Below are 115,343 nucleotides of genomic sequence, written 5' to 3'. Positions count from 1 at the left end.
GTGGATGTAGTTGTAGCCCACGGTGATACCCATCGCGTAGCCGCCGATGGCCATGCCTTCGATCAGCGCGTGCGGGTTGTAGCGGATGATGTCGCGGTCCTTGAACGTGCCCGGCTCGCCCTCGTCCGTGTTGCAGACCAAATATTTCTGGCCTGGGAACTGGCGCGGCATGAAGCTCCACTTCAGGCCGGTCGGGAAGCCCGCACCACCACGGCCGCGCAGGCCCGAGGCCTTCACGTCGGCGATGACTTGTTCAGGAGAAATCTTTTCCGTCAGGATGCGCTTGAGTTGCTGATAGCCACCGCGCTTGACGTAGTCTTCAAGGTGCCAGTTGTCGCCGTTCAGGCCGGCGAGAATCAACGGCTGGATGTGTCGATCGTGCAGGGAGGTCATTTACTTGCCTGCTCCGTTGGTCGCGGCCTTCGCCTGGAGGTCGGCGATCAGCGCGTCGAGCTTCTCGTTGCTCATGAAGCTGCACATATTGGTGTTATTGACGATCATGACCGGTGCGTCACCGCACGCGCCCATGCACTCGCCTTCCTTCAGCGTGAAGTTGCCGTCGGCAGTGGTCTCGTTGAACCCAATGCCCAGCTTCTTCTTCAGGTAGTCGGCAGCGCGCTCGCCACCCGACAGCGCGCATGGCAGGTTCGTGCACACCGACAGCTTGAAGCGGCCCACCGGCTTGGTGTCGTACATGTTGTAGAACGTCGCCACTTCCTCGACCCACACCGGCGGCATGTCGAGGTACTCGGCCACGAACTGCATGACTTCGGGCGAGACCCAGCCTTTCTCGCTCTGCGCGACCGCCAGCGCCGCCATGACGGCGGACTGTTTCTGGTCGGCGGGATATTTCGCGACCGCCCGGTCGATTTCCTTGAGAGCTTCTGCTGATAGCATGTTCGTTGCGATTGGTGCGGGACGCGGGGCGAACTACAAGTACCCCGGCGTGCGTCCTCGTTTCACAGCCGCGCTTGCCTGCGCGTCAAACCGTTATGTTTTGCGGGCTTAGCGATCAATCTCGCCAAACACGATGTCTTGCGTACCGATGATCGTCACAGCGTCGGCGATCATGTGGCCGCGGGCCATCTCGTCGAGCGCCGCCAAGTGCACAAAGCCCGGCGCGCGGATCTTCAGCCGGTACGGCTTGTTGGCACCGTCCGAGATCGCGTAGATACCGAACTCACCCTTCGGATGCTCGACGGCGGCATACGCCTCGCCCTCGGGCACGTGCATGCCTTCGGTAAAGAGCTTGAAGTGGTGAATCAGCTCTTCCATGTTCGTCTTCATCTCGACGCGCGACGGCGGAGCCACCTTGTGGTTATCGGTGATCACCGGACCCGGGTTCTTGCGCAGCCATTCGATGCACTGGCGGATGATGCGATTGCTCTGGCGCATCTCTTCAACGCGTACCAGATAACGGTCGTAGCAATCGCCATTCACACCCACCGGAATGTCGAAATCGATGCGGTCGTAGACTTCGTACGGCTGCTTCTTGCGCACGTCCCAGGCGATGCCTGAGCCGCGCAGCATGGCGCCGGAGAAACCCTTGTTGAGCGCACGCTCCGGGCTCACCACGCCGATGCCGACCAGACGCTGCTTCCAGATCCGGTTATCGGTCAGCAGCGTTTCGTACTCGTCGACGTACTTCGGGAAGCGGTTGGTGAAGTCTTCGATGAAGTCCAGCAGCGAACCCGAACGCGTTTCGTTCAGAGCGGCCAGGGCCTTCTCGTTTCGCACCTTGGATGCCTTGTATTGCGGCATCGTGTCAGGCAGATCGCGGTAGACGCCGCCCGGACGATAGTAAGCCGCGTGCATACGCGCACCCGACACCGCCTCATACATGTCAAACAGGTCTTCGCGCTCACGGAAGGCGTACAGGAACACCGCCATGGCGCCCACATCCAGCGCATGCGAGCCGATCCACATCAGGTGGTTCATGATCCGCGTGATCTCGTCGAACATGACGCGGATGTACTGCGCACGCAGCGGCACTTCGAGGCCCAGCAGGCGCTCAATGGCCATCACGTAGGCGTGCTCGTTGACCATCATCGACACGTAGTCGAGGCGGTCCATGTACGGCACGCTCTGGATCCAGGTCTTCTGCTCGGCAAGCTTCTCAGTCGCGCGATGCAGCAGGCCGATGTGCGGATCAGCACGTTGAATGACTTCGCCGTCCAGCTCAAGCACAAGGCGCAGCACGCCGTGCGCGGCCGGGTGTTGCGGGCCGAAGTTCAGGGTGTAATTCTTGATATCTGCCATGATCGGGCGCCCTTCAGTGCTTCAGACCACCGTACTGATCCTCGCGGATCACACGCGGCGTAATCTCACGCGGCTCGATGGTCACCGGCTGGTAGACCACGCGACGCTGCACCGGGTCATAACGCATTTCAACGTAACCCGACACCGGGAAGTCCTTGCGGAACGGGTGGCCGATGAAGCCATAGTCGGTCAGGATGCGGCGCAGGTCCGGATGGCCTTCGAACACCAGACCGTACAGGTCGAATGCTTCGCGCTCGAACCAGTCGGCGGAATTCCAGATGGTGGCGACCGAAGGCACGACCGGGAAATCATCTTCCGGCGCAAACACACGCACGCGTACGCGCCAGTTGTTCGTGATCGACAGCAGATGCGACACGGCAGCAAAGCGCGGACCATTCCAGGCACCATCGCCGTAGTCGGCATAGTCAACGCCGCACAGGTCCATCAACTGCTCGAACTTGAGCGATGCTTCATCGCGCAGCGTACGCATGACGTCGAGGTAATCGGCAGCCTTCACCACGAGGGTGAGTTCGCCAACCGACTCGGTCAAGCTTTGAACACGATTGCCCAGCGTCTTCTCGAGCGCGGCCTTCAGGGTGGCAAGCTTTTCGGTCATGTCAGCCCTTGCGCGCAATGGTATTGGTGCGACGGATCTTGGCCTGCAGCTGGATGATGCCGTAGATCAGCGCTTCAGCCGTCGGCGGGCAACCCGGCACGTACACGTCGACCGGCACGATGCGGTCGCAACCGCGCACGACAGAGTACGAATAGTGGTAGTAGCCGCCACCGTTGGCACACGAGCCCATCGAGATGACCCAGCGCGGCTCGGCCATCTGGTCGTACACCTTGCGCAGAGCGGGCGCCATCTTGTTGCACAGCGTGCCGGCAACGATCATCACGTCGGACTGACGCGGCGACGGGCGGAACACCACACCGAAGCGGTCCAAGTCATAACGCGATGCACCAGCGTGCATCATCTCCACGGCACAGCAGGCCAGGCCGAACGTCATCGGCCACAGCGACCCGGTGCGGGTCCAGTTGATCAGCTTGTCAGCGGTAGTCGTGACAAAGCCTTCGTTGAGTACGCCTTCGATCGCCATTTCACATCACTCCCAATCGAGCGCGCCTTTTTTCCAGATGTAGACGAAGCCCACGAGAAACTCGAGAAGAAACACACCCATCGCGAAGAACCCCGGCCAGCCGATGTCACGCAGCGCCACACCCCACGGAAAGAGGAACGCGGTCTCCAGATCGAACAGGATGAACAGGATGGCGATGAGGTAATAGCGCACGTCGAACTTCATCCGCGCGTCTTCGAAGGCTTCGAAGCCGCACTCGTACGGCGAGAGCTTTTGAGGATCGGGATTGTTCGGACCGAGAATTCGGCCGATGGTCATGAGCGCAAGGCCAAGGCCAACACCGACGACGATGAACAACAGTACGGGGAAATAGGCTTCGAGGTTCAAGGGACGCCCGCCTTTTTGAATGGTTGCAACAGCACTGCCCGCAGGCGGCGCCTTGTCGCCCCATCGAAGGCGCCGGGTCCGCAGCCTCACGACACTTCAACTGCGTGTCGTTTTGCGGATGGGGCCCAAACAGAACATTCCCGAGTGGAACGCCCCGTTAGCCAGACCCCGAATTTGATTGGTGCCGACGGCGAGACTCGAACTCGCACAGCTTTCGCCACTACCCCCTCAAGATAGCGTGTCTACCAATTTCACCACGTCGGCTGGGGGAAGAAACTCTATCAGGAACGCAGATCAGGCTTAACGCCGCTGCCGTTTCCCGTGTTGTTTCAAGCCTCACATTCTACCGCAAAGCGAAGCTTTTGTTCAATGCACAAACAAAAATCTTATAGCTCGCGGCGCACCGGAAAAAATCAACAGCGCGCCCGCGATCGTTACATCAAATTACTTCGGCACAGCCGGCGAGGAAGCCGCGGCCGGAACTACCGGAGCCGATGCGGCAGGCGCCGAAGCCGCCGGCACAACCGGAGCCACCGAACCCATCACGCCAGCCGACACGCTGCCCTTGCTGGTACCGATCAGCGTCAGCGCCAGCGTGGCCACGAAGAACACGGTGGCCAGCACGGCCGTCGTGCGCGACAGGAAGTTGGCCGAACCGGTCGCGCCAAACAGGCTGCCCGATGCGCCCGAGCCGAAGGCTGCACCCACATCAGCGCCCTTGCCGTGCTGCAGCAGCACTAGGCCGATCACACCAAGCGCGCTCAGGATTTGCGCCACCAGCAGCAGAGTCTTCAGAATTGCCATTTCGTTTCTCTCAATAATATGTTGCGGTTGCACATGCGCCGCATGCTGCAACCTCGATCACCCGCTCAAGCGCGACCGATCGCCAGGAAATCTTCGGCCTTCAGCGATGCGCCGCCGATCAGGCCGCCATCGATGTCCGCCATCGCAAACAACTCGCCCGCGTTGTCAGGCTTGACGCTGCCGCCGTACAGAATCTGCAGACGCTGTGCCACACCCGCATCACGGGCTGCAATGCGTGCGCGCAGGAAAGCGTGCACGGCCTGCGCCTGCTCGCTGGTTGCAGTCTTGCCAGTGCCGATCGCCCAGACCGGCTCGTAGGCCACGACGATGCGACCCAGTTGCTCGATCGACAGCACTTCCAGCACCGCATCCAGTTGGCGACCCACGACTTGCTCGGTTTCGCCCGCCTCACGTTGTGCCAGCGTTTCGCCCACACAGACGATCGGGGTGATGCCATGCTCCAGCGCGCGCAGTGCCTTGATCGCCACTTGCGCATCGGTTTCACCGTGATACGTGCGACGCTCCGAGTGACCGACGATTGCGTAGCCGCAGCCAAATTCCGACAGCATCGATGCCGCCACTTCACCGGTGAACGCGCCGCGCGTTTCAGCCGACACATCTTGCGCGCCCCAGCCCACCGCTGAACCCGCGAGCAGCGACTGGCATTGGGCCAGATACGGGAACGGCGCACACACTGCCAGCGTGGCGTTGGTCTTGCCTGCGGCCTTGATCTGCTCAAGCAGCGCGGCATTGGTGTTCAGGCTGCCATGCAGCTTCCAGTTGCCTACCACCAGCTTCGGTCTTGCGTTCACGTTCTTGTTCCGCCCGGTCGACTGTCAAATAAACCCGGCATTCTACCGTGGCGGCAAAAACGGGGTCAATTTTGGCGCCTTGAACTCAATCCCAAACCAACATGATCTTGCCGATGTGTGCGCTCGACTCCATCAAGGCGTGCGCCTGTGCTGCCTGCGCGGCCGGCATCTCCTCGTGGATGACGGGCTTGATGCGGCCTGATGCCAGCAGCGGCCACACATGCTCGTAAAGGTGGCTGGCGATTGCCGCCTTGAAGGCCACCGGGCGCGGGCGCAACGTCGACCCCGTGAGCGTAATGCGTCGGCGCAGAATGTCGCCCAGCGGCACTTCGGCCTTGGCGCCGCCCAGCAGCGCGATCAGCACGATGCGGCCATCGTCGGCCGCGCAGGCAATCTCGCGTGCGACATAGCTGCCACCAACCATGTCGAGCACCACGTCAACGCCCCGCCCGGTCTCGGCCTTGACGATCTCGGCGAAGTCTTCCGTTTTGTAGTTGATGGCGCGCGCGGCCCCCAACTCAACGCACGCAGCGCATTTGTCGTCGCTACCGGCCGTGGCAAACACGCGATAACCGAGTGCGGATGCCATCTGGATCGCCGTCGTGCCAATGCCGCTGGAGCCGCCCTGCACGAGCAGGGTCTCATCCTTGCCGTGCGGGCCCTGGCCCAGCAAGCCGCGATCGAACACGTTCGACCACACAGTGAAGTAGTTCTCCGGCAGCGCGGCGGCCTCGACGTCGGTCAACCCCGCAGGCACCGGCAGCACCTGACCAACCGGCGCCGTGCAGAACTCGGCATAGCCGCCGCCTTGCACGAGCGCGCATACGCGGTCGCCAGCCTTCAGGCCGTAGCGGTTATCCGCGTGTGACAGATCGCCGCCGACGATTTCTCCAGCCACTTCCAGCCCCGGAATATCAGAGGCGCCCGGTGGCACCGGATAGTTGCCCATACGCTGGAAAACATCCGGCCGATTCACGCCGGCCGCGCGCACGCGGATCAGCACTTCGCCGGCCTTGGGCTCAGGCATCGGACGCTCCCCGAGCTTCAGGACTTCAGGGCCGCCGTACTGGGTGATTTCAATCGCTTTCATGGGAATCGATTCGGTATGGGTTACGAAGCGCTGCGCTTTGGCTCAACGAAGTGCTGCGGGATGCCGCGCGATGTCTCGCGCAGAATCTCTTGCTTGCCGTGGACGATGGCGTCAGCGATCTTGCCAATATGCAACTTGAGCCACATCTCGGTGGGCGAGCCGGCGCGATAGTCGGCCGGGCCGAGCATGTCGACGCGATCATCGGCACGCAGGTTGTCGGCCTGCTCGAACGAGCGCGGGCTCTCGGGGTTGTAGACCGCATACGTGCGGCCGCCGCCCTTGCGCGCCACCGAGAACGCTGGAATATCGCTCGGGCCATCCGCCACGTAGATCATATTGGCGAACGGCACGCGGCGCTCGTCTTCGGCAATCGACGAGTTCACATTGACCGCTTCGGGATGCTTGTTGACGCCCTTGTTGATCTCAAACAGCGCACGCGTCTTAGTGGTGTTGTCGATGGCGTAGATGACTTCCGAGATGACCTGGCGACCGTTCGCGTCGGGCGCCTCCAAGAATTCGCAGCCCCACACGCCATCGATGTAGGGGGCGATGGGTGAACCCTTGATCATCTCCGTCAGGCCAGTGCTGACGATGTAGTGTTCGAGCTTGATGTCGAAGGCTTGATACGCGCCGTTGTCACGCACCCAGGCTTTGCTGCGCTCGAAGAAATCGGTCACGCCGGGGAAAAATTCGAGCTGAGTGCCCAACTCGCGCAGCGTGGCGTTATCGAGCCCGCCCATGCGGCCGTCGCGTACGTGGCGCAGTAGCACATTCAGGTAGAACGTTTCACGATTGACCTTCTGGCCGCGCGATTCGATGGCCTTCGAGCCTGCTTCGACTTCATCCCAGAAACCCTGCTCGCCGATACCGAAGCGCTCGAACAGGGGCTCTTGCATGTAGCGCGGGATCAGCGTTTTGTCGAAATCCCAGACGACGGCGATGCGGTTTTGCTCGAACAGGCGGCTCATGATTGGTCGCGAAAGGAGAAGTCGCGACGCAGTGTAAACAAAAAAACGGCTGGACACTGTCCAGCCGTTTTTGGGTAGCGAGAAACCCCGCCGCCTTTACTGCGATTACTGCTGTTGTTGCTGTTGCTGCTGCGAAGTGGCATCGCCAGCGCCCGGCGCTTGCGGTGCAGCAGCCGGCACGTCGCCTTCCTCAGCCTTCGCGGCCTTGATCGACAGACGCATGCGGCCCTTCTCGTCGGTGCTCAGCAGCTTCACGCGCACAGCCTGGCCTTCCTTCACATAGTCGGAGACCTGGTTCACGCGCTCGTTGGCGATTTCCGAGATGTGCAGCAGACCGTCCTTACCCGGCAGGATGTTCACGATCGCGCCGAAGTCCAGCAGCTTGAGCACGGTGCCGTTGTAGATCTTGCCCACTTCGGCTTCGGCCGTGATGCCTTCGATGCGACGCTTGGCTTCGGCCATGCCTTCCGACGAGGTCGACGCGATGGTGATCGTGCCGTCTTCCTGGATGTCGATCGTGCAGCCGGTTTCCTTGGTCAGCGCCTGGATGGTCGAACCACCCTTGCCGATCACGTCGCGGATCTTCTCCGGATTGATCTTGACCGTGATCATGCGCGGAGCGTGCTCCGACAGCTCGGCACGTGCGCCACCCATCGCAGCCTGCATCTTGCCCAGGATATGCAGACGGCCTTCCTTGGCTTGCGCCAGCGCGACCTGCATGATTTCCTTGGTGATGCCCTGCACCTTGATGTCCATCTGCAGTGCCGTGATACCCGCGTCGGTACCGGCCACCTTGAAGTCCATGTCACCCAGGTGATCTTCGTCACCCAGAATGTCGGTCAGCACGGCGAACTTGTTGTCTTCCAGGATCAGGCCCATGGCCACGCCAGCCACGTGCGCCTTGAGGGGCACGCCAGCGTCCATCAGTGCCAGCGAGCCGCCGCAAACGGAAGCCATCGACGACGAACCGTTCGACTCGGTGATTTCCGACACCAGACGGATCGTGTAACCGAATTCGTCAGCGGCCGGCAGCACCGGAATCAGTGCGCGCTTGGCCAGGCGGCCGTGGCCGATTTCGCGGCGCTTCGGGCTGCCCACGCGGCCGGTTTCGCCCGTGGCGAACGGCGGCATGTTGTAGTGGAGCATGAAGCGATCACGGTACTCGCCTTGCAGCGCGTCGATGATCTGCTCGTCGCTCTTGGTGCCCAGGGCGGCCACCACCAGCGCTTGCGTTTCACCACGCGTGAATAGGGCCGAGCCGTGCGCACGCGGCAGCACCGACGAGCGGATCTCGATCGGGCGCACCGTGCGGGTGTCGCGGCCGTCGATACGCGGTTCGCCATTCAGGATCTGGCCGCGCACGATCTTCGATTCGAGCTCGAACAGGATGTTGTCGACTTCCACGCCGTCGGCTTCCACACCGGCTGCAGCCAGCTTCTCGGCGACCGACTTGTAGACTTCCTTCAGCTTCTGGCTGCGGGCCGACTTCTGGCGCAGTTGGTAAGCGGCTTGCAGATCGGCCAAGCCCAGTTCGGACACCTTGGCGACCAGCGCTTCGTTCTTCGGCGCGGCTTGCCAATCCCACTCGGGCTTGCCGCCTTCGCGCACCAGGTCATGGATCGCGTTGATGGCGATCTGCATTTGCTCGTGGCCGTACACCACGGCGCCCAGCATGATTTCTTCCGACAGCTGGTTAGCTTCGGATTCAACCATCAGCACAGCACGCTCGGTACCGGCCACAATCAGGTCCATCTCCGAATGCGCCAGTTGCGCGCGGTTCGGGTTCAGCAGGTACTGGCCATCCTTGTAACCCACGCGGGCAGCGCCCACCGGGCCGTTGAACGGCAGACCCGACACAGCCAGCGCAGCCGAAGCGGCCACCAGCGCGGGGATGTCAGCCGGCACTTCCGGGTTGATCGACAGCACGTGCACGACGACCTGGACTTCGTTGTAGAAGCCTTCCGGGAACAGCGGACGCAGCGGACGATCGATCAGGCGCGAGGTCAGCGTTTCGTTTTCCGAGGGACGGCCTTCACGCTTGAAGAAGCCACCCGGGATCTTGCCGGCAGCGTAGGTCTTCTCGAGATAGTCGACGGTCAGCGGGAAGAAGTCTTGACCCGGCTTCGGGTTCTTGGCGCCCACCACGGTGGCGAGCACGACGGTGTCTTCCATGTCGAGCAGCACGGCGCCGCTCGCTTGACGGGCGATCTCACCCGTTTCCATGCGGACCTTGTGGCCGCCCCATTGGAATTCTTTGACGACCTTATTGAACATGGTCATAGCATCTCCTGTTCGGTATTCGCGGCGCGCTTCATTCGCTTCGCCGCGACAAACTCGTTCCGGAAGACGGTGCGGTTGCAGAGGTGTGTTTTATGCCATTCCAGCGCGGCACTGGTATGCAACGCCGCGCTGGAATGACACAAGACTCTGCTTCCTGCCGCCCCCGGTCCCTGGCAGCCGCTTCATCGACTGAACCCGCCGGCTGCCATCACTTGCCGGTTGCCCGGCGCAGCCGCAAACGCAGCCGCCAAAAACAAAATGCCTGCATCAGCACGCTGACGCAGGCACTTATTCATCACGCGCGATGCGTGAGACCCACCATTACTTACGCAGACCCAGCTTCGCAACCAGCGCGGTGTAACGGTCAGCGTCCTTACCCTTGAGGTAGTCCAGCAGACGACGGCGACGGCTCACCATCTTGAGCAGGCCGCGACGGCTGTGGTGGTCCTTCATGTGCGCCTTGAAGTGCGGCTGCAGTTCGTTGATGCGGGCCGTCAGCAGTGCAACTTGCACTTCCGGGCTACCCGTATCGTTGGCGCTGCGGCCGTTATCCTTGACGATTTCTTGCTTGTTGATGTTAGCAACGGACATTTCGATTCCTTTGACTTGCGGACACTGCAGCGCCTGATTGGCCGCCGCCGGTGCCGTGTTGAACAATAATCTTGCCGCCCCATTCCGAACCCGGTCTGGACAGCAAGAACGCGATTATAGCCTAAACCCTCCGCCGGACGACAGTGGTATGACAGGACGGGTCAGTAGCGCGTCATCTTGCACGTCGTCGGCAAGGCCGTTTGCGCCGCCGGAATCACTTTCAGCGTCCGAAAACCATAGCCAGAACCCTCGATATCGAACGGCGTGCCCGGCGTGCCTGCCTGCTCCATCTGCGTCGCGACCAGTGGTTGGATGGCTTGGTGATCCTCCGCGCGCAGCGTGATGCGGTGAAAACCATTGTCCAGCGATGCGCCTTCCAGCGCACGTGCCACGGCGCCTGCCTCGGTCGTACCGGCACGCTCGATGGCGGCGACCAGCATGTCGATCATCATCTGGTCGCGAAGCACCGGATAGTCATCTGCTGGCGCCGGATAGCGTGCGCGGAAAGCCTTGTAGACAGCATCAGACTTGGCGCCGCCAAGATTCGGGTGCCACTCCGCCACCGCCACCACACGACCAACGCCCGCCTCGCCCATCGCCGCCGGCGCACCCAGCGAATTGCCGTAGAAGGTGAAGAAGCGCGCCTTCAGCCCCGCATCGCGCGCGGCCTTGACCAGCAGCGTCAGATCATTGCCCCAGTTGCCGGTAACGACCGTATCCGCGCCCGAGGCCGCGATACGCGCGATGTACGGCGCAAAATCCTTCACCTTGCCGATCGGATGCAGCACCTCGCCAACAATGGCCACATCCGGCCGCTTCTCGCTCAATTGCTGACGCGCCGATTGCGCCACCTGGCGACCGAATGTGTAGTCCTGCCCAATCAGATAGACCTTCTTGACCGACTTGTCAGATCGGATCACCTCGGTCAGCGCATGCATGCGCATATCGGCCGAGGCATCAAAGCGGAAATGCCAGAAGCTGCAGGCTTCGTTGGTCAACGCAGGATCGACAGCGGCGTAGTTCAGGTACAGCACACGCGACTCTGGATGCCGCTCGTTGTAGCGCGAAATCGACGTCGACAACGCAGCCGCAGCTGCCGAACTGTTGCCCTGCAGAACGAAGCGAATTCCCGCATCGGTTGCCGCCTGCAATTGCAGCAAGGATTCATCGACTGTGTTCTTGCTATCCAGGCGCACCAACGCAAGCGGATGACGCCCATCAGGCAGCTTCACACCCCCACGTGCATTCACCCCTTCGATGGCGAAGCGCAGATTGCGATCCACAGCCTCCCCCGCGTTGGCAAACGCGCCGGACAAGCCTTCGATCAATGCCAGCCGGATCGGCGCAGCCTCGGGTTGCGCGACGGCTGTGCCGCATAACCCAACGGCCGCCAACGCGGCCACAAACAAACGAAACACCATGGCAACTCCCCGTGAAGCGCGGATGGTAAAGCGCCCCGCCATGCCGACACAAGCGACCAGGCGATCTGAGGCCCTACACTTGAGGCATTCAGGAGAACCATCGTGGGCACCCGAACCTGGCAGCGCACCGCGCTGCTCGCCATTGCGCTGGCGTGGATGAGCGCATGTACCGTACTCACCCCATTCAAACGGGGGAGGCACTGATCGGCCACCCGGCCTCCGCCGTGGAAGCGCGTTTTGGCAAACCACCCGAGCAATACCCTCGCGCCGACGGAGGCACGCGCTGGCTGTATCCGACGCAACCATACGGACAATTCACCTACGCTGCAGACGTTGACGCGAGTGGCAAGCTCGTCTCGTTCCGGCAGATTCTGACGACGATGGATTTTGCGCAGATCCGCGTTGGCACCTCAACGCAGAAGGATGTGCTGCAGACATTCGGCAAGCCCGAGGAGACTGCCTACTTCCGGCTGATGGATCGGCAGGTGTGGTCCTACCGCTTCAAGCACGAGGGCGTGTGGCCCTCGCTGATGAACTTCTATTTCGACCGCGACGGCGTCGTGCGTCTCACGCAGGTCAGCCCCGACCCGATGTACGACCACGATCACGATTCGAGCCGCTAAGCCTTGCAATGGCAACATCCACGCGAGGCGCATCACCTGGCGTGGATGTTCGGGTCGGCCATGTCGTGGATCTCACAGACATTGCTCTCAAAGACGGCCGGCACGGAAATCACGCTCCTGACGTGTCCGGTGCCGCCGCACCCGCTTCGCGTTCCGGTGGGTAACCGGGTGCGCGCTCTGTAGTGATCGTGTTGGGGTCTGGGCTGACTCCTGCGTGTATTCGTTGAAACCCGCAATCAGATCTGCGGATTGAGTTTCTCGCTGCTCTTGTCCTGCAGCTTGTTCAGCGCGGCCAGGTAAGCCTTTGCGGATGCGGCAACGATGTCCGGATCGGTGCCCACGCCGTTGACGATGCGGCCCGACTTAGACAGACGCACCGTCACTTCACCCTGCGCCTGCGTGCCGGTCGTGATGGCATTGACCGAGTACAGCAGTTGCTCGGCGCCGCTGGCGACCTTGCTTTCGATGGCGTTGAGCGTGGCATCGACCGGGCCGTTGCCCTCTGCCTCGCCCGTCACTTCCTTGCCGTCGGCAACAAAGACGATGCGTGCGTGCGGACGCTCGCCCGTTTCCGAACGCTGCGCCAGCGACACGAAGCGGAAGTGCTCGCCTTCGCTGTGCTGTGCTTCGTTGGAGACGATCGCAACGATGTCTTCGTCGAAGATCTCGGCCTTCTGATCGGCCAGTTCCTTGAAACGCGTGAAGGCGGCATTCAACTCGGCTTCGGAGTCCAACTCGATACCCAGTTCCTGCAAGCGCTGCTTGAACGCGTTGCGGCCCGAGAGCTTGCCGAGAACGATCTTGTTGGCCGTCCAGCCCACGTCTTCGGCACGCATGATTTCGTAGGTATCACGCGCCTTCAGCACGCCATCCTGGTGGATACCCGAAGCATGTGCGAAGGCGTTGGCGCCCACCACAGCCTTGTTCGGCTGCACCACGAAGCCGGTGATCTGCGAGACCAGCTTGGAGGCCGGCACGATCTGCGTGGTATCGACACCGACGTCGAGGTTGAAGTAATCGCGGCGCGTCTTGACGGCCATCACCACCTCTTCGAGGCTGGTGTTGCCGGCGCGCTCGCCCAGGCCGTTGATCGTGCATTCGATCTGGCGCGCGCCGCCCAACTGGACAGCGGTCAGCGAATTGGCAACGGCCATGCCCAGATCGTCGTGGCAATGCACCGACCAGATCGCCTTGTCGGAATTCGGAATGCGCTCGCGCACCGAGCGGATCAGCGCGGCATAGCCTTCCGGCACCGCATAGCCCACCGTATCCGGCAGGTTGATGGTGGTCGCGCCTTCATCGATCACGCCTTCCAGCACGCGGCAGAGGAAGTCCATGTCCGAGCGGCTGCCGTCTTCCGGCGAGAACTCGATGTCATCCGTGAACTGCCGTGCAAAGCGCACGGCCAGGCGCGCCTGTTCGTACACCTGATCCGGCGTCATGCGCAGCTTCTTCTCCATGTGCAGCGCCGACGTGGCGATGAACGTGTGGATGCGGAACTGGCCGGCCGGCTTGAGCGCCTCCGCAGCGCGGGAGATGTCGCGGTCGTTCGCACGCGCCAGCGAGCAAATCCGCGAATCCTTGACCGACTGGGCAATTGCGCGAATCGCTTCGAAGTCACCGTTGGAGCTGGCCGCGAAGCCGGCTTCGATCACGTCCACCTTGAGCCGTTCGAGCTGCTTGGCGATGCGGATCTTTTCTTCCTTCGTCATCGACGCACCGGGGGACTGCTCGCCGTCGCGCAAGGTGGTATCGAAAATAATGAGTTTGTCGCTCATGGCGGCTCCTTGGTGGGGGTGACGTTTTTGACGTCGATCTTAGTGGTGTCTCGAATGTTTTTTGCGGCGCAGAATGCAAAACGCCCCGGCGTGCATGGTTGCAGGCCGGGGCGCTGTGAATTCTGGTTCGCGAAAACTTGGCGGTTTCTGCTTGCCTTGTCTTGCGATTTCCCTATGCGCGTGTCCCGACCTGACGACCTAGTAGGCCATCAATCGAGACTAGCGTAATCAGAATGGAAATCGGGTGCGAAAGCATGCGGACGACTATAGACGAATTCAAAAATTGACGCAAGCGCACAATGGTGCAGCGCATCGGTCACTCGTGCGCTTCATCCGACGCCTCCTTTGGCATGCGCGGGCTGCCCTGCTGCCCTTGCAGCGTGCGCCAGCCCCACAGCAGGTAACCCGACACCGCGTAGCCGACAAACAGGCCGAACAGCGCCACCGGCGGATCGCTCGACACGACTACGAACAGCACGAGCATCAGCACCATCACACCGAACGGCACGCGATTCCGCACACCCAGCACCTTGCCGCTGTAGAACGGCGCGTTCGACACCATCGACAGCCCCGCGTACAAGGTGAGCCCGAAGGCGACCCACGGCATCCACAACTCTTTCACCGGCAGCTTGTTGTCGATCGCCAGCCAGACAAAGCCGGCGATCAGCGCGGCGGCGGCCGGGCTAGGCATGCCCTGGAAGAAGCGCTTGTCGACCACGCCAATGTTGGTGTTGAAGCGCGCCAGGCGCAGCGCCGCTCCAGCACAGTAGACGAAGGCCGCGAGCCAGCCCCACTTGCCCAGGTCGCGCAGGATCCATTCGTACATCACCAGCGCAGGCGCCACGCCGAATGAAACCATGTCCGACAGCGAGTCGTACTGTTCGCCGAACGCGCTTTGCGTGTTGGTAATACGCGCAACACGGCCATCCATGCCGTCGAGCACCATCGCCGCGAAAATGGCGATAGCTGCCGTCTCGAAGTTCAGGTTCATCGCCTGCACGATAGCGAAGAAGCCAGCGAACAGCGCGGCCGTCGTGAAGGCGTTGGGCAGCAGGTAAATACCGCGACGACGCGGACGGACGACCTCAAGATCGTCATCATCCGGGCGCGGCTGGTTGTGTCGCAGCGGACGCAGATGCGTCACGTTGCCAGCGGTGAAACGCTTCTTGCGTCGGTTGAACGCGGGCATGGTGGCCTCCGGATCAGTCCAGTTCGGCAAGCACCGTGAGCGTGGCGGACACCTTTTCGCCGATCGTCACGCGTGGGCGCGCTGTCAGCGGCAGGTACACATCGACGCGCGAACCGAAGCGGATGAAACCATAGCGCTGGCCGCGCGTGAGTGCTTCTCCTGCCTTGGTATAGCAAAGGATGCGCCGCGCGATCAATCCGGCCACCTGCACCGACGTGACGAGCTGGCCATCAGCGCGACGTAGCACGATGGCGTTGCGCTCGTTCTCGAGCGACGCCTTGTCCAGGTCGGCATTGACGAACTTGCCCGGGAAGTACTGCACCTTCTGCACCGTGCCGTCGACCGGCGCGCGGTTCGAGTGCACGTTGAAGACGTTCATGAACACGCTGATCTTCAGCGCGTCGCGATCGGCATACGGGTCACGCACTTGCTCGACGGCGACGATGCGGCCGTCGGCCGGCGAGAGAATCGCGTTGGCCTGCGTTGGCACTGCACGCGCCGGGTCGCGGAAAAACTGCAGCACGAACAGTGTCAGCACCCAGAATGGCCAAGCCCAACCAAAGCCGGCGGCGGCCTGCACGATAAGCGAGACAATGAAAATCCCGCCTAGGTACGGCCAGCCCTCGCGGGCGATGATGGGATGCGGATACGTGTTGTTCAAAATCAGACCTCGACAGCGTCTTGAAGGAAATGCGGCATTCTAGCCGACACGGGGCTGCGCCAGTACTCGAAACGGCACACCACCCCTTGGATTCAGCATAAAAAAAGCCAGCCCGAAGGCTGGCTTTCCGTTCTTTCACGCCCAAGGCGTGATCGATCAGTGCTTAGTTCTTGGACTGGTCGACCAGCTTGTTCTTGGCGATCCACGGCATCATCGCGCGCAGCTTGGCGCCGACTTGCTCGATCTGGTGCTCTTCGGTCAGGCGGCGGCGCGAGATCAGCGTCGGTTGGCCTGCCTTGTACTCCAGCAGGAAGCTCTTGGCGTATTCGCCGGTCTGAATGTCCTTCAGGCATTGCTTCATGGCCTTCTTCGTCTCTTCCGTCACGACGCGGGGGCCAGTGACGTACTCGCCGTATTCGGCGTTGTTCGAGATCGAGTAGTTCATGTTGGCGATGCCGCCTTCGTAGATCAGGTCGACGATCAGCTTCAGCTCGTGCAGGCACTCGAAGTACGCCATTTCCGGAGCGTAGCCGGCTTCCACCAGCGTCTCGAAACCAGCCTTGATCAGCTCGACCGTACCGCCGCACAGCACGGCTTGCTCGCCAAACAGATCGGTTTCGGTTTCTTCGCGGAAGTTGGTCTCGATGATGCCGGCGCGGCCGCCGCCGTTGGCGGTGGCGTACGACAGAGCGATGTCACGCGCAGCGCCCGACTTGTCTTGGTGCACAGCGATCAGGTGCGGCACGCCGCCACCTTGGCTGTACGTGCCACGCACGGTGTGGCCCGGGGCCTTCGGGGCAATCATGATGACGTCCAGGTCAGCGCGCGGGATCACGGCACCGTAGTGCACGTTGAAACCGTGAGCGAACGCCAGAGCGGCGCCTTGCTTGATGTTGCCGTGCACTTCGTTCTTGTACACGTCGGCGATCTGCTCGTCCGGCAGCAGGATCATGACAACGTCGGCTTCCTTCACAGCCTCGGCCACTTCCTTGACTTGCAGGCCGGCATTGACGGCCTTGTTCCACGACGCGCCGCCCTTGCGCAGACCGACCGTGACCTTCACGCCCGAGTCGTTCAGGTTCAGGGCGTGGGCGTGGCCTTGCGAGCCATAGCCGATGATGGTGACGTTCTTGCCCTTGATCAGGGAGAGGTCGGCGTCCTTGTCGTAAAACACTTTCATGGTGATGTCCTAATTTTCAAATACTTCAATATCGATGGGGTCCGGCCGCATTTACACGCTGGTGCATGCGCCGGTTCAAACCTTCAGAATGCGCTCGCCGCGGCCGATGCCGGAGCCGCCCGTACGGACGGTCTCCAGAATGGCAGTGCGATCGATGGCATCGAGAAACGCGTCAAGCTTGCTGCCGTTGCCGGTCAGCTCGATCGTGTAGGTCTTCTCGGTCACGTCGATGACGCGGCCGCGGAAGATGTCCGCCGTACGCTTCATCTCCTCGCGTTCCTTGCCGACCGCGCGCACCTTCACGAGCATCAGCTCGCGCTCAATGTGCGCACCTTCGGTCAGGTCGACGACCTTGACGACTTCCACCAGGCGGTTCAGGTGCTTGGTGATCTGCTCGATGATGTCGTCCGAACCGGTCGTGACAATCGTCATGCGCGACAGCGAAGCGTCTTCGGTCGGGGCGACCGTCAGCGTCTCGATGTTGTAGCCGCGCGCCGAGAACAGGCCCACCACGCGCGACAGCGCGCCGGCTTCGTTTTCCAGCAGGACGGAAATGATGTGACGCATTACAGGTCCTCCGCGCCGAGCAGCATTTCAGAAATGCCCTTGCCTGCCTGGACCATCGGCCAGACGTTTTCGGTCGGGTCGGTCTGGAAGTCGAGGAACACGGTGCGATCCTTGAGTCGGAAGGCTTCGCGCAGCGCGGGCTCGACGTCGGACGTCTTTTCGATGCGCATGCCCACGTGGCCATACGCTTCGGCCAGCTTCACGAAGTCGGGCAGCGCCTGCATGTAGGAATGCGAGTAACGGTTGTCGTACTCGATTTCCTGCCACTGGCGGACCATGCCCAGGTAGCCGTTGTTGAGCGAGCAGATCTTCACCGGGGTGTCGTACTGCAGGCAGGTCGACAGCTCCTGGATACACATCTGGATCGAGCCTTCACCCGTGATGGTGACGACTTCCTTGTCCGGGAACGCCTTCTTGATGCCCATGGCGTACGGCAGGCCCACGCCCATCGTGCCCAGGCCACCGGAGTTGATCCAGCGACGCGGCTCGTTGAACTTGTAGAACTGCGCGGCCCACATCTGGTGTTGGCCGACGTCGGAGCAAACAAAGGCGTCGCCGTTGGTCAGTTCCCAGATTTTCTCGACCACGTACTGCGGCTTGATGATCTCGGAGGTGCGGTCGTACTTCAGGCAATCGACGCTGCGCCACTGCTCGATCTGCTCCCACCATTTGGCCAGTGCCGTCTTGTTCGGCTTGGCTTCGCCCGACTGGATCTGGCTGATCATCTCCTGCAGCACGTCCTTGACGTTGCCGACGATGGGGATGTCGACCTTCACCCGCTTGGAGATGGACGACGGATCGATGTCGATGTGGATGATCTTGCGCGGCTGCGACGTGAAGTGCGCCGGGCTGCCGATCACGCGGTCATCAAAGCGCGCGCCGATAGCAATCAGCACGTCGCAGTTCTGCATCGCCATGTTGGCTTCGTACGTACCGTGCATGCCCAGCATGCCCACGAACTGCTTGCTGGTGCCCGGGAATGCACCCAGGCCCATCAGCGTGTTCGTGACCGGATAGCCCGTCAGCGCGGCCAGTTGGCGCAGCTCTTCGCTGGCCTCGGCAAGCACAACGCCGCCGCCCGAATAGATGTAAGGACGTTCGGCCTGCAGCAGCAGGCTCACTGCCTTGCGGATCTGGCCGGAGTGCCCCTTGTTGACGGGGTTGTACGAGCGCATCTCGATGGTTTTCGGATACTCGTACTTGCACATCTCGCGCGAGACATCCTTCGGGATGTCCACCACCACCGGGCCCGGACGGCCGGTCGAGGCGATATAGAACGCCTTCTTGATGGTCGAAGCGAGATTGCGCACGTCCTTGACCAGGAAGTTGTGCTTGACGATCGGACGGGTGATGCCGACGGTGTCGCATTCCTGGAAGGCGTCCTGGCCGATGGCGTGCGTCGGCACGTTGCCGGTGATGATCACCATCGGGATCGAATCCAGGTAGGCGGTGGCGATGCCGGTCACGGCATTGGTCACGCCCGGGCCGGAGGTCACCAGGGCGACACCGACCTTGCCCGTGGCACGCGCATAGCCGTCAGCCGCATGGACTGCCGCCTGTTCATGGCGCACCAGGATGTGTTCGATCTTGTTTTGCTTGTAGAACGCGTCGTAGATATAGAGCACCGCACCGCCGGGGTAACCCCAGACGAACTCGACGCCCTCTGCCGCGAGCGCATTGACGAGGATGTCAGACCCCATCATGTCGGCAGATGAACCGCTATTGGCGTGGGAAAATTCCGCGCTTGGCATATTCATGTCAGTCCTTTGCAATTTTCGGCAAAAAATTGTTTGGATGCTCTCTACCGGGCTTGTGGCGCGGATTTGAGCGGTGCGCGTCTGCATGGATGGTCCGCCTGATGGGCGGCCAGATGAGACAAACCACAGATATTGTGAACCGCCGATGATACTGCAATGCCGCATGCCGGTCCAGCGACGGCAAGATTCGCCCCGGAGCGCGGGCCGCCAGACAGTTAGACTGTCCGCCGACCCGCATTTTTGCTAGCATCGCAACATTTTTGACGGCCCAGGCCGTCGTTGCTGCGAGGCGCAATGCTCACATCGCATCACGTGATGACAATGTGAAATTTCGCCAGACCGCCCCACAGGATTCGCACCCGCCGTTGTATGGCCTCTGAACAGGAACTGTCGGCTTTCCTCATAAGCGTCGAAAAACGCGCCTTCAAGCAGGCAGTATTCGCGGTCCGCGATGATGACGCCGCGCTCGACATCGTGCAGGACGCGATGATCAAGCTGGCCGAAAAGTACGGCGACAAGCCCGAGGCCGAACTGCCCCTGCTGTTCCAGCGCATTCTGCAGAACACGATCCACGACTGGTTCCGTCGCTCCAAGGTGCGTAACACGTGGGTCAGCCTGTTCTCCAGCTTTCGCACGGACGCCGAAGGCGACGATACCGACCCGCTGGAGCTGATCGAAAGTGAAGCCGGCTCCACGGCAGCAGAAAGCAGCGCTGACAAGGTCGAGCGTTCGCAAATGTTGGAAATTCTGGAACGCGAAATCGAGAAGCTCCCTACACGTCAACGGGAAGCCTTTCTGATGCGTTACTGGGAAGACATGGATGTTGCCGAAACCGCCCAGGCGATGGGCTGTTCCGAGGGGAGCGTGAAAACGCACTGCTCGCGGGCAACGCACGCCCTGGCCCAAGCGCTGAGGGCGCGAGGGATCCGACTATGAACAAGGTAGAACTTCGAGAACGCCGCTTTGCGCACGCCGTCCGCACCGCTCTGAACGAGTCGGCCGGACAGTTGCCGCCCGATGTACGTGACCGCCTCTCCGCGGCACGCCGGATGGCGCTCGCGCATAAAAAAGCGGAAGCGCCAAGCACGGTGCGCTCGCCTGCCCTGGTCATGCCGGGTGTGGGTCAGGTGTCCTTCGACCCGGATGACGACGCTGCGTCGCCGCTGCACCGTATCGGCGCGTTCCTGCGTCGCTTCGGTCTGCTGTGGCCGACCATCGCGCTGGTCGCAGGGCTTGCCGGCATCTATCAGTGGCAACAACAGCAACGCGTGGACGAACTCGCTGAGGTCGACGCCGCCATGCTGCTCGACGACCTGCCGCTGGCTGCCTACGCCGATCAAGGCTTCCATCAATATCTCGATAAACGCGATCAGTGAAAGGCTGATCGATGAGCAACTTCCACCGCACCCACGGCCAACCACCGCGAGGCGAACGGACCTTGCGCCTGCGCGTTGCCTTGATCTCGTTGATCGGCGCTGCAGGTCTGTCCGCCGGATTGGCAATCGCACAAGCGCCTGCAGCATCGGCACCGGCCACCGCATCGGATGCCGGCGCCAGCACGCAGTTGGCACTGCCAACGCCGCCGGCCACCAATCCGCAGCCGTCCGTCCATCCGAACTGGTCTGAGTTGACCGTCGTGCAGCAGCGCATCCTGGCGCCGTTCGCGCCGGAATGGAACAGCATGCCCGAGCTGGCCCGCAAGAAGTGGCTGCAGATTGCCCAGGCCTATCCGAAGTACACGCCGGCACAGCAGCAGCGCTTGCAGACACGCATGGCTGACTGGGTCAAGCTGACGCCGGAACAGCGGCACCGAGCCCGCGAGAATTTCCAGACCACCAAGTCGGTTCCCGTCCAGAAGAAAAGCGAAGCCTGGCAGCGCTATCAGCAGTTGCCTGACGAGCAGAAAAAAGAGCTTGCTGCGGCAGCCAAGGCACAGAAGCGTCCGTCGGCCGTCACGGCATTGCCGGGTAGCACGAGCTTGGCCAAGGATGCAGCCAAGGCACTGCATCACGGTGCGCGCACCAAGCCGGGCACGACCAAGTCGGCTCCGAATCCGCTGGCGCCGGCCAAGCCGACCGCAACGGCAGCGGCATCTGCGCCCGCGGCAACCATGCCCGCGCCTCCAGCACCGGCAAGTGCGCCGGTCTCGCCAGTGCACCCGGTGGCTCCCACCACCAGCCCGGACGGCGAGTCAGGCAATCCCCCTCCGTCGACCGTACTGGGCGGCGGTTAAGCCCAGTTCACCCTTTGGCATAATCCGATCACGCACCGTACACACGTTGTACCGGCGCATGATCGATTACGTCTTGACTGTGCTCACCCGGTTCGATGGCCACTACCGCTTCTCCCACCTCGCCTGTTACGGCACCTGACCGACTTGCCGCTCCCACGCTGCGCCGCCGCCTGGCTGCGATGCTCTACGAGGGCCTGCTGCTGTTTGGTGTGATGTTTGGCGCGACGGCCATCTTTCTGCTGTTGCGCGCGATCATTCCTCCGCTGGCGCGCACAGGTGATATCGGCCTGCAGGTGTGGGGCTTCCTCGCGCTTGGTCTTTACTTCGTGGGCTTCTGGCGCAAGCGCGGTCAGACGCTCGCCATGCAGACCTGGCGCATGCGCGTCGTCAACGCGGACGGCTCGCCCATCTCGCTTGGCCGTGCCATTGCGCGCTACACGCTGGCCTGGATCTGGGTGGCTGCGGCGGTCGGCATCATCCACGTGAGTGGGGTTTCCCGCTGGACTGGCGCGGGTGTTGCATTGGCCTGCGTGCTGGCCTGGGGCGCGCTGGCGTGGCTCGACCCGCAGCGCCAATTCCTGCACGACCGCCTGGCCGGCACGCGGCTGGTGCGCAGCTGATTCCATCTCTGGCGACGGCACACACCCATGACGCGCGCCGATCTACCCGCCTCCCCCACGCCGCTGGCCTCTCTGACGGCAGCCAACGCGCGGCGCATTGCGGTAGGGCTGCAATGTGCAGCGACATTGGCGGTCGCGTGGGCCGCCCATCGTTGGGGGGCGTTGAGTTGGCCAGGCACGGCTGCCGTTGCCGCAGCGGCCCTGATACTCGGTTATCTCATCTCGGTTGGCTGGGCATTTGTCATTGTATCCACGAGCCTCGGTACAGCCATTCCGGATGACCCAGTGTGGGATCGCATGCCCGTACCGCGCGAGCAGCGCATCGGCGTGGCGGGTTTTATCGCGTGCTGGTTGCGCGAATGCGCATCGGTGGCATGGATGTTTAACGTGCTGCAACCGTTTCGCGCACAGGCAGCGTTCGATGCTGCAGCGGGTGGCGGCACGCGCGTGCCCGTGCTCATGATCCACGGTTACGGCTGCAACCGCGCGGTGTGGCTGCCGATGCAGAAGCACTTGGCGGCTGCGGGCCACCCGACCGAGGCGATTGACCTGATGCCGTTGCTGGGCGACATCGACGACTACGCGCAAGACATCGCCGCCGTTGTCGCGCGTATGACGCGTATGTACGGCCGCGCGCCGGTCCTGCTCTGTCACAGCATGGGCGGACTCGCTGCGCGCGCGTTGCTGCGGCAATCCACGGAAGCCTGCCCGGTCGCACACGTCATCACGCTGGGCACGCCACATCGGGGCACGGCGATGGCGCGCAGTGGGCGCGGGCGTAACGTGCGCCAGATGGCCTGGGCCAGTACATGGTTGCGCCAGCTTGCGGCATCCGAAACGCCGGCCGTGCGGGCGCGCATCACGTCGGTCTTCTCGTGGCACGACTCCATCGTCGGGCCTGCCGGCGCGTCCTGGCTGGAGGGTGCGCGACACTTGCCGTTCTCCGGCATTGGTCATGTGTCGCTGCTATGCGACGCACGCGTGCGCGATGCGGTACTGGCAGAACTGGCGCGCATCGAAGGCACGCTGCCGCCCCCATCCGCCTGAAAGGCACGCTGGGCGCAGGTCTCCGGCGCCCGCCTCGACGTTCCACGGCAACCACGTCATGTGACGGTCATGTTTCTGACACGGCTTATTCATGCAGCGGTGGCGAAATCCGTCCAACGCAGCCTCTGTTGCCGACATGGTCCTGCCAAACTCGCCAAGCCGTCCTGGTTTCTTCCGCCGCCTCGCGCAACGCTTTCGCGCCGCCCCCCTCACCGGTTCCGACTGGAACGCACCACCGCCTCTGATGCAAATGGCCGCCGGACTTGCCGCCGCCGGCGCACTGGGTTCCGCCGTACCGGCCGGCCGCGGTGACGTACGGGATCACGAGGCGCCCGCCTCGGCGCCGATCCCGGCTCTGGCGCCCGATCAGTTGGCGGACAAGGACACCGACCCGCCCGCAGAAAAAGTCCACCGCTATCGCACGATCTGGCTGTCGGACATCCACCTCGGCACGCCGGGTTGCCAGGCAGACTACCTGCTCGATTTCCTCAAGCACAACGACTCCGACACGCTGTACCTCGTTGGCGACATCGTCGACGGTTGGCAGCTGCGCAAGGGCTGGTACTGGCCGCAGGCGCACAACGACGTCGTGCAGAAGGTACTGCGTCGTGCGCGCAAGGGCACCCGCGTGGTGTTCATCCCCGGCAACCATGACGAGATGGCGCGCCAGTTCCACGGTCTGAATTTCGGTGACATCGAAGTCGCTGAAGATGCCGTGCATGTGACGGCCACCGGCAAGCGCCTGTGGGTCGTGCACGGCGATCTGTTCGACGGTGTGATGCAGCACGCGCGCTGGCTCGCCTACGTGGGCGACTCGCTCTACACCTTCATCCTGGCGATGAACCGGCACTTCAACCGCATTCGCGTGAAGCTGGGGTTCCCGTACTGGTCGCTATCGCAATACCTCAAGCATCAGGTCAAGAACGCGGTCAACTTCATCAACTCGTTCGAGCGCGTGATGACCGACGAGGCACGCCGCCGTGGCTGCGACGGCGTGGTCTGCGGGCATATCCACAAGGCCGAGATTCGCGAGATCGACGGCCAGCTTTACTGCAACGACGGCGACTGGGTGGAGAGTCTTTCCGCGCTGGTCGAAACGATGGAAGGCGAACTGCAGATCGTCTACTGGACGCATCTGCTCGATGCGCCGCGCACTTCCCGCCGCGCTCGCCGTGCCGCTGCGGCCGCTGCCTGATGGAAACCCAAGCCCACATGACCAACACCAACATCGACCTCACGCAGCCCCAGCCCGCCGCTACCCAATCGACATCCGCCACACCGCAAGGAGAGCCCGTGAAAGTCATGATCGTCACCGATGCGTGGGAACCGCAGGTCAACGGCGTCGTCCGCACCCTGACCCAGACGCGCCGTGAGCTTGAGGCCATGGGCCACATCGTCGACATGATCACGCCGCTCGAATTCAAGACGGTGCCGTGCCCGACATATCCGGAGATCCGCCTGTCGATCCTGCCGGCCAAGCGCGTGCGCGAGCGCATCGAGAAGTTCGCACCGCAAGCGCTGCACATCGCCACCGAAGGCCCGCTGGGGCTGGCTGCGCGCGCCTATGCGCTGCGCCACAAGCTGCCCTACACGACGGCGTATCACACACGCTTTCCGGAGTACGTGCAGGCACGCTTCGGCATTCCGCTGGCCTGGACGTATCGCTTCCTGCGCTGGTTCCACAGCCCCGCCCAGGCCGTGATGGCGCCGACGCCCGTGGTGCTGAAAGACCTCGCCGATTACGGCATCACCAACGGCGTGCTGTGGACGCGCGGCGTGGATCTGGATGTCTTCACCTCGCAGCGCGGCAACGTGCTCAACACCGCGCACCCGATCTTCCTGTACGTCGGTCGCGTGGCCGTTGAGAAGAACGTGGAAGCCTTCCTGGAACTGGACCTGCCCGGCTCCAAGTGGGTGGTGGGCGAAGGCCCGGCGCTGGCCGGCCTGAAAGCAAAGTACCCGAACGCCAACTACCTGGGCGTGCTTAAGCAGCCGGAGCTGGCCAAGGTGTACGCCTCGGCGGATGTGTTCGTCTTCCCGAGCCGCACGGATACGTTTGGTCTGGTGCTGCTCGAAGCCTTGGCCAGCGGCCTGCCGGTGGCGGCTTATCCAGTGACGGGCCCGATCGACGTGCTGGGCGACTCGCCGGCCGGCGCATTGCGCGAGGACCTGCGCGAAGCCTGCCTGGAAGCCCTGCGCATTGATCGCACCACGGCACGGGCGCATGCCGAGAAATTCTCGTGGCGCGCGGCCTCCGAGCAATTCCTGGCACACCTGCGCCCGATGCCCGTCGTACAATCCGGCGATACAAAGACCGCTCAACCCTCGACTGCCACGGGTGCTTAAGCCTTGCGTTCAATGAAGCCGACCACGCCGCCAGAGCGTCCAGCTCCGCCGCCCGCGGCGGGTGCCTATTCGCCGGCCGACAACCCGCACAAGGGCAACCGGGGCATCACGCGGGCCTGGTTTGCCCTCAAGAACTCCATCAGCGGCATCCGCTTCGCCATCGACGAGGAAAGCGCGTTCCGCCAGGAACTGACGCTGTGCGCGATCCTGCTGCCATGCGCGTTCGTCATCCCCGCTACGGTGGTGGAACGCATCCTGATGCTCGGCACGCTGGTGCTGGTGCTGATTGTCGAGCTGCTCAACTCAAGCGTGGAAGCGGCAGTCGATCGCATTTCGCTGGAGCAGCACGGGCTGTCCAAACGCGCCAAGGATTTCGGTAGCGCGGCGGTCATGCTGGCCCTGCTGCTGTGCGTGGGGACGTGGGTGGCGATCGCCTGGCCGTGGGTAGCATCGCTGTTGCGCTAAGGGCTTACCCGCGCACACGCGGAGATAACGTTTGGCAATGTCCGCCCCACTGCATGTGGGGAGTCTTTGCACAAGCACGATCTTTTATAATCCGGGCACACACACGCCACGGAGACAGGGCCACCGGCCTTGGCAGTTCAATGGAAACCAAGCAGCATTCCACCGGCCCACGCCGCACGCGCGATCGCATCCTCGAAGTATCGCTGCGCCTGTTTAACGAGCTGGGCGAGCCCAACGTCACCACTACGACGATTGCCGAAGAACTGGAGATCAGCCCCGGCAACCTGTACTACCACTTCCGCAACAAAGACGACATCATCAACTCGATCTTCGTGCAGTTCGAGCAGGAGATCGCGCGTCGCCTGAAGCTGCCGGATGACCACAAGGCCACGCTGGATGAGACTTGGGGTTACCTGCAGTACATGTCGGAGTTCCTGTGGAACTACCGTTTTCTGTACCGCGACATCAACGATCTGCTGGCACGCAACCGCATGCTGGAGTTGAACTTCAAGCGCATCGTCGAGCAGAAACGCCATTTCGCGATGGACATCTGCCACCAGTTCATCGAAGACGGTGAAATGGAAGCCACGCCGGTCCAAGTCGATGCGATCTGTACCAACATCGTGGTGATCGCCACCTACTGGCTGTCGTTCCAGTTCGTGCAGCACCCGCGTCAGTACAACGACCAGAACGCGATCCGTGATCATCTGCACGGCGCGAGTTACCACATCCTGTCGATCCTCGCGCCTTACCTGCGCGGCAAGCCGCGGCGCGCCTTCGATCTGCTCGCGGTCAGCCGCAGCAATGATCCGCCGATTGGCGCACCAAGCGCCTCCAGCCCTACCACCCCTGCCAAATGAAATCGATCTGCGTCTATTGCGGTTCCAGCCCGGGTGAACGCCCGGACTACAAGGCCGGCGCCATTGCGCTGGGCAACGAGATGGTCAAGCGCGGCCTCACGCTCGTCTACGGAGGCGGCAACGTCGGCCTGATGGGCATCGTGGCCGATGCGGTGCTGCACGGCGGCAACCCCGTGGTGGGCATCATCCCCAAGTCGCTGGTGCGCAAGGAAGTCGGCCATAAGGAGCTGACTGAGCTGCACATCGTCGACAGCATGCACCAGCGCAAGCAGATGATGGCCGACCGCGCCGATGCCTTCATCGCCATGCCCGGCGGTGTGGGCACCTACGAAGAGCTGTTCGAGACCTTCACGTGGCTGCAGCTCGGCTATCACAACAAGCCGATCGGCCTGCTGAACGTGGCGGGCTTCTACGACAAGCTGCTGGCCTTCATCGACCACGCCGTGCAGGAAGGCTTCCTCAAGCGCCACCACGCCGACCTGCTGCACTTGAGCGACAACCCGGCCGAGCTGATCGACATGCTCGCGCAAGCACCACGCGAGACGGTCGACAAGTGGTCGGAGCGCCGCGAGCGCACCTGAGCGGCAAGCGGTCTAGAAAGACGACCCAGGCTGGCTCAGAAACTGCACCTCTTCGGGCGTAGACGCGCGCCCGAGTACAGCATTGCGATGCGGAAAGCGCCCAAAGCGCGCAATGATCTCGTGATGCTTTTCCGCCCAGACTAGCGAGTCAGCATCGCCCTCCTGATCACGCAGGCGCGTGTAGAGGCGGATCGACTCGTCCTGCACTGCCAGCACCTCGCTGTGCTCGAACGGCAGGTAGCAGAACGCGCGATGAAAGCGCGTCGGCAACCGGGCATCCCAACCTGCTGCCACGACGATCTGCGCGGACTGCAGTGCAGCCGCGTCACTGGCAAACGCGCGCGGGCTGCTGCGGAACATGTTGCGCGAGAATTGATCCAGCACGACGATGCGCGCGATGGCCTCCAACGGCGTATCCATCCAGGTATCGGGCTCACCCACTGACAGCGCTTCCCACAGCGGCAGGAAGCGCGCGCGGATCTCGGCATCGAAGGCGTCGGACTTGGTGAACCACTCCGGCCTCGCATCGGTGAGCGGCGTGGTGCCAAACCAGAACGCGAGCACGTCGTCGGCAGTGGGCAAACCGATCATGCGGCTGTCTCCTCAGGTTGTTCTTGTCTTGTGACGTGCGCTTAGGGCGACACCCTATCGCGGCACATTGCGCATCCAGTCGGCGGTCTGCCAGAAGGCTTGCATGAGGCGCATCTGCAGGGCTTCATCCAGGCCGACGTCTTGCATTGCGAGCGCCATGCAGCGCATCCATTGATCGCGCTCCTGCGTGCCGATCTCGAACGGCAGATGGCGTGCGCGCAAGCGCGGATGGCCAAAACGCTCGATGTAGTGATTCGGGCCACCGAGCCAGCCGCACAGGAACCAGAACAGCTTGTCGCGTGCGCTGTCCAGGCTGGGCGGATGCACCCCGCGCAGCACGGCAAACTCGGGCTCGAGGTCCATCAGGTCATAGAAGCGATCGACGAGTTCGCGCACGCGCGCCTCGCCACCAATCAGATCGAAGGCCAGGGTTTCCTGGCTGGAAGTTGCGTCAGTCATACAGCGTCAATCACATCAAAAAACGATCAGGCATCCCGCAGCGTCGCCATGGCCGGGCGTCGCAGCACATCGCGCAAACCCAGCCAGCCACCGGCAAAGGCGCACAGCATGCCGCCCACGATGCCCACCGGCAAGATCGCCGGGTTGAATCGGTACGGGAAATCAAACACATGCGCCGACAGCACCCAGCCGATGGCGATGGCGCCCACCCCCGCCATCAATCCGGCCAAGCCGCCCACGATCAACACCTCGGCGTATTGCGTCTGACGCACGATGCCGGAACCCGCGCCCAGCGCGCGCAGCACGCCGGCATCGCGCAAACGCTCGTCGCGAGACCCGGACAGCGCCGCATACAGCACCAGCACGCCCGCCGCCAGCGTGAAGACAAATAGGAACTCGACCGCTACCGTCACTTGGTCGAGCACGCCCTGCACCTGCTGCAGGATCAGCTCGGTATCCACCACCGTCAGATTCGGGAACTCGCGCACCAGCTTGGCCGGCAGATCAGCCTGCCCTGCCGGAATGCGGAACGCCGTCACGTAGGTCTGCGGCATGTCGTGCAACGCCGCGGGCGGCAGGATCACGAAGAAGTTCACGCGCATCGAACTCCAGTCCAGCTTGCGCAATGACGTGATAGGCGCATCCACCGTCTGCCCGGCAACGTCGAAACGCAGCACGTCGCCCAGGTGCAGATTCAGCGTCTTGGCGATGCCCTCCTCCACCGACGCCTCGGGCTTCTGCCCGCCAAACCACTGACCGGCGACGATACGGTTCTCTGGCGGCTGTTCGGTCGCGTAGGACAGGTTGAACTCGCGCTCGACGAGGTTGCGTGCGCGGGATTCCACATACGTCTGGCGGTCGATCGTCTGACCATTCACCTGCGTCAGGCGCCCGCGCACCATCGGGTAGAGCTTGGGATCGGCCACACCCGCGCGGGCCAGCACCTGCGACACCGCCTCCATCTGATCCGGCTGGATGTTGATGATGAAGCGGTTGGGCGCATCGGCAGGCGTGGCGTTGTGCCACGAGCGGATCAGGTCATTGCGCGTCATGGCAAGCAGCAGCAGCGCCATCAACCCGACAGCCAGCGCCACGGTTTGCAGCACGCTCACGCCGCGACGGCGCTCCAGCACCGCCAGCGCAAAACGCCAGCCAACGCCCAGCGCACGACCGCGCCCGAGCGACACTGCCAGTGCACGCAGCCCGCCGGCCGCCAGCAACGCAAAGACAAGGATGGCGCCGGCAAACCCACCCGCCGTCAGCGCGCCCAGCTTCACATCACGCGCTGACACCACCAGCAACGCAAAGAATGCGGCCGCCCCCAGCGCATAGCCCACCCAGGCAGCGATGGCGCGCTCATCCACGTCACGTCGGAGTACGCGCAGCGGTGGCACGCGTACCAGGCTCAGCAACGGCGGCACGGCAAAGCCGACCAGCAACACCAGTCCTGCTGTCACGCCCACCACGGCCGGCCACACAGACGGCGCCGGCAGCGACACCGTCACCAGATCACCCAGCGACGCCAGCAGCAACCAATGCGCGCCATAGCCCAGCGCCACCCCCACCAGCGAACCCAGCACGCCGATCAGCAGAAACTCCAGCGCAAACGTCCCGAGAATCTGCCCCTGCCGCAGCCCGAGGCATTTGATGATGGCCACCGCATCGGTATGCCGTGCGGTGTAGCGTCGCGCGGCCATGGTGATCGCCACGGCCGCAATCATCGCGGCGAGCAAGGCGACGAGCGAGAGGAAGCGCTCGGCACGATCCAGTGTTTCGCGCATCTGCGGCTGACCATTCTGCAGAGACTCAATACGCACGCCGCGCACCTGACGCGTCTTCAGTTCGCTTTCGGTCCAGTTGCGGAAGGCAGTGGTGGCAGCGTCGGGCCCGGCCACCAGCAGGCGATACGTGACGCGGCTGCCGTAGGTGACGAGGCCGGTGGAAGCCAGATCGGCCATCGGCAGCATCACGCGCGGGGCAAAGTTCATGAAGCCGGCACCGCGGTCCAGCTCCTGCGTGATGACGTGGGCGATCTTGAAGGTGCGTGTGCCCAGGCGAATGGCATCGCCCACACGCAGGCCCAGTGCTTCGAGCAACGGTGCGTCGACCCACACCGTGCCTGCAGAAGGAATGGCGCGAATAGGCGCACCCACGGTATCGCGCCCGTCGCCGCTCACCTTGAGCGTGCCGCGCAGCGGGTATCCCGCATCCACCGCCTTGATGGCCGCCAGTTGCGATGCTGGCTCGCCGGATGACCCGTTGGTGAGTGTGCTGGCCATGCTGGGGAAGGTGGCGGTGTGCGTCACTTCCAGGCCGCCGGCGCGCGCATGCGCCTCGATGTCATTCGGCAGCGGCTGATCGGACACCACGAGCACATCTGCGCCGATCAACTGGCGCGCATCGCGCTCCAGGCCGGCATGCATGCGGTCCGCCAGAAAGCTGACAGACGCCAGCGCAGCCACGGCCAGCACCAGCGCAACAAGCAGCAGGTTCAGCTCACCAGCGCGCCAATCGCGGCGCAGCATGCGCAGGGCTTGGGTCCAGACGGAAAAACGTGACATGGGCGGAACATGGAGAGGGCGCACATCGTCATTGATCGCGCAAACCCCGCCATGTTCGCACGACTTCAGTGGGCCAGCGCGCGGGTGTCCTCGGCGTGCCAAGGAAGCGCCTGGTCGGCCGTCAGCAACGAAACCTGCTCGGTGGCGCGATAGCCCGCCAGATGGCTCAGCCCCTCGCGGAACGTCGGCTGCCCAATGCGCTCGATCAGCTCGCGCACCCATGAGGCAAGCGCGTCATTGCGGCGCACCGCCAAGTAATACGTCTCGCGCGTGAGCGGCACGAAATGCAGGCCATGGGCCTCGGCGCCGGGACGCAGGCCAAACCCGACATCTGCCCGCCCTTCCTGCACGGCCACGGCGATCTTGTCGCTGGAAAACTCCTGCTCGTCGTAACCGTTGATCTGGTCGGGGTATAACCCGGCCGCCACCAGCAGTTGATCGAACAGCAGGCGCGTGCCAGAACTGCGCTGGCGGTTGATGAACCGCGCCTGGGTCCGGGCCAGATCCTGCAGCGACTGCACACGCCCCGCCCATTCCGGCGACATCATCAACCCCTGCTCCCGATCGGCCAGGGCGATCAGGCGTACAGCGGTCGGGCGCAGCCACTTGCGCAGCGTCTGGTGGGCAATTGAGCCAGCGCCCTGTTGGGGCGCCACATAGAAGCCGGCCACCTCGCACTGCTTCTCCTGCAGGCAGATCAGCCCTTCCACGGCGCTGCAGAACACGGTATCGAGCCGCGAAGCCTGGCTTTCATGCGTAAAGGTCTCGGCCAGCACTTCCACTGCCGGATCATGGCTGCCCGAAAAGCGAATGCGTGTTTGCGACTGCGAAGCGTCTTCCAATTCGGCCATGAACTGGCCCATGGCTTGGCGCACAGCCGGGTCAAGCTGCTCGCGCAGGCGCATCTCGGCACGCAGCATCCGCTCGCCGAACAGGGTGAGCGATGCCCCGCGACCACGCTCCATATCCAGCAGCGCCCGCCCGAGCATCTCTTCCCACGAGCGCATCACGCCCCATGCGTGCCGGTACGACAACCCCACCTGCTTGGCTGCCCGGTGCAGCGACCCCGTTTCACGCACCGCCCGCAGCAACTGAAAGACCTTGCCGTTGGCGCGCGGATTGTCGTCCGGGCCAATCACCGGGAATACCTCGAACTGGAACGTCATTATGTTTGTGATTTCCTATTTACTTCGCTCGTGCTCCCGGAAAACAATTCCCGTCATTCCCCGGGGCGGGCGCATCGTGCGCTGCCGACTGCCTCAATGTTGCCGCCATCATGCAACATCCAACATAAAGCGTCCACGTCTCTTACACCCTGCTCACGACATGCCTGTATTGCTCCAAACCCTTCGGTTGTCTGCCCTTGCGTGCCTGGCCCTCACTTTTGCCAGCGCTGCATATGCAGGCGATCTCCGCATGGCTACCACCACCAGCACGGAAAACTCCGGTTTGCTCAAGGTGCTGCTGCCCAAGTTCGAGGCCGCCACCGGCATCCATGTGCAGGTGATTGCCGTTGGCACCGGCAAGGCGGTCAAACTGGGGGAATCGGGTGATGTGGACGTAGTGCTGGTACATGCCCGCCAGTTGGAAGACGCGTTCGTCGCTTCGGGCGGCGGCATCGGCCGGCGCGACGTGATGTACAACGACTTCATCCTCGTTGGCCCGACGGCGGACCCAGCAGGCATCCGCGGCCAGAAGAACGTGATTCAGGGCATGGAGACCATCGCCAGCGCTAGCGAGAAGGCTGGCACCAAGTTCATCTCACGCGGTGACAACTCCGGCACCGACGTGATGGAAAAAGCCTACTGGAAGACGGCCAACATCGACCCGAAGGGCAAGCCTTGGTACGTGAGCGCGGGCCTGGGCATGGGTGAAGTGCTGAACATGGCCGCGCAAATGAACGCGTACACGCTATCCGATCGCGCCACCTACGGCGCGTACCGCGCCAAGACGGGCCTGGACATCGTGCTGGCGGGGGACCCGCGCATGTTCAATCCATACGGCATCATCGCCGTGAACCCTAAGAAGTATCCGAGCACGAACTACACGGACGCGACCAAGCTGATCGAGTGGATCACCTCGCCCTCCGGCCAGCAGGCGATTGCCGATTTCAAGGTGAACGGAGAGCAGGTGTTCTTCCCGAGCTATGGGAAGGCAGTGGCGAGCGGGAAGTAATCCCGCTGCGTGCAACGTTACTTGCTGGAACAGGACGGCAGCTTAAGCTGCCGTTTCCAATTGCGGATGCTGCGGCAGTTCTGCTGCCACTTCGCCGATCATCCGGCGCAGCCACATCACATCGGGTGCGGCATGACTGCGCTCGTGCCAGAGCTGGTAGAAGCGCATCTTCGGGAACGCCATCGGCGTCGGCAGAATGCGGATCGGCAGGTACTGCGCACAATGCGCGGCGAACTGACGGCCGGTGGTGAAGACGAGGTCCGTGCGCATCAGCACATACGGCACCAGCCCGAAGTACGGCAGCGACACCTGGATCTGGCGCTTGAGCCCCTGCTCAGCAAGTGCCTGATCGATCATGCTGCGCTGCATGACGGCATACGGCGCGGGCGCCAGGTGCGGCATCTCCACGTAATGCTTGAGCGAGATGCCCTTGCGCGCCAGCGGGTGCTGCGCACCCAGCATGCAGACGACTTCGTCATCGAACAGCGGGGAAATGTGCAGATGTTCGGGCGGCGAAAGCCAGTTGCCGATCACCAGATCCATGCCGCCCTGCTCCAGCGCAGCCAGGTAGTCGACGCCGGCATTGAGCGGGTGCACCACCAGCTTGGCCTGCGGCGCTTGCTTGCGCAGGCGCTCAACAATGTTGGGCAGGAAAAATGCATCCAGATAATCGGGTGCACCCAAGTGGAAGGTGCGTGTGGTGTTGGCCGGATCGAACTCCTGCGACGGCCGGGCAATGCGCTCCATCGCTTCCAGGCTCTGCTGGGCCAGGGTCAGCAGCTCATGGCCGCGCTCGGTCGGCACCATGCCGTTCTTGCCGCGCACGAGGATGGCGTCGCCAGTGATCTCGCGCAGGCGCTTGAGCGTGTTGCTGATGGCCGGCTGCGACTGGCCGAGCTTGACCGCCGTACGCGTCACGCTCTGCTCGGTGAGCAGCGTGTACAAAACGCGCAGGAGATAGGTATCGAGGTGATCTTTGCCGTGCATCTGGATGCCGAGCACGGGCGACGCCGTGCGGTCTAAAAACGTACTGGGGGGACGCTGTCAGTGTATGTCACTTGCACGTCGCGCCGCCAGAGCGCTACCGGCGGGTATACCCCGGATTTTGGCTTTCCGATGCGGGTTATCACATGGGCCAAATATTGCATTCCTGGCCCGGTGCTATGGTTCCGTTACACACACAAACAGGCGTAGAACCCCCATGGAGACTCAGCCCATCCGTTTCTTCCACCGCGGCCAGGTGCGCACCGTTACGGATGCCCCGATCACCCGGACGGTGCTTCAATACCTGCGTGAAGACGCACACTGTACAGGCACCAAGGAAGGGTGCGCCGAAGGCGATTGCGGTGCATGTACCGTGGTGCTCGGCGAGCTGCAGGACGATGGCAGCGTCGGCCTGAAGGCCGTCAACGCGTGCATCCAGTTCCTGCCCACGCTCGATGGCAAGGCGCTGTTCACCGTGGAAGACGTGCGTGGTAAGGACGGCAAGCTGCATCCGGTGCAAGAGGCGATGGTGGAATGCCACGGCTCGCAGTGCGGCTTCTGCACGCCGGGCTTCGTGATGTCGCTCTACGCGCTGTACGAGAACACCGATAACGCCGCGCCGATCCCCTCGCGCCAGGCCATCTGCGATTCGTTGACCGGCAACCTGTGCCGCTGCACCGGCTACCGTCCGATCATCGACGCGGGCGAACGCATGTTCGAGCTGCCCTCGCCGGCCGGCATCGATCGCACACAATTGGCAGAAACGCTGCGCAACCTGCAGCGCAAGGACACCTTCAGCTACGCACCGGCCGGCACGGAAAACGCCCCGCGCTTCTACGCACCGCGCACCGCCTCCGCCTTTGCCGCCATCAAGGCCGCGCACCCGAACATCCGCATCCTGGCCGGCAGCACCGACGTGGGCCTGTGGGTGACCAAGCAGTTCCGCGAGCTGGGCGACATCCTCTACATCGGTCAGGTGGCCGACCTGTATGCGCTGGAGAAGCGCGACGGCTGGATCGAGATCGGCGCCGCGGTTTCGCTGGAACAAGCCTACGAATTCCTGGCTGAGGACTACCCCGAACTGACCGAGCTGTGGAAGCGCTTCGCCTCGCTGCCGATCCGCAACGCCGGCACGCTGGGCGGCAACATCGCCAACGGCTCGCCGATCGGTGACTCCGCCCCCGCGCTCATCGCCATCGGCACGCGCGTTGTGCTGCAGCGTGGCGAAGTGCGCCGCGAGTTGCCGCTCGAAGACCTCTACCTCGCCTACCAGAAGAACGCGATGGAAGACGGCGAGTTCGTGGCCGGCCTGCGCATTCCGGTGCGTGAGGGTCGCGACGCCATGCGCTTCCGCACGTACAAGCTGTCCAAGCGCTTTGACGAAGACATCTCCGCCGTGTGTGCCGCACTCGCCATTGAGCTGGACGGCAACATCGTACGCAGCGCGCGCATCGCCTACGGCGGCATGGCAGCCACGTCCAAGCGCGCCACTGAAACCGAAGCCGCCATCACCGGCCAGCCGTGGAACGAAACGACCGTGCGTGCTGCCATGGCAGCCATGTCGCGCGACTACACCCCGCTGACCGACATGCGCGCCACCGACAACTACCGCCGCATCTCGGCCGCCAACACGGTGTATCGCTTCTGGCTGGAAACCCGCACTGACGCGCCGCTCACGCCCGAACAGATCAATGTGCGCGCGGTCGAACTGAATACCCTCACTGCGGCCTGAGAACATGAATAAGCAAACCGAAGCCTTCCTGCTCGCAGAAGCCGATATTGCAGCGGCCATTCCTGACCAGCGCGGTGCAGTGGTCGGCATCTCGCGTCCGCATGAATCTGCACATCTGCACGTGGCGGGCACTGCCACGTACACCGACGACATCCCCGAGCTTGCCGGCACGCTGCACGCCGCGCTTGGCATGAGCACGCAAGCGCATGCGCGCATCGTCAACCTGGGCCTGGACCGCGTGAAGGCGGCGCCGGGCGTGGTGGCCGTGTTCACGTCGGCGGATATCCCGGGCACCAATGACTGCGGCCCGATCATCCACGACGATCCGATTCTGGCGACTGACACGGTGCACTTCATCGGCCAGCCGATGTTCATCGTGGTGGCGACGTCGCACGACGCGGCTCGTCGCGCGGCACGCCTCGGCGACGTCGAATACGAAGTGCTGCCCCCGCTGCTCACGCCCGAAGAAGCGCGCGCCGCTGGCAAATCCGTGCTCCCGCCGATGCATCTGAAGCGCGGTGAGCCGGCCGAGCGCATTGCCGCTGCGCCGCATTCGGAAGCCGGCCAGATGTCGCTGGGCGGTCAGGAACAGTTTTATCTGGAAAGCCAGATCTCCTACGCGGTGCCGAAGGAAGACAACGGCATGCACGTATGGTGCTCGACGCAGCATCCGACCGAGATGCAGCACATGGTCTCGCACATGCTGGGCTGGCACGCCAACCAGGTGTTGGTGGAATGCCGCCGCATGGGTGGTGGCTTCGGCGGTAAGGAATCGCAATCGGGCCTGTTTGCCTGTTGCGCCGCGCTGGCGGCATGGAAGCTCGCCTGCCCCGTCAAGCTGCGTCCGGACCGCGACGACGACATGATGATCACGGGCAAGCGTCACGACTTCCGCTTCGCCTACGAAGCCGGCTACGACAACGACGGCCGCATCCAGGGCGTGAAGGTCGACATGACCTCACGCGCCGGTTTCTCGGCCGACCTGTCCGGCCCGGTGATGACGCGTGCCATCTGCCACTTCGACAACGCCTACTGGCTGCCCGAAGTGGAAATCGACGGCTTCTGCGCGCGCACCAACACGCAGTCGAACACCGCGTTCCGCGGCTTCGGCGGCCCGCAGGGCGCGTTTGCCATCGAATACATCATGGACAACATCGCGCGCTCGGTCGGCAAGGACGCCCTCGACGTACGCCGCGCCAACCTGTACGGCAAGGACAAGAACAACGTCACGCCGTACGGCCAGACCGTGGAAGACAACGTCATCCACGAACTGCTCGATGAGCTGGAAGCGACGTCCGACTACCGCGCCCGTCGTGAAGCCATTCGCGCGTTCAACGCAACCAGCCCTGTGCTCAAGCGCGGCCTGGCGCTGACGCCTGTGAAGTTCGGCATCTCGTTCAACGTGAAGCACTTCAACCAGGCCGGCGCGCTCGTGCACGTGTACAACGACGGCTCGATCCTCGTGAACCACGGCGGCACCGAAATGGGCCAGGGCCTGAACACGAAGGTCGCGCAGGTGGTGGCGCACGAACTGGGCGTAGCGTTCACGCGCATCCGCGTCACTGCCACGGACACCAGCAAGGTGGCCAACACGTCCGCCACCGCAGCCTCGACCGGCAGTGACCTGAACGGCAAGGCCGCGCAGGACGCCGCACGCCAAATCCGCGCCCGCCTGCTCGCATTTGCCGCCGAGCACTACGAAGTGCCCGTCGAAACGGTATCGATCGTGGGCGACCAGTTGGAAATCGGCGCACGCCGCGTGCCGTTCGATGAACTGATCCGACTGGCCTACATCGCGCGCGTGCAGTTGTGGTCCGACGGCTTCTACGCCACGCCCAAGCTGCACTGGGACCAAGCCAAGTTGAAGGGGCGTCCGTTCTACTACTACGCCTATGGCGCAGCGGTGTCGGAAGTGGTGGTCGATACGCTCACCGGCGAATGGCGCCTCCTGCGCGCCGACGTGCTGCACGATGCTGGCCGCTCGATCAACCCGGCCATCGATATCGGTCAGGTGGAAGGCGCGTTCATCCAGGGCATGGGCTGGCTGACCACGGAAGAACTCTGGTGGAACAAGAGCGGCAAGCTGATGACGCACGCGCCGTCCACCTACAAGATCCCGACGGTCAACGACTGCCCGCCGGACTTCCGCGTGCGCCTGTTCAACAACGCCAACGTGGAAGACAGCATCCACCGCTCCAAGGCGCTGGGCGAGCCGCCGCTGCTGCTGCCGTTCTCGGTGTTCTTCGCCATCCGCGATGCGGTGGCCGCGGTGGGCGATGGCCGCACCAACCCGCCGCTGAATGCACCCGCCACCAGCGAGGAAATCCTCAAGGCGGTGGACGCCATCCGCAGCGCCCCGCTGTCTGCCTGACCTGGAGTACGGAGACCGTCATGGACCACACGCAACTGCGCCCGTTCCGCTTCGCCGACGTGCTTGCTACCGTGCAGGCCGGGCAGCCGTGCGTGCTGGTCACCGTGACGGACGTGCAGGGCTCGGCCCCGCGCGAACCCGGCACGCTCATGCTGGTCGGAACTGACGGCTTCTTCGGCACCATCGGCGGCGGCCATCTGGAATGGCGAGCGATGGAAATCGCACAAGCCATGATGGAGGCGCCCAAGGTTGGCGGAGAAGCTCGCCGCCAGTTCGTTCGCATTCCGCTCGGCCCCGCATTGGGCCAGTGCTGTGGCGGCGTAGTACGCCTGTCGCTGGAGCGCCTTGATGCGCGTGATGCAGATTGGATCGCCCTGGCCGACGACGCCATGCGCCAACGCCGCAGCCTGCGCCGTTTTGTCTCCGCAGATGCCGCTATGCCTGTTGAAGCGACCATCGGCGATGCCGCTGCAGCGGGCGTTGCGCTCGATGCCAGCGGTTTCACGCAAACGGTATTGCCGCCTGACATGTCGATCGTACTCTGCGGCGCGGGCCATGTCGGCCACGCCATCGTGCGTGCGCTGGCTCACCTGCCCTGCCGCGTGACGTGGGTGGACGAGCGCGATGCGATGTTCCCGTTCCCCACCGAGGTGCCGCCGAACGTCGTCATCGAATCCACCGATACGCCGGAAGCCGTAATCGACCAAGCGCCCGCCGGCAGCTACTTCCTGGTCATGACGCACAACCATGCGTTGGACCTCGCGCTGTGCGAACGCATCATGCGCCGCACGGACTTTGCGTACTTCGGCCTGATCGGCTCCAAGACCAAGCGCGCGCGCTTCGAGCACCGCATGGTGGAGCACGGTGTGGACCCGGCACGCCTGCCGGAAATGGTGTGCCCGATCGGTGTGGCGGGCATCGCGGACAAGGCGCCGGATATCATTGCGGTATCCGTCGTCGCGCAACTGCTGCAGGTGCGAGAGCTGCAACAACATGCGCTCAGCAGCGCTAGCAGCGGCGCGGCGGTCCCTTACCGCGTCCCCACATCCGTCTGATCATGCCGATCTCGCCCACTCTTGCAGAACGCATCGCCACCAGCCCGAAAGCCGAACTGCACATCCACATCGAAGGCTCGCTCGAACCCGAACTGATGTTCGCGCTGGCCGAGCGCAACGGCGTCAAGCTGCCGTATGCCTCCGTCGAAGAAGTGCGCGCCGCCTACGCTTTCGACGACCTGCAATCGTTTCTCGACCTGTACTACGCCGGCGCCAGCGTGCTGCTCACCGAGCAGGATTTCTACGACATGACCGCCGCCTACGTGGCGCGCGCACTTGCCGACAACGTCCACCACGCCGAAATCTTCTTCGATCCGCAGACGCACACCGCGCGCAACGTGCCGATGCACGTGGTGATCAACGGCATCGTCCGCGCGCTGGATGATGCCGAGCGCGAGCATGGGTTCTCCAGCCTGCTGATCCTCTGCTTCCTGCGCCACCTGAGCGAGGAAGATGCCTTCGCCACACTGGAAGCTGCGCTGCCCTACATCCAGGACCCGGCCAATCGCATCATCGGCGTGGGGCTGGATTCGTCGGAACGCGGCAACCCACCGGAGAAGTTCGCGCGCGTATTCGCCCGCTGCAAGGAACTCGGCCTGCGCCTGGTCGCCCACGCAGGCGAAGAAGGCCCGGCGCAGTACGTGATCGACGCGCTCGACATCCTCAAGGTGGAACGCATCGACCACGGCGTACGCGCCATCGATGACGCCGCGCTCGTCAAGCGCCTGGCTGCCGAGCGCATCGCTCTGACGGTCTGCCCGCTGTCGAACGAAAAACTGAAGGTCTACCCCGACTTGCGCGATCACTCGCTCAAGCAACTGCTGGACGCCGGCTGCGCAGTGACCCTGCATTCCGACGATCCAGCCTACTTTGGCGGCTACATGAACACCAACTGGCTCGCCACCTTCAACGCCCTCGACCTGTCCGCTGCCGATGCGCATACGTTGGCGCGCAACAGCTTCGAGGCGTCCTTCCTGCCCGAGCAGGACAAAGCGATGTGGCTTGCCAAGGTCGACGACCACTGGAAACACTCGCATTAAGAAACCCACGAGACGAAGATGACCACGATGCCTCCGACTTCCAACACCGTTCACGCCTACCGCGGCCGCGTGCTGCATTTCCTGCACGATCCGCAGTATCGCGAGCGCGATGCCTATGAGTACTGGGAAGACGGCCTGCTCGTGGTCATGGGCGGCAAGGTCGTGCAAGCCGGCGACTACGCCGCGCTGCGCGAGAACCTGCCCACCGGCACGCAACTGCACGACTACAGCGGCAAGCTGATCGTGCCGGGCTTCATCGACACGCATATCCACTTCCCGCAGACGGACATGATCGCGTCGCCGTCGCCGGGCTTGCTGCACTGGCTGGAGACGTACACCTTCCCGGAAGAGCGCCGCTTCGAGAGCGAACAGTACGCCGCCGGTGTGGCCTCATTTTTCCTCGACGAACTGCTGCGCAACGGCACGACCAGCGCGATGGTGTGGAGCACCGTACATCGCGGCTCGGCCGAAACACTGTTCACGCAAGCGCAGCAGCGCGGCATGCGGCTCATTACCGGCAAGGTGATGATGGACCGCAACTGCCCGGAATACCTGCGCGACACGGCAGAATCCGGCGCACGCGACACGGCAGACCTGATCTCGCGCTGGCACGGCAAGGACCGCCTCGGCTATGCCATCACGCCGCGCTTCGCACCCACCTCCAGCGAAGCGCAACTGGAAGCCTGCGCAGAACTGGCCAAGCAGTACAAAGACGTCTTCATCCAGACGCACGTCGCCGAAAACCCCGACGAAGTGAAGTGGGTGGCCGACCTGTTCCCGAATGCACGCAGCTACCTGGACGTGTATGACAAGTACGGCCTTCTGCGCAAGGGCGCCTTCTACGGCCACGCCATCTGGCTGGACGACAGCGACCGTCAGCGCATGGCCGAATCCGGCGCGGCCGTGGCACACTGCCCCACGTCCAACCTGTTTCTGGGCAGCGGCCTGTACAACTTCCACAAGAACGACGCCCACCGCCTGGCGCTGACGCTCGCCACCGACGTGGGCGGCGGCAGCTCGTTCTCGATGCTGCGCACGATGGGCACGGCGCACAAGGTCGCCCGCATGGGTGGCTATCATCTGACCGCACTGCGCATGTTCTACCTCGCCACGCGCGGCGCTGCCGAAGCCTTGGGCTGGGAAGACCGCATCGGCAGCTTCGTGCCGGGCGCCGAAGCCGACTTCATCGTGCTCGATCCGGCTGCCACACCGCTGCTGGCACGCCGCAACGCGCGTTCGGAAACGCTGGAAGAATTGCTGTTCTCGCTCGCGCTACTGGGCGAAGATCGTGCGGTATCCGCCACCTACATCCAAGGCGAGCCCGCCAAATTTGCGGTTGGCGCGGCTGCTTGATGCCCGTATAATCGCGGCTTCCATTGGGGAGTAGCCGCTCGAAGTCGACACTTCGAGGGCCACGTCAACAGACTTGACCGCTGTCGCAATGACAAGTGGTTATGGCGTGGTCAGCAGCCACTTCAGGTGCCCTCGGCACTTGGTGACGCGCCTGGCGAGACCGATGACACACCTCTGCGGATAGGGCCGGCAGCGGTGCGTCATTGGTTCGCACACGGCCCGGACACCACAACAACATGGAAGCCTTCCTCGTCTCCACCGGTATCGTCGCCCTCGCGGAAATCGGCGATAAGACCCAACTGCTGTCGATCCTGCTGGCCGCGCGTTTTCGCAAGCCGGTGCCGATCATCCTCGGCATCTTCATCTCCACCCTCGTCAATCACGCATTGGCCGGCGCTGTCGGCGGGTGGATCACACATGTACTCGGCGAAAACGCGTTGCGCTGGATTCTCGGCATCGCGTTCATCGCGATGGCCGGATGGATGCTGATTCCCGACAAACTGGACGACGAAGAAGCACCGAAAGACACGCGTGGCCTGGGCATCATCGGCACCACCATCGTCGCGTTCTTCTTTGCCGAGATGGGAGACAAGACGCAGATCGCCACCGTGGCACTGGCGGCGCGCTTCCATGACATCGCGTGGGTGGTCGCAGGCACAACCTTCGGCATGATGCTGGCCAACGTGCCAGCGGTACTGCTGGGCGACAAGTTTGCTTCGCGCATGCCGATCAAGTTGGTCCATCGGATTGCGGCGTTGATCTTCTTGGTGCTGGGTGTGCTGGCGTTATTGGGCGTCGGTAAGTAAGACCGTAGCTGCCGGCTGGCTGGAGGCCGTCACTCGTCAATCGAGCGCAGCGGCCCCTGCCCGCGAATCCAAGCCCAATCGGCGAGTTCGGCCATTTCCTTGTCGCCGCGGCTGTCGCCATAGGCAAACAATTTCAGTGGCGGGCAATCCGCCCACCACTGCCGCAACCGCACAACCTTCTGCGGCCCCCAACAGTTCTCGCCATCGAGCTGGCCAGTGAATCGGTGCTGCTCGAATGCCAGCTCAGTCGCCAACACAGCGTCGAAGCCGGCGTTGGCCGCCCACTTCTTCAGATAGAGCGATGGCGATGCACTGACCAACACCAGCGCATGCCCCCGCGCCCGGTGCTCACGGATGCGTAGCAACATCTCCGGTCGCACGAGGTGAGCAAGATGCCTGTCGACAAAGCACTGCGCCCATTGATCGAGCGCGGATTCCTCCATCGGCCCCAGCGCGAACCACGCAAACTTTGCCTTGGCCGCGCCGCGTGAGATCAGCCCGATCTTCATCGCGCCGATCCACGGCAATGCGCGCAGCCCAGCCCACAGAAAACGCCGCGCACCAACCGCTCGCCAGACGAAATGGCGAAAACTGTCGGCGGTCGTGATGGTGCCGTCGAAGTCAAAGGCGGCGATGATGCGGTCGGTCATAAGCGCGAGCCGGACGAAAATGAATGGCTCGGAAGATAGCAGACGTGCAGGCAGCGTGACGTCCACCTGCGATCGGTGTGCGACGGGTGAAAAAAAACGGGGCCGTAGCCCCGTTCAACCCTCACCGGTCATGCCACCCGCTAGGGAACGAATGGCATGCTCCGATAAACCTTTCTGTTGTCGATTCAGCGTGCGCCTCAGTTCGTCTTGGCGCCGCCTTCAAACCACTTGGCGATGATCGTGCGCTCATCGTCGGTGATGTTCGTCACGTTGCCGAGTGGCATCAGCTTCTGTTGCACGACCTGCTGGTAGACGAGCTGTGCGTGCTTGCCCAATTCATCCGGCGTATCGAGCAACACGCCCTTAGCCGGCGAAGGCATCAGGGTAGGATGCGCCGAGTGACATTGGTAGCACCGTGCGGTAACGACTGCCTGTACTTTGGCGAAGTCCGAACCGCCAGCGGCAGCTGTAGCAGCGGGCGCCGAGGCACTTCCTGCAGCAACGGCCGGGACCGCAGCGGCGCTTTCCGCCACCGGAGCAGCCGGACGCGGCGCGAGCCACACCGCCACACCCAACAGCACCGCCACGCCCGCCGCCGGATAGCCCCAATTGATCACGCCCTTGTGCTTCAGGATGAAGAACTGACGAATCAGCACGCCGGCCAGCATGATCAGCACCAGCACAACCCAGTTGTACTTGAACGCGTACGTCATGCTGTAGTGGTTCGACAGCATCGCGAACAGCACCGGCAGCGTGAAGTACGTGTTGTGCACGCTACGCTGCTTGCCGCGCTTGCCGTGGATCGGGTCCGGCTTCTCGCCAGCCTTGAGCGAGGCCACCACCTTGCGTTGCCCCGGGATGATCCAGAAGAACACGTTGGCGCTCATGATGGTCGCGATCATCGCGCCGATCAGCAGGAATGCCGCGCGGCCCGAGAACAGGTGGCACGCCGCAAACGCGGCTAGCACCACATAGATCGCCACCAGAATGCCCACCACGCGGTCGTTCTTGCCGAACACGCGGCAGATGGTGTCGTACACCAGCCAGCCGACCACCAGGAACGCCAGCGCCAGGATCACCGCCGTCGTCGCCGTCATGTCGAACACGCTGCGATCGATCATGTAGACGTTGGCGTTGAACAGGTACACCACCGTCAGCAGCGCAAAGCCCGACATCCAGGTGGAGTACGACTCCCAGTAGAACCAGTGCAGATGATCCGGCAGTTGCTTCGGCGCCAGCAGGTACTTCTGCGGGTTGTAGAACCCGCCGCCGTGCACGGCCCACAGCTCGCCGTCGACGCCCTTGTCCTGCAGGTCTGGCGCCGTCGGCTTGGTCAGGCTGTTGTCGAGCCAGACGAAGTAGAACGACGAACCGATCCACGCAATCGCGACGATCACGTGCAGCCAACGCAAGAGCAAGTTGGCCCAGTCGAGGATATAGCCTTCCATGATTCGCTCCCCTCTGCCCTTAGCTGCCGCGATAGGTCGAATACGACCACGGCGACACCAACAGCGGCACGTGGTAGTGCGCGCTGGTATCGGCCACGCCAAAGCGCAGCGTCACCACGTCGAGGAACGCGGGCTCGGGGAGTTTGACGCCGGCTGCGCGGTAGTACTCGCCCACGCCGAAGTCCAGCTCATAGACGCCGACCTGCAGCGCGTCGCCTTCCAGCAGCGGCGCATCGCAACGGCCATCGTGATTGGTGCGAACCGATTTCACCGGTTGGCGTTGATTGTCGACAATTTTGAACAGAGCGATCGCCAGGTTTTGGCCCGGTGTGCCTGCAGCGGTGTCGAGCACATGGGTAGTCAAGCGTCCCATTTGTCTTCCTCTGTAGTTCGAATTTTCAGAAGCGCCGCTGCCTCCACTTGCACCTCGCGCCGAACCCTTGCGTGACAAGGGCTGGCGTCGGGGCCCGCTCGGTACGTGCTGTGCACGCATCCCGGCGCGCGTCCAGCCGGTTTACGCTTGCCGCCTTCTCTATGAAGGGGCCTGCCAAACCGGCAAAGCCGTCGCTCGTTCTGGGTCCGACTCCGTGCTTCGGTGGGGACTCGAAACAGGGATTTCCCTAGTTTGTCGGATTCCTGAACGCATTTTGTTGACAATATTGAAGGCGCCCACGAATAATTGTCAACAGATTTTCGCAGTTGCTTATGCTGCGATGCGTTACTCAAAGGCGGGTCTGCCATGTCCAAGAATCTCAAGCTGGTCTCCACGGAAACGACGCTAAAGCCCGGTACGTCGGGCACCAAGGCATCGGGGGCACGTATGTCGGTCGAAGAACGGATGTACCACGAGATCTACGACGCGATCATGGAGCACCGCCTGCCTCCGCGCACCAAGTTGACGGAGCATGCGCTTTGCGAAATCTATGCCACCGCACGCCATACGGTGCGCAAAGTCTTCTCCCAGTTGGCCGCCGACGGCCTGGTCGACCTGGAGCCGAACCGCGGCGCCTTCATCGCCGCCCCTTCCATTGACGAAGCGCACGCCATGTTTGAACTGCGCCAGATCCTGGAGCGCGCTGTGCTCGATAAGGTGGGCCATAGCGCCAACCCCAAGGCGGCCATCGCGCCGCTGGTGGAACTCGTCAAGGAAGAGCGCCAGGCCTTTGTCACGCATGACCGCCCGCGCTGGATTCGCCTCTCGGCGGAATTCCACGTCGCGCTGGCCGAGCAGGCCGGCAATCCGCTGGTGGTCGAGATGATGCGCCGCCTGGTCTCGCGCACCACGCTGATGATTGCCAGCGTGGAAGCGCCGGGCCAGAACGCCTGCTCGTTCGACGAGCACCTGGACATCCTCAACGCGCTGGAGCGCGGCGACGCCACTGCCGCCCAGGCCCACATGGCCCAGCACTTGCAATGCTGCGCGGACCGCGTGCGCCCCGAGGCGCCCGCTGATTTCGACCTGCGTTCGGTATTGGGCCCGAAGGACAAAGTCTAGGACCGGTTTTGCTGTATTGGGCGAGCCGGCACGACAGAGGCCGGCCGCCACAAGCCGGACGCCCGTCCGGCTGACCACCCGAAGGAGACCTTCATGACAAGCAGCACCATCGCCGCCCCCACGGCGGATTTGACCAATGAGCGCGTGGCGTACGGACGCCTGCTCGCATTGGGGTTGCAACATGTATTGGTGATGTATGCAGGCACCGTGGCGGTGCCGCTCATCGTGGGCGGCGCACTACATCTGCCCAAGGAGCAGATGGCTTTCCTGATCAATGCCGATTTGTTTGCTGCGGGTCTTGCTACGCTCATCCAGGCGTTCGGCATCTGGAAGTTCGGTATCCGCATGCCGGTCATGATGGGGGTGACCTTCGCCTCCGTCGGCCCGATGATTGCCATCGGCACCGACCCCACCATCGGCCTCCTGGGCATCTATGGCGCGGTGATCGCGGCGGGGATATTCGGGATCATCGTCGCGCCGCTCATGGGGCGCGTGCTGGGTCTCTTCCCACCGGTCGTGACCGGCACCGTCATCACGCTGATCGGCATGTCGTTGATGGGCGTGGGCATCAACTGGGCGGCAGGCGGCCAACCGACCAAGAAGATGGTGGTGGACGGCGTGCTGCAGACCGTACCGAACCTGGAATACGGCAACCTCGGCAACCTGGCCATCGCGGCGGCGGTGCTCGTCATCATCCTGCTGCTGACGAAATACGGCAAAGGCCTGATCGGCAACATCGCCGTACTGCTGGGCATCGTGATCGGCACGTTCATCGCCATGGCGTTCGGCAAGGTCAGCTTTTCCGGCATCGCCGATGCCGACTGGGTCGCCGTCATTACACCGCTGCACTTCGGCATGCCGACCTTCCACTTCGGCGCCATCGCCTCGATGTGCATTGTGATGATGATCACGCTGGTGGAATCGACCGGCATGTTCCTGGCCCTGGCCGAGATCACCGGCAAGAAGCTCTCCACCGATGACTTGACCCGCGGCCTGCGCGCCGACGGTCTGGGCACCGTGATCGGCGGCGTGTTCAACACCTTCCCGTACACCTCGTTCTCGCAGAACGTGGGGCTGGTGACGGTGACGGGCGTGCGCTCGCGCTATGTGGCGGCCATGGGTGGGATCATCCTGATCGTGCTGGGCCTGTTCCCGAAGATGGCGCATATCGTGGCTTCGGTGCCCTCCTTCGTGCTGGGCGGCGCGGGCATCGTGATGTTCGGCATGGTGGCGGCTACGGGTGTGCGCATCCTGGGCTCGATCGATTTCAACAAGTACCGCCACAACCTGTTCATCGTGGCCATCTCGATTGGCTTCGGCATGATCCCGACGCTGGCACCGACCTTCTTCCAGTACCTGCCCAAGTGGCTGGAGCCGGTCACGCACAGCGGCATCGTGCTGGGCACGCTGGTCGCCGTCACGCTGAACCTCTACTACAACGGCATGCAGTCCGCCGAGCACGCCATGCGCGACGCTGCTGCCAACACCCACGGCACGGAGTAATTGCGTGAGTTTCCCCATCAGCGCCACTGTCGCGCACAACGACCCGCTCCTGATCGCCCAGCACGCTGATGTGCTGGTCACCATGGATGCGCAACGCCGCGAGATCCCCGACGGCGCCCTGGTGGCGCGCGGTGGCGTGATCGAATGGGTGGGTGCCACGGCCGATCTGCCGGCGCAGTATCGCGACGCAATCGGCCAGCCCAACGTGCGTGTGATGGAGCTGCGTGACCACGTGGTCACGCCCGGCTTCGTCAACACGCACCATCACATGTATCAGAGCCTGACGCGCGCCCTGCCCGCCGCGCAGGATGCAGAGTTGTTCGGCTGGCTCACGAACCTGTATCCGGTGTGGGCAGGCCTCACGCCCGAGATGGTGCGTGTCTCCACGCTTACCGCGATGGCGGAACTGCTGCTTTCGGGTTGCACGACGTCCAGCGACCACCTGTATCTGTATCCGAATGGCAGCCGGCTCGATGATTCGATTGAAGCCGCGCAGCAGATCGGCATGCGCTTTCACGCGGCGCGCGGCAGCATGAGCGTGGGCCGCAGCCAGGGCGGCCTGCCGCCGGACCGCGTGGTCGAAGGCGAAGCGGCCATCCTCAAAGAGACGCAGCGCCTGATCGAAACCTGGCACAACGCCGATCGCCACTCCATGCTGCGCATGGTGGTGGCGCCGTGCTCGCCCTTCTCCGTCTCGCGCGATCTGATGCGCGAATCGGCCAAGCTTGCACGCAGCTACGGCGTGTCGATGCACACCCACCTGGCGGAGAACGACAACGACATCGCCTACTCGCGCGAGAAGTTCGGCATGACGCCGGCCGAGTATGCGGAAGACCTTGGCTGGGTTGGCCACGACGTGTGGCATGCGCACTGCGTGAAGCTCGATGCGCACGGCATCGACGTGTTCGCGCGCACCGGTACGGGCGTGGCGCACTGTCCCTGCTCGAACATGCGCCTTGCCTCGGGCATTGCCCCCATCCGCACCATGCGCGATGCCGGTGTGCCAGTTGGCCTGGGCGTGGACGGCAGCGCGTCAAACGACGGCGCACACATGCTCGGCGAGACACGCCAGGCGATGCTACTCGCGCGCGTCGGTTTCGGCCCGGCAGCGATGAGCGCGCGTGAGGCACTGGAAATCGCCACGCTCGGCGGCGCCCGCGTGCTCAATCGCGATGATATCGGCGCGCTCGCACCCGGCATGTCGGCTGACTTTGTCAGCTTCGACCGCCATCAAGTCAGCTTTGCTGGTGCGGACCATGATCCGGTCGCCGCATTGGTGTTCTGCGCCCCGTCCAACGTGGCGCACAGCGTGATCAACGGGCGCGTGGTCGTCGAAGACGGCCGCCTGACCACGCTGGAACTCGACGCCCATCTCACGGTTCACCGGAGGCTCGCGCTGGAACTGGCGCAGGCTGCCCGGGCAGTCCCAGCCTGACGGAATGGCGCTTTGCCACGTTCATGACGCATTCGTGATGTCGTGAATTTCGAAAGCCGAATTCCGTTGCTTGGCCGGCGTTGTATGAAGTCTCCTCGACATGAAAAAAACCATGACAAGCAATAACTACCCGCGCGATCTGATCGGTTACGGCAAGAACCCGCCCAACGCCAATTGGCCGGGCGGCGCGCGCGTGGCCCTGCAGTTCGTCCTCAACTACGAGGAAGGCGGTGAGAACTGCGTGCTGCACGGCGATGCCGGCTCCGAGCAATTCCTCTCCGAGATCATCGGTGCGGCTGCCTACCCTGCTCGCCACATGAGCATGGAAGGCATCTACGAATACGGCTCGCGTGCGGGCGTATGGCGCATCCTGCGTGAGTTCGAAAAGCGCGGCCTGCCGATGACGATCTTCGGCGTGTCGATGGCCCTGCAACGGCACAAGGACGTGACGCAAGCCTTCGTTGACCTGGGCCACGAAATCGCCTGCCACGGCTGGCGCTGGATCCACTATCAGAACATCGACGAAGCCACCGAGCGTGAGCACATGCGCATCGGCGTCGAGATCATTCGCGAGCTAACGGGCAACGCGCCGCTCGGCTGGTACACCGGCCGCGACAGCCCCAACACGCGCCGCCTGGTGGTCGAGCACGGCGGCTTCGCCTACGACGCCGACTACTACGGCGACGACCTGCCCTTCTGGACCGAAGTCGAAGTCTCGGGCGGTGAAAAGAAGCCGCACCTGGTGGTGCCGTACACGCTTGACACCAACGACATGCGTTTTGCCAGCCCGCAAGGCTTCAATACGGCCGACCACTTCTATCAGTACCTGAAGGACGCCTTCGACGTGCTGTACGAGGAAGGCGACCCCAGCGGCCTGGCCGCACCGAAGATGCTGTCGATCGGCATGCACTGCCGTCTGCTGGGCCGCCCAGCGCGTTTTCGCGCGCTGCAGCGTTTCCTCGATTACGTGCAATCGCACGACAAGGTGTGGATCTGCCGCCGTATCGACATCGCGCAGCACTGGATGCAGAACCACCCCCATGCAAAGCAACCCGTTTTGAGCACCGCAGCATGAGCCAGACGACTTACACCCTTTCGCAACTCAACGGCATGGACGCAGCGCAGTTCGTGCAAACCCTCGGCGGCATCTACGAACATTCGCCGTGGGTAGCCGAGCAAGCTGCTATGCAGCGCCCGTTTGCATCGGCCGACGCGCTGACCGCTGCGATGCGCAACGCCGTTGATACCGCCGGCATTGATCTCCAACTCAAGCTCGTGCGCGCTCACCCGGAGCTGGCGGGCAAGGCCGCCGTGCGCGGTGAGCTGACGGCGGAATCGACACGCGAACAAAGCGGCGCGGGCCTGAATCAATGCACGCCGGAAGAGTTCGCACGCCTGCAGGCCCTCAACGCCCAGTACAACGAGAAGTTTGGCTTCCCGTTCATCCTGGCAGTGCGCGGTTACGACCGTCACGGCATCATCGACAACTTCAGCAAGCGCGTTGAGAACGACCGCGACACTGAACTGCGCACGTCGCTGGAACAGATTCATCGCATCGCCGGTTTCCGTCTGAATGATTTGATTTCAGGCTGACAGCACGACGCTGCAAATGTAGCGAGCACGGGGCGCTGCCCGGCCGGAATGCCTGACCGGCTGGTCCGCGATTGCACCTGAGAGTGCAGCGCGGTGTGCGGCACAAGACCTCACAGGAGACAACAACATGCAGTGGACCATCAAGCGCGGTGTCACGACGTTTGCAGTGGCGTCCGCGTTCGCGGTGTTGAGCGCAAGCGCCATTGGCCAGTCGCCGGAATCAAAGCCCGCCGCACAGCCCACGCAACCGGCTAGTGCCAAGCTCGTGCACGCCATGAATTCCATCGCGCAACTCAATGCGATGGACAAAACGCAGTTTGTGCAGGTGCTCGGTGGTGTCTATGAACACTCACCGTGGGTGGCCGAACGCGTGGCCACGCAACGCCCGTTTGCCTCGGTCGAAGCGCTACGTGCCGCCATGCGCCAGACCGTGAGCAACGCCGGTGAAGCACAGCAGATCAAGCTCGTGCGCTCTCACCCCGAACTGGCCGGCCGTGCTGCCGTGCGAGGCGAGATGACCGCAGCCTCGACGCGTGAGCAAGGCGGTGCGGGGCTGGCTCAACTGACACCCGAAGAGTTTGCACGCCTGCAAGATCTGAACAAGCGCTACAGCGAGAAGTTCGGCTTCCCATTCGTGATGGCCGTACGTGGCTACGACCGGCAGGCCATCATCGATGCGCTGGCCACACGGCTGAATAACGACCGCGACACCGAGCTGCGTACGTCGCTGGAGCAGATTGACCGCATCGCCGGTTTCCGTCTCAACGATTTGATTTCAGGTTAATCAGTACAACAACACTGTGGGTGCGGTGTCATGGGGCATGGGACACCGCCCGGCATGGAGCCTGACCGGCCGGCCTGCGACTGCATCAAAGAATGCGGCGCAACCTGCAGCAAATCCATCAACAGAGGAGATAGAGAAATGCAGTGGAACATCTTGCGCGGCGCCGCCGCGTTTGCCGTGGCGACCAGCGCCATGTTCATCGGCGCAGCAGATGCGGGGGCAGTGGAGTGGAGCGATACCTCGATCGGCTATCGCTACGGCACGCAATTTGCCGAGCCGTTTGTCGGCACCGGTATTCACAAGAACGTTTTCAACTTTACGCATGCCGACGGATACAAGTACGGCACGAACTACCTGAACGTCGATCTGCTGCAATCGGACAGCAAGGACAGCAACGCACAGGAAGCCTATGTGGTGTATCGCCACACGCTCGATATCGGCAAGGTCTTCGACAAGAACCTCGGCGCGGGGCCGATCCGTGGCTATGGTCTGACTGCCGGTTTTGATTGGAACACCAAGAACGATACGGGCTATGCGTCCAAGAAGCGCATGCTGGTGGCGGGTCCTACGTTGATGATGGATGTCCCGGGCTTCCTGAACATCAGTCTGCTGATGCTGTGGGAGAGCAACGAGCCGATTGGGGTGACCAGCCGCTACCACTACAAGGCGCATCCGATGCTCAATGCCGCATGGGGCATCCCCATCGGCTCGACGGGCCTGTCGTTTGAGGGGTATGCCAACTACATCGCGGCCAAGGGCACGAACGAATTCGGTGGCCCAACGTCACCGGAATTGAATATCGATGCCATGCTGATGTACGACCTGGGCACGCCTTTGCACCTGGGCAAGAACACGCTGCGCGCGGGCATTGAATATCAATACTGGCGCAACAAGTTCGGCAACCCGGCATCGGTGCCCGGCTCACTGGCGAAAACGCCGATGGTGCGCGTCGAATATCACTTCTGATGCGCATGCGCATGAAGCACTAAGCCACCAGCAACAAACAAAAACGGCGTCTGAATCGCTTCAGGCGCCGTTTTTGTTTGGATCGCCGGGCCGCCAATTGCAGCAGCCCGGTTGAACCATCAACGGATCAACGTGCCGCCGACACGTCTGCCACCGCCAGTGCAGTCATGTTGACGATACGGCGCGACGTGGCCGACGGGTTCAGGATGTGCACCGGCTTGGCGGCGCCCAGCAGGATCGGGCCCACCGTCACGCCCTGCCCGCCCGTCATCTTGAGCACGTTGAACGTGATGTTGGCCGCGTCCAGCGTCGGCATCACCAGCAGGTTGGCGCTGCCGGCAAAGGCGCTCTTGGGCAGGAAGTGGTGCCGGATGTCTTCCGACAGCGCCGCATCGCCCTGGATCTCGCCTTCCACCTGCAGCTCGGGCACCTCGGCCTTCAGCAGGTCATACGCCGCACGCACCTTGCGCGCCGATGCGCTCTTCGACGAGCCGAACATCGAGTGCGACAGCATCGCCACCTTCGGCTCCTGACCAAAGCGGCGCACTTCTTCTGCCGCCAGCTTGGTGATGTCGGCCAGCTCTTCAGCGCTCGGGTTCTCGTTGACGAACGTGTCCGTGATGAACAGCGTGTGCTTCTCCAGCATCAGGCCGTTCATGGCGGCGAACACCTTGGCGTTCGGGGCCAGACCGATCACGTCGCGCACGTGCTCCAGGTGTGCATCGAAGCGGCCGACCGTGCCGCACAGCATTGCGTCGGCATCGCCCAGGCGCACCAGCATCGCGCCGATCAGCGTGTTCGAGCGGCGCAGTTGCGACTTCGCCATATCCGGCGTCACACCATTGCGCCCCATCAGCTCATGGTAGGCGGTGTGGTACTGATGGAAACGCGGGTCATCTTCCGGGTTGATCAGCTCGAAATGCACGCCCGGCTTCAGGCGCAGGCCGGCCTTCTGGATGCGCATTTCGATCACATGCGGGCGGCCGATCAGGATCGGCTTGGCCAAGCCTTCGTCCACCACCGTCTGCACGGCACGCAGCACGCGCTCTTCTTCACCTTCGGCATAAACAACACGCTTCGGGTTGGCCTTGGCCGCCGAGAACACCGGGCGCATGGTCAGGCCCGTGTGGTACACGAAGTCGCTCAGTTGGGCGCGATAGGCGTCCAGGTCCTTGATCGGACGCGTGGCCACGCCGGACTCTTCCGCAGCCTTGGCAACCGCCGGCGCGATCTTCTCGATCAGGCGTGAATCGAACGGCTTCGGAATGATGTAGTCCGGGCCGAAGTTCAGGTCCTGGCCGGCGTAGGCCTGGGCCACGGCATCGTTCGTTTCCGCTTCGGCCAGCTCAGCGATGGCCTTCACGCACGCCAGCTTCATCGCTTCCGTGATCTTGGTGGCGCCGCAATCGAGCGCACCACGGAAGATGTACGGGAAGCACAGCACGTTGTTGACCTGGTTCGGGTAGTCCGAACGGCCCGTGGCGATGATGCAGTCCGGGCGCGCGGCCTTGGCCACTTCCGGGCGGATTTCCGGCTCGGGGTTGGCCAGCGCCAGGATGATCGGCTTCGCAGCCATGGTCTTGACCATGTCGGCGGTCAGCACGCCGGCAGCCGAGCAGCCGAGGAACACATCGGCATCGCGCACGATGTCGGCCAGCGTACGGGCCGAGGTGTCCTGCGCATAGCGCGCCTTGTTCGCCTCCATCTTGGCGTCGCGGCCAACGTAGATCACGCCCTTGGAGTCGACCACGTAGACGTTCTCACGCTTGACGCCCAGGCCCACCATCACGTCCAGGCAGGCAATTGCCGCAGCGCCGGCGCCCGACACCGCCACCTTCACCTTGGCGATGTCCTTGCCGACCACCTTCAGACCGTTGAGCAGCGCCGCCGACGAGATGATCGCCGTGCCGTGCTGGTCATCGTGGAATACGGGGATGTTCAGGCGGTCACGCAGCTTCTGCTCAATGTAGAAGCACTCCGGCGCCTTGATGTCTTCCAGGTTGATACCGCCCAGCGTCGGCTCCAGCGAGGCGATGATGTCGACCAGCTTGTCCGGATCGCGCTCGGCCAGTTCGATATCGAACACGTCGATGCCGGCAAACTTCTTGAACAGGCAGCCCTTGCCTTCCATCACCGGCTTGCTGGCCAGCGGGCCGATATCGCCCAGGCCCAGCACGGCAGTACCGTTGGTAATCACGCCGACGAGGTTGCCGCGCGAGGTGTACTCGGCCGCCAACGCCGGATCCTGCTCGATCGCCAGACACGGATACGCCACGCCCGGCGAGTACGCCAGCGACAGATCGCGCTGGTTGATCAGCGCCTTGGTCGGGCGCACTTCGATCTTGCCGCGCGTCGGGGCGCGGTGGTATTCAAACGCGGCGCGGCGCAGTTCGGCCTCGGCGCCCTGGTCTTGGGAATCGGGCGAGGCGTCGTGAAGCTTGTCGTTCATATCGATGAATCCTGGTGGAGCCTGATGAGGAGTTCCGCGGATGAGACGCACGTGCGCTCAGGCAGAAACTCTCTGAGACGAAGTGGCAAAAAACAGTGGGAACAGAGGGAAACCGGGAGCAAGGCCGCAGGCGTTGCGGTACACCGTCAGGAGGGTGGCGACGGCGCGCAGGCTGCGCCGACCAGGGGTGGCGGTCGGCGCGAGATGGGATGGAGTGACAACGCTCAAGCGAGGGTACGGCTGGCGGCCCGCAAATTAGGTCATGCATTCTAACGTAGACCGCCAGCCAAAACCCACTCGGGCACACTACTTAGCCGCTGGTTTCACCGATGGATCAACGGGCAGTTCCACGAGGATGGGCTGCGCGTTCGGTGCCGGGAAATTGGCGAAGGCGCTGCGAATCAGGTAGGGCATCACCGCGGTCAGGGAACCGTCTCCACCCTGAGTCTGCGCCGTCACCTGGTAGACGCGCTTGCCCGATGCCGCCTCTTCAATGTCGACGTGATAGGCATAGAACGGCACCTGCACGTTGGTGTCGACATACTGCGGACCCCACGGGCCCCAGGGCCCCCACGGACTACGCCACGGACCCCACGGGCCGGGGCCCCAGTACGGATCGGGGTAGACCGGCTGGCGCACCTGCACAAGGCGTGTGGCCATCGAGTAATTCAGGCGGACGAGATAGCGTGCGCTGGCATGCGGCGCGCTGGTAAAACCGCGAGCAGCCAGTTGGTCGGACGTCCAGGCCTCATAGGTCTGGCGCTCCAGGTCATTTTGCTGCGCTGCAGTGTGCTCAAACGCATAGGTGCGCGGCGGCGCGTCTTCCCAGCCGGGCTGCTTGAACGCGGTGACCTGGCTGGTGACGGTGCTGGCACAACCTGCCAGCAGGCTGGCTGCCATCAACGCACCGGCTATCGGCCAGATGCCGGATGGTTTGATCCTCTTGGCCCAATTCCACATACAAAATCCCCCTACTCTCCAATCAGACAGGTTCCGGCGCGCCCGCAAAGCGTTGCGCCCGGCCTTTTACTCAGAGTCACGCTGTGCGCCGAAGATTCCCGCCAAGCGCCTGAGTACAATGGTCTTTTGCGTTCCGCTACGAGGATGTTACCGATGTTGCGCACCGATACCGCCGTGACGATTTACCGCAAGGATTACGCCGCCCCCGCGTTCCGCATTGATGAAGTGGCGCTGGAGATCGACCTGGTGCCCGAGCGCACCCGCGTCGTCAACCGCCTGCGCATGACGCGCACGGCAGCGGCCAAGCCGCTCGTGCTGGTGGGCGAAGGGCTGGAGCTGGCGGGCGCGACGATCGACGGCAAGGCAGTGTCCGGTCTGCAGGCCGACGGCGATACGCTCACCATCGACGCCGTGCCGGCGGAGGCCGGCGCCAGCTTCACGCTGGAACTCACCACGTTCTGCAACCCCGCCGCCAACTCCTCGCTGATGGGGCTGTACGTTTCCAACGGCAACTTCTTCACGCAGTGCGAGGCCGAGGGCTTTCGCAAGATCACCTACTTCCTCGATCGCCCGGACGTGATGACGGTCTACACCGTCACGCTGCGCGCATCGAAGGTGGATTACCCGGTGCTGCTGTCCAACGGCAACCTCGTGTCGGAGCGCGACCTGCCGGACGGCCGCCATGAAGCCGTGTGGCACGACCCGTTCAAGAAGCCGTCGTACCTGTTCGCGCTGGTGGCGGGCAAGCTGGAATGCATTGAAGAGCGCATCCAGTCTGCCTCCGGCAAGGAGAAGCTGCTGCAGGTGTGGGTGGAAGCGCAAGACATCGGCAAAACGCGCCACGCGATGGACTCGCTCATCCACTCGATCCACTGGGACGAGCGCCGCTTCGGGCTGGAGTTGGATCTGGACCGCTTCATGATCGTCGCCGTGGGCGACTTCAACATGGGCGCGATGGAGAACAAGGGCCTGAACATCTTCAACACGAAATATGTGCTGGCCAACGCGGAAACCGCCACCGATGTGGATTTCGCCAATATCGAATCCGTTGTCGGCCACGAATACTTCCACAACTGGACGGGCAACCGCGTCACCTGCCGCGACTGGTTCCAATTGAGCCTGAAGGAAGGGCTAACGGTGTTCCGCGACCAGGAGTTCTCCGCCGACATGGCTGCACAAGCCGCGTCACAGGCAAATGCGGAAGCCGCCGCTGCCAGCGCGCGCGCCGTCAAGCGCATCGAAGACGTGCGCACGCTGCGCCAAGCGCAATTCCCGGAAGACGCAGGCCCCATGGCCCACCCGGTGCGCCCCGACAGCTACGAAGAGATCAACAACTTCTACACCGTCACGGTGTACGAGAAAGGCGCAGAAGTCGTGCGCATGTACCAGACCCTGCTTGGCCGCGACGGCTTCCGTAAGGGCATGGACTTGTACTTCCAGCGCCACGATGGTCAAGCCGTCACGTGCGACGATTTCCGCGCCGCCATGGCCGATGCCAACGGCCGCGATCTCACGCAGTTCGGCCGCTGGTACAGCCAGGCCGGCACGCCGGTGGTTGCCGTTGAGGGCCATCACGACGCGGCCGCGCGCACCTACACGCTCACGCTGCGCCAGCGCTGCGAGCCGGTCGGTATCGAGGTGAACAGCGGCATCCAGAAGCAGCCATTCCACATTCCGTTTGCCGTGGGCCTGATCGACCAACAGGGTCGTGACTTGCCGCTGCGCTTGCGCGGTGAAACCGCATCAGCATCGCCCGTCACCACGCGCGTGCTGGACTTTACTGAGGCCAAGCAGACCTTCGTCTTCGAAGATGTGGCCGAAGCGCCGTTGCCCTCGCTGCTGCGCAATTTCTCGGCGCCGGTCGTCGTCGAATACGGTTATACGACTGAGCAACTCACCTTCCAGCTCGCGCACGATTCCGACCCGTTCAACCGCTGGGAAGCCGGCCAGCGTCTGGCGACCGACACGCTGCTGCGCATGGTGGCGGACATCCAGCACGGCCGCGCGCCTGCGGTCGACCCAGCGCTTGTCGAAGCACTGCGCGCCGTGGTGGCCGACGCCTCACTCGACCCCGCCTTCCGCGAGCAGATGCTGATCCTGCCGGCCGAAAGCTACCTCGCTGAGCGCATGGACGTGGCCGACCCGGCCGCCATCCACACCGCCCGCCGCACGCTGCGCCGCACGCTGGCCGAAGCACTCAACACCGAGCTGACTCGCGCCTATCACGACAACCAGACCCCCGGCGCGTATTCGCCCGATGCCGTGTCCGCTGGCAAGCGCGCACTCAAGAACATCGCACTCGGCTACCTGGTGGAAACTGAAGCCCCGGAAGCACTGGCCCTGGCTGAACAGCAATACGCCCGCGCCACCAACATGACCGACCGCATGGGCGCGCTGTCCGCCATGGTCACCAGCTATGCGCCCGGCCGCGAAGCCGCGTTGGCGGACTTCTACACGCGCTTTGCCGACGACGCGCTCGTCATCGACAAGTGGTTCTCGCTGCAGGCCATGCAACCGGGCGCTGCCGGCAAGCCGACGTTGGAGACCGTGCGTGCGCTGATGGCACACCCGGCCTTCACGCTGCGTAACCCGAATCGCGCGCGCTCGCTGATCTTCAGCTTCTGCTCAGGCAACCCCGCGCAGTTCCACGCCGCCGATGGCTCTGGTTATGCGTATTGGGCCGAGCAGGTGCTCGCGCTCGATGCGATCAACCCGCAGGTCTCCGCCCGCCTGGCACGCTCGCTGGACCGCTGGCGCAAGTACGTGCCCACGCTGCGCGACGCCATGCAGGACGCGCTCAAGCGCGTGGCGGCCCACCCGAGCCTGTCGCGTGACGTGCGCGAGATCGTCAGCAAGGCGCTGGCGTGAACATTGCGTCAGGTAAAATCGCGCCCGTCTCAGGAGAACCCATGAAGCGCATCAACCTCACCCGCTACCTGATCGAAGAGCAGCGCGAGCACAACACCATCCCGGCCGAGCTGCGCCTGCTGCTCGAAGTCGTGGCGCGTGCCTGCAAGGCGATCTCGCACAGCATCAACAAGGGGGCCCTTGCCGGCGTGCTCGGCTCGGCCGGCACCGGCAACGTGCAAGGCGAAACCCAGCAGAAGCTGGACGTGATCGCCAACGAAGTCCTGCTCGAAGCCAACGAATACGGCGGCAACCTGGCCGCCATGGCCTCGGAAGAGATGGAATCGTTCTACGAGATTCCGCACCGCTATCCGAAGGGCGAATACCTGCTGCTGTTCGATCCGCTCGACGGCTCGTCCAACATCGACGTGAACGTGTCGATCGGCACGATCTTCTCGGTACTGCACATGCCCAAGCCGGGCGAAACCGTGACTGAAGCCGACTTCATGCAGCCCGGCGCCAAGCAGGTCGCTGCCGGCTACGCCGTGTACGGCCCGCAGACCACGCTGGTGCTGACCGTCGGCAACGGCGTGCATATGTTCACGCTGGACCGCGAAGTCGGCAGCTTCATCCTGACCAGCCGCGACGTGAAGATCCCGGCTGACACGAAGGAATTCGCCATCAACATGTCGAACATGCGCCACTGGGCCCCGCCCGTGCGCCGCTACATCGACGAATGCTTGGCCGGCACCGAAGGCCCGCGCGGCAAGGATTTCAACATGCGCTGGATCGCCTCGATGGTGGCCGACGTGCATCGCATCCTCACGCGCGGCGGCATCTTCATGTATCCGTGGGACAAACGCGAACCGGGCAAGGCCGGCAAGCTGCGCCTGATGTACGAAGCCAACCCGATGGCCTTCCTGGTCGAACAGGCCGGCGGCGCGGCCACCAACGGCCATCAGCGCATCCTGGACATTCAGCCCGAGAAACTGCACCAGCGCGTCTCCGTCGTCCTCGGCTCGAAGAACGAAGTGGATCGCGTGACGCAGTACCACCTGGAAGCCGAAAAAACGGCGTAACCACGCCGTGTAAGGTCAGTGTTACAGCGGCTCTTGCAGAGCGACAAAAAGTTCTGTTAGAATTGCTGTTTCCGACGCCGCTGTAGCTCAGTCGGTAGAGCAGCGCATTCGTAATGCGAAGGTCACCAGTTCGATTCCGGTCAGCGGCACCAGAATTCAAAAAGCCCAGTCTTCATCGACTGGGCTTTTTGCTTTGGCCTTGCGAAACCGATCAGATCTTGGGGATCCGCAGCTTCTGCCCCGGGTAGATCTTGTTCGGGTCCGAGAGCATTGGCTTGTTGGCCTCAAAAATCACCGGATACTTGTTGGCATCCCCGTAGGCCTCCTTGGCGATGGCCGACAACGTGTCGCCACGCTCCACGGTGTGCCAGTCCGATTCTTCCGACTCGGTATTCACCGACATCTGGTCATCGACCGATTTGATCCCTTCGACATTGCCGCAGCACAGGATGATCTTCTCGCGCGTGGCCTGATCCGGCGCCACGCCGAACACCTTGGCGGCATCGCCCTCCACCTGCACGGACAGTGCCGTGGCGCTCAGGCCTTGCTGGGCGATGTAGTCCTGAATCGCTTGGCCCTTGGCATCGTCAGCGGCCTTGGCGGCGTCGGCATCGGCGGATGCATCGGCCGGGGCGGCGGCAGCGCTGCCGTGGAACAGCTTTTCGCCAGCCTCTTTGATGAAGTCAAAAAAACCCATAACGACCTCCATAAGTACACAACGGGGAACGGGAAATCAGCAGGCGCAGAACAGCCGGGGTGCGCCCTCCGCCGCAGTGTAGCCCCTCACGTGCGATGCCTCCATGACATGCGCCGGCAAATGCAAACTTTGGGGTCGCCGACATGCTGCAGCGCAGCAAGATCGCTGGCACAATGGTCTCATGCTGAAACACTTGCGATACGCCGGTGGGGCAAGCACCATCGTTCTCATCCGGGCTATTTGCTGCCGCCAATGAACCGCATCTGGATGAAATCCATTTCCCGGCTGGTCGACGCGCTCACCACGCCAGGCTTTGGCCGCCAGACGTGGCCGCCCAAGCCCGTCCGCCCCGCCAAACCCACCCCGCGCCGAGAAGCCGGGCGCCGCATCCACTCTACGCCCACCGAGGGCACGTTCGCGCGGGAGCAATTCATCTACGAACCGGAATCGCCGGCCGTCGTGGCACGCCGGCCAGAGTATTGGCTTTACACGCCACCACTACGTGGCAGCAAGCCGCCCGCGCTGATGGTGATGCTGCACGGCTGCAAGCAATCGGCGGAAGCGCTGGCGCACGGCACGCGCATGAATGCGCTGGCGGATCGTGAAGGCTTCATCGTGCTGTATCCGGAGCAACCGCGCCGCGCGCATCCGCAATGCTGCTGGCACTGGTACGACCCCGAGCACGTCGGTGCGCGCGAGGCCGATGGCATCAGCCGGTTGGTCGAACAAACGCTGGAGCAAACCGGCGCCGACCCTTCACGTGTGTATCTGGCAGGGTTGTCGGCGGGCGCGGGATTGGCCGGCCTGATGGCACTGCGCCATCCAAAGCTGTTTGCCGCGCTGGCCCTGCACTCCGGCCCTGCGCTTGGTATCGCGCGTACGCCCGCCTCGGCATTGAATCTGATGCGGCGCGGCGCTCGCGTTGACCCAATTGAAGCGCTATCAACCATGGTGGATGTAGCGGCCTACCCCGGCATGCCGACGATGCTTCTGCACGGGTTGCGCGACGACGCCGTCAACCCGGCCAACCAAGCGCAACTGGCATCGCAGTTTCGCGCACTCAATCATCTGACCGATGCCACCTGCGTGTCCCGCGAAACCTCGCGCGGCGACGGGTTCGTCCTGCGCAACGACATGCGTGACGGCGAATGCGTCGTCAGCCTATGCCAGCTCACGGCAACCGGTCACGCCTGGAGCGGTGGCGACCCCCGCTACGCCTTCCACGCACCCGGGCCGGATGCGACCTGGCTGTGGTGGCAATTCGCGCGACGCCACGTGCGCGAGACCGCGCTGGCAGCGTAGGAAATGCGCCAGCGTCAGAGGTCGATCGACTGCTGAACGCCACCGCGCCCCAGCAACTCGTCGATCAGGCCATAACCGCGCGCGAGGCCGGCATCCTCTGCGGCTTCACGCGTCGGCAACGGACGCTCGTCATGCGAATGCGCGACCAGTGTCTCAACGGCCGTCGGGTCTGCACCCGATTCGCAGATGCGTACAACGAAATCCCATAGCCTTGGCGCTGCCGCCCCGTCCTTGGCCGACTTGCGTGCGGCGCGCGGAATGGCCAGCACGTAGACGTCGAAATCCTTGTACACCTCGGTGCGCCAGTTCGATTCCACGGTCATGTTGCCTCCCCTCGAGTACGCCGGCATGACAGACACATCGTGTCGACATTGCAAACGCGCCCCGGAAAAAACACTGGCCGGTACATGTCCGGCCTGTCTTCAGTGCATCAGCATTCGCCCTTCTTGGCGTGACCTGGAGGGCAGTGGTAGCGATCATCACGATCGCGGCGATCGTGGTCCCAGTCTCGACCGCGATCACGGCCGCGCCAACGGCCATCATCGCCACGGTCCCAACCGCCCTCACGCATCTGCCAACCGCGCGGACCTTGCTCCCAACGCGGCTCGCGCCAGTGATAGCCGTCACGGCCGTGCTCACGATAGCCACGACGCCAGACATACCGGCCATCGCGCCATTGCCAGTAACCCGGCACCCACACGTAGCCCGGCTGCATGACCGGCACGGGCTCATATTGGGGCGGCGGCGGTGCATACGTCGGGCCAATCTGCACGCCAATGGACACCTGCGCCTGCGCAGGCAAGGCAATCGACGCCGTCACACCGGCCGCAGCCAGGCACGCGGCGAGAATCCATGCGTTCTTTTCCATCGGGGGATCTCCTTCTTCTGCAATCAAGCTTGATTCGATCCTAGCATCGGCCAGCGTCACCCTCTCTAGGGTGTTACGCGGCGTTACCTTCGTTACCGGATGCCGAAACTGTGTTCACGTTTGCGTGACGCGGCCCTCGCGCCTCTTCAAGCCATGCGCAAAACGCCTGCACCACCTCGTCACCGAGATTGCGTGCCGGGCAATACCAGTAGTAGCTGCGTGCGGCAAGCGCCAACGACGGAAATGGCGCGACCAACCGCCCCTCCTCCAAGTCTTCAGTGATGAGCGCCGACGGCCCCATCGCCACCCCAAGCCCATCGATAGCCGCCTGAATCGACAAGTAGAAATGCTCAAACGTGAGCGCGTGTGCAGGCCGCAGATTGGGCACGCCCGCCAGTACGAGCCAGCTCGGCCAGATCGAGGGCAGCGTGTCTGAATGCAGCAGTGTGTGTTGCCGCAAATCCGACGGCGCATCCAGCGGCGCGCGCTTGAGCAGTGCCGGGCTGCATACGGGAAAGCGGCTCTCATCCAGGAAGCGCCCCGACCGAAACCCCGCGTGGATCTCCGGCCCGCCGCGAATGATCACGTCAAAGTTGTCCGGCAGGTCTTCGATCTCTTCAATGGACGTGGTGAGCCGCACCTCCACGCGCGGAAACCGCATTTGAAATGTCGACAGACGCGGAATCAGCCAGCGCATCGTGAACGTCGGGATGCTGTTCACACGCAGGATGCGCGCCGCGTCGCGATCGCGCACCGACTGGCTGGCCACGCTGATGCGGTCAAGCGCCACACCAATCTCCGAAAGGTAGCGCTGCCCCGCATCGGTCAGCTCCACACGCCGGTTCAAGCGTCGAAACAGCGGCACGCCCAGCCACGCTTCCAGCACCTGAATCTGCCGACTGATGGCGCCATGCGTGACGTTCAATTCCTCGCCTGCACGCGTGAAGCTCAGGTGGCGCGCCGCCGACTCAAAGGCACGCACAGCATTCAACGGAGGCAGTTTGCGCATATCGCGTGAGTTTTCCGCACAGATCGAGTCAGTATATATCGATTGTTGATCACAATCTGTGGCGATACGCTGTCGCCTTCCCACTCAAGCCGAGGCGCCGTCGAGTGAGAAAAATCGACTCGACCTCTCATCCCGCTCATCGTGACTCCCGCCGTCATCGCCCTGGTTCTGTGCGCCGCCCTGCTCCACGCCTCGTGGAATGCGCTGCTGAAAAGCGGCTCCGACCGCCTGCGAGCAATCACGCTGATGACGCTGGCCTCCGGCTTGGCCGCGGTGCCGATGGCGATCGCGCTTCCGTTGCCAGCCCCGGCTGCGTGGCCGTACGTGGCGTTGTCCGCCGTGCTGCACGTCGGCTACAACGTGTTTCTCGCGCGGGCCTATCGGTTCGGGGAATTCGGGCAGGTGTACCCGATCGCGCGTGGCTCGTCGCCGCTGCTGGTGACGATGGGCGCCGCACTGTTCGCGGGTGAGATGCCCGGCGTGATTGCGCTTGCGGGCGTGGTGCTGGTGAGCGCAGGCATCTTGAGCCTGGCGCGCGGTCGCAAGGCGGACCTCGGCTCTACGCTCGCCGCACTCATCACCGGCGTGTTCATCGCGTGCTACACGGTGTGCGATGGCATTGGCGCGCGCGTGGCCGGCAACGCGAATGCATATTCCGCCTGGCTGTTCATGCTCGATGGCCTGCCGATGGTGCTGCTCTATCGCGTATGGAAAGGCCCGCTGAACATCGATCTGCGCGACACCGACACGCTCAAGACGTTCGGTGGCGGCGTGGTCTCGCTCGTCGCTTACGGCATCGTCATCTGGGCCGTGACGCTCGCGCCAATGGGGCCGGTGTCGGCCCTGCGCGAAACGTCGGTGGTGTTTGCCGCGCTGCTCGGCCGCTTCTTCCTGAAGGAATCGCTCACGGCACGGCGCCTGTCGGCCTGCTCGGTCATTGCCTTCGGCGCCTACTGCCTTGGGCACCCGGCGTGAGCACGGCACTCATGCAGCGTGTTCAAGCAGCGCGCGGCGGGTACTTGACCGCTAAGATGTCGATCTGCTCGACGCCCGCGGGCGTGCGCAGCGGCACCGTATCCCCCTCGCGCGCCTTGATGAGCGCACGCGCAATCGGCGAAATCCAACTCACGTAGCCCTTATCGAGATCGACCTCGTCCATGCCGACGATGGTGATCGTGGTCTCGCCTCCTGCCTGGTTGGCATAGGTGACCGTCGCGCCAAAGAAGATCTGATCGTTGTCGCCTTGCAGGCTGGCGTCGACCACTTCGGCCTTCTCGATACGACGCGTGAGGAAACGGATGCGCCGATCGATTTCGCGCAGGCGCTTCTTACCGTAGAGGTAGTCACCGTTCTCGGAGCGATCACCATTCGATGCCGCCCACGACACGATGCCGACCACTTCGGGACGCTCAGTGTCGATCAGGTGCATCAACTCCGAGCACAGGCGCTCGTAGCCCGCGGGCGTAATGTAGTTCTTGGAGCCCGGCGGCAGCGGTGCGGCGCCCTCGGGCAGATCGTCTTCGTCGTCGCCGGCGTCTTCCCGGACGAAAGCCTTGTTCATGGTGGAAGCAACGTGAGTTCAGGGCTCCATTATAGAAAGTTGGCTCCCCCAGTAGAAAAAGTGAAGAAGGGGGTTCACAAGGTCGAAAAACTCTGTATAATCTCATTTCTCGGTTGCGGCTGTAGCTCAGTTGGATAGAGTACTTGGCTACGAACCAAGGGGTCGTGGGTTCGAATCCTGCCAGCCGCGCCAACCTGATAAAGACGAGAAGGGCTTCCAGGAATGGAAGCCCTTTTTGTTTGTCCGCCGCCCGCTTGCCACCCCTCGTCGGCAAGCTGCGCACGCACCACAAGCGCGAGGCGGCGACCAGAAAAGCGGGATCAAGGAGCTGGATCGATAGATCTCCCCCCTGCAGGGCATCACGCGCGTCGCAATGCGTGATTCGCCACTAGACACTCCGCAGATCACATGTATAATCGCGCCCTTCGGTTGCGGCTGTAGCTCAGTTGGATAGAGTACTTGGCTACGAACCAAGGGGTCGTGGGTTCGAATCCTGCCAGCCGCACCAACCTGATAAAGACGAGAAGGGCTTCCAGAAGTGGAAGCCCTTTTCTCTTGCCTGCGCCCGCCATCAGGGTGCTGCGCGCGTAGACCACAAACAAAAAAAAAGCGAAGCCAATTGGCCTCGCCTTCCTTTTGCATCAACGCCTCGCCTCGGCTAATCACCGCGATCCCGCGCAATGCGGATCACATCGGGGTTGCGCCGCAGCGCGCGCATCACATCGGCCAGATGCACACGGTCGTGCACCTGGATCAGGAACGTCATGAACGTCGCTTCCTGATCGCCCTCCTGCTCCATCGACACGTGCGCCACATTGGCATCGGCCGAGGTCAGATCCGCCGCCACGCGCGCGAGAATGCCCTTCGTATTGCGCACGAGCACCTTGATCGACACGTCGAACGCGCGCGTGGTGTGCTCCGCCCACATGACGTCGATCCAATGCTCCGGATCCTTGCTGTGCAGGCGCTTGGCCACGCGACATTCCTGCGCGTGGATCTGCAGCCCTTCCCCCTTGCCGATATAGCCCACGATGGAATCGCCAGGAATCGGCCGGCAGCACGACGAAAATACCATCGCCATGCCCTCATCACCGCTGACGGTGACAGCGGGCGCCTCTTCGTTCGCGAAGGTGTGCACGGCGGCCATCAGGGCTTCGTCGCCTTCATGCCCGCCCTCTTGCAGCACGATCTCGATACGGCGTGCGATCACGGCCGGCACACGGCGGCCGAGCGCGAGGTCCGCAAAGACGTCTTCGCGTGCCTTGTTGCCCGTCCATTGCACGATGCGTTCCCACACCGGCGCGGGCACAGCCTTCATGTCGATGCCAATCTGGCGCAGTGCCTGTTCCAGCAAGCGCTCGCCAAGCTGAATGGCCTCATCGAGCTTGGCCGTCTTGAGGAAATGCCGGATTGCCGCGCGCGCCTTGCCGGTGCGCACGAATGTGAGCCATGCCGGGTTGGGTTTCGAGTACGGCGCCGTCACCACCTCGACGATGTCGCCGTTCTTGAGCTCCGTGCGCAATGGCAGCAGCTCGTTGTTGATCTTGACCGCCACGCACTGGTTGCCTAGGTCACTGTGCACCGCGTAGGCAAAGTCCAGCGCCGTCGCACCACGCGGCAGTGCGCGGATCTCGCCCTTTGGCGTGAACACGTAGACAGCATCCGGGAACAGGTCGATCTTGACGTGCTCCAGAAACTCCTGCGAATCCCCCGTCTGGCTCTGGATATCGAGCAACGATTGCAGCCACTGGTGCGCCTGCTGCTGCGCGCGGTCAGGCTCGTCGTGATGCTGCTTGTACATCCAGTGCGCAGCCACACCCGCTTCTGCAATCTGGTTCATCTCGCGCGTGCGAATCTGGAACTCGACCGGCGTGCCAAACGGCCCCACCAGCGTCGTATGCAGCGACTGATAACCGTTGATCTTGGGGATTGCGATGTAGTCCTTGAACTTGCCGGGCATCGGCTTGTACAGGCTGTGCAGCGCGCCCACGGTCATGTAGCACTGCATCTGCGTGTCGACCACCACGCGGAAGCCATACACATCCAGCACCTGCGAGAACGACAACTGCTTGTCGTGCATCTTGCGGTAGATGCTGTAGAGCGTCTTCTCGCGCCCCGTGAGTTCTGCCGGGATGCCCGCATCGCCCAGCGCGCGCTGCGCCGTCTCAAGAATGCGCGTGACCACCTCGCGACGGTTGCCGCGCGCGGCCTTCACCGCCTTCTCAAGCGTTGCGTAGCGGAATGGCGAACCGATGCGGAAGCTCAGTTCCTGCAGTTCACGATATGTGGTGTTCAGACCGAGTCGGTGCGCGATCGGCGCGTAAATCTCCATCGTCTCGCCCGCGATGCGGCGACGCTTTTCGGGCGGCACATGGTCGAGCGTACGCATGTTGTGCGTACGGTCGGCCAGCTTGACGAGAATCACGCGCACATCGCGCGCCATCGCGAGCAGCATCTTGCGGAAGCTCTCCGCCTGCGCCTGCTCACGGCTTTGGAATTCCAGCTTGTCCAGCTTGGTCAGGCCGTCGACCAGTTCCGCAACCTTGGGGCCGAACTTCTCGGCCAGCTCGCTCTTGGTGACACCCTGATCTTCGATCACGTCGTGCAGCAGTGCTGCCATGATCGACTGCACATCCAGCTTCCAGCCCGCGCAGATCTCTGCCACGGCCACCGGGTGCGTGATGTACGGCTCACCGCTCTGACGATACTGGCCGAGATGGGCCTCGTCTGAGAAGTGAAACGCCTCCTTCACCAGCTTGATATCGGCCGGCTTCAGGTACGACGACAGCTTCTCGGTCAGCCCCGAGATGGAGACGACCTGCTGGCGCGGTGGCGTGGCCGGCTGCGAGGTCGGGCCGAACAGATGCCGATAGGTCTGCTCCAGCACCGCATCGATGAAGAGCTTGTCGCCGGTCGCGTCAGGCTTGGCCTCTTGCGCGGCACCTTCGGCTACTTGCGCCTTGGGCGTTTTGGGCGCTTTCGGCACTAGCGCAGACCGCTCGCCCACCAGGTCCGCACCACGCGGGTCAGGCAGGTTCGGCGCCCCCGTGCGAGGCGACGCGGGGCCGGAAGCGGAAGTCGGCATGGAAACGAAGGAAGCAGTGGAAGACCCAGGCAGCGGTGTAGAACCACTCGCTGCGTCCGACGTGTTGCCGGACGACTCCGCCGGCGGCACGTTTTGCTCGTGCGTGGCGGAGCGTTGGTTTCTGGGCGAAGAAGAAGCGGGCGAGGTAGGCATGCCGGGGTCTTGTGCGTTCGCGGCTTTCACATCCATGAAAGATCGCAAGAACGATCAGTGACCAAGGCAGCGTACCACGCCAGGTAATGCGTCAGCTCAGGACGGAACCTTCTTGAGCATCTCGATACCGACTTGGCCGGATGCGATCTCGCGCAGCGCGGTCACGGTCGGTTTGTCCTTGGCATCGACCTTGGGCGTGTGGCCCTGCACCAACTGACGGGCGCGGTATGTTGCGGCCAGCGCCAGTTCGAAGCGATTCGGAATCTGTTTCAAGCAATCTTCGACGGTAATACGCGCCATGAAAACTCCACCTGGTGGCAAATCTTGTTGATCTCGGTATTTTAGCAGCAGCGCGGCACTCGGCCCGGATTGCACCTCGGCGCGAGCGCTACCACACTTTTACAAAAGCGCCGAAAAACGCCAGCGCTTCAGGTCGTTCAGTGAATGCCCAGCTCGACGAAAAGCTCGCCGTGGCGCGCCTTCTGCGCACCAAAGCGCAGGCGTGTGGCCTGCACCACTGTGCGCAATTCAGTGAGCGCGTTCTCGAACACTTCGTTGATGATGATGAAGTCCGCCTCAGGGGCGTGCGCCATCTCGGAACCCGCAGCCAGCAGGCGACGCACGATCACGTTCGGTTCGTCCTGACCGCGCTTCTTCAGGCGATCTTCCAGCGCCGTGAGCGACGGCGGCAGGATGAAAATCTCGACTGCATTGGCAAAGCGCTTGTGCACCTGTTGCGCGCCCTGCCAGTCAATCTCGAGCAGCACGTCGGTGCCAGCGCGCATCTGTTCTTCAATCCACACGCGCGAGGTCGCGTAGTAGTTGCCATGCACCTCGGCCCATTCGAGAAACTCGCCGCGGTCACGGCAGGCCTTGAACTCCTCGACGGTCATGAAGTTGTACTCGCGGCCGTGCTGCTCGCCGGGACGCGGCTGGCGCGTGGTGGCCGAGACCGACAGGCGGATCGACGGGTCCTGCGCCAGCAGCGCATTCACCAGCGTCGATTTGCCGGCGCCGGAGGGTGCCACGACCATGAACAGGCTGCCCGGGAAATGGTTCTCGATGGGCGTATCGACGGCAGAGTGGGCTTGAGAGGATGGCATGTTCTAGTTCTGTTGTTCTAGGGTGTTATTCGAGGTTCTGGACTTGCTCGCGCATCTGCTCGATCAGCAGCTTGAGCTCCATCGATGCATCGGCCAGTTCCTTGGCGGCAGCCTTGGAGCCCAGCGTGTTCGCCTCGCGGTTGAGCTCCTGCATCATGAAGTCCAGGCGCTTGCCGAGTTGACCGCCCTTCTCCAGGAGATGGCGTGTTTCGCGCAGGTGCGCCTGCAGGCGTGAGAGCTCTTCTGCGATGTCGATGCGGATGCCGTAGACGGTGGCTTCCTGGCGGATGCGTTCGGACAGTTCATCACGCGTGAGTGCCGGCGTGCCTTCGGGTGCGGCCAGGCCAAAGGCCTCGCGCAGGCGCTCGGTCAGCTTGTCCTGGTGTTGCTGGATCAGGTTCGGCACCATCGGCGACAGCTCTTCAACGATCTTGAGCATGGCGTCAACGCGGTCCAGCAGCATGGCCTTGAGCGCATCACCTTCGCGGCGGCGCGATTCCAGAAGTTGCTTGAGCGCCTCTTTGGCAGCATCGACCACGGCTTCGCGCAGCGCATCCTGGGTCAGCTCAGGTTCAGCCAGCACGCCGGGCCAGCGCAGGATCTCGCCCATGCGCAGCGAGCCCGACGCGGGCAGATAGCGCGTCACTTCCTGCTCAAGCTTAGCCAACTGTTGCAGCACGCCGACATTGAGCGCCGCCACATCGCTGGCGGCTTCCTGGCGCTGCAGGTTGATCCGGCACTCGAGCTTGCCGCGCGACAGTGCGCTCATGAGCATCTCGCGCAGCGCCGGCTCGAAGGCGCGGCACTCTTCCGGCGCGCGGAAGAACAGATCAAGAAAGCGCGAGTTGACGGTGCGGAACTCGACCGACACGGTGGCGACGTTGCCGCTCGGTGCACCATGGGCGTCGGTAAAGGCTGCCTGGCGCGTAGCGACGCCGTAGCCGGTCATGCTGTGGATCATGAAATCGAGGTGTCTTCTTAGAGGTGCTGGATGCCCGGCGTGCCGAAACGCATGCTGCGGCACGCTGAGAATTGGCGGGGAATCCCCCACCTTTTGTCGCTTTACAACGTGTGGACGGGTCAGGGAGAATCCGACAGCCATTTCGCCACACAAACCCATGACAGAGTCAAAAGGCTCAGGACAGCCACGCAGTGCACCGTTGCCGGTCGGCACCCTGCTGTCCAATTACCGTATTGTAAAGAAGTTGGCCAGCGGGGGGTTCAGCTTCGTCTATCTCGCCACCGATGAGCATGGGACGCCGGTGGCCGTGAAGGAATATCTGCCGTCTTCGCTGGCCCGTCGCGCGCCCGGCGAATTGATTCCTGTCGTGCCGGAAGAAAGCGCGAGCGCGTTCCGCCTCGGGCTCAAGTACTTCTTTGAAGAAGGCCGCTCGCTCGCCCGCATTTCTCACCCCGCCATCGTGCGCGTGCTCAATTTCTTCCGGGAAAACGGCACCGTCTACATGGTGATGACGTATGAGCAGGGCAAAACGCTGCAGGAGCACATCCTCAACGCGCGCCAGCAGGGCAAGCTCAAGATGCTGCGCGAGCGCTTCATCCGTCAGGTCTTCCATGACCTGATGAGCGGCCTGCGCGAAGTGCATATCCACAAGCTGCTGCACCTCGATATCAAGCCGGGCAACATCTACCTGCGCGAAGACCATTCGCCGATCCTGCTCGACTTTGGTGCCGCACGGCAGACGCTCACCGCAGAGGCTTCACGCTTCCAGCCGATGTACACGCCGGGCTTTGCTGCACCGGAGCTGTACCGCAAGCACAACGAACTGGGGCCGTGGACCGACATCTACAGCATTGGCGCAACCATCTACGCCTGCATGGCCGGCACGCCGCCGCAGGAAGCCACGCAGCGCGAGAAGGAAGACAAGCTGGAAGAAGGCCTGGAGCGCCTGCGCAAGGTCTATACGGCCAGCCTGATTGACTTGGTCGGCTGGTGCCTGAAGATGAAGCCGGAAGAGCGCCCGCAAAGCGTGTTCCGCTTGCAAAAGGTGCTGCGCGAAGAAAGCAACGCGCTGACCGAACTGCAGGCCCTGACTGCCGTCACGCAGGGCGGCCCGATCCCAGAAGAGAAAGAGGCGCTGACGACACGTTTCATGAGCCGTCTGTTGCGCCGCCGGGACAGTTGACCGCCGAGTTGCCTCAGGTAGGCGGAGTATGATTCCACAACGGTGCAGCGCTGGACGGGACCAGTCGCCGTACCGTTTCCCTTCACCGAATACTCAATAGCCGCAATGCGATTCTCGGTCTATCAAGAAAGCAAAAAAGGCGCGCGACGCGTCAACCAGGACCGCATGGGGTACTGCTTCACGCGCGACGCCATGCTGATGGTGCTGTGCGATGGCCTGGGCGGACACTCGCTGGGCGAGGTTGCTGCCCAACAGGCACTGCAAACCATGGCGCGCCAGTTCCAGCGCCACGCCCGCCCGTCGATCCGCAATCCGCACGACTTCCTGCATGAGAGCATCATGCTCGCGCACCGCGACATCCACCGCTATGCGGAGACGAACGGTCTGCCGGATGCGCCGCGCACCACCATCGTCTGCGCGCTGGCGCAACGCGGCTCGCTGCATTGGGCACACGCCGGGGATTCGCGCATGTACCTGATGCGCAAGGGCGAGCTGGTGACGCGCACGCGCGATCACTCCAAGATCGAGAACCTGCTGCAACAGGACCGCGTGCTGCCAATGCAGGTCGCGCACCACCCCGAGCGCAACAAGATCTACAACTGCCTGGGCTCGCCCAACCTGCCGCTGATCGACATCGGCGGCCCGGCCAATCTGGAGCCGGGCGACGTTGCCATGCTGTGCTCCGACGGCCTGTGGGGCAGCGTGCAGGAAGACGAACTGGTCGACACCTGCACGAGCTTCTCGGTTACGCAGGCGATTCCGGAACTGATTGCCCGCGCATTGCGCAATGCCGGCGACACCGCTGACAACACCACCGCCATCGCCATGATGTGGGAGCTGGACGCGGTGACCACCACGCAAGACTCGGTGCAGACCGACACCCTGCCGCTGAATGCCTTCACCACCTCCATCCTCGACGCGCCGGGCGGTGAGTCGGGGCTGATGTCGGAAGAGGAAATCGAGCGCTCCATCGCCGAGATCCGCGCCGCCATCGACAAGACCAGCAATCTGACGCGCTGAGCCTCCGAGCAGCACTCAACCGGCCCGCCCTGCCAGGAGCAGCGCGGGCCGGTATCATGTCGGGCTATCCGTTTTCTCAAGCGAGACCCCACATGCGTCCCAGCGGCCGTCAGTCCGATCAACTCCGCCCCGTCACCCTCACCCGCCACTTCACGCGCCACGCTGAAGGCTCGGTGCTGGTGTGCTTTGGCGATACCCAAGTGCTCTGCACGGCCAGCGTGCTGCCCAAGGTGCCGCCGCACAAGAAAGGCAGCGGCGAAGGCTGGGTGACGGCTGAATACGGCATGCTGCCGCGCTCGACGCACACCCGCTCCGACCGCGAAGCCGCACGCGGCAAGCAGACCGGCCGCACGCAGGAAATCCAACGCCTGATCGGCCGGGCAATGCGTTCGGTGTTCGATCTGGCGGCGCTGGGCGAATACACCATCCACCTTGACTGCGACGTACTCCAGGCTGACGGCGGCACGCGGACGGCCAGCATTACCGGTGCGTTTGTGGCAGCGCATGACGCGATCTCCGCCATGCGCGCGAAGGGCCAGTTGCCCGATGGCGCACAGCCGATCCGCGACTTCGTCGCTGCGGTGTCGGTAGGTGTGGTCGACGGCGTGCCGGTGCTCGATCTGGACTATCCGGAAGACTCCGCCTGCGACACCGACATGAACGTCGTCATGACCGGTAGCGGCGGCTTTGTGGAAGTGCAAGGCACGGCGGAAGGCACGCCCTTCACGCGTGCCGAGATGGACGCGCTGCTGGGCCTGGCCGACCAGGGCATCCGCACGCTGATCGGCCTGCAGAAGCAGGCGCTGGGCCTGTGAGCGAAGTCGCCATGCGCAAGATCGTTCTGGCCTCCAACAACGCCGGCAAGCTGACGGAGTTCAACGCCCTGCTCGCGCCCCTCGGGTTCGACGTGACGCCGCAGGGCGCGCTCGGCATTCCCGAGGCGGAGGAGCCCTACGCAACCTTCGTCGAAAACGCGCTCACCAAGGCGCGCCACGCGAGCCGTGCTTCGGGCCTGCCCGCACTGGCAGACGATTCCGGCATCTGCGTGCACGCGCTGGATGGCGCGCCGGGCGTGTACTCCGCGCGCTATGCGCAACTGGCCGGAGAAGAGAAATCGGACGCCGCCAACAACGCCCGCCTCGTGCGCGAACTGGCCGGCAAGGCCGACCGCGGCGCACACTATGTTTGCGTACTGGTCTACGTCCGTCATGCCGACGATCCGCAGCCCATCATCGCCGAGGGCAACTGGTTCGGCGAGGTGATCGACGCACCGCGCGGCGATGGCGGCTTCGGCTACGACCCGTACTTCCTGCTGCCTGATCTCGGCAAGACTGCCGCTGAGTTGTCCAAAGCGGAAAAGAACAGCGTGAGCCATCGCGCACAGGCGCTCGCGCAACTGGTCGAGCGACTGCGCCTGTTTGAAAACACCTGAAGTTTCGATGATCCCGATTCACCCCGCCGGCGTCAGCAAGACGCCCTCCGCGACCGCCGCTGAGACCGGTGACAAGGTCACCTCCGTCTTCCTGCAGCCGGGCAAGATCAGCCTGCCGGCGTCACCGCCGTTGTCGTTGTACGTGCACGTGCCGTGGTGCGTGCGCAAGTGCCCGTACTGCGATTTCAACTCGCATGCGGAACCCGACCAGGGCATCCCGGAAGAACGTTTTCTCGCGGCCGTGCGGCAAGATCTGGAAGCTGCGCTGCCGATGGTGTGGGGCCGGCATGTGCACACCATCTTCATCGGTGGCGGCACGCCCAGCCTGCTGTCTGCGCAGGGGCTGGACCGGCTGCTGTCGGACATCCGCATGCTGCTGCCCGTCGATGCCGATGCCGAGATCACGATGGAAGCGAATCCCGGCACGTTCGAAGCCGAGCGCTTCCGCAGCTATCGCGCCAGCGGCGTGAACCGCCTGTCGATCGGCATCCAGAGCTTCAACGACGCGCACCTGCAAGCGCTGGGCCGCATCCACAGCGCGACTGAAGCACGTGCCGCCATCGACATCGCCCGCACGCACTTCGACAACATCAACCTCGACCTGATGTTCGCCCTGCCCGGCCAGACACTCGCCGAGTGCGAGGCCGATGTGGAGGCGGCACTGTCTTTCGATACCAACCACGTGTCGCTGTACCACCTGACGCTGGAACCAAACACGTACTTCGCCAAGTACCCGCCCGCGTTGCCGGACGACGACACCGCGTTTGCGATGCAGGACTGGATTCACGCGCGGCTGGCTGCGGCTGGCTACGAGCACTACGAGGTCTCGGCGTATGCGAAGGCGGGCAAACGCTGCAAGCACAACCTGAACTACTGGCAGTTCGGCGACTACCTCGGCATCGGGCCGGGCGCGCACGGCAAGCTGAGCTTTCCGCACCGGGTCATCCGCGAGATGCGGCACAAGCATCCGGACACGTACCTGCGGCAGGCCGAAACGGCCGGCGGCGCGACCGTCGTGCAGGAGCAGCGCGAAGTTGATGCAACGGATCTGCCATTCGAGTTCATGCTCAACGCGCTGCGCCTGACGGACGGCTTCCCCGTCACGCTGTTCCAGGAGCGCACGGGCCTGCCGCTTCGCACGATCGAGCGCGAACTCGATGCCGCCGAACAACGCGGCCTGCTCTCGCGCGACCATGTAGCGATCCGCCCGACCGAGCTGGGACAACGATTCCTGAACGATCTGCAGGAATTGTTCTTGGCCGACGACGAAAACTGACGGTTGCCGGCTGTCGCATTGCGCGATGTGCCGCTACAATGGCGGCCTTGCGTGCAATGCGCAGCGAAGTACAAGGAAGCGTGGCCGAGTGGTTTAAGGCAGCAGTCTTGAAAACTGCCGATGGGGTGACCCATCCGTGAGTTCGAATCTCACCGCTTCCGCCACTCCCCATCTAAGTCGTTGTTTTTTCTGAAAACCGTTGTACAGTAACGGGTTTCGGACAGCTTGGTGTGCCAATTGTGTGTGCCAAAAAGCAAAACGACGACATGCCTAAGTACCTCTACAAGCGCTCCGACGGCCGCAGCCCGAACTGGCACGTCCGCTTGACCCCTCCGTCCGAAATTCACCATCTACTTCCCTCTTCCGAACTCAGCATCCGGAAATCGACCGGCACACCGGACAGGAAGAAGGCGCAAGCCGTCGCTGCACGCATTGAGGCCAAATACCGCCAGGAATGGGAAGCGCTGCGCGCGCGCATCCACGACCTCACGGACAAAATCGCACTACCGACCGTTGGGTTGACCGATTCACTGATTACCCAGATATGTGGCGCGCGACTTGCGTCCTGGTCATTGACCGACAATGGCGAACGCATCGAGAACGAAGGCCTGGACGATGAGGAACTGCAAGACATTGAGCAGTTCTGTGAGCTGTCCGATGCCGCGATGCGCAGCATCCTGGCGAAGGGAAAGCGCTCGTCGGACTGGGACGATGTTGTCGAAAATATCCTGGAGTGGTGCAAAAACCTTGGGTATCTCGTTGAGACAACGGACCCTTTGTTCCCGAGACTGGTGCGGAGCTTTGCCGACGCCGAGAAGACCGCTCAAGCCATCATTCGCCAACGCAACGCCGGCGATGCTGCTGTCTTCCCGACGCCAGAACTTGCGAAGCCGCGCTTGTCCGAGATGGTGGAGGCGTATACGGCTCACAAGGAAGGAAATGTTGGGCGCAAGACCTTCACGACCTGCCTCAGCATCTGGCAACGCTTCATCGATTTCTGCGGAGACATAGCCCTCGATGCCGTGACCTCGGAGTTGGTCTACCGCTTTCTCGATGACCGGTTGCATACGGCCCAGCAGCCATGGTCTGCAAATTACGCCTTGGGTAGAGCGAAGAACACACTCAAGGAGTTCTTCGCCTTGGCGCGCACGCGGAGCATGATGACGTCTGCAAATCCCGTGTTGGCGCTGGAAATCACCCCTAAGCTTAGTGTTGTGCAAGCTGCGGAGCGGGCAAGGCCCCGTCACCCGTACAGTGCCGAGCAACTCGACACGCTCTTTGCCTCTGACTGGTATGTACCGACATCATCACGGTTCACAGGGAAAATGCGCCGGGATTTGGCCGCCAGGTATTGGGCACCGCTGATTTGCCTTTTCCACGGCCTGCGCGTTCGGGAAGTCGTTCAGCTTCATAGCCACGACATCTCCGTTGTGGAGGGCGTACTGCTCATGACGATTCAACTTGACCTTACCGGGACCGAGTCCAGCGACGCCGTTGAGCGAACAGTCAAGAATGAATCCACCAAGCGAACGGTCCCGGTACACCCGATACTTATCGAGCTTGGCTTTGCCGATTTCGTCGACACGGTGCGACAGCGGCACACTGTGGGTGCCCCCCTGTTTCCGTCGGCCGTTCCTGACCCGAATAGCAAAGCCCCTCTATGGGGACGAGCCTACGAGCAAGCGTTCTTGCGACATGTCCGCGAACGGCTCGCCTTCGGCCCCGGCTTTGGCAATCACAGTTTCCGGCACACAATCGAGGACAAGATTCGCGACGCCCAGTTGCTGGAAGGTGTATGGCCTGCTGGCCTCTCGCAGTTTTATACGGGCCGAAAGCTGCCGCGCGACTCTGACAAGACTCTGCTTCGCCTCCAGGGGAGCGAGATTGACTACGGCAAGGGCTACAACCCCATGCACATGGTGGGCCACATCCGGCGCATCGAATACAAAGACGTGACGCTGCCGCCAGCATTTGCCACTTGGCTGGCTGGTGCAACAGCCGTTGACCCGACTTTGCTTCGGCAGAATCAGAGCCGCCATCGCAAGACATCCAAAACCGCACCTCAATCGTCGCTGCGCAGCGCTTGACGAAGCGACGTGCGGAGGGCGGCCGACTGCTTCAGTGGGCCGCCCTTTCTGAATCAATGCATCAATACCTCGGCTCACGGTGCCTATCGCGGAGCGCCAGCCTTCGCAGATGCAGGCTAATCGTCGTCATGCTGCCCCGTCCCAGTTCCGCACGCACATTGCTCGGCCCGACGCGTCGCTTCTGCTGAACGAGCACGACACACGCGCGCACGACGTCGACCAAGGTAACGCCTGGTCGTCCCGCCATCGTTTTGTCCTCCTTTGATATCCGCCCGATTGGCGCATAGCACGTATAGGCAACAACGATGGAATTACGTAATCGATATTTGAATTACGTAATCGATATTTGGTGCATTCTCGACCGTCCTCGCACATTCTGTTTTTGCTTCAAAAATCAGGAGAAACGCGAGAATGAACACAACCGTAAGCACCCAATCCGTCGGCGTCCGCACAGTCCTCCACCTGTCTCCCGCCGTGTGCGCGGCAGCGATGTCGGCCGCCCAACAATCGGGACAGAGCTTGCAAGAATGGCTCGATGACCGAGTTGGCTATGCCATGGCCGACGACGACGTCATGCTTGAGAAAGGACTCGGTGCGGTGGCACCCTGGTCGCTTGCCTGCGCTGACCTGTTCGCGCAAGTCGCTAACGGCGCGCCGGAAGCGCTGTGCGGCCGGTGGGCGTTGCTGTACGAGCGCGTCCGACTTGAGCGGTCGCTGTGGCACGAGCCCGCGCAGAGCGTCGAGGAAATCGAAGCCGGTACCCTGTTCGCGGAACCCTACATCTCGCTGCCCCGGCTACGGGCAGCGTGGCCACGGTTGTGTGCGGCGACGTTCTGCGTCTAACAGATGGACTCGGCTACCCATCCTAGCCGAGTCCCATGCCTATCGCATCCTTCCGGGCAGGCCAACGAATCATCAAATCACTTCGCCCAAAAGCTCCCGCCCCGCCTTCTTCAGCGTGAACGTGCCGTAAAATCGGTTCAGATAGGCAGGCCGGTCCTCACCGACCGGGATGTATTGCAGCTTGCCGCAATTCTTCAGCAAGAGCAGGGCGTGGAACAGGATGTCTCCCGATTCCTGCGCATCCACAAACCGCGCCGCGCCGACCTCAGCATACCGGGTCAGCCCATCCTGTTCCGGCGAAAACACAAACCGCTGCTTGTCATCCAGACCCGCGACAGACCGCTCCGTGGCCACGTTCAAATGCTGAACGACCACGAAGTGCCGCACGACATATCGGGCAAAGTTCTCCGTGGAATCGTCCTTGTAAGCGTTCAAAGCTTGGCGCAGGCCCTCGAGCGATAGCTTCCCTGCATCCCACTCCAAGAACTGCTTGGCGCCCTTCTCTTTCGCCAGATTCTCTGCCTCTATGGCACAAACAATCAGGGTCCAGATGGCCTGCCTTGCGAAATTCGGCCACTTTTGCTCATCATGGCCAACCGTTCCGCGAAGTTTCGCCTTCAACGCAGCAATGGAGAGGTACTCGCTATCATCAGTCAGTCCTGCGGCCTGCAATGTTTTGTGGTCAGCCTGCTCTGTTTTCGCCCACTCGTAGTTTTCCTGGATAGTCTCAAACACGAGGTTGTCTTCGGTGGGCTTATTCAGGTAGGCCGCAATCACATCGGCGATATGTTCCTTCTGCCTAGGTGCACCCGTTTGCTCTGCAAGCAGAATATGGCGCTCGGCCAATGCCAGCAGTGTCTCCATCGCCAATCGCTGTAGCGCCCGCACCTGGAGAACAGCCCATTGCAACCGAGTCCTTTCCAGTCCAGAGTCATCAATAGGGGCACCTCCCGGAGTACAGCCGGCCGCCATTGCATGCCGAATGGCTTCCACCGTTGTATCGGCCTCTTCCTCCTCCAACGCAGCCATGGTTCGCAGTGCCAGCATCAAGCCCTTTCGCCTGTGTTTGCCATCCTCGGAAAGCTTGCCAAACTCCGCTGCGAAGTACTGCCGCATAAAGGCGTTCTGCTCTCCCCGTGACGGCGCCTCCAGCGCAAGGACGGGCCTAAGCTTCTGCAGAAGCTTCTTCGTGCAGGTCAGTTCGTGCGGGTCGGCCAACCATCGCGCGACGGCAGGTTCCAGTTTTTGCACTTCCTCCTCGTAGGCTTTGGCCAGCGCAAGGCCCGCGTCCGTGCAGGAATATGTGCCGTGGTACTGTTTCGTCCCTTCGTTGAGAAACCGCAAGCCATTCAGCAAACTGGGCTTGTACCAGGCCGTGTCCCAGAACGACACTTTGATGCTCGGCCAAGTCTCCTTGCGCAACTCAACTTCATCCGGGTCGTTCTCGAAACGGTCCGTGCCTGGGTACCCTTGCAGACCATCAAGCTTCGCGACCCAGTTGAGCAGAAGCTGAATCTTCCAGATGCCCAATTCCGTTTCTTTGCGCAGCTTCCCGACATTCCCTTTGCCGTCAACAAATGCGCGCTGTTGCAGCGTATCCACCATCCAGCAAATGGCGGCATAGGGGCGAATGTGCCGTGCCGCGTTGTTCAAGCCCGTAAACACGCCACCGTACAGTCGTTCACCGACGGCGCCCATTCCAAGGAAGTCACCTGCGCTTGAGCGCGGCGGCACAGTCGTAAAAGTCGGTCCAGCCGGAATCATTGCGCCTCCTCTTTTTCAAGCTGCGGGGTTTTAGGACGAAAATCCACGGTGACAGCCTCCCCCTCCCTGGCGAGTATTCGATTAGCCGCTGCGCCAAGCTTGAGAAAGATTGGCCGCTGGCACCGAGCCTTACAGACCGCCATACGCATAGACTTAAGTCTGTTGATTTCTTTAACACCCAACCGCTCGTAGCACTGAGGACACCCCACAACTGCAGGCAGCTCATCGGCAATGAGGACCGAGTAAAGTTTGTAATTGCCAGACGATTTTCGCAGCGCTTGAACCACATCCGCGATGTCATTCTGGTCATCAGGAACCGGCGGCTTGGAGTTATCCAACGCCAGTACCAGCACACTGTCGATGCGGTCTTCGACGCGCGGTGCGCAGGCAATGCGATGAGTCTGTTCGAGCAAATCCGGAAGTGCAAAACACTTGGCCATCAAAGGAATACGCCCTTCTTGCCACTCCGCCTCCAACAGACTCGGATAGTCGGCTGCAGAGAGCTGCCCTCCAGCGAACATCTCGATGGCTGACCGGATTTGGTCATAGCTCACCGGTTGCCGTCGACGCTCATGGCACAGCGCCGTAATGGCACCCACACTGGCGACCATTGGTAAGAGATTGTTGACAGCCGTTGGGCCCAATCGCAAGGTCATCAATGTCGACAAGAGCCCCATCATCTGAGAAGACAGATGCGCGGGAACCACGTCGGCGAGCTGCGCCCGACCTGTATCCACCTCCCGGAGCTTCGGCGGCATGGTCGCTCTCAGGTTGGTGCGAATCTTCTGCGGGATGGCCAAGATAGCAAGCCCGTCTGGCATGGGTCCCGCCAAGCGCTTATCGATGGCAATCTGCACAGCGATTCGAGCCTGGACCACAGATTCCCTGCGCTGTTGCCGCTTCTTTATGGCCCGCCGTTCTTCCTTGGAAACACCCTCGTTCTCGTCGGACTCGGCATCGTTATCCGCTTCATCCTCGTCCGATTCAGCATCCTCGTCGTCGTCCGCATCGGGCGACAGGGCCTTCTCGACCTCTTCATCGCTCATCTCGAGCAACTTACCCAGGGCCTTAAAGATGCGAAGGGCTTCTGCACTGGGTTGGTCACTCTTCTTCGTGCCTGCACCCTGCCCCGCGAGCCATTGGGCTTCCGTGACCAACGGGTCGTCTGACTCACTGTCCGCCGGCTCGGTTTCCTTGCTCTGTGGCCGCCCTTTGTTGTTCAGCTTGCGCTGAGTGAGCAACAAGTGCGCAGCGTTCAAAAGCAGATAGGCATCTTCTTCGTCATAGACGTTATCCTCAATCCGTCCAATCGATTTGGACAGGTCCACCTGCTTGGGTTTTGCAATCAGCTGAGGCTCGACATTTACCCAGGTGGTCGCATCGAAATCGGCACCCTTCACGGTCAACCACAAAGCCCTATCCGGCAAATCCCGAACCAGCTTCTCACCCACTTTTACGCAGGCGCGCCCTTGCGCATCAAGCGTCGCGGTCAAGGGCGACAAATGACCTTCGCTATGATGCAAATCGAGCTGCACCTCCTGGGAGGCCGGCACTGGTGAGCAACACACCTCGAGCACGTGATGGCGCGTGATATGGGCCACAGCATTCACTGTGTCATCGGCAGCCAAGGGCGCGGGATATTCGCACGGGATGTAACGCGGAACCTCGTCGGTCTTCCGCCAAGCAGCTGTCATCGACTGAGCCACGTGACGAATCAGGGAAACCTCGATGTTGTTGGTATTCCAAAGGCTTTGCTGCGTTGCATTGACCGAACCGGTCATCACGAGCGCTTCGCCATTAGCGTCCACCACCTCGAACCACTTGGCGTGCAAAATGCGGTCGTTATCCGGGGGCTCGACAAATTGATTGGGCTTGCTCCCCTGAGGGATGTCCTCCAGGAAGGGCGCAATCAAGTCATCGTTCTTGCGAGCCAAGCCATACCGGACGTGCTTGACGCCCAACTTGTCACGAAGTCGAACAACAGCTCCGACGTCCTTGTCGAAGTACGGTGACAACACGGTCAGCGACTTAGGCGTCGCGAGGTTTCGCCGAGCCAGGTCAAGGAACTGCGTGCCGGCCGCTTCAGCCAAAGTCGTCACCAACCAGACCCTCTGCGGGTCCGCCGCGTTGGCAGCATATTGGTCGCGCTGTGCCCGTGCCCTCCGGGCGAACCGGGCCAGGATTTCCTCGTCTTCGCGGGACAATAAATTTAGCCGCGCCGGCAACAGTTCCAGGAAGTCGGCAATTTGGCCAAAGACCAGTGGGTCCCTAGTCGCCCTGACTGCATCGACCACCTCCAGCGACCGGCTTTGGCCCTGCGTTGTCAGATTGGCGCTACTGACCACGAACACATCGCCGTCATCCGATTCGAGGTAGGCAATCTTGGGATGGAAGATGCCCCCGCCTTTACCTTCTTTCGTGGGTGTGGTGCTAATTACCCGATAGCGGCTGCCTCCAAAGCGACTCGTCGTGTTGTCCACGCTTTGGCGAGCCTCTCGAGCATCCAGCATGACCGTGATTTGCTCACAGTCTCCCTTATGCAACAGCGGATACGGCGCAGCCTCAAACCAAACGGACGAATAGGTGTAGGAGGTGAACAAAGCCCTTTTGGGCGCCACTTCTTTGAGAATGTCGTACAGCGTTGTCACTACGCCCCCCCTCAACGGCTCGCAGATTGTTCTTATTCGAAACACTCATGGTATGCAGACTTTCTGCATGATGAACCAAGAGCGTTCGCCGCGAGATATCTTGGGTACTCTTTTGCCTACCGTCAAATCAAGCGCATTAGCGGCTGCCGTTCTTTGGTGCACAACCCGCTGCCTGCGGCGCGGCGGAGCCCTGCAGCGCAGCGGCGAAGGTGCTGCGCAAACGGGATGCCACTGCACTGTTTCTGCCAAGGTCTTGGCTTGCACGTCGCGCTTCTCGCGACACAACCAAATCTAGAAGAACGACTCGACATGCCAGCCGCTTTTCGACGCTACATCGGCATCGACTATTCCGGGGCTCAGACGCCCAGCGACAGCCTGAAGGGGCTGCGCGTCTATATGGGCACCGAAAACGCGGAACCCGTCGAGGTGCTCCCGCCACCCAGTCCTCGGAAATACTGGACGCGACGTGGCTTGGCCATGTGGCTGGCAGACCGTCTACGTGAAGATATGCCGACCATCGTTGGCATCGACCACAGCTTCTCGTTTCCCCTCCGCTACTTCGAGGTTCATCAGTTGGAACACGATTGGTACGTGTTCTTGAAGGACTTCCAGAAGCACTGGCCGACGGACAGCGACCACACCTACGTCGATTTCGTCCGCGACGGCCTCGCCGGCAACGGCGCAGCACGGCAGGGAAACCCCAAGTGGCGGCGCATCACCGAAGAGCGCTGCAAGGCCAAGTCGTGCTTCCACTTCGACGTGCAGGGCTCGGTTGCCAAATCAACGCATTCGGGGCTGCCGTGGCTGCTCTACCTGCACCGGCAACTTGGCGATAAGATTCATTTCTGGCTATTCGACGGGTGGGACATTCCTCTAGGTCGCTCCGCAATCGTCGAAGCCTATCCGTCGATATGGAGGCACGCGTTCGCCGCTCAGGACGGTATGAGCAGCGACCAGCACGATGCGTTCGCCATCGCAGCGTGGCTCAAGGAAGCCGACAAGGCTGGTCGACTGCAAGCCGCATTGCACCCCTACCTATCGCCTGCTGAACAAACCATCGCAGGGGTGGAGGGCTGGATTCTGGGAGTCGGCTCTGCCTGACACACGTCGGGCACACGCAGCAGCACTCCGCCGGAAGGCAGTCCAGCGCGCAGCGCCCTGGCGTTGCATATCGCGCTGTTTTCCCGTTAATGGGTGTCCGTGATTGGGAGACGCCAGTATCTTCCTATCCGAAGGCCATCCATCGCCATAACACTGCCAGTCGATTGATTGGGAAGAGCACCATCGGAACCTACTGGCATATTTGCCAGGGCTTCGCCCATAAGACTGCTCCCCGGGCAAAGTTCGGCACGCGCTCGGCGTGCTGCGTATAGTGCGGTGCCTTTCACCGCTTGCTAGGGGCCGGGCGGGGCCTGAACGTCCCGCCGGCCACACTCCACCCTGTTGAGACTAATCTTTCTAGAGAAAGATTAGAGCGAACGCCAGAATCGCCTGTAAACCCTTATTTCAAAAGGCTTTACGACGCACCCAGCGTTCACGTAATGACAGGGTTTCGTTCACGTAAAGACGGGGGACTTATGTGAACGCTCGCCTGGGGTTAAGTTCGCCTCTTCCGCACGCCTCAGACCGGCGGACTATCGCACTACCCTGTCATTTTGTGAACGCACTTGGCCCACACCTCAAGCGAACAACGAGGACACATCAATAGGCGCCGTTGAAACGCTTTGCTCAGCAAACTCATGGGTGCGGTTGGGTGACTGATTGCGGCGACGCTGCGAGCGCTTCGGCATGAGCACGCGCTCCTCGTTCGGAAAACGCCACCGAGTAACGGTCACTGCATCAGCCTGTTCTAGGCATGACCCTGCCGACGCCTTCACCGTCCATCCAGGAAGCCGATTGATGTCGCTCAACGCACCCCGCAACAGTTGGCGTCGACGTCGGACTGTCGATGCCGCGACAGCGCGCCCTTCCGGCCAAACATAGGGGCCCAACGTGTCCAGTCTGAACGACATCGTGTCCCCCAGCCTGATACGCACCGAAAGCGCACAATGCAACGCGCGCGCGACGTCCGAGCGCAGCGACAAGCGTTCGGTCAACGAGACGGGAGAGAACTGCCGGCCCACGAGTATCTCCGTCAGTCGCCAATTGAGCACGACCTGTACGCCATTGGTGTCCCCGCGCCGCCATTGCAGGAGGCGAGAGCAAACCTGTACACCGGATGACGAGGTCGCCCATACCGTCACCTCGCAAAGCCGCTCCAATTCCATGCGGATTTGCCGGGTGGCGTTGCCACCCTCTGCCTGTCGGCCACAACGCCGTATCAACTCGCTGTAGCTGACGATTAACGCAGCCAGCGCCACCGGCTCGCCCTCACGATACGGAACCGGCAATGCCGTGCCGGAGCTACCAGCCCCGTTGTCGAGCGCGCCGACCAGTGCATTCCAATCGCTCCGGCCGGCGTGCCGTGCCCCATACTGCTCCGTAGCCAACTCAAGTAACACCAACAGCAAGGTCTGCTCAGGCATGCCGAGCATGTCTGGTCCGCGCAAACGCCACTCGACGCCACCAAATTCGCATTTGGTGTCCAGCTTCGGGCGCGAGCCTTTGCCAAGCGAACCGAATATCGCGGCCGTCGGTAACATTGGGTCGTATCGGACGAGACGTTTTTCCCGTGGCTTCCACTTCATTGCGTTGCCACCGGTCTCTTCTTCGCTGTCGCCGCGCGGTTCGAAGATTGGCCTGGTGCCCAGAGCGTCATCAGCCCCGATTCGGGTGCCTTTCGTAGAACCACGGTAGCACTCGGCCGTGCATAGTTGGCCTTCGAACAATCGAGCCGAACATAGTCACGCAAATCCGCCCGCTCAATACCGAGTTCGCTCGCCAGCGCATCGGAAACCGGCGAAAGATTGGCTTGCCAGCGCACACCATCCGTGAGTGCTGTGCACCCCCGTGAGGCACCGACCTGCTCTCCTGTGCCGCTCGAAATGGAACTGCGATTGGCGTGATGCGCCAAAAGGACGGCACTGCCCGTGTCGCGCGCGAGACGCTGAAATCGCGCGACCACGGCCGTCATGAAGGCCGTGTCGTTCTCATCACCATCGTGAAATTGCCGCAATGGGTCAAACACAATCAGACGGGCATTCGCGCACAACTCAAACAGTTCACGGCATTCCTTCGTGCCTTCTCCCATGCGGACCAGTGACCCATGCCCGCCCAGCGGATAGATGCCCAGATTGGTCTCCAACAGGCCCAGCAAGGCATGCTGGTCCTTTTTGTTCTGAGATGCCATGGACGAGACCAATTGCTCAGTGGCCTCGTGCAGTTTGCGGTGCATGATTGCCAGCGTCTCCTCGGCCAGGAACAACACAACCTTGCCAGGTGACCGGTCAGTGCCGTCTAGCGCCCCTCCAAGAACGGTATTGCCAGATGCTATGGCGCAGCCGATTTGAGTCAGGAGCGTGGTCTTGCCAAGCCCGCCAGGAGCAATCAACGAGCCAACCGTACCCGCCAGCAACCCCGGGAGAACGTGGTTCAAGACAGGGGGCGGCGTACGCAGCGTCTGGCGGATATTGATGCGCAGGTCCGCAAGGGTGGTCATTGTTCACCTCCCACAACGTGCTGTGCGAGCCAGGCATCCACGTCCACCCGACGCCAACGCAGCAGGCGGGTGCCGGGAATGTGAAGACGTGGCGGTACCGCCAACGGATTGCGACGCAGGTCTTTTTTGATTGTCTCCGGGCTGCGGCCGAGTAGCTCCGCGAGTTCGAAAAGATCCAACAGATACGACATGAATACACTCCGATAGATTGTTCTTTCCGGAGTACAGAGGGCGTTTCATGGCCCTATGCACCGCCAGATGTCACGGCGTGACTTCATGTGTATTCACGGGTTTTAGCCTTGCGGTGCCTCCTTGAGATACCGACGGTAGGCATGCCGAAAGGCGCTGCTGCAAATAGCAGATAGCTCGGGCCATCGGCCAAACACAATGAGGGAGCTGCAGCTCCCTCATTGATTTTTTGAGCGCCTGCGTGCCGCCGCTCACCTACCCTTAGCTTTCGCGAACCCCGCATCCTGCATCGCACGCAACAAGCTGTCGTGCCCGTCACCATCGACAGCGCCCTTGATTGAAGCCCACAACTGATACTCGTCGGTCGACCTGACATTTTCCGCTGGGGCCCTGCCGTAACGGCCCTCTTTGACGGAGCGCGTCGCGCGGTGGATGGCTTTCAGGGCGTCCTGCAGAGGATGATTGGTTTGGCCATCTTGTCTTGATGGCCGGACGAACGCTTGCACTTGCTCAAGAACATCCACCGCTCCAGTGCCGCCGGCCGCATCCAATCCCGAACCTGCATCCGCCAAGTCTCGCGCCTCCCGCAACAAGCGAGCGGCTTCTACGAGGCGCCAGTTCGGGTCGCGCTCATGGGCCTCGCGCTTGAGCTGTTCTGCTTCCGCCTGACGGCGCGCCGGCTCGATGATTTCGCGCTCGACATAGCGGCGTTCTTCGTCTGTCAGTTTGACGTCCAGTTTCGGCGGAATGGCCTGGGCATCCACTGGGATGCTGCCGACGAACTTCTGGATGGGATAGCCGTGCGTGTTGTTGTTCTTACCTTTGCGCACGTACGCGCTGCGATAGAGAGGGAATCGGCCATTGCGGGGTTTCTTTTTGTGCATCGCTTTTCTCCTTCAAGAGAGTGGTTGATGCACAGGTATAGGTAACGGCGTTGCACGGGCGAGCAACGCATAGTGGCGACAGTGAACCCCCTTGATGTCATACACGCGCGCTCCTAGCGCGATACGTCATCGCGACACTCTGCGGGACACGTCCATTGCCGACAAGGGGCATGTGCTGATGTCACCACGGCCACTGCGCCGGTATCCCCGAGGGCCGTCACGGCAGCACCCTCAGCATCGGGCAGCACAGCTTCAATGCAGGCCCGGCCCGACGGCACCGAACGCTCGCTCCCGATGGCATCAGCGGGCGGACGGCACGGCGTCCAGCCGTAGGCCTTGGTCACACGCCAGGCCGCGTGTATGAGTCGTGTTGGGCATCGACGCACAGTTGTGGGAGCACAGTTGACGCGACCGGGCCGGATTGAGGCGGGGCGAAACCCCGCCGCCGGCCCAGCGCATGCTCCCCGGTAGTAGGCGCGGATGCGTCAGCAGCCGCGTAGGGTGACGCGGGGTCCCCGCGCTGCGCGGTGGAACAGTTGATTGCGCAGCGTGGGGCAGTCAGGCTGGCACGGCATGCCGGCAGAACGGTTGGCTGCCGACGTCCCAGGGTAACGGGTGGCCTTGGGAAAAGGTCTGGGGACGGCGGCGGGGTTTCGCCCCGGCGCAAGCCGGCGGAAAACACAGCGGCTTTGCCGGACGTCGCGACGAATACGTCGGCGTCGCGCGCCCCAAGCGCGCGAGGCTGGACGCGGGGAAGCGACAGTTGCCCCATGCCCGCGCCCAGCCGGGCGACGAATCCTCGATAGCACACAACGTCAATTTGGCGAGCGTGGTGGACAGCCTCTTTGGCCCCTTTGGCACTGATAGCTATACGAAAGCACACCCCACGCTCGCCCGATGAAATCTGACGGCTCGCGTGGCGTTGAAAACGCTATCACTGGAGACAGCCACGATGACACACCACCCAGCGGCGCAATCACGCGCCACCAACGATGCCCTTTCCCGCGCCGCAGAGGCACCCAACACTCACCCACGAGAGAACGCCGCCGACATCTCTGCGCCGCAGTCCAACGCCCCGGATGGTGCGAAGCGAAGCGACAGTGCGGCGCCGCCAAACGTGTCTACGCTGGCCTCCGGACGACAACGCACATCGCAAATCAAGAGCCGAGGGCTGACCTCAGAGATACACCCCACCCTGCTACAGGAGGTCATGTGGTTGCGAGCCCTGTCAATGCTGAATCGATTCCGCGTTATCCGCGCCGTCGATGTTGCGCTCGCCTGCTGCCCAGAACGGCCATTCAAAGCGGCACTGACTGCTGCGCAACGCGCGATGCGGGGGATGGCCAAAACCGGCCTGGTCCGTCGCTATCGCACCGACCGGTTCCAGCATGTATACGGTCTGACCACAGCAGGCGCGCGGTGGCTGCAAGACCGGGGGGCTGAAGGGTCACCGTCGGTTCGACGCGTCGCAGATATGAGCAATCCCGAACACCGGCTGTGGATGAGCTTCATCGTTTTAGCCTGTGAAGCGCGAGGGCTGCGTGCGCTCACAGAATCGGAAGTGCTACAGGAACTCAATAGACCGATAGGTAAGAAGCGCAAACCCAAACAGGGCCTCACGACCGTCGAGCATTCAAGCGGCAAACATGTTCTACGCCCCGACGCAATCGCCTTCGAGAATGATGGTGCCACTTGGTTCGAAATCGACCGAAGCAAGCGTGGCGCCGACCGTGAGGAATCATTGTCGCTACTAGTCGGTCGCATTGGACTCGTGTTGGAGAAAAGCGAAACACTGCGTCGCGTCGTAGTCCTTGCCAGAACCGACCGCATCCTGCTGCGTGCCCAAGCGGTATTGCGAGCGAAAGCTCTCACTGCCAACAGTGAAGTGCTCGTACCCGGTCGAGGACGGCACTTCCGAGAAATCGAACCCGGCATATGGGAAGTGTGGGCGGCAGTCTGGCCATCCGGAGGTGGGGACGCAATCGATGTATGCGTCGGACATGTGGTGACTCAGCTCTTGCCAACATGGTTGCCCAAAGTGCGATTGGACGCATCCAACAAACAACCGTTGTCGGGTTGGCTTGACGAAAACTACCTGCCCTACCGACGCCCGACCACCGCGAAGCCATGGCGGCAGCCGGTTTCGCCGCTGCGGTTATAGAGCTGTTTGATGTCTTTCGGCTGGTGCCTATACGTAGTGATGGCACTCCACCATCGAAGAACCCACCTACTACATTGAAGGACATCGCCATGCAGGCATTCGGAAATATCGCAAGCCAACCGGAAAAGAAAATTTCGAAATCCACGAACCGGCCATATTGGCAATTTCGACTGGCGGAGAGTCAACGGGGAGTTGACTCAGAGCCCACATGGTATTCAGTACGCGTCTTCAAAGACACCGACCTGAATCTGCAGCGAGGGGATTTTGTGAAAGTGACCGGCAAGTTGAAGACCGACTTCTACCTGTCGCGTGAGGGCAAACCGACCGGCACTTTGCTCATTCTCGCGTTTGAAGCGACGAAGATTGCCAAGCCGGTCGCCGCTCCTGCTGCTCAAGAACCGGCCTCGGCTTGAACGTACCACCACCGGATTGTTATCGAGGTGTGATGTGTGTACGAACGAACCCGAGTCTCCAGCAAGCGAGCGTCCGTCAACGAGCAAGGTCAGCCGGACGCTTGCGGGGCGAAGCCAACAAGACCTGCTCGTCATCCTAGAGATTGTTGAACTCCTGGTCCAGTCGAGAGACTGGAAAGGGCTCATCGAGTTGTTCTCAGAGGATTGAGGGCCACGGTTGATTTGGACTGCGGGGGCGCCGATGTGCTCCGCCAAAGACGAACCAGACCATCTCCGCCGGCTGTATCTCAAGGACAGTGATTGATTCGGCCACCCGGGAACGGGTGGCCATTTTTCGTTCGGGGGTAGCCGACGTACACGGCGTGTTTGCCTGCAGCTTCATGGCTGCGGCGCAGTTCGTCCATTCGAGGTACATGCCGCCGTCGAGGGACGCTGCAGAAAACGTCGCGAATCCCAATTCGGCTCTCGGTACGTGCACTTCCTTGTATCCAACGAAGAAAAGCCCAGAGCAACGCGACCAGCGCACTAATCTCAGGCGGCAGTCATCAGTACCCCAGCATCCGCAGAAAAAATGCGGCGACCAGCCCCTGACGGGTATGGTCGCCGCAAAATCATGTCTAATGTCCTAAGAAGCCCGCTGTTTAAAAATCCTTTTTTTTTAACAACCAATTGTTGCCTTCACGCAACGTCATGTTTTTATGCATTTGGTTGCGTTTGTCCATCTTTGGGAAAAAAAAGATATTTGGCTCGGGCTATTTCCATAAGCGCCAGCCGGGGTTAAATTGCAGAACGCAGAGCACCTCTGACGCGGGAAGCCTGCAACGGAGCACGGAAACCGCCCATCCCGGGGCACTCGCCATTTCCTATCTGAACGCATAAAAAACAGGGGTTTTATGGATTCGCAATTAACGCATATTGTTGAGAAATCGCGCGCGGCCAGGATTGGCGGCCTTGGAGGTCTTTCCACAGGAGAGAAGCTCGCGGCGGCGTTAATACTGAATCGACCGGATTAGTTGGATTCCATGGGCTACACGATTGCGGAGGCGCTAGACAGGCTGGACCACGAATGGGTCACGCGCTTGCGACAAGCGGAACGGATATTGAAAGAAGAGCAATCGAAATTCCCGCTCTTTTAAATTGGCTTGCCAAATAAATCACCAAACCACCTATGAATAACTCTGATTCAACCATGCGACCTGACCCAACCGTAACCCACCCCAGCAATCGTGAGGAGGACTCTTTGAGCGACATGACATCAACTGCACGCTCTGGAGCGGCACCAGAGCGTGTACTGCATTTCAACTGTGACCTCAAGGAGTTGCGTAGCGAGAGCGCCCCTCTATATCACCGTTACTGCGGTCAGACGCATCCTCAGGCGGCGTACATTGAAATCGACTGCGAATGCGGCGGCGTCGATTTCGGGTATTACCGCGAAATCGGTAACGCGGTACCCGAAGCCGTTGCGCACGGCCGAACCCGACGCTACAGAGTGCCAGCCGAGGCGACTGGCGAGACGCTGGCCGACCTGCTCGAATCAGCAGAGTTCCAGGTTCTGGCGGGAAGGGTGTACCAGGGTGTCAAAATCGTCTGGGACGGCAATAACTATGTCGGTAGGCCTGATTATGACGCCCAGGACGCCGAAGAAGCCCTGGAGGAGATTTTGTTCAGTCTGGAGGACGAGTCTCTGCTCGAAGTCTGGGAAGTAGATGACTATTTATTTGCCAACAATAGCCTGGAGGCTCTTTGGCGCGATGAGTCGCTGCAAGCCGCCGTCGCGGCCCTCCGGGCTGAGGCCCGTAGGGAACATATCCACGTCGACGGCAGCATTGAGACTGCGCTGCTCGACGCCGCACGTGACACATTCCGGAACGGCGGGGAACTCAGCACGGCCCATGTCAACACGCTGCTTGAACGAGGTCTGATTGATGCCGAAGAGGCCAGGCAATGGCGTGGGGAGTGCTGGCGGCACCTATCTGACGAATGACGCTGTGCCGACTATACGCCTTGGCTCTGCTTGACAGTTGGCGTTCCTCGGCCCCGAGCGCTGGCGTCTGTGGTCGTGCGTGCCAGCATGCATTGTGGCGCTGGGGCTCGCTACGCATACAAGGGAGCAACCTTGTCGGCAGCCCCAACATTTGGGTGCTCGCTATCCACGACACGAACGTCGATGCCCAATGCGATGAGCCGGTTAATGACTCGTGTGGCGCGTGACTCGATGAAGTGCACGAGTGCGTTTGGCGGCAATTTCGTGAGTTCTGCCAGCTCCTTCACCTCTGGGCCAAGCAAGTGGCTTTCCAACACCTGGTCGAATCCTGCGGCCTCGACAAATGGCTTCAGATAGTCAACCGGGTTCTGGTCACTGATGACCAGATTCGTGAGCTGTGTCAGGTAGGCGATGTTCATCAGGCTGTCGACCCGGTCCTTGCCGAGCAATTCGGCACCGCCCGCTGCATTTTCGACGAAATTGCGCGGGAAAATGTGGTGCAGATTCGGTTTGTCGGTAGCTTGGTAGTAGGCCGTTGTCAGCACCTTGGCATATGGCGCCTCCCAGTTCAGGGGTTCGTGGCTTGCATAGAAGCCCACTACGGCGCGGTACAGGCGCGACTTCGAGTTGTAGCTCGCCGTGCGCAGGTTTGCCCTATCAAGGTCAAGGACCTTAAAGCTATCAATCGGTTTCTCGCCGGTGAGCTCTCGAATGTGTGCCCACATTTGCGAGGTGCTCGTTAGCAGGTCCTTCTGATGGAAGGCGACCGTCCAAAAATACCGCTTGAGCAGCGCATAGTCAGGTTGCTTGCGACGGAAGAAGTAGGCCGCCAGTACCATGTACAAATAGCGGAAGGGCACAAGTCCCGGGCCAATCAGATTCAGTGTCTGGTGCAGGAACTTGAAGGTGTTGCGGAACGCTTCAGTCGCGTCTTTCCAGATGGCCTCAATATGCTTGGCCTGCAGCTGACTCAGGTAGCGTTCCGTAATGTTGTCCACGCCGCAATCCGGAAACTGGCGACGCACCAGCACGGCCAGCATCTGCAGATAGTCGTTGTCATCAAGGTGCCGGTACTCGCTCGCAAGCATTGAGGGACCGTCGCGGAAATTGTCGAACAGTTCGCGCAGATAAAACGCCGGCGTTTGTGCGTCTGCCGGGCGGTACGTCTTCGCAACAACAATATCGAAGATGCTCAGCGGCTGGCCTTCCTTGTTCACACGCTCAAAAATCTGGCACACCTCGGAGACCTGGATGCCATTGAGCTCGATAAGTGAGAGCCGGTAACTGCCAAAAATAGCGAGAAAGCGCCGCAGGTGCTGGCGCATCGGGTGCTCGTACTTGACATTGCGGCTCTCAAGCTCAGCCTCCACCTGGCCGTAGTGCTCCAGGATGCGTTGCAGCTTCACCACGCGAAACTCTTTGACTCCTTGCATGAGCTCTTCGCTTCGGACAATTTCTTCCGGGAAGAGGAAGCGTTGTCGATAGGTCTCGTCATCCGTGTCGCCCGTGCTTTCTACCGATAGGTCAACAAAGAGGGTTGGGTCGAAGCCTTCTCGGTTGGCAATCTTGCCGCCAAAAATGGAGGTGAACAGCGCGGTCGTTCGCTGTTGGCCATCGAGCAGGTAGTGGTATTCGGAGAGTTTCGCCGGCGACTCTATTACGTGGCCACCGATTTCCCGGTGGCTGTGCAGGTAGATGTTCGTGCGCCAGACCAGCAGGCTGCCCAAGGGGTAGAACTTGTAGAGGCTGTCCCAGAGCTTCTTGACGTTCTCCGGTTGCCATACGACATCCCGCTGGAAGGTTGGGATTTGGTACTTACGTTCGCGCAGGTTGCTCAGAAATTTACTAATCGTAAGGTCTTGCGGCAGGATGCGATTGGCAAATTCGCTCGTCTTATCCAGTGCGCGTGTGGCACCGAATACCGCGAGCCCATCAAGCTGGCTGCTCGTGCTCGGCAATGCACCGTTCATATCCCCCCCATTTCTTGTTGGTTGCATTTTGCACCTGAACTAGGCGCTCAGGAAGCTGGCAGTAACACTTCTGCGAGGTTGCATCGACTTTCTCGCGGATACGCATGATGGATGTGGGTTCTACTGGACACAAGGCCACACAGCCGCTAGTTCTTGCATTACTCTCGTCGCACGACAAACCTAGGAGAACCCTGTGGCGACATACAAAGACCTTCTGGCTCAGAAGGCAAAGCTGGAGGAGCAGCTCGAGACCGCGCGAGTGGCGGAACTCGAGGCAGTCATCGCTCAGACGCGTCAAATCGTGCTTGAGTATGGCTTGACTGCAGAGGACATCGGACTGACATCCAAAAGCAAGAAAAAGGCTGGCAAGAAGACAGTTGCAGCCAAATACATGGACCCTAAAACCGGCGTGACTTGGTCCGGCCGTGGTCGCGCGCCGGCATGGATTGAGGGGAAAAACCGCGACCGATTTCTGATTAAGTAGCCCGCTGCTCCCCAGTCGCTACATGTAGCAGCAACCTGTCGCGGCTGGGGAAGGTCATTCCTGATGGACTCGCCAGCGGCGTGACGCATAGCTACGTTCCAGCTATCTTGACGAGTTGAAACAGACACCGTTCAATGCCTCGCGCAAGCATTGTTCTGCAATGACCCAAGGAATCCGCTCCTGCTCCAAGCGCAGGCACTCGCCCCAACGGTTCTGGTGGAGCCCGTCATAGACCGCGCGTTCTTCTACTGTCAGTTCCGGAAGCGCTTGCAAAGACGCCTGACTTTTCTCTTGCGTCCAAAACTGCGGCCAGGCCCGCAACGTCACCTCGTCCATTAGCACCGAGCGCAATTGCGGGAACACCTGTCGCGCCCGCGCAAGGATAGCCAAGCCGTGCGTGTCCAAGTCACCCCAGTAGAAAACTCGGTCTTGGGGCACCCAAGAAAAGGGCTCCAGCAGCGACACTGCATTTCCAAGCTTCATCACCGCAACCGTACCCTGCAGCTCCGGTAACGCAAGACCTGTCGCCAGGTTTTCCACGATAAGCAGCGTTTCGGGTTGCCATTTGAGTGCCACCAGGTCCTCCACAGGCACTTCCAAGTCAGACAGTCCACCAATTTTTCCGCGAAGAATGGGACACAGTACACGTACGCGTATCTGAGCCGGTGCCTTACGCAAGCCACACAACGTGTGGAAATCGGTCTCGAGAGCAGTCTCCGGCCGCAAAAGCCTGAGCAGTGCCGCAACCATCCCCTTGCGATTCTCTACCCACTTGGTATCTACATCGTTGATAGGCAACTGCCTCAACAATAGATTGGAGGCGGGGTTCTCCAATAGCCAGCTCAGTACCTGAATGAGCCGAGCGAAATCTGTCGACTCATACTCCGCCAATTCAATACAGAGCCGGGCTACGGGCACGCTTCCGGAAAGGGCTGGCCAGGTAGCAACCAATGTCTCGAAACAGGCACGCGCACGCCGCCACCCCGCTCCCTCGTCAGCGTCATGTGCGACCATCTCCGGCTCGGTCCACGTCACCTGTTCGGGTAGATTTTGAGTGCCCAACCGAAGCCACTGCCGTTCGACCCAGCCAACTTGCCCAAAGCCCTGCCAGCCTCGCCACGATTCACACCAGCACCGCACACTAGCGATGTCCTGGGCTGCCTCCTTCTCAGTAGCCGTACCTAACGGCAGGCATTGTGGCCAGGACCCTTGTCCCGCTAGCCAGCTCGCACGATGCCGTTCATACGTTTTGCGCAACTGAGTGCGCAGGGCCTCAGGCAGCAATAACTTCATTCGCGGCCTCAGAGGTAACATCGGATTTCAGCAGGAGCTTTTTCTCCTGACGGTCATATGGAATGAGCGTGACCCGGGAGAACTTACGGTCGCTGATGTCCACAAAGCAGGCCCCGCCGATAAAGGGCTCCAGGGTCATGACCGACTTCAGCGGGGTCGCAATGACCATCTGAAAGCCAAACGTCTTGAAGATATTCATGGCAGCTTCCGTGAATGCCGCGTCCGCCTTATCGAACGCCTCATCCATCACGACCGTGGCAAATTGCGGCTTCGCTCGGTCGCGACCACCCAACTGGTAACGCAACGCTGCTGCCAAGCAGGTGGACGTCAATTTTTGACGCTGGCCGCCAGACTTGCCCGAGCCGCCTCGATACCGCTCAACCTCCACACCGTCCGCATCCATTTCCCGGGCAATGAAATCCACATGCTGGCGCACATCGAGCACCAGATTTCGCCAATTACGGTCCACCGTCTCAGAACTCGACAACCGCTTCACCAGCACATTCAGCTTTTGGAACCGTTGCTCGTCCTCATCCTGCGCACCATCGAACGCATGGCTCAACGCATCGCGCAAATCTTGCTTGAGCTGGCGCACGTCTTCAAGCTGACGGTCTTCCGTATCAATTACCAAGTGCGTTCCGGGGTTAAACGGGGCTGTCGCAAGACTCACATTGACAAGCTCCATTCCCTCGCGAATGGCCTTCCGCTCCTGGTCCAGTTTTGTCGCCAGCAGCGTCAAGTTCTGGTCGCTGTGTTCGCGCAATAGGGTACGGAAGCGCTCCACATAGCGAGGCAGCCCATCCTCAACGATTTTGCGCAGCTTATGGAAGAAGTCTTCTGCGCTAGCCAGCGTTGCATCGAGCCCGCCGGCTTCGGCAGGCCACTCCCGCACAAAGTGTCCAAACTGTGCCTCAATGAAGGTCTTCTGCGTAGTACGGTGACTTTCAAGCTGGCTGCGCTCCTTCTCCAGTTGCTTATCCGCCAAACGGTGAATTTCGGGGAGGGTCTCCAGCGTCAAAGCCTTCCCAACAGCGTCAAAACGCGCCTCCAGCTCGACTTTCATGGCGTTCGGCAACTCCGTGGCCAACATCGCCGATGAGAGGTTCTCCAACGCCAGCTGCAACCCGTCCACTTCAGCGTTCGCGGTATGCAACTTGCCCTTGATAGCGCCAATGTCATCAAGCAATTGTCGACAAACTCGGTCCTGTTGAACGATGTCCGCGTTAATCTGCTCAAGGTTGGGGCGCGCCGCCTTCTCTGCTTCGAATTGCTTCTGCAGAGTCGATATCAAGGCCAGCATCGAAGCCACGTCGATGTCATCCCACTGGAAGTACTGCAAAGCCTGCGCATGACGTACCTGGTCATCGAAATCTCGGCGGGAGCTTTCCAACTGCTTGACGTTGGCGTCCACCTCAACCAGTTGGAGCGCAATCTGCTGGGCGTCCTCCTTCAGCAAGGCGATTTTCGCGCTGTTATCGAAGCCAAGAACCCATTGCCGTGAATCGTTCACAGAAAACCGGTCGTTCTTCTCGTGGCGACTTGCGTTATGCTTGATTTGCCCTTCTCGCGTAACTGCACGGGTCGCCTGGCGAAATACGTCCAGATTGTCCGCACAGAGGTAGTTGAATCGGGCAATCAGCTCTTCCTTAACCCACCCCGTCTGCGACGCGTTCTTGGCAAACTCCAGCTTGTGATACAGCGACTCAGCTTCCGGCCGAACCGGCGTATTAGCATGAGGCGTCATACGCAGGTAGACCAGCCGATGGTCAATCCGAGTCTGGTTCACGTACTGCGAGACCTTGTGATAGTGCTTCTCGTCGACCAGCAAAGACTGCGCGAAACCGTTCAACACACGTTCGATGGCGCCTCGCCATTCTCGGTCGGAGGCCTTTACTTCCAGCAGTTCCCCTGCAAACGGAAGGTCGTGCTCTTCGACGTCAATGGCCTTGGCCAGCGTTTCTCGAGTTGTCAACAGCATTGAGGGGATGTTGGAGCGTTTCGTCTCCATCACTTCGACCTCACGTCGCAACGTCTGCAATTCTTCGCCGAGCCGATGCTGCTGACGCTTGAGACCGTCGCGCTCCTCCGACAACGTCTCCTGTTTGGCAGTCAGGGTCTCCAGGTGGACCTGTGCTCGCTGCTGCAACTCAACAAACGCGATGCCTGTAGTTGGCGCTGCCCAGCCCAGCACTTGCCAATGCTGTTGTACCTGCTCGCGCTTCTCGGTTCGATGCGTACGCTGCCGCTCCGCCTGCTTCAGGTCTGCTTGCAACTGCTCCAAAATGCGGCCGCCTTGGTCGTTACGCTTCTCGCGCAACAAGCCCAAATACCGTTGGGCGTCCTCTTCCTTCTGAGTTTTCTGCTTAAGCTCGGTCTCCAAGCCGGCCCGCCTAGTTTTGGCAGACTCAATCGCACTCTCAAGCAGTGTTTCTTTGCATTGAACGACGTAGGGCTCGATATGAAGGCTCAACACCCCCAACTCTCGTAACGATTTTTCCGCTGCCAGCAACTGCTCATGGGCTTCGCTAGCCGGCTCCAGCACGGCTTGCTGGTCACGCGCGGTAACCACGGCTCGATGCGCTTCGTTCAGTTCGTTGAAGCCATCAACCAATTTCTCCGCCAGAGCAAAGGTTTCTGGCTCTTGCAGCATGTACTCGCGCAGGAACGCATTGAGGTCCCCCACGTTTTTGAGCGACTGGGTCTTATGCAGCAAACGCATCGCCGTAGAATGGTCAATACCTAACAAGCGCCGGAAGCGCTCCTCATACGGGGCAAAGTCCTCTTGGACGTTCAGCTCTGGAATGGTGCGTTTGAGCAGCCGCACATCAAAATCTGACTGTGCGAACGCATCCAGCTCGCCTAAATCCAAAGCGCGCTCCAACAACAGGTAGCGTCGCCGCACGTCAGTCGGAGTCGTCGACTTACCTCGAACCCAAAGCACCTGTGCGACGGTCACAACCGCACCGGTATCCGACCGATAGGTTTCAGCCAGGACAGACCACGTAGTTTCTTTGCGCAGGTACTGAACCACGGCGTCGCCTTCGTCGCCAGTTTGCTCGCTCCAAGCACCTCGCAGGTATGACATCAAATTGCGGTCGCGTGTGCTACGGTCACCTTCCCGTGCCGCCACGTTGAAGTCCACCCACTTGGGGCGCGTCATCAAGGCAGCATGTGCATCTAGGATGGTCGACTTCCCTGAACCTGAGTTCCCCGTCAGAAGCATGCCTTCTGCTGGAACGTCAATGCTATAGCGCCCCGAAAACGTACCCCAGTTCTGCAGTTGGATACGCGTCAGCAGAAATTGCGGCTCATCCTTCGGTAAGCCCGCGTCGAAATCAATCGTGGCCTGTGTTGCCATCATGCTTGCGCTTCTTCGGCGCCAGTATTGTTGCCTTCCGCCGAGGCGCCCTTCCCCTCAACTAGGGAGCGATACACGGCTCCAAGCGCCTGAATCGTCTCTGCGGTAAAAATCAGACGCAATACCGGAGAAATCTCGAATCGGTCATCCGTCAGCTTCTTCAACAGATGCATGTCTTTGACCCGCTCAATGGCGGCACCGACTCGTTTGACGAAGGTGACATGGTCCGTGTTCTGATGACTTTCATAGACGCTCAAAGCCGCCGCCATGTCGGCCAACGAAACCGCAGCACGGACGCCCTGCCCTTCAGCTTCAAGCAATTGCTGGCGAAGGTACAGCAGCAAGACCGAATCGAGGAAGGTGAGAGCGCGCACCCGCAGCAAGGAAGGTGCTTCAAGCTCTTCCGCATCCACTGGTCGAGTGAACGCCACCTTGTTAAGTGGGTCCAGCACCAGCTCTAGGAACAGTTCATGCAGCCGCGCACGCAACAACGCCTCATCGCGGACGAGCACGGCCCATTGGTCGGGTGTTCGAGAGCCATCCAGCAGCGGACCCTTCAGCAGGTTGACGAGCACCTTGCGCGCCTCGAACAGCAGCTGGCCCTGGTCGTCCTCAAACAAGACCGGGACCGAACCTGGCAGCATAGCTTGGGAATCGGAGTCAGCGAAGCTCACTTGCCCGCTCCTTTACGAAATAGAAAAGAGGAAGAGCCGCTTTGCAAATCGACCCCTGACGGTCGGTCCAGAACACGGTTTCCTTTTGTTCTGCCGGTCCAGCATCACCGTTGTTCAAGGCCAAAGCCACATAACCAATCACGGAGCCCAAGCCTTGCGTAGCCGGATAGATGGTTAAGACTTCTCCGACCGAAACCTGAGACCGATGCCGCAGCAGCTCCAACAAGTTGCGCTTGAGCTGGGGGAAATCTATGTCCGACTGCCGTACCATCTCGTCGATTTGGCTCAAATCCAGCGGAGGTAGCTCGACCTGCGTCACCACCGTTGGCGGCGCATGTAATTCAGGGTCGTGCAACGTAAGCTGTCCCGCTGACGAAAACTCAGCCACAGTCAACGTCAAATGGAACGGTAACGGCCTCACCAGAGAAACAGTGTCTCTGGCTCCGAGCGCAGCTTGTTGCGCCTGCTTGAGCACTGTCTGCAAGCGGCGTTGCTCCTGGAACTCGCGACTCTGGACAAATGTGCGCAAGCTCCGGGCAAACTGCGTCTGCACCTCATGAATCAGGCTACCTTCGGTCATCAGCCGGTCGGTTAGACGGTGCAGGAACTTGCGCTCTTCCGGGTCTAGTCGGCGAGCAAATGGCCGACTCAACACTTCATCCAAGGCGTCCAGCAGCGTGGCGGATTGGGCATTGTCTGTCAGCAGACGCCAGAAGGCGTTGAAGGTCTTGCCTTCTTCGCTCTCCGCAATGAGGTCAACGCCGTTGAACAAGGCTTCGAGTACGCGGCTACGCGACTCATCGTATTGCAGGATGTCGGTACGAAGCTGACGGTTGAGCTTGTCGAAGCCATCCCGAACGCGGTGAAAGTCCACCGCTAGGTCCTCAACCAGTGAAATGATTTCCCGAGCACGCTCAAGTGCTTGGTCCGAAGTTAACGTCTTGATGTGTCCCGCTCGAGTTTGCTCGATTTCTTTGTCCAAGCGCTCACGCTCGGCAAGCAACCGTGCCAGGCGGGCCTCCGGATTGTTGTTGGTCTCTTCGGCCAAGTGGCTGACTTGCTCAATCACGCTGGTCAACCGGCTTTCTGTGGCGGTATTGCGAGGCTTCAATTGGTTCTGAGCAAACCGCAGAGCCTGCACTGCCGGCGCGGAGAGTTCGTACTCTTCCTCGGAGGAACCCACTCGCAAACGCCGCTCCAACCAGCCATGCTTGAGCCACTCGTACAAGTAGGACTGCGCAGTCTGGGGCAAGTTGTACCCCTCCTCACGCAAACGAGTCAGTTCACGCGTGAGCCGCTCTTGGGCAATTGAGCTCAACAAGGTGCGCTCTTGCTCAAGCCAGAGATTCTCGAGAATTGCCAGAACTTGTGGCGCGTTGTCGGCGGCCAACAACTGCCACAAGGGCTGGCGCCGCAGCGCGTCATACTGGCCGGCCCGACGAGCGGAAGACATGCGAAGTTCCCCTTGCGGTTCTCCACCGGTTCGACGTCGGGCCGCAACTAGAGGCCGTAGCGACCGCCCTTGCCAAACCCCAACAACCCCATTGCGAGATACGCAACTACGAGAAATAGAATTAGGCCAAAGACAATATTAGCCGCACGATTCGCGGCCGCCCTACCTTTTTTTACTGCTATAGAGACGTACAGGATGATGCCGATGATTAATATTATTGGCACACCAGCCCTCAAAAAAATAGAACAGCCACCACAATCCGACTGCGGAATTTAAGCTGCTTCAATAATTTGTCTGCAAACATCGAAGCAATCATCGACGTGTGAATTTCCTACGTACTTCATCGCAGCGAAGCCGATGGCTGCATTGGTCGCCCATCCGATTACAGGGACGAACTTGAGAACCTGTTTTGTTACGGCCCTCCCTGCTACCTTTTTTAGGGCCTGCGTGATGAGAGTCTTTGTGACTTCCGCCCCAATCATTGCCAAACCCGCGCGTTTAAGTATCTGAAAAATCACCTGTTTGGTTGCCTCGTCGTAATGACCGATTTGGTCCTTAGATAGGCCGAATTTATTATTGATAGCTGGAATCAGCTCCAGAAGAATGACAACGTCTGCGGCCACATCCACGCCCGGCGTAGGAATGGCAGAGACTCCGCCGGAGGCTAGCGCCCGCTTCGTCACCATTGACTTGCACTCCTCTCGCAACTCTTCCAACCTCTGTAGATTCTTGGGAAGCATCTCAACTCCTCTCTGTGTGTCGAATACCATAGTTCGCCGTATCGTCTGCTCTGCAACGAGACGTGTCCGGTTGGACTGAACTTCGCAACTACACTGCGCCAGATGGGCGCTGCGCATCGGCAAAGTGCCGCTGGTTCTGCGGTTGAACGCGAAGGAACGGAATATCGCTAGGCTTGCTCGCTATCACCCGGACCTCAGGAGTTGGCTGCCGTTCCACTTTACTAGGCCAATGACTGCCATACTCTTCTCACCCGCAGACGGAGAATGTCGAGCCGCTCACCCTTGTCAGCGGCTACTTAATTGTGCGCCCTCGTTTATACAACTGACGCTGCGGCATGTACCCCCCACACAGGAGGGGAGCCCCATGAAACGGCCATTACTGGCATGAGGCACAAGAAACGGCAAAGAAGTGAAAATCTTTAGGGCCACCAAAAATCACCCGCCAAGTGTCATTTCCTTCGTAGATACTGCGTTTGCATCCCTCTCCGCGCGTCCGAGCAACACGGACAGGATGATGCCCAGCGACTTGATACCAGTTTTCCGCAAAATGAAGACATTCCGCGTCTCAAACGGGCCGCTGGGCGGAGCCTTACAGACCTATGGCGACGAGAATAGTGGTCAATTCCAATTAAGACACAGAACGTCTCGATACCCCCTTAGACTCTGAACCCACGTACTCTTGAAAAACGAGCGATAACCGCTCCCGACACGTCGGTTGCGCCGTCTGCTTTGGCGTACTTATAGTCTCGACAAGGTTTTCTACGCAGCACCTAGCTCTGTACAACCGCCCATGCACATTACGCTCGGACTCAGCCTAGACGGTCGCCAGGGACCCTCACTCAAGAACACACTCAACGAACCTGTTGTTGGGCGGATGGGCCTACTTGGACTCCTCGAGATGTACCTGGGTCTAAGCAGGCCAGAGGTTTCCCAGGCTCGCCGCGTGACGAGCTACCTGGGCCACTTGAGAAGGCATGCCGACCGGCCCCGCTTCTACAGCCGGTCTTTGGAAGCTGATAGCGTTGGAACAAGCGCCCGTCTGTTGGCTTGGCGCGATGAATGGCGCCTGGCTGGCTGGGACGGCTCCACGCCAGCCGATGGTCCAAGAAGGCTCCAAGAAATGGCACTGGTCGAGCAGTCGGCCTTTGGCGACATTCCGCCCGGCGAAGCCGAGCGCCTCACCGAGGTGTTGACCAGTCTGGCTACTGAACGCACCCCGATTCAGACCGTACTGCTGGTGGACCCATTAGAAAGTTTCCCAGCGGTCTGGCGAAGGGTCTTGGCCCTGCTGCCGAACGTCACACAGTGGCAACCTGAACCCCAGGGGGCTGGACAGCTTCGTCAGTTGCAGGAGCGCGCCGTTCAAGCGCTGCAGGATGGGCAGCTCGAAGCCCTGGCAAGTCCGATTGCCGACGGCAGCGTAGTGCTTGTGCAGGCGTCAACTCGCGAGACGGCCGAGCATTGGCTAAGCGCCACGTGCCGGGAAAGCGGCGCAGACCGCTTGCTGGTCTGCGAGTCCGAGGGGGACTCACTGGACGCCACGATGATGGCAACAGGCTGTGCTGCCAGCGGCTTTCAGAATTCGAGCGAGCTTCGCCCAGCGCTGCAGGCCGTGGGACTGGCGCTTGAGATGTGTTGGAAACCGGTCGATATCGGACGGCTGGTCGAATTTCTCTCTCACCCAATCGGCCCCTTCAGCCGGAGCGTGCGAGCAAGTCTTGCCAGAGCTGTGGCGGACCAACCAGGCATCGGCGGTGAGGCCTGGGAGAAGGTTAAGGCCGACCTCAAAGCGAGCGATGGCGGGGAGCCTATTCTGGATGACATCGCATTTTGGCTAGAGGGCGAGCGCTGGACCCGAGACATGGGAGCCCCGGTGGATGCCCTGTTGACTCGCGTCGACAGGCTCGCTGAGGCGCTTCGCAAGCGTCTTACCGGCGACGAGGCCTTACGTGCAGCGGTTACTCCCGCCGTCGGCCAGTGCGCAGCCATTCGAGAAGGTCTAGTTGAGTTCCAAGGTCAAGGAGTTGCCAACCTGACGCCGCGTCAGCTCGAACAACTCGTAGTGCAGGCCACGCCAACCGGCGCCACGAACCCCGGTGCTCCCGCCCAGGTTGGCTGTATCCGCGCCGAGTCGAGTGCCGCTGCTTGCATCGAACCCGCCAGCGAGGTCATCTGGTGGATGCCATCGACCCCGCAGTTACCTCAGCCTCTTCCCTGGTCCCAGACCGAACTGGAGGCGCTGCGCAAGCTAGGCGTGGAGTTGCGCAGCCCGCAACAGGAACTCGATTCATTGGCCCAGCAGTGGCTGCAACCATTGCTGGCAGCCAAGGAGCGGTTCGTATTAGTACTGCCGCCCGCCGGCGCCGAAGAGCACCCCTTCCGCCAACTGCTTCTGAGGCTGGCACCAAGCCTGCAGGGTAGTTGCATTAATCTGGACACCGAGCTTAGCAATGAGTTCGTCGGGACGCTCTCGGCCAATCTCGCCAGCATGCAACTGCCGCAAGCCCCCAGATACATCGAGCTGGGAGAGCCTGTAGCGCTACCTGTGGAGAGACAGTCATTCACCTCCCTCTCGGAACTGTTCAACGCCCCGGCACTTTACGCTGTCAAACGAGTTGCTCGGCTGCGCCCGACACAGTTGCTCGCTGTCGAGGAAGACAATCGTCTCCTCGGCACTCTTGCACACCGCGTCTTTGAGAAGCTCTTCGAACAGGTCGGCAGCCTAACTTGGACCGACCAACAAGCCATGGAGTGGTTTCGGGGGCATATCGATGAGCTACTGGCAACGGAAGGAGCGCTGCTCTTAATGCATGGCGCCGGTGTGAGTCAGCAACGATTCAAGTCGGTATGCGAGGGCGCAATTCTCTCCATGCTGAGTCACCTGCGAGCGGCAGGAGCAACGGGCGTCTGCACTGAATTTGCTCTTGAGGGAAAACTTGGCGGCGTGCATCTCGTCGGCAAAGCCGACCTGCTTGTACAACTGCCCAAGGGGCAGTCCGTGGTGCTAGACATGAAATGGCGCGGCGACAAACGTTACGCCGCCTCTTTGCATGAAGGCCAGCATCTGCAGTTGGCCCTCTACTCTTCACTCTGCGAACAGCAAACGGGCACTGCGCCTGCTGCACTGGGCTACTTCATCCTCGAGTCAGGTGCAATGTTTGTGACGGCACCTGATGTCATGCCCGAAGCGCAGGTACGCACACCTCCTGTTGGGTCGACTGCCGACTTGCTCCAACAAGCAATGACGAGCTGGAAGTGGCGCGCCGAGCAATGGTCGAATGGACAAATCGAGGTTGTATCCATTGGGGGTGGCGAAGACTTCCAGGGGCCACCAGGAACGCTGCAAGTTGAAGGGCCAAAGACTTGGGACAAAGACCTCCTGGTACTGCTTGGAGGCTGGGAACAATGAATAACATCGAGTTCATCAGCGCTGGCGCCGGCAGCGGCAAGACCTACAAGCTCACCACCACTCTAGCGGAGGCGCTTGAGTCGGGAGATGCACGTCCGCAGGGCATCCTCGCCACTACGTTCACGGTCAAGGCAGCGACCGAGTTGCGCGAGCGTGCGCGCTCACGACTTCTGGACAGGGGCCGCATCGACTTGGCGACGGCAATTGGTCAAGCCAGACTCGGCACCGTCAATAGCGTTTGCGGACAGATGCTCAAGCGATTCTGCTTTGAGCTAGGCCTGTCTCCGGACCAGACCGTGCTGAGCGAAGGACAGACCAAGCGGTTGCTAGCCGCATCCCTTGCCGAAACGCTCGATAAAGATGGGCAAGCAGAACTCGTTGAACTCACGGCTAAGTTCGGTATCGAGCAAGCAGAATGGTCCAAGTCCATTGAGAATGTAGTCAAGGCCGCGCGAGACAACGACATCTCTCCGGAACAACTGCGCACCATGGGTGCCAGAAACGCCGACCTGATGCTCGCTAACTGGCCCGCGCCATCGAAAGGTGCCGCCCCCACCGAAGCGCTGACTGCCGCGTTGACGAAGGCCTTGGCAGATGTGTCTGCCTACATCCAGCAGACCGAGGCAGCCGGAGGCCAGGTCGCAAAGAACCTGCGAGAGGGGCACCAGGAACTGGAACGGCTCGAAAGGGTATTCCGTGCGGGCCGATGGACCTGGCAAGACTGGCTTGCCGGATGCAGCATCGACGCTGGAGCCAAGGTTAAGGACAAAGTCCAACCCGTCGCCGAAGCTGCTCAGGTGCACGAATCTCACCCGGCTTTCCATGCTGACGTGCGTCGGTATCTGGATTTGGTCTTCAACCTAGCCGCCGACGCTCTCGACTCATACGCGGAAAGTAAGCGGACGCTGGGTGCCGTTGATTTCAGCGACCAAGAGGTCTTGTTGCTCAGTGTTCTGCGTGACAACGAAGAGGTGCGCGCCGCCCTGGCCGGCGAGCTGGACTTGGTCATGGTCGACGAGTTCCAGGACACGAGCCCGCTGCAGTTGGCGCTCTTCGTAGAGCTTGCAAAGCTAGCCAAGCGCTCCGTGTGGGTAGGTGACCCCAAACAAGCCATCTACGGCTTTCGCGGCACAGATGCGCGGCTCATTTCGGGGATTCTCGGCGCTATCGAGGGCTGGGGCGGTGAGATTGGCGAGCCTCTGGTCACGTCGCGTCGTTCGACACCTGCGCTTGTGTCGTTGACGAATTCGGTCTTCGAATCGGCATTCTTGCCTGACCTGCAACCCGAGGACGTTCGGTTGCAGTCGTGGCGTACTGATATCCAAGACCAGCCTGTTCTCTTGAACTGGAACTTCGAGAGCAACAAGAACGAGACGGATTACCTCGGACTTGGACAGGCCGTGCACGCGCTAGTTAACTCAGACCTCAAAGTCGAGGACAAGGCAACAAAGACACTACGGCCCGTACGTCCTGGCGATATTGCGGTCCTATGCCGCAAGAATGACCAAGTCGAACTGGCGGTGACATCGCTGACCCGGTGGGGCATCCCATCGGCAAGTCCCCGAGCAGGTCTGCTGGGGACACCCGAGGCCATCTTTGTCCTGGCGTGCCTACGACGTTTGCTCGACCCCGGCGATACCGTCGCATCTGCCCTGGTGCTTGGCCTAGCGGATGGTGTGCCGGTGGAGGAGTGGCTAGCCGACCGGCTCAGATTCATTTCCGAAGAGGGCGCGGTGTCGCACCAGTGGAGGACTACTGGCGCCTCAGCGCATCCGCTACTTGCACGCCTTGAAGCCCTAAGGCCAAAGCTTTCAACGTTGACGCCCAAGGAAGCGCTGCGATTGGCAAAGGCCGAGTCGCATGTCGCACGGGTGGCCAGCCAGTGGTCGAGCTCACCCCAGCAGGCTAGGACTCGAATCGCCAACGTCGAAGCCCTGGTGGAGCTCGCCACAGCTTACGAGGATGAATGTGAGGCGGCCAAGCGGCCTGCGACGGTTAGCGGTTTGCTACGGTGGTTTGAAGCTCTAGCCGAAGCTCAAGATGACGACCGCGCAACAAATGCGGACGATGCCGTCAGTGTGATGACCCACCACGGCGCAAAGGGCCTTGAATGGCCCGTCGTTATCCTCTCGTCGCTAGGAACCGGAGCACGAAGTGCTTTGTGGGAAGTTCGTGCTCGCACCGAGGGCGACTTCAATGCTGAACGCCCCCTTGACAATCGGTTCGTACACTTCTGGCTCAAGACCTGGGGCAAACGCACGCAACCTCAAGCCGCAGCAAACGCGGAGGCCAGCGTCATCGGCAAGGCAATGGCAGCGGACGCCCTTGCAGAGAACAAGCGGTTGTTCTACGTCAGCATGACCCGCGCCCGTGACATCAATGTTCTGGTCTCCTGTGTGCGCAAGAGAGGCGCTAATCGAGGCTGGGTGGATGAACTCGGCGCCACCGCTTTGCTCTTCGGTGATAGCGGCCCAGTTACCTTATCGGACGGCAGAACCATCCAGAGAGAATCCCGAACCTGGAAGGCTGAAGATTGTGCCCTCGAGCCGCCTGAGCAGGTAGCGACCACTTGCAGCTGGTTTGTCGCTGCGCCAGCCACAGACGCCCCACCGCTGTGGTATCGCCCCAGCAGCGCTACAGGCGGAGCATATGGCGTCGCTGAGTCCGAGGCAGTAGGTGTCCGCATCGCAATTTCTGGCAGTGTCGCGATGAACGACCTGGGGACTGCGCTGCACCTGTGTGTAGCGCGCGCCAGCGTGGCAGGCACGGTCTCTGAGGTGGACATCGAACGCATCCTCTTGGCATGGGGTGTAGCCCACGCAGTCGACAGAACCGCAGTGGTTGCTCAGATACAAGCCTTCTTTGCGTGGCTGCAGCAACGCTGGCCGGATTGCGCGGTCCATGTTGAAGTACCAGTGGAAGCCAATCGCCCCGACGGAACCCGTTTGCGGGGCCGTATCGACCTGCTCGTGGAAACACCCGGAGGATGGGTTTTGTTGGACCACAAGGCCAACCCTGGTGGTACGAGCCATGATGACACGCTTGTGCAACAGCATGGGGCGCAGCTATCTGCCTACGCCCAGGCAATCGAAGCTTGTACGGGCAAAGCGGTCAAAGAGCAGTGGCTATATCTGCCGGTGGCTGCTCGCGCGGTAAGAGCCACCGCCGCGTAGCAGTGGTAGGTTTCAGCCACCGATTTTGCGGATAAAGCGCAAGCAACGGTAGCGTTCTTGAGCGGCACGCCGAGGAAGAGGTACGGTGTGCTACTCAATAGCCGCATGAATACCGCGAGAGGGAGTCGACCGCGAGACGAAATCGCCCGAACTTAAAGGGTGCCGTTAAGCTGATGGGCAAGCGGCCCAAAGCTGTCATGCTCCCGGATTAGTCGGCGTTCCAACTCGTCCAGACTCTCTCCGTCTGCCGGGTTCTGAAGATAGGTGAGTACGATGCGTTGCCCGACCCTAACCGCGTTGGCAAGGGCGTCGTGGACCTTGCGATAGGGCCGACCTGGGTTCGACGCGTGACGTGACCGGTTGTTTCGAGTCCAGGTTGAAAGAGAGAATTCAACCCTGGCAAGGAGCAACCCAAGATGCCTCGCAAGAGCTTTACCCCCGAACAAATCATCGCGAAGCTGCGCCTCATCGAAGTAGCGATGGGCAGTGGCAAGACCGCTCAACTGGCCTGCAAGGAGGCCAGCATTTCCGAGCAGAGCTATTACCGTTGGCGCAAGGAGTACGGCGGCCTGCAGCACGACCAAGCCAAACGCTTCAAGGAGCTTGAGCGCGAGAACGCCCGGCTGCGCAGGCTGGTTGCCGACCTGTCGCTGGAGAAGGCGATGCTCAAGGAGGTCGCTTCGGGAAACTGGTGAGCCCCGAGCGACGCCGACGCGCCGTGTGCATGCTGCAGGAACGGTTCGAGGTCTCGGAGCGCAAAGCCTGCCGCGTCGTGGGCCAGTCCCGGGCCGTACAGCGCTATGTGGCGACGGTGCGCGCTGACGAGGACGCACTCACGCAGGCCATCGTTGCGCTGGCGGCCGAGTACGGTCGCTATGGCTACCGACGCATCACGGCGCTGTTGCAGGCCAGCGGTTGGCAGGTTGGCCGCGACCGCGTGCAGCGCATCTGGCGTCGCGAGGGGCTCAAGGTACCGAAGAAGCAGCGCCCGAGGGGCCGTCTATGGTTCAACGATGGCTCCTGTGTGCGGCTACGCCCGGAGTATCCACATCACGTCTGGAGCTACGACTTCGTGCACCACACGACCGAAGACGGCCGCAGCCTGCGACTGATGACGCTCGTCGACGAGTTCTCGCGCCAGTGTCTAGCCATCAAGGTAGGGCGACGCTTAAACAGTATGGACGTCATCGAGACGCTGGCCGACGCCATGCTGGTACATGGCATCCCCGCGCATGTGCGCTCGGACAACGGTGCGGAGATGACAGCGAACATCGTGCGTGACTGGCTGGGACGTTTGGGTGCGAAGACGCTGTTCATCGCACCCGGCAGCCCGTGGGAGAACGGCTACTGCGAGTCCTTCAACGGCAAGCTGCGCGATGAGCTGCTCAACGGCGAACTGTTCTACAGCCTCAAAGAAGCGCAGGTCGTCATTGAACAATGGCGCCGGCACTACAACACGCGGCGACCGCATTCGTCGCTTGGATACCGTCCGCCGGCACCTGCCGCCCACTGGCCAACACCGATGACCGCACAGCAACCAGGCACCATCCAATAAACTTCAACCCTCTCACAAGAACTGGACCGGAATATCGGTCACGTCACGCGTAGGGCCTGCCAGCCAGCAAGTTCTCTACGTTCGTCCAATAACGGCGAATACGACTGTACCCGACGGGTGGACCTTTGCGCCCAGCAATACCGATATAGACGCCGGCACGCTCACCGCCCACCGTGAATATCTCCCAGCGATACGCGTACGGCAGGGTTACATCGAAATCTTCCGGCTCGACCACTTCGGGCGCAAAGCTCAGGGAGCACTCGGCTCGCGCGGGCGCATTGCCGCCAACTATCTTGCTTTGAGGATGAGCGTCGCTGTCATTGACCGGCAATCGGCGAGTCGGGCTCGAGGCGGCTGCGCGCTGCCGAATCAATTCGACTTCGCTGTCGATGATGCTCAATAGCTGTTCTAGTGAGCCGTCGAATGGCTCACATATCTGGCGCTCCTCTGCTCGAGAAGACGCAGCGCGCTTAAGGTCAAAGACGCCCTGGCGACCCTTAGCACGTAGACGTATAGCCCGCAGTTCGGAGTTGCCGTCGACGCTGAACCAGACGGTTAGCCCATTCTCGAGCATTCCAACTCGCAGATGCGAGCGGTGTACTTCGATTGAATCGCGCAACGCCAAAAGGCATTCCTGAGCGCTGCTATCTTGACTCACTCTTAGACCTCCATCCGCGTACCGCAATTTAGTGAAACGCCGCAGAGAGTTGCGGGCCAACTCAGTCCTTTCTGGCTTCTGCAGGCCCCAGAAGCTCGTCTACGCTGCGAACCGTCCAAGCATTCGCATCTGCGCCTGCGTCAGCCAGTTCGTCTACTAGGTCCGCTGTCTGCTCAGCCCCCCCACTAAATGACAGCTCCCAGAGAACGCCATGGATAATTTGAGCAAGTGATGGCACTAGCACCGCTGAGCCGGGACAATCGCTACTGATACCGTTGCCCTCCACGACGGGTACATTTCCATTGAATCGCAGCGGCAAGTTCCAAAGCTCTGCCAATGGGCAGAACATGATGGACCACTGGATTCTTGTTCCCGCGCAATACAGCATGCCTCCGTTGAGCTCCACGTCCTGCCGCAACACGTGGCCGATGCCTACAATCGAAAGGCCATGGCGTACGACTAGCTCGCCTGTTTGGGCGTTCTTTTCCCAATCCGGCCGTAGCTCTAGGTATTCGATTCCCTCTGCCTCATACTCGCCGGTGTAAGGAGCAGCCGGATTCTTCCTCGCTTCCGCCAGGTACTCGGCTGCGTACTGCCGCCTGAACATCTGCAGCAGGATGGGATTGCACTCGAGCAGCGCGAAGATATCTCGGAGGTGGAGGTCCCCTTCGAGTCGCACTGCATCCATCAGGTAAGCGACCGCATCCGCTGTGACATCAGAACGGAGATACCCCTCTTCTCCGGTTTGTGCGTCAACACCCCAGGCGACGAACTCCAAGCAGCCACCGGCTTTAAGGACAAGCCCTCGCATTCAGTCGCTCCGCGCGTAGTTAATGAGCCCGGCGATACAACTACTTGTGCCCTTGCCAGAGCGGGTCTGCGTCGTCGTCCCACGCTGGCGCGAACACCACACCTTGCCAACGCGGGTGTTCGGGGTCAAACGGCGTACCGGAGCCAAGACGAGGCAGCTGCTGGTTATAGACCCACCCTGGTTCACCTGCCTGCAGCATCCTCTCTCGCAAAGCCACATACTGTGCAGTCGAGAACCTTGGCCCAAACTGAAAGAAATCCTGCCCCTCGAAATCACTCTTTGGCGTCCAGACCTGCCATAGGTACTTGTAGAAGCGGGCCTGTGGATGAAGACGCTGCGCAAAAGACACCAGCCCATCCGGTGTAAAGCGTTCCCAGTTTTCTCTTGTTGGCGCTATCACTCTCACTCCACCGAAGAATCGCCTGCTTGTTTGGCCATCATCGCACGGGGCCCTTCTCGAAACATCCGCACTCGCGTGGGATTGCATCGGCGATGCTGCGTTATTCGACGAAGCACGTAATCAGCGCGCTGAGCAGATTGCCGGTGCCAATGCACCGGAAATGGCTGTCAAATGTCCGATGAGTTTTTGGGTCATACGTTCCGACCAGCTGGAACGCTGCGTTCCTGGCGACCTGTTTTCCGCTTGCCTCGGTCTTGATGGCCCCAATCACCCTGAAGTGTGCGTCTCGAAGATATTCGGTGCTCATAGCCCCTCCCTTGGTTGACGTGATGCCAATTGCATGTGGCACCCTGCAACCCTACGACCACTCCAGGACACTCCGTGTCCCAATATGAGCGGGCACCAGTCGTCTCAGAAATCCTCCGCCCAGCGCTCCCAGAAACCAGGTTCGTCGTGATGGGCGTTTTTCATCGCAAGCTCAAGCGGCACAATGTAGAAGCCCACATCACTGAACTTCATCGTACCGTCTGGATGCTCGAGAAACGCTTGGACTTTCCGGTACAGCGCATTACGTCGGTCAAATGGCACGTCAAGATAGACCTCGCCAGCATACGAACGCATCATGGTCTCTGACGCAATAGGCGCGCATTCGCGCCACCCAATGCCCTCGCCATCGAGCCAGTCCAGAATGAGCTTCCTACTTTCGAAAGTCTTGTGGTCTTCGCGATGCGGCGGCTTGGCGCGCAAGAACTCAAGGTAGAGCACATCCCGCCTCAGTTTGCGAGCTATCGCGTCAATGTGTTCGAGTAGTACCGGCATCGCAGTCTCGTTGTTGCAATTGAAGAATGTTTTGTCGAACCTCAGCTATCAGTCAAAGAGCTGTAGTTTCGGATTCGTTGTTGATACCGTACGGCACATGCCCCGTCGCCACGTGCCGGGCCGCCGACTCGCAATTCCGGACGTGGTCGTCGAAGAAAATGTCTGGCTCAAATTCGGCTAAGAATGGTGCCTTGGGCTGTCCTCCCAGAAACATCGCCTCGTCAACCGTAACGCCCCACGCCATCAGCGTACGAATCGCTCGCTCATGCGCCGGTGCGCTGCGTGCGGTCACCAACGCAGTACGCACCGATACTAGCGACTCGCGACGACTCCTCAATGAGCACAGAGCATCAAGAAACGGCTTCAGCGGCCCTGGGGGCAGAGGCGTACGCGCGTTGCGGACTTCGTGGTCGATGAATTGCTCCAATTGCATCAGCCTAAAGACGCGTTCCGCCTCATCGCTGAAAAGTACCGAATCCCCATCAAACGCGATGCGCAGTTCGCCCCCATCGGCTGGAGAACCTCTCCCAACTGCGGGGTAGACCCGCGCTGCCGGAAACCCTGCCGCCATGGCCGCCCGGACGTCCGGCGCGTTTGCTGAGAGAAACAGACTGGCGCCAAGCGGGCCTAAATATCGATGGGGCGTCGCGCCGCTCGTGAAGATGGCCCGCCCGATTGCCAAGCCGTGGTGCCGAGCCGATGCAAAAACTCTCAGGCCCGTTATCGGGTCATTGCGCGACAGAATCGCGACCTCAACCTCCTCCACCCCGTTTTTGTTGAAGGCGAGAAGTTTCCGGACAAGCGGGAAAGCTGCCCCCGGACCAGCAGGCACGTCCAGCCGTGCCGCTTGAACGGCGCAATATGCAGCCGGGTTGCCCTCAAGGAAAACCTGGTTTTCGTCTTCGAAGTCGAAGAGCGCCCGTGCCGAAACGGCGATAGTAATTTTGGCGTTTGAAGTCATGACCACCTCGCAATACCACTCAGCTATCGCCATCTGGCGCTAACCCTGGGAGCAACCACGTGGGCGGAGTCGACGGATTGCCTCGCCCTACTTTGACTTGAGCATGTCACTGAAATGGGACATTCCATGTCTCGCTCAACGAATGTGGGTAGAACCGCCCGACCAACTCACTGAGACACAAGATGTCCCAATTGGCCATACAATGTCCTTGGCGCTGGTGAGGCCGCCACGAAACCACATAGAACAACTCCTGGCATGACGACTTCGAGCCTTGATGAAGCGATTCTTCGCATCCTCCCCACCGAGCGGGACGCGGAGGCGTGGCTGTCTACGCCAGAGGTGCATCGGCGACTCGAAGAACGTGGACATCGTGTCGGCTACACGAAGAAAGTGCAGCGACATCTCGCTGCTCTTGAAAGAGACAAGCTCGTCGTATCGATTGAGAACGGCCGAGAGCTACTCTGGCAGCGCAAACCGTGGCTGCAGGGTACCCGCGAAGCAGTGAGCCTGATGAGCGCATCTGAGGCAGTGGCGTTTCACATCCTCCAGCGCTTTGCCGGAGACAAGCTGCCCAACGCCGTTACCAAAGATATCGAGCCGCTGTTCAAGGCAGCAGAGACTCGCCTTTCGCAGGAAAAGGAAGACAGCCGCCTGTACCGTGCATGGGCCGACAAAGTGGACTCCGTCGATGGAGCATTTGCTCTCATACGGCCGAAGCTCAACCCCGAAATCTTCCAGACCTTGGTCACGGCGACATTCTTCGAGCGGGTCTTGCTTGTGCAGTATCGACCGGCCTACAAGCCAGACCATACTGGGGAAATAAAAGCGAAACCGTTGTGGCCACTGGCGCTGGTTGAGTCTGGTGGCATCATGTATATGGTCGCCCAGAACCCGGCATACGCGCCAAAGCCGGAGGAAGGAAAACCGAAGTGGCTCCGCACGCTTTACCGCCTAGACCGCATTGTCTCGGTTGCTGAAACGGGGGAGACATTCCCCTACCCTAAGGACTTCAGCCTACGCACCTATATCCAAACCGAACAGGTCTTCGACTTCATGCCGGAGGCTCCCGTTCTGCTCGAACTAGCCTTCGAGGAGAGCGCGGGAAATCATCTCAAAGAGACACCGATGTCTAAAGACCAGCGTGTCGAACCGCTCCCCGATGGCCGCCTAAGGGTGAGCGGAACTGTCGTGCCAAGCCTAAAGCTAAGGTGGTGGCTTCGCTCCCTGGGGCCGACTGTCGAAATTATCAGCCCACCGTCGCTTCGGGAAGAGTTTGCGCGCAACTACGCTGAACTCGCGAAACGCTACGGTTTGCCGGCTTAGTAGCAAGTCGTGGGCTCCTCCTTGTTGCCCCTCATTCCCACACTTGCGTTTCAAGTGAACAGTTGATAGCTCATCCCTCCTCAAGTCTGAAATGCACGAGACCGTAC

Annotated in this window: 101 protein-coding genes, 5 tRNA genes and 1 riboswitch (1 of these 107 only partly in view); of the genes, 50 read left to right on the top strand and 56 right to left on the bottom strand. The window is 61.6% G+C overall.

Annotated features, from left to right (window positions below):
* The 14 genes from nuoF to V6657_RS05430 all read right to left on the bottom strand — a co-directional run.
* Positions 1-393: the 5' end (the start) of an NADH-quinone oxidoreductase subunit NuoF gene (nuoF, locus tag V6657_RS05495; protein WP_048932804.1), read on the bottom strand. It extends 903 nt beyond the left edge of the window; 393 of the gene's 1,296 nt are visible here — the first part of the coding sequence; the start codon lies at positions 391-393; its stop codon lies off the left edge, out of view.
* Entirely contained in the window at positions 394-897 is a 504-nt protein-coding gene (gene nuoE, locus V6657_RS05490) for an NADH-quinone oxidoreductase subunit NuoE (RefSeq protein WP_039597864.1), read from the bottom strand.
* Positions 898-1,005: 108 nt separating this feature from the next.
* Positions 1,006-2,259, bottom strand: a complete 1,254-nt coding sequence (locus tag V6657_RS05485; protein WP_021194988.1) for an NADH-quinone oxidoreductase subunit D — start codon at positions 2,257-2,259, stop codon at positions 1,006-1,008.
* A 13-nt stretch (positions 2,260-2,272) separates the two neighbouring features.
* Positions 2,273-2,875: an NADH-quinone oxidoreductase subunit C gene (locus V6657_RS05480; protein ID WP_048932805.1), complete on the bottom strand. Its 603-nt coding sequence runs from the start codon at positions 2,873-2,875 to the stop codon at positions 2,273-2,275.
* A 1-nt stretch (position 2,876) separates the two neighbouring features.
* Positions 2,877-3,359: an NADH-quinone oxidoreductase subunit B gene (locus tag V6657_RS05475; protein WP_003261929.1), complete on the bottom strand. Its 483-nt coding sequence runs from the start codon at positions 3,357-3,359 to the stop codon at positions 2,877-2,879.
* A gap of 6 nt (positions 3,360-3,365) precedes the next feature.
* Positions 3,366-3,725 (bottom strand): NADH-quinone oxidoreductase subunit A, encoded by a 360-nt coding sequence (locus V6657_RS05470; RefSeq protein ID WP_048932806.1) that lies wholly within the window; start codon positions 3,723-3,725, stop codon positions 3,366-3,368.
* 179 nt (positions 3,726-3,904) lie between these two features.
* Positions 3,905-3,989 (bottom strand) — tRNA-Leu (locus V6657_RS05465).
* A 180-nt stretch (positions 3,990-4,169) separates the two neighbouring features.
* Complete coding sequence (gene secG, locus V6657_RS05460; RefSeq protein WP_048932807.1) at positions 4,170-4,529, bottom strand: preprotein translocase subunit SecG; 360 nt, start codon at positions 4,527-4,529, stop codon at positions 4,170-4,172.
* A gap of 65 nt (positions 4,530-4,594) precedes the next feature.
* On the bottom strand, positions 4,595-5,341 hold the full coding sequence (gene tpiA / locus V6657_RS05455; protein ID WP_048932808.1) for a triose-phosphate isomerase: 747 nt from the start codon (positions 5,339-5,341) through the stop codon (positions 4,595-4,597).
* Between the two features lie 85 nt (positions 5,342-5,426).
* On the bottom strand, positions 5,427-6,431 hold the full coding sequence (locus V6657_RS05450) for an NAD(P)H-quinone oxidoreductase (protein WP_048932809.1): 1,005 nt from the start codon (positions 6,429-6,431) through the stop codon (positions 5,427-5,429).
* A gap of 20 nt (positions 6,432-6,451) precedes the next feature.
* The gene (locus V6657_RS05445) at positions 6,452-7,399 is read right to left on the bottom strand and encodes an HAD family hydrolase (protein WP_048932810.1); all 948 of its coding nucleotides are present in this window, start codon (positions 7,397-7,399) and stop codon (positions 6,452-6,454) included.
* Positions 7,400-7,504: 105 nt separating this feature from the next.
* Positions 7,505-9,679, bottom strand: coding sequence for a polyribonucleotide nucleotidyltransferase (gene pnp / locus V6657_RS05440; protein WP_048932811.1), 2,175 nt, complete (start codon positions 9,677-9,679; stop codon positions 7,505-7,507).
* A 321-nt stretch (positions 9,680-10,000) separates the two neighbouring features.
* Entirely contained in the window at positions 10,001-10,270 is a 270-nt protein-coding gene (gene rpsO / locus V6657_RS05435; RefSeq protein WP_021194996.1) for a 30S ribosomal protein S15, read from the bottom strand.
* Positions 10,271-10,431: 161 nt separating this feature from the next.
* Complete coding sequence (locus V6657_RS05430; RefSeq protein ID WP_048932812.1) at positions 10,432-11,691, bottom strand: branched-chain amino acid ABC transporter substrate-binding protein; 1,260 nt, start codon at positions 11,689-11,691, stop codon at positions 10,432-10,434.
* Positions 11,692-11,855: 164 nt separating this feature from the next.
* Here V6657_RS05430 and V6657_RS05425 point away from each other — a divergent pair, with 164 nt between their 5' ends.
* Positions 11,856-12,314: a membrane protein gene (locus V6657_RS05425; RefSeq protein WP_048932813.1), complete on the top strand. Its 459-nt coding sequence runs from the start codon at positions 11,856-11,858 to the stop codon at positions 12,312-12,314.
* Between the two features lie 236 nt (positions 12,315-12,550).
* Here V6657_RS05425 and V6657_RS05420 read toward each other — a convergent pair whose 3' ends face one another.
* The 6 genes from V6657_RS05420 to V6657_RS05395 form a co-directional block, all read right to left on the bottom strand.
* Positions 12,551-14,092 carry a 2-isopropylmalate synthase gene (locus V6657_RS05420; RefSeq protein ID WP_048932814.1) on the bottom strand — a complete coding sequence of 514 codons (1,542 nt, stop codon included), beginning with the start codon at positions 14,090-14,092 and terminating at the stop codon, positions 12,551-12,553.
* Positions 14,093-14,408: 316 nt separating this feature from the next.
* Positions 14,409-15,281, bottom strand: coding sequence for a CDP-diacylglycerol--serine O-phosphatidyltransferase (gene pssA / locus V6657_RS05415; RefSeq protein ID WP_048932815.1), 873 nt, complete (start codon positions 15,279-15,281; stop codon positions 14,409-14,411).
* Between the two features lie 13 nt (positions 15,282-15,294).
* Entirely contained in the window at positions 15,295-15,942 is a 648-nt protein-coding gene (locus V6657_RS05410; protein WP_048932816.1) for a phosphatidylserine decarboxylase, read from the bottom strand.
* 163 nt (positions 15,943-16,105) lie between these two features.
* Positions 16,106-17,122 carry a ketol-acid reductoisomerase gene (gene ilvC / locus V6657_RS05405; RefSeq protein ID WP_021195002.1) on the bottom strand — a complete coding sequence of 339 codons (1,017 nt, stop codon included), beginning with the start codon at positions 17,120-17,122 and terminating at the stop codon, positions 16,106-16,108.
* Between the two features lie 75 nt (positions 17,123-17,197).
* Positions 17,198-17,689, bottom strand: a complete 492-nt coding sequence (ilvN, locus tag V6657_RS05400; protein WP_021195003.1) for an acetolactate synthase small subunit — start codon at positions 17,687-17,689, stop codon at positions 17,198-17,200.
* Complete coding sequence (locus tag V6657_RS05395; RefSeq protein WP_048932817.1) at positions 17,689-19,446, bottom strand: acetolactate synthase 3 catalytic subunit; 1,758 nt, start codon at positions 19,444-19,446, stop codon at positions 17,689-17,691. Before V6657_RS05395 ends, ilvN begins: the two co-directional genes overlap by 1 nt.
* Positions 19,447-19,815: 369 nt before the next feature.
* On the opposite strand from V6657_RS05395, the gene V6657_RS05390 reads away from it, so the two are divergent.
* From V6657_RS05390 to V6657_RS05345, 10 genes are all read left to right on the top strand, one after another.
* The gene (locus V6657_RS05390) at positions 19,816-20,382 is read left to right on the top strand and encodes an RNA polymerase sigma factor (RefSeq protein ID WP_021195005.1); all 567 of its coding nucleotides are present in this window, start codon (positions 19,816-19,818) and stop codon (positions 20,380-20,382) included.
* Positions 20,379-20,822 carry a DUF3619 family protein gene (locus V6657_RS05385; RefSeq protein ID WP_048932818.1) on the top strand — a complete coding sequence of 148 codons (444 nt, stop codon included), beginning with the start codon at positions 20,379-20,381 and terminating at the stop codon, positions 20,820-20,822. Before V6657_RS05390 ends, V6657_RS05385 begins: the two co-directional genes overlap by 4 nt.
* Positions 20,823-20,833: 11 nt before the next feature.
* Positions 20,834-21,679: a DUF3106 domain-containing protein gene (locus V6657_RS05380; protein WP_048932819.1), complete on the top strand. Its 846-nt coding sequence runs from the start codon at positions 20,834-20,836 to the stop codon at positions 21,677-21,679.
* Between the two features lie 95 nt (positions 21,680-21,774).
* Complete coding sequence (locus tag V6657_RS05375; RefSeq protein ID WP_048932820.1) at positions 21,775-22,299, top strand: RDD family protein; 525 nt, start codon at positions 21,775-21,777, stop codon at positions 22,297-22,299.
* 27 nt (positions 22,300-22,326) lie between these two features.
* The gene (locus V6657_RS05370; RefSeq protein ID WP_048932821.1) at positions 22,327-23,346 is read left to right on the top strand and encodes an alpha/beta fold hydrolase; all 1,020 of its coding nucleotides are present in this window, start codon (positions 22,327-22,329) and stop codon (positions 23,344-23,346) included.
* Positions 23,347-23,590: 244 nt separating this feature from the next.
* Positions 23,591-24,541, top strand: coding sequence for a UDP-2,3-diacylglucosamine diphosphatase (locus V6657_RS05365; RefSeq protein WP_048932822.1), 951 nt, complete (start codon positions 23,591-23,593; stop codon positions 24,539-24,541).
* 107 nt (positions 24,542-24,648) lie between these two features.
* A complete protein-coding gene (locus V6657_RS05360; RefSeq protein ID WP_171017936.1) occupies positions 24,649-25,692 on the top strand; it encodes a glycosyltransferase family 1 protein in 1,044 nt (347 codons plus the stop codon).
* A 12-nt stretch (positions 25,693-25,704) separates the two neighbouring features.
* Complete coding sequence (locus V6657_RS05355; RefSeq protein ID WP_048932823.1) at positions 25,705-26,157, top strand: diacylglycerol kinase; 453 nt, start codon at positions 25,705-25,707, stop codon at positions 26,155-26,157.
* Between the two features lie 140 nt (positions 26,158-26,297).
* The gene (locus V6657_RS05350; RefSeq protein ID WP_048932824.1) at positions 26,298-27,017 is read left to right on the top strand and encodes a TetR/AcrR family transcriptional regulator; all 720 of its coding nucleotides are present in this window, start codon (positions 26,298-26,300) and stop codon (positions 27,015-27,017) included.
* Positions 27,014-27,598, top strand: coding sequence for a TIGR00730 family Rossman fold protein (locus V6657_RS05345; protein ID WP_048932825.1), 585 nt, complete (start codon positions 27,014-27,016; stop codon positions 27,596-27,598). The genes V6657_RS05350 and V6657_RS05345 overlap by 4 nt, the downstream gene beginning before the upstream one ends.
* A 12-nt stretch (positions 27,599-27,610) precedes the next feature.
* Here the strand turns inward: V6657_RS05345 and V6657_RS05340 are convergent, their stop codons facing one another.
* From V6657_RS05340 to V6657_RS05325, 4 genes are all read right to left on the bottom strand, one after another.
* Positions 27,611-28,189, bottom strand: coding sequence for a DUF924 family protein (locus V6657_RS05340; RefSeq protein WP_048932826.1), 579 nt, complete (start codon positions 28,187-28,189; stop codon positions 27,611-27,613).
* Positions 28,190-28,243: 54 nt separating this feature from the next.
* Positions 28,244-28,648, bottom strand: a complete 405-nt coding sequence (locus tag V6657_RS05335; protein ID WP_048932827.1) for a group II truncated hemoglobin — start codon at positions 28,646-28,648, stop codon at positions 28,244-28,246.
* Between the two features lie 26 nt (positions 28,649-28,674).
* Positions 28,675-31,209: an ABC transporter permease gene (locus V6657_RS05330; RefSeq protein ID WP_048932828.1), complete on the bottom strand. Its 2,535-nt coding sequence runs from the start codon at positions 31,207-31,209 to the stop codon at positions 28,675-28,677.
* 65 nt (positions 31,210-31,274) lie between these two features.
* A complete protein-coding gene (locus tag V6657_RS05325) occupies positions 31,275-32,375 on the bottom strand; it encodes a substrate-binding domain-containing protein (protein ID WP_048932829.1) in 1,101 nt (366 codons plus the stop codon).
* Between the two features lie 160 nt (positions 32,376-32,535).
* Here V6657_RS05325 and V6657_RS05320 point away from each other — a divergent pair, with 160 nt between their 5' ends.
* Positions 32,536-33,384, top strand: coding sequence for a substrate-binding domain-containing protein (locus tag V6657_RS05320; RefSeq protein WP_048932830.1), 849 nt, complete (start codon positions 32,536-32,538; stop codon positions 33,382-33,384).
* A gap of 42 nt (positions 33,385-33,426) precedes the next feature.
* Here the strand turns inward: V6657_RS05320 and V6657_RS05315 are convergent, their stop codons facing one another.
* Positions 33,427-34,371 (bottom strand): LysR substrate-binding domain-containing protein, encoded by a 945-nt coding sequence (locus tag V6657_RS05315; protein ID WP_048932894.1) that lies wholly within the window; start codon positions 34,369-34,371, stop codon positions 33,427-33,429.
* Between the two features lie 214 nt (positions 34,372-34,585).
* Here V6657_RS05315 and xdhA point away from each other — a divergent pair, with 214 nt between their 5' ends.
* The 6 genes from xdhA to V6657_RS05285 all read left to right on the top strand — a co-directional run bounded on the left by xdhA (position 34,586) and on the right by V6657_RS05285 (position 42,725).
* Positions 34,586-36,100 carry a xanthine dehydrogenase small subunit gene (gene xdhA / locus V6657_RS05310; protein ID WP_048932831.1) on the top strand — a complete coding sequence of 505 codons (1,515 nt, stop codon included), beginning with the start codon at positions 34,586-34,588 and terminating at the stop codon, positions 36,098-36,100.
* Positions 36,101-36,104: 4 nt separating this feature from the next.
* A complete protein-coding gene (gene xdhB, locus V6657_RS05305; protein WP_048932832.1) occupies positions 36,105-38,471 on the top strand; it encodes a xanthine dehydrogenase molybdopterin binding subunit in 2,367 nt (788 codons plus the stop codon).
* Between the two features lie 20 nt (positions 38,472-38,491).
* Entirely contained in the window at positions 38,492-39,526 is a 1,035-nt protein-coding gene (xdhC, locus tag V6657_RS05300) for a xanthine dehydrogenase accessory protein XdhC (protein ID WP_048932833.1), read from the top strand.
* A 2-nt stretch (positions 39,527-39,528) separates the two neighbouring features.
* On the top strand, positions 39,529-40,566 hold the full coding sequence (locus V6657_RS05295; protein ID WP_048932834.1) for an adenosine deaminase: 1,038 nt from the start codon (positions 39,529-39,531) through the stop codon (positions 40,564-40,566).
* A gap of 18 nt (positions 40,567-40,584) precedes the next feature.
* On the top strand, positions 40,585-41,919 hold the full coding sequence (guaD, locus tag V6657_RS05290; protein WP_048932835.1) for a guanine deaminase: 1,335 nt from the start codon (positions 40,585-40,587) through the stop codon (positions 41,917-41,919).
* Positions 41,920-41,932: 13 nt separating this feature from the next.
* Positions 41,933-42,142, top strand: a riboswitch (yybP-ykoY riboswitch).
* 13 nt (positions 42,143-42,155) lie between these two features.
* The gene (locus V6657_RS05285; RefSeq protein ID WP_048932836.1) at positions 42,156-42,725 is read left to right on the top strand and encodes a TMEM165/GDT1 family protein; all 570 of its coding nucleotides are present in this window, start codon (positions 42,156-42,158) and stop codon (positions 42,723-42,725) included.
* Positions 42,726-42,754: 29 nt separating this feature from the next.
* On the opposite strand, the gene V6657_RS05280 is transcribed toward V6657_RS05285, so the two are convergent.
* The 3 genes from V6657_RS05280 to uraH form a co-directional block, all read right to left on the bottom strand.
* Positions 42,755-43,375, bottom strand: coding sequence for an HAD-IB family hydrolase (locus V6657_RS05280; RefSeq protein WP_048932837.1), 621 nt, complete (start codon positions 43,373-43,375; stop codon positions 42,755-42,757).
* 197 nt (positions 43,376-43,572) lie between these two features.
* Positions 43,573-44,823: a urate hydroxylase PuuD gene (locus V6657_RS05275; RefSeq protein WP_048932838.1), complete on the bottom strand. Its 1,251-nt coding sequence runs from the start codon at positions 44,821-44,823 to the stop codon at positions 43,573-43,575.
* Positions 44,824-44,842: 19 nt separating this feature from the next.
* A complete protein-coding gene (gene uraH / locus V6657_RS05270; protein WP_039597832.1) occupies positions 44,843-45,196 on the bottom strand; it encodes a hydroxyisourate hydrolase in 354 nt (117 codons plus the stop codon).
* A gap of 366 nt (positions 45,197-45,562) precedes the next feature.
* On the opposite strand from uraH, the gene V6657_RS05265 reads away from it, so the two are divergent.
* The 7 genes from V6657_RS05265 to V6657_RS05235 all read left to right on the top strand — a co-directional run bounded on the left by V6657_RS05265 (position 45,563) and on the right by V6657_RS05235 (position 52,599).
* Positions 45,563-46,318 (top strand): GntR family transcriptional regulator, encoded by a 756-nt coding sequence (locus V6657_RS05265; protein ID WP_048932839.1) that lies wholly within the window; start codon positions 45,563-45,565, stop codon positions 46,316-46,318.
* Positions 46,319-46,411: 93 nt separating this feature from the next.
* Positions 46,412-47,821: a nucleobase:cation symporter-2 family protein gene (locus tag V6657_RS05260; protein WP_048932840.1), complete on the top strand. Its 1,410-nt coding sequence runs from the start codon at positions 46,412-46,414 to the stop codon at positions 47,819-47,821.
* Positions 47,822-47,903: 82 nt separating this feature from the next.
* A complete protein-coding gene (locus V6657_RS05255) occupies positions 47,904-49,256 on the top strand; it encodes an 8-oxoguanine deaminase (RefSeq protein ID WP_248694692.1) in 1,353 nt (450 codons plus the stop codon).
* 112 nt (positions 49,257-49,368) lie between these two features.
* Positions 49,369-50,331 carry an allantoinase PuuE gene (gene puuE, locus V6657_RS05250; protein WP_048932841.1) on the top strand — a complete coding sequence of 321 codons (963 nt, stop codon included), beginning with the start codon at positions 49,369-49,371 and terminating at the stop codon, positions 50,329-50,331.
* Positions 50,328-50,849, top strand: coding sequence for a 2-oxo-4-hydroxy-4-carboxy-5-ureidoimidazoline decarboxylase (gene uraD / locus V6657_RS05245; RefSeq protein WP_048932842.1), 522 nt, complete (start codon positions 50,328-50,330; stop codon positions 50,847-50,849). The genes puuE and uraD (V6657_RS05245) overlap by 4 nt, the downstream gene beginning before the upstream one ends.
* Positions 50,850-51,123: 274 nt before the next feature.
* A complete protein-coding gene (gene uraD, locus V6657_RS05240; protein ID WP_048932896.1) occupies positions 51,124-51,633 on the top strand; it encodes a 2-oxo-4-hydroxy-4-carboxy-5-ureidoimidazoline decarboxylase in 510 nt (169 codons plus the stop codon).
* Between the two features lie 192 nt (positions 51,634-51,825).
* Positions 51,826-52,599 (top strand): outer envelope protein, encoded by a 774-nt coding sequence (locus V6657_RS05235; protein ID WP_248694691.1) that lies wholly within the window; start codon positions 51,826-51,828, stop codon positions 52,597-52,599.
* 127 nt (positions 52,600-52,726) lie between these two features.
* Here V6657_RS05235 and V6657_RS05230 read toward each other — a convergent pair whose 3' ends face one another.
* Positions 52,727-55,048 carry an NADP-dependent malic enzyme gene (locus V6657_RS05230; protein WP_048936017.1) on the bottom strand — a complete coding sequence of 774 codons (2,322 nt, stop codon included), beginning with the start codon at positions 55,046-55,048 and terminating at the stop codon, positions 52,727-52,729.
* Between the two features lie 306 nt (positions 55,049-55,354).
* A complete protein-coding gene (locus V6657_RS05225) occupies positions 55,355-56,008 on the bottom strand; it encodes a DUF4136 domain-containing protein (RefSeq protein WP_048936016.1) in 654 nt (217 codons plus the stop codon).
* 153 nt (positions 56,009-56,161) lie between these two features.
* Here V6657_RS05225 and pepN point away from each other — a divergent pair, with 153 nt between their 5' ends.
* From pepN to V6657_RS05210, 3 genes are all read left to right on the top strand, one after another.
* Positions 56,162-58,876, top strand: a complete 2,715-nt coding sequence (gene pepN, locus V6657_RS05220; protein WP_048936015.1) for an aminopeptidase N — start codon at positions 56,162-56,164, stop codon at positions 58,874-58,876.
* A gap of 41 nt (positions 58,877-58,917) precedes the next feature.
* On the top strand, positions 58,918-59,934 hold the full coding sequence (locus tag V6657_RS05215; protein WP_048936014.1) for a class 1 fructose-bisphosphatase: 1,017 nt from the start codon (positions 58,918-58,920) through the stop codon (positions 59,932-59,934).
* Positions 59,935-60,010: 76 nt separating this feature from the next.
* Positions 60,011-60,086, top strand: a tRNA-Thr gene (locus V6657_RS05210).
* Positions 60,087-60,145: 59 nt separating this feature from the next.
* Here V6657_RS05210 and lysM read toward each other — a convergent pair.
* On the bottom strand, positions 60,146-60,631 hold the full coding sequence (lysM, locus tag V6657_RS05205) for a peptidoglycan-binding protein LysM (protein WP_048936013.1): 486 nt from the start codon (positions 60,629-60,631) through the stop codon (positions 60,146-60,148).
* A 267-nt stretch (positions 60,632-60,898) separates the two neighbouring features.
* Here lysM and V6657_RS05200 point away from each other — a divergent pair, with 267 nt between their 5' ends.
* Entirely contained in the window at positions 60,899-61,933 is a 1,035-nt protein-coding gene (locus tag V6657_RS05200) for a PHB depolymerase family esterase (protein ID WP_048936020.1), read from the top strand.
* A 14-nt stretch (positions 61,934-61,947) separates the two neighbouring features.
* On the opposite strand, the gene V6657_RS05195 is transcribed toward V6657_RS05200, so the two are convergent.
* The 3 genes from V6657_RS05195 to gcvA all read right to left on the bottom strand — a co-directional run bounded on the left by V6657_RS05195 (position 61,948) and on the right by gcvA (position 63,810).
* Complete coding sequence (locus tag V6657_RS05195; protein WP_048936012.1) at positions 61,948-62,256, bottom strand: hypothetical protein; 309 nt, start codon at positions 62,254-62,256, stop codon at positions 61,948-61,950.
* A 107-nt stretch (positions 62,257-62,363) separates the two neighbouring features.
* Complete coding sequence (locus V6657_RS05190) at positions 62,364-62,801, bottom strand: YXWGXW repeat-containing protein (protein WP_048936011.1); 438 nt, start codon at positions 62,799-62,801, stop codon at positions 62,364-62,366.
* 73 nt (positions 62,802-62,874) lie between these two features.
* Positions 62,875-63,810 carry a transcriptional regulator GcvA gene (gene gcvA / locus V6657_RS05185; RefSeq protein WP_048936010.1) on the bottom strand — a complete coding sequence of 312 codons (936 nt, stop codon included), beginning with the start codon at positions 63,808-63,810 and terminating at the stop codon, positions 62,875-62,877.
* A gap of 141 nt (positions 63,811-63,951) precedes the next feature.
* Between gcvA and V6657_RS05180 the strand changes: the two genes are divergently transcribed.
* The gene (locus V6657_RS05180) at positions 63,952-64,785 is read left to right on the top strand and encodes a DMT family transporter (protein WP_048936009.1); all 834 of its coding nucleotides are present in this window, start codon (positions 63,952-63,954) and stop codon (positions 64,783-64,785) included.
* A gap of 22 nt (positions 64,786-64,807) precedes the next feature.
* Here V6657_RS05180 and greB read toward each other — a convergent pair whose 3' ends face one another.
* Positions 64,808-65,371: a transcription elongation factor GreB gene (greB, locus tag V6657_RS05175; RefSeq protein ID WP_048936008.1), complete on the bottom strand. Its 564-nt coding sequence runs from the start codon at positions 65,369-65,371 to the stop codon at positions 64,808-64,810.
* 115 nt (positions 65,372-65,486) lie between these two features.
* Between greB and V6657_RS05170 the strand changes: the two genes are divergently transcribed.
* Both V6657_RS05170 and V6657_RS05165 read left to right on the top strand, forming a co-directional pair.
* Positions 65,487-65,563 (top strand) — tRNA-Arg (locus tag V6657_RS05170).
* Between the two features lie 239 nt (positions 65,564-65,802).
* Positions 65,803-65,879 (top strand) — tRNA-Arg (locus tag V6657_RS05165).
* A 150-nt stretch (positions 65,880-66,029) separates the two neighbouring features.
* On the opposite strand, the gene V6657_RS05160 is transcribed toward V6657_RS05165, so the two are convergent.
* On the bottom strand, positions 66,030-68,456 hold the full coding sequence (locus V6657_RS05160) for a bifunctional (p)ppGpp synthetase/guanosine-3',5'-bis(diphosphate) 3'-pyrophosphohydrolase (protein WP_048936007.1): 2,427 nt from the start codon (positions 68,454-68,456) through the stop codon (positions 66,030-66,032).
* Here V6657_RS05160 and V6657_RS05155 point away from each other — a divergent pair.
* Entirely contained in the window at positions 68,455-68,670 is a 216-nt protein-coding gene (locus tag V6657_RS05155; RefSeq protein ID WP_048936006.1) for a hypothetical protein, read from the top strand. The genes V6657_RS05160 and V6657_RS05155 overlap by 2 nt on opposite strands.
* 35 nt (positions 68,671-68,705) lie before the next feature.
* Here V6657_RS05155 and rpoZ read toward each other — a convergent pair whose 3' ends face one another.
* From rpoZ to V6657_RS05140, 3 genes are all read right to left on the bottom strand, one after another.
* Positions 68,706-68,909, bottom strand: a complete 204-nt coding sequence (gene rpoZ / locus V6657_RS05150; protein ID WP_004630929.1) for a DNA-directed RNA polymerase subunit omega — start codon at positions 68,907-68,909, stop codon at positions 68,706-68,708.
* Positions 68,910-69,046: 137 nt separating this feature from the next.
* Complete coding sequence (gene gmk / locus V6657_RS05145) at positions 69,047-69,712, bottom strand: guanylate kinase (protein ID WP_048936005.1); 666 nt, start codon at positions 69,710-69,712, stop codon at positions 69,047-69,049.
* Between the two features lie 25 nt (positions 69,713-69,737).
* A complete protein-coding gene (locus tag V6657_RS05140) occupies positions 69,738-70,673 on the bottom strand; it encodes a YicC/YloC family endoribonuclease (protein WP_048936004.1) in 936 nt (311 codons plus the stop codon).
* Between the two features lie 157 nt (positions 70,674-70,830).
* On the opposite strand from V6657_RS05140, the gene V6657_RS05135 reads away from it, so the two are divergent.
* The 8 genes from V6657_RS05135 (at position 70,831) to V6657_RS05100 (ending at position 78,514) form a co-directional block, all read left to right on the top strand.
* Entirely contained in the window at positions 70,831-71,856 is a 1,026-nt protein-coding gene (locus V6657_RS05135) for a serine/threonine-protein kinase (protein WP_048936003.1), read from the top strand.
* 105 nt (positions 71,857-71,961) lie between these two features.
* Entirely contained in the window at positions 71,962-72,876 is a 915-nt protein-coding gene (locus V6657_RS05130; protein WP_021195054.1) for a PP2C family serine/threonine-protein phosphatase, read from the top strand.
* Between the two features lie 92 nt (positions 72,877-72,968).
* Complete coding sequence (rph, locus tag V6657_RS05125) at positions 72,969-73,691, top strand: ribonuclease PH (protein ID WP_048936002.1); 723 nt, start codon at positions 72,969-72,971, stop codon at positions 73,689-73,691.
* Between the two features lie 11 nt (positions 73,692-73,702).
* Entirely contained in the window at positions 73,703-74,308 is a 606-nt protein-coding gene (gene rdgB, locus V6657_RS05120) for an RdgB/HAM1 family non-canonical purine NTP pyrophosphatase (RefSeq protein WP_048936019.1), read from the top strand.
* A gap of 7 nt (positions 74,309-74,315) precedes the next feature.
* Positions 74,316-75,584, top strand: a complete 1,269-nt coding sequence (hemW, locus tag V6657_RS05115) for a radical SAM family heme chaperone HemW (protein ID WP_048936001.1) — start codon at positions 74,316-74,318, stop codon at positions 75,582-75,584.
* A 74-nt stretch (positions 75,585-75,658) separates the two neighbouring features.
* A tRNA-Ser gene (locus V6657_RS05110) sits at positions 75,659-75,748 on the top strand.
* Between the two features lie 102 nt (positions 75,749-75,850).
* On the top strand, positions 75,851-77,671 hold the full coding sequence (locus V6657_RS05105) for a DUF6538 domain-containing protein (RefSeq protein ID WP_048936000.1): 1,821 nt from the start codon (positions 75,851-75,853) through the stop codon (positions 77,669-77,671).
* A 411-nt stretch (positions 77,672-78,082) separates the two neighbouring features.
* The gene (locus V6657_RS05100; RefSeq protein ID WP_048935999.1) at positions 78,083-78,514 is read left to right on the top strand and encodes a hypothetical protein; all 432 of its coding nucleotides are present in this window, start codon (positions 78,083-78,085) and stop codon (positions 78,512-78,514) included.
* A gap of 72 nt (positions 78,515-78,586) precedes the next feature.
* Here the strand turns inward: V6657_RS05100 and V6657_RS05095 are convergent, their stop codons facing one another.
* Together V6657_RS05095 and V6657_RS05090 are read right to left on the bottom strand one after the other, a co-directional pair.
* Positions 78,587-80,278 (bottom strand): hypothetical protein, encoded by a 1,692-nt coding sequence (locus V6657_RS05095; protein ID WP_048935998.1) that lies wholly within the window; start codon positions 80,276-80,278, stop codon positions 78,587-78,589.
* The gene (locus V6657_RS05090) at positions 80,275-82,926 is read right to left on the bottom strand and encodes a hypothetical protein (protein WP_137884859.1); all 2,652 of its coding nucleotides are present in this window, start codon (positions 82,924-82,926) and stop codon (positions 80,275-80,277) included. The genes V6657_RS05095 and V6657_RS05090 overlap by 4 nt, the downstream gene beginning before the upstream one ends.
* A 309-nt stretch (positions 82,927-83,235) precedes the next feature.
* Between V6657_RS05090 and V6657_RS05085 the strand changes: the two genes are divergently transcribed.
* A complete protein-coding gene (locus tag V6657_RS05085; protein WP_048935996.1) occupies positions 83,236-84,027 on the top strand; it encodes a hypothetical protein in 792 nt (263 codons plus the stop codon).
* A gap of 578 nt (positions 84,028-84,605) precedes the next feature.
* Here the strand turns inward: V6657_RS05085 and repC are convergent.
* From repC to V6657_RS05065, 4 genes are all read right to left on the bottom strand, one after another.
* Positions 84,606-85,613, bottom strand: a complete 1,008-nt coding sequence (repC, locus tag V6657_RS05080; protein ID WP_048935995.1) for a replication protein C, IncQ-type — start codon at positions 85,611-85,613, stop codon at positions 84,606-84,608.
* A complete protein-coding gene (locus tag V6657_RS05075; RefSeq protein ID WP_048935994.1) occupies positions 85,610-86,524 on the bottom strand; it encodes an AAA family ATPase in 915 nt (304 codons plus the stop codon). Before V6657_RS05075 ends, repC begins: the two co-directional genes overlap by 4 nt.
* Positions 86,521-86,715, bottom strand: coding sequence for a helix-turn-helix domain-containing protein (locus tag V6657_RS05070; protein ID WP_048935993.1), 195 nt, complete (start codon positions 86,713-86,715; stop codon positions 86,521-86,523). The genes V6657_RS05075 and V6657_RS05070 overlap by 4 nt, the downstream gene beginning before the upstream one ends.
* A 249-nt stretch (positions 86,716-86,964) precedes the next feature.
* The gene (locus V6657_RS05065; protein WP_048935992.1) at positions 86,965-87,597 is read right to left on the bottom strand and encodes a hypothetical protein; all 633 of its coding nucleotides are present in this window, start codon (positions 87,595-87,597) and stop codon (positions 86,965-86,967) included.
* Between the two features lie 1,231 nt (positions 87,598-88,828).
* Between V6657_RS05065 and V6657_RS05060 the strand changes: the two genes are divergently transcribed.
* The 3 genes from V6657_RS05060 to V6657_RS05050 all read left to right on the top strand — a co-directional run bounded on the left by V6657_RS05060 (position 88,829) and on the right by V6657_RS05050 (position 92,155).
* On the top strand, positions 88,829-89,758 hold the full coding sequence (locus V6657_RS05060; RefSeq protein WP_082170326.1) for a replication-relaxation family protein: 930 nt from the start codon (positions 88,829-88,831) through the stop codon (positions 89,756-89,758).
* Positions 89,725-90,171 (top strand): single-stranded DNA-binding protein, encoded by a 447-nt coding sequence (locus V6657_RS05055; protein WP_248694664.1) that lies wholly within the window; start codon positions 89,725-89,727, stop codon positions 90,169-90,171. The genes V6657_RS05060 and V6657_RS05055 overlap by 34 nt, the downstream gene beginning before the upstream one ends.
* A 1,240-nt stretch (positions 90,172-91,411) precedes the next feature.
* Positions 91,412-92,155, top strand: coding sequence for a hypothetical protein (locus V6657_RS05050; RefSeq protein WP_048935990.1), 744 nt, complete (start codon positions 91,412-91,414; stop codon positions 92,153-92,155).
* A gap of 110 nt (positions 92,156-92,265) precedes the next feature.
* On the opposite strand, the gene V6657_RS05045 is transcribed toward V6657_RS05050, so the two are convergent.
* A complete protein-coding gene (locus V6657_RS05045; protein ID WP_048935989.1) occupies positions 92,266-94,125 on the bottom strand; it encodes a DUF262 domain-containing protein in 1,860 nt (619 codons plus the stop codon).
* A gap of 193 nt (positions 94,126-94,318) precedes the next feature.
* On the opposite strand from V6657_RS05045, the gene V6657_RS05040 reads away from it, so the two are divergent.
* On the top strand, positions 94,319-94,609 hold the full coding sequence (locus tag V6657_RS05040; protein WP_048935988.1) for an H-NS histone family protein: 291 nt from the start codon (positions 94,319-94,321) through the stop codon (positions 94,607-94,609).
* Positions 94,610-94,711: 102 nt separating this feature from the next.
* Here V6657_RS05040 and V6657_RS05035 read toward each other — a convergent pair whose 3' ends face one another.
* The 5 genes from V6657_RS05035 to V6657_RS05015 form a co-directional block, all read right to left on the bottom strand.
* A complete protein-coding gene (locus tag V6657_RS05035) occupies positions 94,712-95,902 on the bottom strand; it encodes a DUF3322 and DUF2220 domain-containing protein (protein ID WP_048935987.1) in 1,191 nt (396 codons plus the stop codon).
* Positions 95,883-99,263, bottom strand: coding sequence for an SbcC/MukB-like Walker B domain-containing protein (locus V6657_RS05030; protein ID WP_048935986.1), 3,381 nt, complete (start codon positions 99,261-99,263; stop codon positions 95,883-95,885). The genes V6657_RS05035 and V6657_RS05030 overlap by 20 nt, the downstream gene beginning before the upstream one ends.
* Entirely contained in the window at positions 99,260-99,934 is a 675-nt protein-coding gene (locus V6657_RS05025) for a DUF4194 domain-containing protein (protein ID WP_048935985.1), read from the bottom strand. Before V6657_RS05025 ends, V6657_RS05030 begins: the two co-directional genes overlap by 4 nt.
* Positions 99,921-101,387 carry a DUF3375 domain-containing protein gene (locus V6657_RS05020; RefSeq protein WP_048935984.1) on the bottom strand — a complete coding sequence of 489 codons (1,467 nt, stop codon included), beginning with the start codon at positions 101,385-101,387 and terminating at the stop codon, positions 99,921-99,923. Before V6657_RS05020 ends, V6657_RS05025 begins: the two co-directional genes overlap by 14 nt.
* Positions 101,388-101,659: 272 nt before the next feature.
* Entirely contained in the window at positions 101,660-102,127 is a 468-nt protein-coding gene (locus tag V6657_RS05015) for a hypothetical protein (protein WP_048935983.1), read from the bottom strand.
* A 1,120-nt stretch (positions 102,128-103,247) separates the two neighbouring features.
* Between V6657_RS05015 and V6657_RS05010 the strand changes: the two genes are divergently transcribed.
* From V6657_RS05010 to V6657_RS05000, 3 genes are all read left to right on the top strand, one after another.
* On the top strand, positions 103,248-105,536 hold the full coding sequence (locus V6657_RS05010) for a PD-(D/E)XK nuclease family protein (protein WP_200900890.1): 2,289 nt from the start codon (positions 103,248-103,250) through the stop codon (positions 105,534-105,536).
* Positions 105,533-108,709, top strand: coding sequence for a UvrD-helicase domain-containing protein (locus V6657_RS05005; RefSeq protein WP_048935982.1), 3,177 nt, complete (start codon positions 105,533-105,535; stop codon positions 108,707-108,709). Before V6657_RS05010 ends, V6657_RS05005 begins: the two co-directional genes overlap by 4 nt.
* 416 nt (positions 108,710-109,125) lie before the next feature.
* Positions 109,126-110,264 (top strand): IS3 family transposase gene (locus V6657_RS05000; RefSeq protein ID WP_137884966.1). Its coding sequence is split into 2 segments (ribosomal slippage): positions 109,126-109,390 and positions 109,390-110,264, totalling 1,140 coding nucleotides; the frame shifts between segments, so codons are not numbered across the junction.
* 43 nt (positions 110,265-110,307) lie between these two features.
* On the opposite strand, the gene V6657_RS04995 is transcribed toward V6657_RS05000, so the two are convergent.
* The 5 genes from V6657_RS04995 to V6657_RS04975 all read right to left on the bottom strand — a co-directional run bounded on the left by V6657_RS04995 (position 110,308) and on the right by V6657_RS04975 (position 113,913).
* Positions 110,308-110,922, bottom strand: coding sequence for a hypothetical protein (locus tag V6657_RS04995; RefSeq protein ID WP_137884830.1), 615 nt, complete (start codon positions 110,920-110,922; stop codon positions 110,308-110,310).
* Positions 110,923-110,983: 61 nt separating this feature from the next.
* Complete coding sequence (locus V6657_RS04990; protein WP_137884829.1) at positions 110,984-111,700, bottom strand: hypothetical protein; 717 nt, start codon at positions 111,698-111,700, stop codon at positions 110,984-110,986.
* 533 nt (positions 111,701-112,233) lie between these two features.
* Positions 112,234-112,440 carry a hypothetical protein gene (locus V6657_RS04985; RefSeq protein WP_048931986.1) on the bottom strand — a complete coding sequence of 69 codons (207 nt, stop codon included), beginning with the start codon at positions 112,438-112,440 and terminating at the stop codon, positions 112,234-112,236.
* 104 nt (positions 112,441-112,544) lie between these two features.
* A complete protein-coding gene (locus tag V6657_RS04980) occupies positions 112,545-112,952 on the bottom strand; it encodes a hypothetical protein (RefSeq protein WP_048931985.1) in 408 nt (135 codons plus the stop codon).
* Positions 112,953-113,004: 52 nt separating this feature from the next.
* Positions 113,005-113,913 carry a 5'-nucleotidase gene (locus V6657_RS04975; protein WP_048931984.1) on the bottom strand — a complete coding sequence of 303 codons (909 nt, stop codon included), beginning with the start codon at positions 113,911-113,913 and terminating at the stop codon, positions 113,005-113,007.
* 255 nt (positions 113,914-114,168) lie between these two features.
* Here V6657_RS04975 and V6657_RS04970 point away from each other — a divergent pair, with 255 nt between their 5' ends.
* The gene (locus tag V6657_RS04970) at positions 114,169-115,236 is read left to right on the top strand and encodes a WYL domain-containing protein (protein WP_048931983.1); all 1,068 of its coding nucleotides are present in this window, start codon (positions 114,169-114,171) and stop codon (positions 115,234-115,236) included.
* The last annotated feature ends 107 nt before the right edge of the window (positions 115,237-115,343 follow it).

This window comes from Ralstonia sp. RRA (assembly GCF_037023145.1).
Classification (GTDB): domain Bacteria; phylum Pseudomonadota; class Gammaproteobacteria; order Burkholderiales; family Burkholderiaceae; genus Ralstonia.
This window is presented reverse-complemented; position numbering and strand designations above follow the sequence as displayed.

What these genes read in the sequence shown, in the direction of transcription:
- nuoE (WP_039597864.1), bottom strand. Translation starts at nt 897, where the DNA reads ATGCTATCAGCAGAAGCTCTCAAGGAAATCGACCGGGCGGTCGCGAAA.
- V6657_RS05485 (WP_021194988.1), bottom strand. Translation starts at nt 2,259, where the DNA reads ATGGCAGATATCAAGAATTACACCCTGAACTTCGGCCCGCAACACCCG.
- V6657_RS05480 (WP_048932805.1), bottom strand. Translation starts at nt 2,875, where the DNA reads ATGACCGAAAAGCTTGCCACCCTGAAGGCCGCGCTCGAGAAGACGCTG.
- V6657_RS05475 (WP_003261929.1), bottom strand. Translation starts at nt 3,359, where the DNA reads ATGGCGATCGAAGGCGTACTCAACGAAGGCTTTGTCACGACTACCGCT.
- secG (WP_048932807.1), bottom strand. Translation starts at nt 4,529, where the DNA reads ATGGCAATTCTGAAGACTCTGCTGCTGGTGGCGCAAATCCTGAGCGCG.
- V6657_RS05450 (WP_048932809.1), bottom strand. Translation starts at nt 6,431, where the DNA reads ATGAAAGCGATTGAAATCACCCAGTACGGCGGCCCTGAAGTCCTGAAG.
- V6657_RS05445 (WP_048932810.1), bottom strand. Translation starts at nt 7,399, where the DNA reads ATGAGCCGCCTGTTCGAGCAAAACCGCATCGCCGTCGTCTGGGATTTC.
- pnp (WP_048932811.1), bottom strand. Translation starts at nt 9,679, where the DNA reads ATGACCATGTTCAATAAGGTCGTCAAAGAATTCCAATGGGGCGGCCAC.
- rpsO (WP_021194996.1), bottom strand. Translation starts at nt 10,270, where the DNA reads ATGTCCGTTGCTAACATCAACAAGCAAGAAATCGTCAAGGATAACGGC.
- V6657_RS05430 (WP_048932812.1), bottom strand. Translation starts at nt 11,691, where the DNA reads ATGGTGTTTCGTTTGTTTGTGGCCGCGTTGGCGGCCGTTGGGTTATGC.
- V6657_RS05425 (WP_048932813.1), top strand. Translation starts at nt 11,856, where the DNA reads ATGTACCGTACTCACCCCATTCAAACGGGGGAGGCACTGATCGGCCAC.
- V6657_RS05420 (WP_048932814.1), bottom strand. Translation starts at nt 14,092, where the DNA reads ATGAGCGACAAACTCATTATTTTCGATACCACCTTGCGCGACGGCGAG.
- pssA (WP_048932815.1), bottom strand. Translation starts at nt 15,281, where the DNA reads ATGCCCGCGTTCAACCGACGCAAGAAGCGTTTCACCGCTGGCAACGTG.
- ilvC (WP_021195002.1), bottom strand. Translation starts at nt 17,122, where the DNA reads ATGAAAGTGTTTTACGACAAGGACGCCGACCTCTCCCTGATCAAGGGC.
- ilvN (WP_021195003.1), bottom strand. Translation starts at nt 17,689, where the DNA reads ATGCGTCACATCATTTCCGTCCTGCTGGAAAACGAAGCCGGCGCGCTG.
- V6657_RS05395 (WP_048932817.1), bottom strand. Translation starts at nt 19,446, where the DNA reads ATGAATATGCCAAGCGCGGAATTTTCCCACGCCAATAGCGGTTCATCT.
- V6657_RS05390 (WP_021195005.1), top strand. Translation starts at nt 19,816, where the DNA reads ATGGCCTCTGAACAGGAACTGTCGGCTTTCCTCATAAGCGTCGAAAAA.
- V6657_RS05385 (WP_048932818.1), top strand. Translation starts at nt 20,379, where the DNA reads ATGAACAAGGTAGAACTTCGAGAACGCCGCTTTGCGCACGCCGTCCGC.
- V6657_RS05380 (WP_048932819.1), top strand. Translation starts at nt 20,834, where the DNA reads ATGAGCAACTTCCACCGCACCCACGGCCAACCACCGCGAGGCGAACGG.
- V6657_RS05375 (WP_048932820.1), top strand. Translation starts at nt 21,775, where the DNA reads ATGGCCACTACCGCTTCTCCCACCTCGCCTGTTACGGCACCTGACCGA.
- V6657_RS05370 (WP_048932821.1), top strand. Translation starts at nt 22,327, where the DNA reads ATGACGCGCGCCGATCTACCCGCCTCCCCCACGCCGCTGGCCTCTCTG.
- V6657_RS05365 (WP_048932822.1), top strand. Translation starts at nt 23,591, where the DNA reads ATGCAAATGGCCGCCGGACTTGCCGCCGCCGGCGCACTGGGTTCCGCC.
- V6657_RS05360 (WP_171017936.1), top strand. Translation starts at nt 24,649, where the DNA reads ATGATCGTCACCGATGCGTGGGAACCGCAGGTCAACGGCGTCGTCCGC.
- V6657_RS05355 (WP_048932823.1), top strand. Translation starts at nt 25,705, where the DNA reads ATGAAGCCGACCACGCCGCCAGAGCGTCCAGCTCCGCCGCCCGCGGCG.
- V6657_RS05350 (WP_048932824.1), top strand. Translation starts at nt 26,298, where the DNA reads ATGGAAACCAAGCAGCATTCCACCGGCCCACGCCGCACGCGCGATCGC.
- V6657_RS05345 (WP_048932825.1), top strand. Translation starts at nt 27,014, where the DNA reads ATGAAATCGATCTGCGTCTATTGCGGTTCCAGCCCGGGTGAACGCCCG.
- V6657_RS05340 (WP_048932826.1), bottom strand. Translation starts at nt 28,189, where the DNA reads ATGATCGGTTTGCCCACTGCCGACGACGTGCTCGCGTTCTGGTTTGGC.
- V6657_RS05335 (WP_048932827.1), bottom strand. Translation starts at nt 28,648, where the DNA reads ATGACTGACGCAACTTCCAGCCAGGAAACCCTGGCCTTCGATCTGATT.
- V6657_RS05330 (WP_048932828.1), bottom strand. Translation starts at nt 31,209, where the DNA reads ATGTCACGTTTTTCCGTCTGGACCCAAGCCCTGCGCATGCTGCGCCGC.
- V6657_RS05325 (WP_048932829.1), bottom strand. Translation starts at nt 32,375, where the DNA reads ATGACGTTCCAGTTCGAGGTATTCCCGGTGATTGGCCCGGACGACAAT.
- V6657_RS05320 (WP_048932830.1), top strand. Translation starts at nt 32,536, where the DNA reads ATGCCTGTATTGCTCCAAACCCTTCGGTTGTCTGCCCTTGCGTGCCTG.
- V6657_RS05315 (WP_048932894.1), bottom strand. Translation starts at nt 34,371, where the DNA reads ATGCACGGCAAAGATCACCTCGATACCTATCTCCTGCGCGTTTTGTAC.
- xdhA (WP_048932831.1), top strand. Translation starts at nt 34,586, where the DNA reads ATGGAGACTCAGCCCATCCGTTTCTTCCACCGCGGCCAGGTGCGCACC.
- xdhB (WP_048932832.1), top strand. Translation starts at nt 36,105, where the DNA reads ATGAATAAGCAAACCGAAGCCTTCCTGCTCGCAGAAGCCGATATTGCA.
- xdhC (WP_048932833.1), top strand. Translation starts at nt 38,492, where the DNA reads ATGGACCACACGCAACTGCGCCCGTTCCGCTTCGCCGACGTGCTTGCT.
- V6657_RS05295 (WP_048932834.1), top strand. Translation starts at nt 39,529, where the DNA reads ATGCCGATCTCGCCCACTCTTGCAGAACGCATCGCCACCAGCCCGAAA.
- guaD (WP_048932835.1), top strand. Translation starts at nt 40,585, where the DNA reads ATGACCACGATGCCTCCGACTTCCAACACCGTTCACGCCTACCGCGGC.
- V6657_RS05285 (WP_048932836.1), top strand. Translation starts at nt 42,156, where the DNA reads ATGGAAGCCTTCCTCGTCTCCACCGGTATCGTCGCCCTCGCGGAAATC.
- V6657_RS05280 (WP_048932837.1), bottom strand. Translation starts at nt 43,375, where the DNA reads ATGACCGACCGCATCATCGCCGCCTTTGACTTCGACGGCACCATCACG.
- V6657_RS05275 (WP_048932838.1), bottom strand. Translation starts at nt 44,823, where the DNA reads ATGGAAGGCTATATCCTCGACTGGGCCAACTTGCTCTTGCGTTGGCTG.
- uraH (WP_039597832.1), bottom strand. Translation starts at nt 45,196, where the DNA reads ATGGGACGCTTGACTACCCATGTGCTCGACACCGCTGCAGGCACACCG.
- V6657_RS05265 (WP_048932839.1), top strand. Translation starts at nt 45,563, where the DNA reads ATGTCCAAGAATCTCAAGCTGGTCTCCACGGAAACGACGCTAAAGCCC.
- V6657_RS05260 (WP_048932840.1), top strand. Translation starts at nt 46,412, where the DNA reads ATGACAAGCAGCACCATCGCCGCCCCCACGGCGGATTTGACCAATGAG.
- V6657_RS05255 (WP_248694692.1), top strand. Translation starts at nt 47,904, where the DNA reads ATGGATGCGCAACGCCGCGAGATCCCCGACGGCGCCCTGGTGGCGCGC.
- puuE (WP_048932841.1), top strand. Translation starts at nt 49,369, where the DNA reads ATGACAAGCAATAACTACCCGCGCGATCTGATCGGTTACGGCAAGAAC.
- uraD (WP_048932842.1), top strand. Translation starts at nt 50,328, where the DNA reads ATGAGCCAGACGACTTACACCCTTTCGCAACTCAACGGCATGGACGCA.
- uraD (WP_048932896.1), top strand. Translation starts at nt 51,124, where the DNA reads ATGAATTCCATCGCGCAACTCAATGCGATGGACAAAACGCAGTTTGTG.
- V6657_RS05235 (WP_248694691.1), top strand. Translation starts at nt 51,826, where the DNA reads ATGTTCATCGGCGCAGCAGATGCGGGGGCAGTGGAGTGGAGCGATACC.
- V6657_RS05230 (WP_048936017.1), bottom strand. Translation starts at nt 55,048, where the DNA reads ATGAACGACAAGCTTCACGACGCCTCGCCCGATTCCCAAGACCAGGGC.
- V6657_RS05225 (WP_048936016.1), bottom strand. Translation starts at nt 56,008, where the DNA reads ATGTGGAATTGGGCCAAGAGGATCAAACCATCCGGCATCTGGCCGATA.
- pepN (WP_048936015.1), top strand. Translation starts at nt 56,162, where the DNA reads ATGTTGCGCACCGATACCGCCGTGACGATTTACCGCAAGGATTACGCC.
- V6657_RS05215 (WP_048936014.1), top strand. Translation starts at nt 58,918, where the DNA reads ATGAAGCGCATCAACCTCACCCGCTACCTGATCGAAGAGCAGCGCGAG.
- lysM (WP_048936013.1), bottom strand. Translation starts at nt 60,631, where the DNA reads ATGGGTTTTTTTGACTTCATCAAAGAGGCTGGCGAAAAGCTGTTCCAC.
- V6657_RS05200 (WP_048936020.1), top strand. Translation starts at nt 60,899, where the DNA reads ATGAAATCCATTTCCCGGCTGGTCGACGCGCTCACCACGCCAGGCTTT.
- V6657_RS05195 (WP_048936012.1), bottom strand. Translation starts at nt 62,256, where the DNA reads ATGACCGTGGAATCGAACTGGCGCACCGAGGTGTACAAGGATTTCGAC.
- V6657_RS05190 (WP_048936011.1), bottom strand. Translation starts at nt 62,801, where the DNA reads ATGGAAAAGAACGCATGGATTCTCGCCGCGTGCCTGGCTGCGGCCGGT.
- gcvA (WP_048936010.1), bottom strand. Translation starts at nt 63,810, where the DNA reads ATGCGCAAACTGCCTCCGTTGAATGCTGTGCGTGCCTTTGAGTCGGCG.
- greB (WP_048936008.1), bottom strand. Translation starts at nt 65,371, where the DNA reads ATGAACAAGGCTTTCGTCCGGGAAGACGCCGGCGACGACGAAGACGAT.
- V6657_RS05155 (WP_048936006.1), top strand. Translation starts at nt 68,455, where the DNA reads ATGGAAACGAAGGAAGCAGTGGAAGACCCAGGCAGCGGTGTAGAACCA.
- V6657_RS05160 (WP_048936007.1), bottom strand. Translation starts at nt 68,456, where the DNA reads ATGCCGACTTCCGCTTCCGGCCCCGCGTCGCCTCGCACGGGGGCGCCG.
- rpoZ (WP_004630929.1), bottom strand. Translation starts at nt 68,909, where the DNA reads ATGGCGCGTATTACCGTCGAAGATTGCTTGAAACAGATTCCGAATCGC.
- gmk (WP_048936005.1), bottom strand. Translation starts at nt 69,712, where the DNA reads ATGCCATCCTCTCAAGCCCACTCTGCCGTCGATACGCCCATCGAGAAC.
- V6657_RS05140 (WP_048936004.1), bottom strand. Translation starts at nt 70,673, where the DNA reads ATGATCCACAGCATGACCGGCTACGGCGTCGCTACGCGCCAGGCAGCC.
- V6657_RS05135 (WP_048936003.1), top strand. Translation starts at nt 70,831, where the DNA reads ATGACAGAGTCAAAAGGCTCAGGACAGCCACGCAGTGCACCGTTGCCG.
- V6657_RS05130 (WP_021195054.1), top strand. Translation starts at nt 71,962, where the DNA reads ATGCGATTCTCGGTCTATCAAGAAAGCAAAAAAGGCGCGCGACGCGTC.
- rph (WP_048936002.1), top strand. Translation starts at nt 72,969, where the DNA reads ATGCGTCCCAGCGGCCGTCAGTCCGATCAACTCCGCCCCGTCACCCTC.
- rdgB (WP_048936019.1), top strand. Translation starts at nt 73,703, where the DNA reads ATGCGCAAGATCGTTCTGGCCTCCAACAACGCCGGCAAGCTGACGGAG.
- hemW (WP_048936001.1), top strand. Translation starts at nt 74,316, where the DNA reads ATGATCCCGATTCACCCCGCCGGCGTCAGCAAGACGCCCTCCGCGACC.
- V6657_RS05105 (WP_048936000.1), top strand. Translation starts at nt 75,851, where the DNA reads ATGCCTAAGTACCTCTACAAGCGCTCCGACGGCCGCAGCCCGAACTGG.
- V6657_RS05100 (WP_048935999.1), top strand. Translation starts at nt 78,083, where the DNA reads ATGAACACAACCGTAAGCACCCAATCCGTCGGCGTCCGCACAGTCCTC.
- V6657_RS05095 (WP_048935998.1), bottom strand. Translation starts at nt 80,278, where the DNA reads ATGATTCCGGCTGGACCGACTTTTACGACTGTGCCGCCGCGCTCAAGC.
- V6657_RS05085 (WP_048935996.1), top strand. Translation starts at nt 83,236, where the DNA reads ATGCCAGCCGCTTTTCGACGCTACATCGGCATCGACTATTCCGGGGCT.
- repC (WP_048935995.1), bottom strand. Translation starts at nt 85,613, where the DNA reads ATGAAGTGGAAGCCACGGGAAAAACGTCTCGTCCGATACGACCCAATG.
- V6657_RS05075 (WP_048935994.1), bottom strand. Translation starts at nt 86,524, where the DNA reads ATGACCACCCTTGCGGACCTGCGCATCAATATCCGCCAGACGCTGCGT.
- V6657_RS05070 (WP_048935993.1), bottom strand. Translation starts at nt 86,715, where the DNA reads ATGTCGTATCTGTTGGATCTTTTCGAACTCGCGGAGCTACTCGGCCGC.
- V6657_RS05065 (WP_048935992.1), bottom strand. Translation starts at nt 87,597, where the DNA reads ATGCACAAAAAGAAACCCCGCAATGGCCGATTCCCTCTCTATCGCAGC.
- V6657_RS05060 (WP_082170326.1), top strand. Translation starts at nt 88,829, where the DNA reads ATGCTGAATCGATTCCGCGTTATCCGCGCCGTCGATGTTGCGCTCGCC.
- V6657_RS05055 (WP_248694664.1), top strand. Translation starts at nt 89,725, where the DNA reads ATGGCGGCAGCCGGTTTCGCCGCTGCGGTTATAGAGCTGTTTGATGTC.
- V6657_RS05045 (WP_048935989.1), bottom strand. Translation starts at nt 94,125, where the DNA reads ATGAACGGTGCATTGCCGAGCACGAGCAGCCAGCTTGATGGGCTCGCG.
- V6657_RS05035 (WP_048935987.1), bottom strand. Translation starts at nt 95,902, where the DNA reads ATGAAGTTATTGCTGCCTGAGGCCCTGCGCACTCAGTTGCGCAAAACG.
- V6657_RS05030 (WP_048935986.1), bottom strand. Translation starts at nt 99,263, where the DNA reads ATGATGGCAACACAGGCCACGATTGATTTCGACGCGGGCTTACCGAAG.
- V6657_RS05020 (WP_048935984.1), bottom strand. Translation starts at nt 101,387, where the DNA reads ATGTCTTCCGCTCGTCGGGCCGGCCAGTATGACGCGCTGCGGCGCCAG.
- V6657_RS05015 (WP_048935983.1), bottom strand. Translation starts at nt 102,127, where the DNA reads ATGCTTCCCAAGAATCTACAGAGGTTGGAAGAGTTGCGAGAGGAGTGC.
- V6657_RS05010 (WP_200900890.1), top strand. Translation starts at nt 103,248, where the DNA reads ATGGCACTGGTCGAGCAGTCGGCCTTTGGCGACATTCCGCCCGGCGAA.
- V6657_RS05005 (WP_048935982.1), top strand. Translation starts at nt 105,533, where the DNA reads ATGAATAACATCGAGTTCATCAGCGCTGGCGCCGGCAGCGGCAAGACC.
- V6657_RS04985 (WP_048931986.1), bottom strand. Translation starts at nt 112,440, where the DNA reads ATGAGCACCGAATATCTTCGAGACGCACACTTCAGGGTGATTGGGGCC.
- V6657_RS04980 (WP_048931985.1), bottom strand. Translation starts at nt 112,952, where the DNA reads ATGCCGGTACTACTCGAACACATTGACGCGATAGCTCGCAAACTGAGG.
- V6657_RS04975 (WP_048931984.1), bottom strand. Translation starts at nt 113,913, where the DNA reads ATGACTTCAAACGCCAAAATTACTATCGCCGTTTCGGCACGGGCGCTC.
- V6657_RS04970 (WP_048931983.1), top strand. Translation starts at nt 114,169, where the DNA reads ATGACGACTTCGAGCCTTGATGAAGCGATTCTTCGCATCCTCCCCACC.